General features: G+C 66.5%; 103 protein-coding genes and 2 tRNA genes. 46 read left to right on the top strand and 59 right to left on the bottom strand.

The window, feature by feature from the left end:
• Positions 1-161 precede the first annotated feature (161 nt).
• The 3 genes from ACWEFV_RS15515 to ACWEFV_RS15505 form a co-directional block, all read right to left on the bottom strand.
• Positions 162-1,361, bottom strand: coding sequence for a serine hydrolase domain-containing protein (locus ACWEFV_RS15515; RefSeq protein WP_450070780.1), 1,200 nt, complete (start codon positions 1,359-1,361; stop codon positions 162-164).
• Positions 1,362-1,430: 69 nt separating this feature from the next.
• On the bottom strand, positions 1,431-2,471 hold the full coding sequence (locus tag ACWEFV_RS15510; RefSeq protein WP_450070779.1) for a threonine aldolase family protein: 1,041 nt from the start codon (positions 2,469-2,471) through the stop codon (positions 1,431-1,433).
• A 17-nt stretch (positions 2,472-2,488) separates the two neighbouring features.
• Entirely contained in the window at positions 2,489-2,869 is a 381-nt protein-coding gene (locus ACWEFV_RS15505; protein WP_450070778.1) for a phage holin family protein, read from the bottom strand.
• A gap of 94 nt (positions 2,870-2,963) precedes the next feature.
• Here ACWEFV_RS15505 and ACWEFV_RS15500 point away from each other — a divergent pair.
• Positions 2,964-3,037: transfer RNA gene (locus tag ACWEFV_RS15500), tRNA-Ile, on the top strand.
• A gap of 162 nt (positions 3,038-3,199) precedes the next feature.
• On the opposite strand, the gene ACWEFV_RS15495 is transcribed toward ACWEFV_RS15500, so the two are convergent.
• Together ACWEFV_RS15495 and ACWEFV_RS15490 are read right to left on the bottom strand one after the other, a co-directional pair.
• Positions 3,200-3,685 (bottom strand): hypothetical protein, encoded by a 486-nt coding sequence (locus ACWEFV_RS15495; RefSeq protein ID WP_450070777.1) that lies wholly within the window; start codon positions 3,683-3,685, stop codon positions 3,200-3,202.
• Positions 3,686-3,848: 163 nt separating this feature from the next.
• Positions 3,849-5,402, bottom strand: a complete 1,554-nt coding sequence (locus tag ACWEFV_RS15490; RefSeq protein WP_450070776.1) for a DUF1254 domain-containing protein — start codon at positions 5,400-5,402, stop codon at positions 3,849-3,851.
• A gap of 102 nt (positions 5,403-5,504) precedes the next feature.
• On the opposite strand from ACWEFV_RS15490, the gene ACWEFV_RS15485 reads away from it, so the two are divergent.
• Positions 5,505-6,314 carry a sensor domain-containing protein gene (locus ACWEFV_RS15485; protein WP_450070775.1) on the top strand — a complete coding sequence of 270 codons (810 nt, stop codon included), beginning with the start codon at positions 5,505-5,507 and terminating at the stop codon, positions 6,312-6,314.
• 62 nt (positions 6,315-6,376) lie between these two features.
• Here ACWEFV_RS15485 and ACWEFV_RS15480 read toward each other — a convergent pair whose 3' ends face one another.
• A complete protein-coding gene (locus tag ACWEFV_RS15480) occupies positions 6,377-7,603 on the bottom strand; it encodes an NRAMP family divalent metal transporter (protein WP_450070774.1) in 1,227 nt (408 codons plus the stop codon).
• Between the two features lie 80 nt (positions 7,604-7,683).
• Here ACWEFV_RS15480 and ACWEFV_RS15475 point away from each other — a divergent pair, with 80 nt between their 5' ends.
• On the top strand, positions 7,684-8,352 hold the full coding sequence (locus tag ACWEFV_RS15475; protein ID WP_450070773.1) for a hypothetical protein: 669 nt from the start codon (positions 7,684-7,686) through the stop codon (positions 8,350-8,352).
• A 180-nt stretch (positions 8,353-8,532) separates the two neighbouring features.
• Here the strand turns inward: ACWEFV_RS15475 and ACWEFV_RS15470 are convergent, their stop codons facing one another.
• Positions 8,533-8,688 carry a hypothetical protein gene (locus ACWEFV_RS15470; RefSeq protein ID WP_090431476.1) on the bottom strand — a complete coding sequence of 52 codons (156 nt, stop codon included), beginning with the start codon at positions 8,686-8,688 and terminating at the stop codon, positions 8,533-8,535.
• Between the two features lie 152 nt (positions 8,689-8,840).
• Between ACWEFV_RS15470 and ACWEFV_RS15465 the strand changes: the two genes are divergently transcribed.
• Complete coding sequence (locus ACWEFV_RS15465) at positions 8,841-9,422, top strand: nucleoside deaminase (RefSeq protein WP_450070772.1); 582 nt, start codon at positions 8,841-8,843, stop codon at positions 9,420-9,422.
• A gap of 15 nt (positions 9,423-9,437) precedes the next feature.
• Here the strand turns inward: ACWEFV_RS15465 and ponA2 are convergent, their stop codons facing one another.
• Together ponA2 and ACWEFV_RS15455 are read right to left on the bottom strand one after the other, a co-directional pair.
• The gene (gene ponA2, locus ACWEFV_RS15460; protein WP_450070771.1) at positions 9,438-11,903 is read right to left on the bottom strand and encodes a transglycosylase/D,D-transpeptidase PonA2; all 2,466 of its coding nucleotides are present in this window, start codon (positions 11,901-11,903) and stop codon (positions 9,438-9,440) included.
• Between the two features lie 174 nt (positions 11,904-12,077).
• Positions 12,078-12,566, bottom strand: a complete 489-nt coding sequence (locus tag ACWEFV_RS15455) for a hypothetical protein (RefSeq protein ID WP_450070770.1) — start codon at positions 12,564-12,566, stop codon at positions 12,078-12,080.
• Positions 12,567-12,825: 259 nt separating this feature from the next.
• On the opposite strand from ACWEFV_RS15455, the gene phoA reads away from it, so the two are divergent.
• From phoA to ACWEFV_RS15440, 3 genes are all read left to right on the top strand, one after another.
• Positions 12,826-14,325, top strand: coding sequence for an alkaline phosphatase (phoA, locus tag ACWEFV_RS15450; RefSeq protein ID WP_450070769.1), 1,500 nt, complete (start codon positions 12,826-12,828; stop codon positions 14,323-14,325).
• 170 nt (positions 14,326-14,495) lie between these two features.
• Entirely contained in the window at positions 14,496-14,837 is a 342-nt protein-coding gene (locus ACWEFV_RS15445) for a hypothetical protein (protein ID WP_135456038.1), read from the top strand.
• Positions 14,838-14,909: 72 nt separating this feature from the next.
• Positions 14,910-15,050, top strand: a complete 141-nt coding sequence (locus ACWEFV_RS15440) for a hypothetical protein (protein WP_167857646.1) — start codon at positions 14,910-14,912, stop codon at positions 15,048-15,050.
• A 61-nt stretch (positions 15,051-15,111) separates the two neighbouring features.
• Here ACWEFV_RS15440 and ACWEFV_RS15435 read toward each other — a convergent pair whose 3' ends face one another.
• Entirely contained in the window at positions 15,112-16,569 is a 1,458-nt protein-coding gene (locus ACWEFV_RS15435; RefSeq protein ID WP_450070768.1) for an NHL repeat-containing protein, read from the bottom strand.
• A 190-nt stretch (positions 16,570-16,759) separates the two neighbouring features.
• The gene (locus ACWEFV_RS15430; RefSeq protein WP_450070767.1) at positions 16,760-17,935 is read right to left on the bottom strand and encodes an FAD-dependent monooxygenase; all 1,176 of its coding nucleotides are present in this window, start codon (positions 17,933-17,935) and stop codon (positions 16,760-16,762) included.
• A gap of 79 nt (positions 17,936-18,014) precedes the next feature.
• On the opposite strand from ACWEFV_RS15430, the gene ACWEFV_RS15425 reads away from it, so the two are divergent.
• Positions 18,015-18,596: a TetR family transcriptional regulator gene (locus ACWEFV_RS15425; RefSeq protein WP_450070766.1), complete on the top strand. Its 582-nt coding sequence runs from the start codon at positions 18,015-18,017 to the stop codon at positions 18,594-18,596.
• Positions 18,597-18,628: 32 nt separating this feature from the next.
• On the opposite strand, the gene ACWEFV_RS15420 is transcribed toward ACWEFV_RS15425, so the two are convergent.
• Positions 18,629-19,318, bottom strand: coding sequence for an MspA family porin (locus ACWEFV_RS15420; protein WP_450070799.1), 690 nt, complete (start codon positions 19,316-19,318; stop codon positions 18,629-18,631).
• Between the two features lie 204 nt (positions 19,319-19,522).
• Between ACWEFV_RS15420 and ACWEFV_RS15415 the strand changes: the two genes are divergently transcribed.
• Positions 19,523-19,768: a hypothetical protein gene (locus ACWEFV_RS15415; RefSeq protein ID WP_450070765.1), complete on the top strand. Its 246-nt coding sequence runs from the start codon at positions 19,523-19,525 to the stop codon at positions 19,766-19,768.
• A gap of 48 nt (positions 19,769-19,816) precedes the next feature.
• On the opposite strand, the gene ACWEFV_RS15410 is transcribed toward ACWEFV_RS15415, so the two are convergent.
• Positions 19,817-22,666, bottom strand: coding sequence for an MMPL/RND family transporter (locus ACWEFV_RS15410; protein WP_450070764.1), 2,850 nt, complete (start codon positions 22,664-22,666; stop codon positions 19,817-19,819).
• A 139-nt stretch (positions 22,667-22,805) separates the two neighbouring features.
• Positions 22,806-24,740, bottom strand: coding sequence for an ABC transporter ATP-binding protein/permease (locus ACWEFV_RS15405; RefSeq protein WP_450070763.1), 1,935 nt, complete (start codon positions 24,738-24,740; stop codon positions 22,806-22,808).
• Between the two features lie 352 nt (positions 24,741-25,092).
• Between ACWEFV_RS15405 and ACWEFV_RS15400 the strand changes: the two genes are divergently transcribed.
• From ACWEFV_RS15400 to ACWEFV_RS15350, 11 genes are all read left to right on the top strand, one after another.
• Positions 25,093-26,553 carry an APC family permease gene (locus ACWEFV_RS15400; protein ID WP_450070762.1) on the top strand — a complete coding sequence of 487 codons (1,461 nt, stop codon included), beginning with the start codon at positions 25,093-25,095 and terminating at the stop codon, positions 26,551-26,553.
• On the top strand, positions 26,550-27,251 hold the full coding sequence (locus tag ACWEFV_RS15395) for an SDR family NAD(P)-dependent oxidoreductase (RefSeq protein WP_450070761.1): 702 nt from the start codon (positions 26,550-26,552) through the stop codon (positions 27,249-27,251). The genes ACWEFV_RS15400 and ACWEFV_RS15395 overlap by 4 nt, the downstream gene beginning before the upstream one ends.
• A 2-nt stretch (positions 27,252-27,253) precedes the next feature.
• Complete coding sequence (locus ACWEFV_RS15390; protein WP_450070760.1) at positions 27,254-27,952, top strand: SDR family NAD(P)-dependent oxidoreductase; 699 nt, start codon at positions 27,254-27,256, stop codon at positions 27,950-27,952.
• A 12-nt stretch (positions 27,953-27,964) separates the two neighbouring features.
• Entirely contained in the window at positions 27,965-28,939 is a 975-nt protein-coding gene (gene speB / locus ACWEFV_RS15385) for an agmatinase (protein WP_450070759.1), read from the top strand.
• Positions 28,936-29,823: a polysaccharide deacetylase family protein gene (locus ACWEFV_RS15380; protein ID WP_450070758.1), complete on the top strand. Its 888-nt coding sequence runs from the start codon at positions 28,936-28,938 to the stop codon at positions 29,821-29,823. Before speB ends, ACWEFV_RS15380 begins: the two co-directional genes overlap by 4 nt.
• A gap of 12 nt (positions 29,824-29,835) precedes the next feature.
• Positions 29,836-30,894 (top strand): Rieske 2Fe-2S domain-containing protein, encoded by a 1,059-nt coding sequence (locus ACWEFV_RS15375; protein ID WP_450070757.1) that lies wholly within the window; start codon positions 29,836-29,838, stop codon positions 30,892-30,894.
• Positions 30,895-30,913: 19 nt separating this feature from the next.
• The gene (locus ACWEFV_RS15370) at positions 30,914-31,852 is read left to right on the top strand and encodes a PDR/VanB family oxidoreductase (protein WP_450070756.1); all 939 of its coding nucleotides are present in this window, start codon (positions 30,914-30,916) and stop codon (positions 31,850-31,852) included.
• Positions 31,853-31,945: 93 nt separating this feature from the next.
• On the top strand, positions 31,946-33,127 hold the full coding sequence (locus ACWEFV_RS15365) for a PucR family transcriptional regulator (protein WP_286175069.1): 1,182 nt from the start codon (positions 31,946-31,948) through the stop codon (positions 33,125-33,127).
• A 221-nt stretch (positions 33,128-33,348) separates the two neighbouring features.
• Positions 33,349-33,573, top strand: a complete 225-nt coding sequence (locus ACWEFV_RS15360; RefSeq protein ID WP_450070755.1) for a zinc ribbon domain-containing protein — start codon at positions 33,349-33,351, stop codon at positions 33,571-33,573.
• 19 nt (positions 33,574-33,592) lie between these two features.
• Positions 33,593-34,849 carry a formamidase gene (fmdA, locus tag ACWEFV_RS15355; protein WP_450070754.1) on the top strand — a complete coding sequence of 419 codons (1,257 nt, stop codon included), beginning with the start codon at positions 33,593-33,595 and terminating at the stop codon, positions 34,847-34,849.
• A 114-nt stretch (positions 34,850-34,963) separates the two neighbouring features.
• The gene (locus ACWEFV_RS15350) at positions 34,964-36,538 is read left to right on the top strand and encodes a serine/threonine-protein kinase (protein ID WP_450070753.1); all 1,575 of its coding nucleotides are present in this window, start codon (positions 34,964-34,966) and stop codon (positions 36,536-36,538) included.
• Between the two features lie 38 nt (positions 36,539-36,576).
• On the opposite strand, the gene ACWEFV_RS15345 is transcribed toward ACWEFV_RS15350, so the two are convergent.
• Positions 36,577-38,160 carry an adenylate/guanylate cyclase domain-containing protein gene (locus tag ACWEFV_RS15345; RefSeq protein ID WP_450070752.1) on the bottom strand — a complete coding sequence of 528 codons (1,584 nt, stop codon included), beginning with the start codon at positions 38,158-38,160 and terminating at the stop codon, positions 36,577-36,579.
• A gap of 174 nt (positions 38,161-38,334) precedes the next feature.
• Between ACWEFV_RS15345 and ACWEFV_RS15340 the strand changes: the two genes are divergently transcribed.
• Positions 38,335-39,162 carry a universal stress protein gene (locus ACWEFV_RS15340; RefSeq protein WP_450070751.1) on the top strand — a complete coding sequence of 276 codons (828 nt, stop codon included), beginning with the start codon at positions 38,335-38,337 and terminating at the stop codon, positions 39,160-39,162.
• Here the strand turns inward: ACWEFV_RS15340 and ACWEFV_RS15335 are convergent.
• From ACWEFV_RS15335 to ACWEFV_RS15325, 3 genes are all read right to left on the bottom strand, one after another.
• Positions 39,159-39,398 carry a DUF1918 domain-containing protein gene (locus ACWEFV_RS15335; RefSeq protein ID WP_135456006.1) on the bottom strand — a complete coding sequence of 80 codons (240 nt, stop codon included), beginning with the start codon at positions 39,396-39,398 and terminating at the stop codon, positions 39,159-39,161. The two genes, ACWEFV_RS15340 and ACWEFV_RS15335, sit on opposite strands and share 4 nt — an antisense overlap.
• Before the next feature lie 82 nt (positions 39,399-39,480).
• Complete coding sequence (locus tag ACWEFV_RS15330; protein ID WP_450070750.1) at positions 39,481-39,861, bottom strand: hypothetical protein; 381 nt, start codon at positions 39,859-39,861, stop codon at positions 39,481-39,483.
• A complete protein-coding gene (locus ACWEFV_RS15325; protein WP_135456002.1) occupies positions 39,858-40,598 on the bottom strand; it encodes an SDR family NAD(P)-dependent oxidoreductase in 741 nt (246 codons plus the stop codon). The genes ACWEFV_RS15330 and ACWEFV_RS15325 overlap by 4 nt, the downstream gene beginning before the upstream one ends.
• Positions 40,599-40,688: 90 nt before the next feature.
• Between ACWEFV_RS15325 and ACWEFV_RS15320 the strand changes: the two genes are divergently transcribed.
• Positions 40,689-41,492 carry a class I SAM-dependent methyltransferase gene (locus tag ACWEFV_RS15320; RefSeq protein ID WP_450070749.1) on the top strand — a complete coding sequence of 268 codons (804 nt, stop codon included), beginning with the start codon at positions 40,689-40,691 and terminating at the stop codon, positions 41,490-41,492.
• Positions 41,493-41,508: 16 nt separating this feature from the next.
• Here ACWEFV_RS15320 and ACWEFV_RS15315 read toward each other — a convergent pair whose 3' ends face one another.
• From ACWEFV_RS15315 to ACWEFV_RS15300, 4 genes are read right to left on the bottom strand one after another with little or no spacing between them, the layout of a single operon-like run.
• The gene (locus tag ACWEFV_RS15315; protein ID WP_450070748.1) at positions 41,509-43,074 is read right to left on the bottom strand and encodes a dipeptide ABC transporter ATP-binding protein; all 1,566 of its coding nucleotides are present in this window, start codon (positions 43,072-43,074) and stop codon (positions 41,509-41,511) included.
• Entirely contained in the window at positions 43,071-43,952 is an 882-nt protein-coding gene (locus ACWEFV_RS15310) for an ABC transporter permease (protein ID WP_450070747.1), read from the bottom strand. The genes ACWEFV_RS15315 and ACWEFV_RS15310 overlap by 4 nt, the downstream gene beginning before the upstream one ends.
• Positions 43,949-44,935: an ABC transporter permease gene (locus tag ACWEFV_RS15305; protein WP_450070746.1), complete on the bottom strand. Its 987-nt coding sequence runs from the start codon at positions 44,933-44,935 to the stop codon at positions 43,949-43,951. Before ACWEFV_RS15305 ends, ACWEFV_RS15310 begins: the two co-directional genes overlap by 4 nt.
• Positions 44,932-46,455 (bottom strand): ABC transporter substrate-binding protein, encoded by a 1,524-nt coding sequence (locus tag ACWEFV_RS15300; protein ID WP_450070798.1) that lies wholly within the window; start codon positions 46,453-46,455, stop codon positions 44,932-44,934. The genes ACWEFV_RS15305 and ACWEFV_RS15300 overlap by 4 nt, the downstream gene beginning before the upstream one ends.
• Before the next feature lie 146 nt (positions 46,456-46,601).
• On the opposite strand from ACWEFV_RS15300, the gene ACWEFV_RS15295 reads away from it, so the two are divergent.
• Both ACWEFV_RS15295 and ACWEFV_RS15290 read left to right on the top strand, forming a co-directional pair.
• Positions 46,602-47,141, top strand: a complete 540-nt coding sequence (locus tag ACWEFV_RS15295; RefSeq protein ID WP_450070745.1) for a hypothetical protein — start codon at positions 46,602-46,604, stop codon at positions 47,139-47,141.
• 19 nt (positions 47,142-47,160) lie between these two features.
• Positions 47,161-48,231, top strand: a complete 1,071-nt coding sequence (locus ACWEFV_RS15290; protein ID WP_450070744.1) for a DUF4185 domain-containing protein — start codon at positions 47,161-47,163, stop codon at positions 48,229-48,231.
• A 3-nt stretch (positions 48,232-48,234) separates the two neighbouring features.
• On the opposite strand, the gene ACWEFV_RS15285 is transcribed toward ACWEFV_RS15290, so the two are convergent.
• Complete coding sequence (locus ACWEFV_RS15285; protein WP_450070743.1) at positions 48,235-48,981, bottom strand: 3-oxoacyl-ACP reductase family protein; 747 nt, start codon at positions 48,979-48,981, stop codon at positions 48,235-48,237.
• 141 nt (positions 48,982-49,122) lie between these two features.
• On the opposite strand from ACWEFV_RS15285, the gene ACWEFV_RS15280 reads away from it, so the two are divergent.
• Positions 49,123-50,196, top strand: coding sequence for an NAD(P)H-dependent amine dehydrogenase family protein (locus tag ACWEFV_RS15280; RefSeq protein WP_135455988.1), 1,074 nt, complete (start codon positions 49,123-49,125; stop codon positions 50,194-50,196).
• 63 nt (positions 50,197-50,259) lie between these two features.
• Entirely contained in the window at positions 50,260-52,080 is a 1,821-nt protein-coding gene (locus ACWEFV_RS15275) for an Hsp70 family protein (protein WP_450070742.1), read from the top strand.
• Between the two features lie 45 nt (positions 52,081-52,125).
• Here ACWEFV_RS15275 and ACWEFV_RS15270 read toward each other — a convergent pair whose 3' ends face one another.
• From ACWEFV_RS15270 to ACWEFV_RS15250, 5 genes are all read right to left on the bottom strand, one after another.
• Positions 52,126-52,683: a hypothetical protein gene (locus ACWEFV_RS15270; RefSeq protein WP_450070741.1), complete on the bottom strand. Its 558-nt coding sequence runs from the start codon at positions 52,681-52,683 to the stop codon at positions 52,126-52,128.
• A 333-nt stretch (positions 52,684-53,016) separates the two neighbouring features.
• The gene (locus ACWEFV_RS15265; protein WP_450070740.1) at positions 53,017-54,975 is read right to left on the bottom strand and encodes a heavy metal translocating P-type ATPase; all 1,959 of its coding nucleotides are present in this window, start codon (positions 54,973-54,975) and stop codon (positions 53,017-53,019) included.
• Positions 54,972-55,346 (bottom strand): ArsR/SmtB family transcription factor, encoded by a 375-nt coding sequence (locus ACWEFV_RS15260; protein WP_450070739.1) that lies wholly within the window; start codon positions 55,344-55,346, stop codon positions 54,972-54,974. The genes ACWEFV_RS15265 and ACWEFV_RS15260 overlap by 4 nt, the downstream gene beginning before the upstream one ends.
• 25 nt (positions 55,347-55,371) lie before the next feature.
• A complete protein-coding gene (locus tag ACWEFV_RS15255; RefSeq protein ID WP_450070738.1) occupies positions 55,372-56,028 on the bottom strand; it encodes a TetR/AcrR family transcriptional regulator in 657 nt (218 codons plus the stop codon).
• Positions 56,025-56,855: an SDR family NAD(P)-dependent oxidoreductase gene (locus tag ACWEFV_RS15250; protein WP_450070737.1), complete on the bottom strand. Its 831-nt coding sequence runs from the start codon at positions 56,853-56,855 to the stop codon at positions 56,025-56,027. The genes ACWEFV_RS15255 and ACWEFV_RS15250 overlap by 4 nt, the downstream gene beginning before the upstream one ends.
• 188 nt (positions 56,856-57,043) lie before the next feature.
• Between ACWEFV_RS15250 and ACWEFV_RS15245 the strand changes: the two genes are divergently transcribed.
• Entirely contained in the window at positions 57,044-58,594 is a 1,551-nt protein-coding gene (locus ACWEFV_RS15245; RefSeq protein WP_450070736.1) for an acetolactate synthase large subunit, read from the top strand.
• Between the two features lie 15 nt (positions 58,595-58,609).
• Here the strand turns inward: ACWEFV_RS15245 and ACWEFV_RS15240 are convergent, their stop codons facing one another.
• Both ACWEFV_RS15240 and ACWEFV_RS15235 read right to left on the bottom strand, forming a co-directional pair.
• Complete coding sequence (locus tag ACWEFV_RS15240; protein ID WP_450070735.1) at positions 58,610-59,653, bottom strand: SAM-dependent methyltransferase; 1,044 nt, start codon at positions 59,651-59,653, stop codon at positions 58,610-58,612.
• 2 nt (positions 59,654-59,655) lie between these two features.
• Entirely contained in the window at positions 59,656-59,898 is a 243-nt protein-coding gene (locus tag ACWEFV_RS15235) for an LPXTG cell wall anchor domain-containing protein (protein WP_135455969.1), read from the bottom strand.
• Between the two features lie 46 nt (positions 59,899-59,944).
• Between ACWEFV_RS15235 and ACWEFV_RS15230 the strand changes: the two genes are divergently transcribed.
• Entirely contained in the window at positions 59,945-60,715 is a 771-nt protein-coding gene (locus tag ACWEFV_RS15230) for an SHOCT domain-containing protein (protein WP_450070734.1), read from the top strand.
• 18 nt (positions 60,716-60,733) lie between these two features.
• Here ACWEFV_RS15230 and ACWEFV_RS15225 read toward each other — a convergent pair whose 3' ends face one another.
• Genes ACWEFV_RS15225 through ACWEFV_RS15210 form a run of 4 tightly spaced genes read right to left on the bottom strand, consistent with a single transcriptional unit; the run spans position 60,734 to position 63,610 of the window.
• Positions 60,734-61,570, bottom strand: a complete 837-nt coding sequence (locus ACWEFV_RS15225; protein ID WP_450070733.1) for a 3-keto-5-aminohexanoate cleavage protein — start codon at positions 61,568-61,570, stop codon at positions 60,734-60,736.
• Positions 61,567-61,944, bottom strand: coding sequence for a hotdog domain-containing protein (locus ACWEFV_RS15220; RefSeq protein WP_135455963.1), 378 nt, complete (start codon positions 61,942-61,944; stop codon positions 61,567-61,569). The genes ACWEFV_RS15225 and ACWEFV_RS15220 overlap by 4 nt, the downstream gene beginning before the upstream one ends.
• A 29-nt stretch (positions 61,945-61,973) precedes the next feature.
• A complete protein-coding gene (locus tag ACWEFV_RS15215) occupies positions 61,974-63,008 on the bottom strand; it encodes a hypothetical protein (RefSeq protein WP_450070732.1) in 1,035 nt (344 codons plus the stop codon).
• Entirely contained in the window at positions 63,005-63,610 is a 606-nt protein-coding gene (locus ACWEFV_RS15210; RefSeq protein WP_135455961.1) for a TetR/AcrR family transcriptional regulator, read from the bottom strand. The genes ACWEFV_RS15215 and ACWEFV_RS15210 overlap by 4 nt, the downstream gene beginning before the upstream one ends.
• Before the next feature lie 225 nt (positions 63,611-63,835).
• Between ACWEFV_RS15210 and ACWEFV_RS15205 the strand changes: the two genes are divergently transcribed.
• Genes ACWEFV_RS15205 through ACWEFV_RS15190 form a run of 4 tightly spaced genes read left to right on the top strand, consistent with a single transcriptional unit; the run spans position 63,836 to position 67,256 of the window.
• On the top strand, positions 63,836-64,714 hold the full coding sequence (locus tag ACWEFV_RS15205; RefSeq protein WP_135455959.1) for an ABC transporter substrate-binding protein: 879 nt from the start codon (positions 63,836-63,838) through the stop codon (positions 64,712-64,714).
• Positions 64,715-64,768: 54 nt separating this feature from the next.
• On the top strand, positions 64,769-65,584 hold the full coding sequence (locus ACWEFV_RS15200) for an amino acid ABC transporter permease (protein ID WP_135455957.1): 816 nt from the start codon (positions 64,769-64,771) through the stop codon (positions 65,582-65,584).
• Positions 65,581-66,345, top strand: a complete 765-nt coding sequence (locus ACWEFV_RS15195) for an amino acid ABC transporter ATP-binding protein (protein WP_450070731.1) — start codon at positions 65,581-65,583, stop codon at positions 66,343-66,345. The genes ACWEFV_RS15200 and ACWEFV_RS15195 overlap by 4 nt, the downstream gene beginning before the upstream one ends.
• Before the next feature lie 11 nt (positions 66,346-66,356).
• On the top strand, positions 66,357-67,256 hold the full coding sequence (locus ACWEFV_RS15190) for a phosphotriesterase family protein (protein ID WP_450070730.1): 900 nt from the start codon (positions 66,357-66,359) through the stop codon (positions 67,254-67,256).
• Positions 67,257-67,287: 31 nt separating this feature from the next.
• Here the strand turns inward: ACWEFV_RS15190 and ACWEFV_RS15185 are convergent, their stop codons facing one another.
• The 4 genes from ACWEFV_RS15185 to ACWEFV_RS15170 all read right to left on the bottom strand — a co-directional run bounded on the left by ACWEFV_RS15185 (position 67,288) and on the right by ACWEFV_RS15170 (position 71,744).
• The gene (locus tag ACWEFV_RS15185) at positions 67,288-68,661 is read right to left on the bottom strand and encodes a styrene monooxygenase/indole monooxygenase family protein (protein WP_167857887.1); all 1,374 of its coding nucleotides are present in this window, start codon (positions 68,659-68,661) and stop codon (positions 67,288-67,290) included.
• Between the two features lie 65 nt (positions 68,662-68,726).
• Complete coding sequence (locus ACWEFV_RS15180) at positions 68,727-69,869, bottom strand: beta-mannosidase (RefSeq protein WP_450070729.1); 1,143 nt, start codon at positions 69,867-69,869, stop codon at positions 68,727-68,729.
• Between the two features lie 154 nt (positions 69,870-70,023).
• Complete coding sequence (locus tag ACWEFV_RS15175) at positions 70,024-70,656, bottom strand: MBL fold metallo-hydrolase (RefSeq protein WP_450070728.1); 633 nt, start codon at positions 70,654-70,656, stop codon at positions 70,024-70,026.
• Entirely contained in the window at positions 70,653-71,744 is a 1,092-nt protein-coding gene (locus ACWEFV_RS15170; protein WP_450070727.1) for an S-(hydroxymethyl)mycothiol dehydrogenase, read from the bottom strand. The genes ACWEFV_RS15175 and ACWEFV_RS15170 overlap by 4 nt, the downstream gene beginning before the upstream one ends.
• A gap of 101 nt (positions 71,745-71,845) precedes the next feature.
• Between ACWEFV_RS15170 and ACWEFV_RS15165 the strand changes: the two genes are divergently transcribed.
• The 3 genes from ACWEFV_RS15165 to ACWEFV_RS15155 all read left to right on the top strand — a co-directional run bounded on the left by ACWEFV_RS15165 (position 71,846) and on the right by ACWEFV_RS15155 (position 74,231).
• Positions 71,846-72,730 (top strand): chemotaxis protein CheY, encoded by an 885-nt coding sequence (locus ACWEFV_RS15165; protein ID WP_450070726.1) that lies wholly within the window; start codon positions 71,846-71,848, stop codon positions 72,728-72,730.
• Positions 72,731-72,774: 44 nt separating this feature from the next.
• The gene (locus ACWEFV_RS15160; protein ID WP_450070725.1) at positions 72,775-73,605 is read left to right on the top strand and encodes a serine hydrolase domain-containing protein; all 831 of its coding nucleotides are present in this window, start codon (positions 72,775-72,777) and stop codon (positions 73,603-73,605) included.
• Positions 73,606-73,718: 113 nt separating this feature from the next.
• Positions 73,719-74,231 (top strand): DUF3145 domain-containing protein, encoded by a 513-nt coding sequence (locus tag ACWEFV_RS15155; RefSeq protein ID WP_135455943.1) that lies wholly within the window; start codon positions 73,719-73,721, stop codon positions 74,229-74,231.
• A 6-nt stretch (positions 74,232-74,237) separates the two neighbouring features.
• Here ACWEFV_RS15155 and ACWEFV_RS15150 read toward each other — a convergent pair whose 3' ends face one another.
• The 5 genes from ACWEFV_RS15150 to ACWEFV_RS15130 all read right to left on the bottom strand — a co-directional run bounded on the left by ACWEFV_RS15150 (position 74,238) and on the right by ACWEFV_RS15130 (position 80,416).
• On the bottom strand, positions 74,238-74,750 hold the full coding sequence (locus tag ACWEFV_RS15150) for a hypothetical protein (protein ID WP_450070724.1): 513 nt from the start codon (positions 74,748-74,750) through the stop codon (positions 74,238-74,240).
• Between the two features lie 14 nt (positions 74,751-74,764).
• Positions 74,765-77,029 (bottom strand): DUF4185 domain-containing protein, encoded by a 2,265-nt coding sequence (locus ACWEFV_RS15145; protein ID WP_450070723.1) that lies wholly within the window; start codon positions 77,027-77,029, stop codon positions 74,765-74,767.
• 125 nt (positions 77,030-77,154) lie between these two features.
• Positions 77,155-78,609, bottom strand: coding sequence for a flavin-containing monooxygenase (locus ACWEFV_RS15140; protein ID WP_450070722.1), 1,455 nt, complete (start codon positions 78,607-78,609; stop codon positions 77,155-77,157).
• On the bottom strand, positions 78,606-79,535 hold the full coding sequence (locus tag ACWEFV_RS15135; protein ID WP_450070721.1) for a patatin-like phospholipase family protein: 930 nt from the start codon (positions 79,533-79,535) through the stop codon (positions 78,606-78,608). The genes ACWEFV_RS15140 and ACWEFV_RS15135 overlap by 4 nt, the downstream gene beginning before the upstream one ends.
• Positions 79,532-80,416, bottom strand: a complete 885-nt coding sequence (locus tag ACWEFV_RS15130; RefSeq protein WP_450070720.1) for an SDR family oxidoreductase — start codon at positions 80,414-80,416, stop codon at positions 79,532-79,534. The genes ACWEFV_RS15135 and ACWEFV_RS15130 overlap by 4 nt, the downstream gene beginning before the upstream one ends.
• A gap of 105 nt (positions 80,417-80,521) precedes the next feature.
• On the opposite strand from ACWEFV_RS15130, the gene ACWEFV_RS15125 reads away from it, so the two are divergent.
• Positions 80,522-81,157: a TetR/AcrR family transcriptional regulator gene (locus ACWEFV_RS15125; RefSeq protein WP_450070719.1), complete on the top strand. Its 636-nt coding sequence runs from the start codon at positions 80,522-80,524 to the stop codon at positions 81,155-81,157.
• 15 nt (positions 81,158-81,172) lie between these two features.
• Complete coding sequence (locus tag ACWEFV_RS15120) at positions 81,173-82,222, top strand: alpha/beta hydrolase (protein WP_450070718.1); 1,050 nt, start codon at positions 81,173-81,175, stop codon at positions 82,220-82,222.
• Here ACWEFV_RS15120 and ACWEFV_RS15115 read toward each other — a convergent pair.
• Positions 82,132-83,031 carry a diacylglycerol kinase gene (locus ACWEFV_RS15115; protein WP_450070717.1) on the bottom strand — a complete coding sequence of 300 codons (900 nt, stop codon included), beginning with the start codon at positions 83,029-83,031 and terminating at the stop codon, positions 82,132-82,134. The two genes, ACWEFV_RS15120 and ACWEFV_RS15115, sit on opposite strands and share 91 nt — an antisense overlap.
• Entirely contained in the window at positions 83,028-84,608 is a 1,581-nt protein-coding gene (locus tag ACWEFV_RS15110) for an FAD-binding oxidoreductase (protein ID WP_450070797.1), read from the bottom strand. The genes ACWEFV_RS15115 and ACWEFV_RS15110 overlap by 4 nt, the downstream gene beginning before the upstream one ends.
• 50 nt (positions 84,609-84,658) lie before the next feature.
• Between ACWEFV_RS15110 and ACWEFV_RS15105 the strand changes: the two genes are divergently transcribed.
• The 3 genes from ACWEFV_RS15105 (at position 84,659) to ACWEFV_RS15095 (ending at position 88,487) form a co-directional block, all read left to right on the top strand.
• Positions 84,659-85,246 (top strand): TetR/AcrR family transcriptional regulator, encoded by a 588-nt coding sequence (locus ACWEFV_RS15105; RefSeq protein ID WP_135455924.1) that lies wholly within the window; start codon positions 84,659-84,661, stop codon positions 85,244-85,246.
• Entirely contained in the window at positions 85,243-86,790 is a 1,548-nt protein-coding gene (locus ACWEFV_RS15100; protein WP_450070716.1) for a glycerol-3-phosphate dehydrogenase/oxidase, read from the top strand. Before ACWEFV_RS15105 ends, ACWEFV_RS15100 begins: the two co-directional genes overlap by 4 nt.
• Before the next feature lie 131 nt (positions 86,791-86,921).
• Positions 86,922-88,487 carry an FAD-dependent monooxygenase gene (locus tag ACWEFV_RS15095; RefSeq protein ID WP_450070796.1) on the top strand — a complete coding sequence of 522 codons (1,566 nt, stop codon included), beginning with the start codon at positions 86,922-86,924 and terminating at the stop codon, positions 88,485-88,487.
• Between the two features lie 12 nt (positions 88,488-88,499).
• Here the strand turns inward: ACWEFV_RS15095 and ACWEFV_RS15090 are convergent, their stop codons facing one another.
• Positions 88,500-89,375 carry a LysR family transcriptional regulator gene (locus tag ACWEFV_RS15090; protein ID WP_450070715.1) on the bottom strand — a complete coding sequence of 292 codons (876 nt, stop codon included), beginning with the start codon at positions 89,373-89,375 and terminating at the stop codon, positions 88,500-88,502.
• An 87-nt stretch (positions 89,376-89,462) separates the two neighbouring features.
• Here ACWEFV_RS15090 and ACWEFV_RS15085 point away from each other — a divergent pair, with 87 nt between their 5' ends.
• Positions 89,463-90,212: an SDR family oxidoreductase gene (locus ACWEFV_RS15085; protein WP_450070714.1), complete on the top strand. Its 750-nt coding sequence runs from the start codon at positions 89,463-89,465 to the stop codon at positions 90,210-90,212.
• Positions 90,213-90,298: 86 nt separating this feature from the next.
• Here the strand turns inward: ACWEFV_RS15085 and ACWEFV_RS15080 are convergent, their stop codons facing one another.
• From ACWEFV_RS15080 to aceE, 7 genes are all read right to left on the bottom strand, one after another.
• A complete protein-coding gene (locus ACWEFV_RS15080) occupies positions 90,299-91,720 on the bottom strand; it encodes an acyl-CoA carboxylase subunit beta (RefSeq protein WP_135455916.1) in 1,422 nt (473 codons plus the stop codon).
• Between the two features lie 31 nt (positions 91,721-91,751).
• Positions 91,752-93,005: a 3-oxoacyl-ACP synthase KasB gene (gene kasB, locus ACWEFV_RS15075; RefSeq protein ID WP_135455914.1), complete on the bottom strand. Its 1,254-nt coding sequence runs from the start codon at positions 93,003-93,005 to the stop codon at positions 91,752-91,754.
• Between the two features lie 78 nt (positions 93,006-93,083).
• Positions 93,084-94,334: a 3-oxoacyl-ACP synthase KasA gene (gene kasA / locus ACWEFV_RS15070; RefSeq protein WP_135455912.1), complete on the bottom strand. Its 1,251-nt coding sequence runs from the start codon at positions 94,332-94,334 to the stop codon at positions 93,084-93,086.
• Positions 94,331-94,627 (bottom strand): meromycolate extension acyl carrier protein AcpM, encoded by a 297-nt coding sequence (gene acpM, locus ACWEFV_RS15065; RefSeq protein ID WP_003884427.1) that lies wholly within the window; start codon positions 94,625-94,627, stop codon positions 94,331-94,333. Before acpM ends, kasA begins: the two co-directional genes overlap by 4 nt.
• Positions 94,628-94,720: 93 nt before the next feature.
• A complete protein-coding gene (locus ACWEFV_RS15060; RefSeq protein ID WP_135460127.1) occupies positions 94,721-95,641 on the bottom strand; it encodes an ACP S-malonyltransferase in 921 nt (306 codons plus the stop codon).
• A 181-nt stretch (positions 95,642-95,822) separates the two neighbouring features.
• Positions 95,823-97,097, bottom strand: a complete 1,275-nt coding sequence (locus ACWEFV_RS15055) for a PucR family transcriptional regulator (protein WP_135455910.1) — start codon at positions 97,095-97,097, stop codon at positions 95,823-95,825.
• 99 nt (positions 97,098-97,196) lie between these two features.
• On the bottom strand, positions 97,197-99,986 hold the full coding sequence (aceE, locus tag ACWEFV_RS15050; RefSeq protein WP_450070713.1) for a pyruvate dehydrogenase (acetyl-transferring), homodimeric type: 2,790 nt from the start codon (positions 99,984-99,986) through the stop codon (positions 97,197-97,199).
• Between the two features lie 145 nt (positions 99,987-100,131).
• Between aceE and ACWEFV_RS15045 the strand changes: the two genes are divergently transcribed.
• From ACWEFV_RS15045 to ACWEFV_RS15030, 4 genes are all read left to right on the top strand, one after another.
• Positions 100,132-100,704 (top strand): hypothetical protein, encoded by a 573-nt coding sequence (locus tag ACWEFV_RS15045; protein WP_450070712.1) that lies wholly within the window; start codon positions 100,132-100,134, stop codon positions 100,702-100,704.
• 146 nt (positions 100,705-100,850) lie between these two features.
• On the top strand, positions 100,851-101,291 hold the full coding sequence (locus tag ACWEFV_RS15040; protein ID WP_135455907.1) for a DUF3052 domain-containing protein: 441 nt from the start codon (positions 100,851-100,853) through the stop codon (positions 101,289-101,291).
• Positions 101,291-101,752 (top strand): peroxiredoxin, encoded by a 462-nt coding sequence (locus ACWEFV_RS15035; RefSeq protein WP_450070711.1) that lies wholly within the window; start codon positions 101,291-101,293, stop codon positions 101,750-101,752. Before ACWEFV_RS15040 ends, ACWEFV_RS15035 begins: the two co-directional genes overlap by 1 nt.
• A gap of 58 nt (positions 101,753-101,810) precedes the next feature.
• Positions 101,811-101,885: transfer RNA gene (locus ACWEFV_RS15030), tRNA-Val, on the top strand.
• Between the two features lie 14 nt (positions 101,886-101,899).
• On the opposite strand, the gene ACWEFV_RS15025 is transcribed toward ACWEFV_RS15030, so the two are convergent.
• The 3 genes from ACWEFV_RS15025 to ACWEFV_RS15015 form a co-directional block, all read right to left on the bottom strand.
• Complete coding sequence (locus ACWEFV_RS15025) at positions 101,900-102,403, bottom strand: hypothetical protein (protein ID WP_450070710.1); 504 nt, start codon at positions 102,401-102,403, stop codon at positions 101,900-101,902.
• 63 nt (positions 102,404-102,466) lie between these two features.
• Positions 102,467-102,859: a VOC family protein gene (locus tag ACWEFV_RS15020; RefSeq protein WP_450070709.1), complete on the bottom strand. Its 393-nt coding sequence runs from the start codon at positions 102,857-102,859 to the stop codon at positions 102,467-102,469.
• Between the two features lie 10 nt (positions 102,860-102,869).
• The gene (locus ACWEFV_RS15015) at positions 102,870-103,697 is read right to left on the bottom strand and encodes an oxygenase MpaB family protein (protein ID WP_450070708.1); all 828 of its coding nucleotides are present in this window, start codon (positions 103,695-103,697) and stop codon (positions 102,870-102,872) included.
• 36 nt (positions 103,698-103,733) lie between these two features.
• Between ACWEFV_RS15015 and ACWEFV_RS15010 the strand changes: the two genes are divergently transcribed.
• A complete protein-coding gene (locus ACWEFV_RS15010; RefSeq protein WP_450070707.1) occupies positions 103,734-104,705 on the top strand; it encodes a cobalamin biosynthesis protein in 972 nt (323 codons plus the stop codon).
• Here the strand turns inward: ACWEFV_RS15010 and ACWEFV_RS15005 are convergent.
• The 3 genes from ACWEFV_RS15005 to ACWEFV_RS14995 are packed head-to-tail and all read right to left on the bottom strand — an operon-like array spanning position 104,659 to position 106,668.
• Positions 104,659-105,489, bottom strand: coding sequence for an SURF1 family cytochrome oxidase biogenesis protein (locus tag ACWEFV_RS15005; RefSeq protein ID WP_450070706.1), 831 nt, complete (start codon positions 105,487-105,489; stop codon positions 104,659-104,661). The two genes, ACWEFV_RS15010 and ACWEFV_RS15005, sit on opposite strands and share 47 nt — an antisense overlap.
• Positions 105,489-105,998: a low molecular weight protein-tyrosine-phosphatase gene (locus ACWEFV_RS15000; protein ID WP_450070705.1), complete on the bottom strand. Its 510-nt coding sequence runs from the start codon at positions 105,996-105,998 to the stop codon at positions 105,489-105,491. The genes ACWEFV_RS15005 and ACWEFV_RS15000 overlap by 1 nt, the downstream gene beginning before the upstream one ends.
• Positions 105,991-106,668: an HAD-IA family hydrolase gene (locus tag ACWEFV_RS14995; RefSeq protein ID WP_450070704.1), complete on the bottom strand. Its 678-nt coding sequence runs from the start codon at positions 106,666-106,668 to the stop codon at positions 105,991-105,993. Before ACWEFV_RS14995 ends, ACWEFV_RS15000 begins: the two co-directional genes overlap by 8 nt.
• Positions 106,669-106,695 lie beyond the last annotated feature (27 nt).

Here is a 106,695-nt window from a genome sequence, read left to right as displayed (position 1 = left end):
TGCGCCGAGGGCGGGGCGATCCGGGAGGCCACCGGTGGGCTCGGCGTGGACTCCGTCATCGACGCGGTGGGCATGGACGCCTCGATCAACGAATTCTCGAGAATTTCCGCCACCACGCTACGAGCGTGAACCGCGTTGGCCTCCGGCACTCGGGCGGGGCGCTAGCCCAGGTTCAAACCGGTGTAGATCTGGTCGAGCACTGTGGGCAGCAGCGCGTTGGCTGTCGTCTTGCCTTCCGGCGACAGTGTCAGGTTCGTCCAGATCGCCAGCGTCACATCGTTATCCGGATCCACCCCGATGAACGAGTTGAACCCCGGCATCTCGCCGCCGTGGTAGTACATCGCCGCGTGCGGGCCGAATCGCTGAAAGCTGATGCCGTAGCCGTACTGCTGGCCGTCGGGGTGGTCCGGATCCTCGGGGCGAAGGCTCTCGCGCCATCGCTGGGTGAACTGGTCGTCGAACACAGCGCCGGTGACGAGCGCCCGGATCCAGATCGCCAGGTCGTCGGCGGTGGAGATGGCACCGCCGGCTGCGGTGGCATACGACGGGTTCTGCTGGGTGTAGTCGATCGGCTGCAGCGTGCCGGCTCGCGCGGCTGCCACCAGATCCGCTGGATAGGGCTCATCGACCAACGCGTACAACGTCTTTCCGTACATGTACCCGTGCGAGTAGGGCTGCGGCAAGGACGTGTCGTTTGCCGCGGGCAACGTGGTGTCGTGCATGCCGAGCGGACTGAACAAGCGACGGGTGAACTGCTCGGCCAGTGGCGAGCCACCGGCCTTCTCCGCGACCAGGCCCAGCAGCGCGTAGTTGGTGTTGCAGTATTCATACGTGGTGCCGGGTGGCGCATTCGGTGGATGGGAGAACGCGATGGCCAGCACCTGTGCCGGGGTCCAGGCCTTGGCCGGGTCGGCGTCGAGCTGGGCGGAAAGTTCGGGGTCGAACGTGTAGCAGTACAGCCCGCTGCGCATCGTCAGCAGATCGGCCAGGGTGATGGCGCTGCCGTTGGGGACGTGGGGCACATACTCCGAGATCGGATCGTTCAGCGTGACCTTGCCGTCCTGGGCCAGCAGCAGGATCAGAGCGGCCGTCATGGTCTTGGTGTTGGACGCGACCCGGAAGCGGGTATCGGATTGCGGCGGTGAGCTTGTCCCCAGTTCGGTGGTTCCGGCCTTGGCGATGAAGGTGCCCTGCGGGGTCTGCAGCAACACCAGTGCCCCCGGCACGCGCAGCGTGGTGGCGGCGTTCTCCACGATCGTCTGAAAGCGGTCGCCGTCGATGGATTTGAGGGCAGGTGGGGCGGGCGCTGAACAGCCCACGATGGCCAGTGCCGTTGCCACGATCAGGCGCGACGCCTTCATCGCTTCATCGTCTCGCTTGGTGCGCTGGGTTACGCCGTTTTCGACCTCACGGTTGTGCGCTCGCCGAAATCACAGCACTCCCGTCGCAAACGGCGCGAGCAATTCCAGAACGCCGTCGACTTCGGCTTCGGTGGTCGCCCACGAACAGACGAACCGCACCGTGGGCAGCAACGGGTCGGGGCGGTGGACGGCATAGCCGGCCGAGACCGCGTCGTAGGCAGTGGAATCGAGGTCGACGAATATCTCGTTGGCTTCCGTGGGGGCGGTCAACGTCAGGCCGAGTGTCTGGAAGCCCGCGCTGAGCCGGGTGGCCATCAGGTTGGCGTGGCCGGCCGTCCGCAGCCACAACTCGTCGCGCATGATCGCCTCGAACTGGGCCGCGATGAAACGTTGCTTGCTGGCAAGCTGACCGATCTGCTTCTGCACGAAGTGAATTCCGTCGAACAACTCGGGGCGGCGCACCAGGATCGCGTCGCCCATCAACATGCCGTTCTTGGTGCCGCCCACAGTGACGATGTCCGCGTCGGCGATGGCGGCCGGGGGAGAGACATCCAGCGCGGCAATCGCATTGCCGAGGCGGGAGCCGTCGATGTGGACGAGCAGATCGAGATCGTGGGCGTGGTCGATGAAGTCCTTGATGGCTTGCGGCGTCCAGACGCGGCCGTTCTCGGTGGACTGGGTGATGGTGACGATGCGCGGCTGTGAGTGGTGCACCGGCCCGCGGCGCGCCACTGCGGTGTCGAGCGCGTCCGGCTCGATCAGACCGTTGTCACTGGGCAACTTTGTCACCGGGGCACCGGAGAGGCGGACGGGGCCGCCGGCCTCGTCAACCAGCGAGTGCGCGATATCGCTGCACAAGATCTCCTGCCACGGCCGCACGGCCGAGGCCAACGCGATGACGTTGGCCGCCGTACCGGTGAGCGCGAACAGCACCTCGGCATCGGGGGAGTCGAATGCGGCTTTGACGGCCTCGGCTGCGCGCTGCGTGGCGGCGTCTTTCCCGTAGGACGCGACGGCACCGTCGTTGGCTGCGACGATCGCGTCGATCACCTTCGGGTGTGCGGGTGCGGCGTTGTCCGAGGCGAACGCGTGAGAAGGCACGTCCGCCATGATCCCACCGTTAGGCGTTACTTCGAGGCGACCTTCTTCTTGATGAACAGCGCCGGCAACACCACCGTGGCCACGGCGGTGACCAGCCAGACCACCACGGTGGCGGCGATCCAGGAGCCGATGCCGTGGATGCTGAGGCCGTGGGTCAGCGCCGAGGCCAGGACCAGCGCGATCAGGGTCGAGACCAACCCGATGCCACCCAGGAATGCCGACGCGTAGCGGCTGGCCATCTTGAGGAAGAACGGCGACAGGATCGCCTGTGCGACGGCGAAGATCACCACTGCGGTGATGAAGCCCCACGCCGACACCGACACACCGGGAACCAGCCAGGCGGCGACCAGCAAGCCGATGGCCGAGGAGCCCAGGAAGATCGCTATGCGCAGCAGAAAGCGGATCATGGGGTGAGCGTATCCGCGCCAGGCCTGCCTGTGGCCCCTGATTGGCGTCTGTGCCTGCAGCGTGTGCGACCATAATGCCGCGCAGATGCGCCCGGGGGCGGTAGCTCAGTCGGTTAGAGCCGTGGACTCATAATCCATTGGTCGCGGGTTCGAGCCCCGCCCGCCCCACTCAACGGCTGTATGACGTCGGGTAATGCCTGACGGGCTGTCGATAACGCAGGCGGCCGGCAAGGTCGGGGTGTCGGGGCAGACGCTTGCATGAGCGCGTCCTGGTTCAAGCGTCGCCCGCACTTTCTTGGACAGCGTTCGGCCACAGTCGAGTTCACCTTCCTAATAGTCCTTGCCTGCGGTGAACCGGGCATGCAGCTTGGCTTCCTCCTCGGGGTCGAGGCCGGGTTCGCCGATCTTGAACTCGATACGATCGATCTTTCCCTGATACGAAAATGGTGGCTTGTAGCTCTTGGACACCGGCGCCCCGGTGTCGGTCCCGACGCCGAACGTGTCGATGCCGAAGCGCCCCGCCACTGTGTTCTCGATGCGTTTGCGGTCGACCTCGACACCGTCGACCAAGAGGATCGCCTCGCCGCCCTCGCCGCCCTCGCCGCCCTCGCCGCCCTCGCCGCCCTCGCCGCCCTTGCCGGCGCCGCCGCCGTCGTACAGGCACTCGAACGTCACGGTCGACGCGCCGTCTGGAAGCTTGTTCTTGCCAGAGAGCACGGTCCGTTCGTGGTCGAACCAGTTGTACTCGTACTGCGGCGTGCCCTCCTTCACGTAGAGGACGTATCCGGCGGAGACGCCGCCGATGGCGACCAGCACGCCATCGCCGCGTTCGGCGATGTGTGCATCGATGCGTGTGAAAGATCAATTCGGTCGATGAGCGAAATCGAATCCAGCCGATCCCGAGCGGGTGAGGTCCGAATCATTGACACACCAGGGTGATTCGGTGCCAGGCTCGGTTGTTCGCGTCAAGCGCCGGCCGCTAGACCTTGTTGATCGGGGGTAGGTATTTGCCCAGGGTTGCGGGGTCTTTCGCTTCGGCGGTAGGTAAGTAGATTCGGTAGTTCAGCCGGAAAGCGCCGTCGGGTGGTGAGGGCAGCCAGTTGCTCTCGTGGCCTTGGGGCGTCTGGTTCTGGATGTAGATGTCCAGCGAGCCGTCGGGGTTGCGGACGAGTCCCGGTGTGCGATCGCCGATCGAGAAGCGGTTGATGGGGTTCTTGACGAGCTGAAAGTCGGGTCCGTACATGGTGATCGACCAAAAGCCGTTCGGCAGCGTTGAAGGTATCTGGTCGGCATCGAAGTGCAGCAGGTACCGGTTCGCACCGTTGAGTGCGTTCCCGTCTCCATCGTCGTAGGTGCTGAAATACTCGGCCTCATCGCGGTCGTGGACGAACAGCCCTTGGTCGGCTCCGGCTGCCCGGTCGAAGTAGTCCACGCCATAGGTGCCCGGTACCAGATTGTTCCAGTGGGTCGGATACGGCGTTCCGCGGTACTTGACTTTCCAGTCCATGATTTTTGGTCCGTCGACGGCCGCGCGGGCCAGGCCGCGGCGCTCCGGTTCGCTCAGTGCGTTGACATCCATGGGCTTGCCCACCGTGATCCCGCCTCGGCGCAGCAACTCGACCGCCGCCTCGTTGCCTGGGGGTGGGGGATTTTCGGTGAGCAGGTCGGCCAGTGTCTGGAAGAATGCGAGATCACCGTCGTAGTGGGGGCGCGGTTCCAGGTTCGGCACAGTTGTTTGACCATGGCGGGCGGGATCGGCCCAGTTGCCCAGTGAGGTCACGTTGAATTTGTCTTGCAATGCGTTGACTTGCGCCAGATCGGCGGCATCGCCGGGGATGACGGCGATGCGGATGGCGAGCATGACGCTGTTGGTGGGAACGCGATGCTCGATCACTCCTGGCGGCAGGGTGCCCTGCCAGTTAGGTCCGACGAGGGCATGATTGCCGCCCTTACCCGCGGTGGCGCGGCTGCCGATGTAGAAGAGGTTGTTGGTGTAGGCGTCGGCGACTTCCACTGACCAGTACCGGTCGGGGATATCGGGGGCGGTCAGGATTATCGGCTCGTCTTTGAGTTCCAGGAAGATGCCGCTGTAGACGGTGTCGTTGTTGGGTGTGTAGGGCATAACGTTGTCGGCGGTGGCGAGATCCTTCATGTGGCCGATCTGATTGAGCGGTGCCAACGGCGCATTTCGTTTGGCCTTATCCCTGGTCGCCGGATCGAGGCGCAGACTGCGTTCCCGCTCGTAGATCGACAGCGGCAACCCGAATACATAGTTCTGGATTCCGACTGAGTAGGCCCACTGTTCTTGGGCCTGGGCATCGGCATCACCGGTGGCGGACGGGTCGGAATTGCTCTTCGCGGTGCTTCCGTTCGTCGCACTGCCGTCGTGACTCGATGAGTTTGTTCCACAGCCCGTCAGCGCGGCAGTGGTCAGCACGACTCCCAGACACACCGCGATGAGCCGATTGGCCGGTCGACGACGCCGGTGCAGTCGGTCGCCGTGCCGTGCATACCCCATGAAGAACCCATCCATCGTGTGATCTTGTCATCCCGCGGCCCACTCAAAAACCTGCTCCGCGTCGAAGTTGGTGGTGTTTCGATAACAGTTTCGGAAAGTATTCGACCATTATGACAAATGTTCTGCGTCGACTACCCCTTCGCTGTTTCCCTGGATTTATCCATTACGGGTCAACACACCGTGACCAGATGTGCCGGCGCAGAAATGGGGGAACGACGAATGCGCATTGCGATCACCACGGTCACCATCGTCGCTGCTTGCGCCCTTGCTGCGGGCTGCGGTCAATCAACGGAACAAGCGGCGGAGAATACGCCGACCACGCCGATGATCACGTCGTTTCCTCCGACACCACTGAGGCAGAAAACGCTGCCTCGATTGTTGCTTTCGGCAGAACAGATCAACGCGGCATTGGCCGCAGGGGGAATGGCCGTCACGGGTACCGACTCGCAAATGTCTGACGACAGCCGGACGATGGCACCCCGCGAGTGCCTCGCGGTCGACGGTGCCGCACAGGCGCCCGTGTATGCCGACAGTGGCTTCACCGACGAGCAAGAGGTGACGTTGGGGGAGCCGGACGTCCTCACTCACTACGCCAAGCAGGCGGTGGTTCGATTCGCGGACGCTGATCAGGCCAAGGCGTTCTATGACTCCTCGGTACAACAGTGGCCGGCGTGCAAGCGCTACACCCACACCCAGACCGGCACTCTGTGGGACGTGGGACCCATGTCCACCGAAGGTGGCGTGTTGAGCACGGTGACAACCCAGTCCAACGCCAAGGCAGGCGGGTGGGCTTGCGGTCGGGCGTTGACCGCGAACAACAACATCGTGGTCGACGTCAACACCTGCAGCGCCAACCCGGCCGATTCGGCTGCCAAGATCGTCAAACAGATCTCCGCGCGGATCGATGCACCGCCGATTGTTTCCTAGGCCGGAGCCTAGAGGGAGAGCAATGCGCAGCGAAAGGTGTTGTACAACGGCTGGTCTCGCTATCAGCCCAGGACGGTGACCACGCCAAGTGCTACTACACACGAGATGACGACTGCAGTAACCACCGAATATGCGATTACGCTCCCTCGGCGCAATGTCATTTCTTCCATGAGGTTTTCGTCGCGTCCAATGGCGATCATGACGCACAGCAGCGGGATGAGCAGTACCGCGTTGAGGACCTGAGTGGCGACCAAGATGGTCACCAATGGAATCCCAGGGATCACCACTACGAGCGCTCCCACCGCAGTCACCAGGGCAAATGTGAGATAGAACGTTCTGGCCTGCCGGTACCCGTCGTCCAAGGCGGCCTCGAAGCCGCTGTATTCGCACACTGAATATGCCGTTGACAGCGGCAAGACCGAGGCGGCCAACAGGGCCGCTCCGATGAGGCCGCCGGCGAACAACGTGGCCGCGGCGTTGCCCGCCAACGGCTGCAGGGCGATCGACGCATCGGCGGCATCGCTGATGGTGCGTCCGCTGCGATGCAGGGTGGCGGCGCACGCGACGACGACGAAGAACCCGATGACCCCGGTGAGTAGGGCGCCGATGATGACGTCGACGCTTTCGAGTTTGAGGTCCTCGGCGCGCAACTTCTTGTCCACGGCATAGGACTGGATGAATGACAGACCCCACGGTGCGAGCGTCGTCCCGACAGTTGCAGTGACGATGGCTATCGCACCGCTGTCGAACGGCATCGTGGGCACCAGCAGCCCCTGGGCCGCATCGGTCCAGTCCGGCTTGGCGAGAATGCCGGAGAGCACATAGGCCAGCAGCACGGTCGACAGCGCCAACAGCACACGCTCGACCCGATGAAAACTGCCCCGCAGCACCAGGACTGAGACCGCTAGTGCCGCGACTGGGACGCTGATGTAGCGGGCGATGCCGAAGAGTTCGAAGCCCGCCGCCACACCGGCGAACTCGGCGCTGATGGTGCCGACATTCGCGACCACCAGCGCCAGCAGGACGACCGCCCCGATACGTACGCCATAGCGCTGGCGTACCAAGCCGATCAACCCTTGGCCGGTAACAACTCCCATCCGCGCCGCTAGTCCGTGGAACATCACCAGAGCGACCGTGGACAGCAGCAACACCCACAGCAGTTGATACCCATAGCTGGCACCCAATACCGAGTAGGTGGTGATGCCTGCGGGATCATCGTCGGACAGGCCGGCAAGTAGCCCCGGTCCCACAACCAGCAGAAGTGCGGAAAGTGTGAGCCGACGCTTCACTGCGGCGAGCCCGTTGCCTCGTGGCGGCGCCGGGGCCATACGTGGGACCGCAATAGCGGCCGATTGTGCCGCATATATCGGTGAGCCAGCCGGCCGCGCCAATGTGCCCGATGATGCTCTGGCATGGCCTCGATGACGTCAGCCGCTGCCGATTCGGTCATAGCGCGAAGCATCCGCTCGCCGGTGACGGGGTGACTGACGCGGATCACGTCAGCTGCTACCAGAGGCCCTTTGGCCGTGAGGATCTCGGTGGCAGATTCCGTGTCGAGGCGGGCGACAAGGTTGGCCAGGCCGCGCGCATCCAACAGATGGATGGCTGCGCGGGGCGTAGCCAACTGCACGGCATGTCCTCGGTCGGAGGTGAAGTGGACATCAGCCCAAGCAAGGGTGTCGGGCGTCAATCGAGAGACGAGCTGCCTGAGGCCGAGCCGTCTCAGGACTGCGCCGAATCCCACTTCGACACCGACAGGTTGGACGCGGCCGTCGTTTCGGCGCGCGAGTACCACGTCGGCGACTCGTGCAAGCCGCTGGCCGGTGATGTCGACGACCTGTGTGTCGAGAACATCTCGTACAAGCCGAATTTCGTCGGCTTCCAGCGTGGAATCACCGGAGGCGTGAGCCATCGCGGAGGCGTTCGAGGCGAGCCGGATCGTGTGTTGTTGAATCGACGCGACGCTCGTCCAGGGCAGCAACAGGCCGCGACCGTGCCCAGCGTGAACGAGGATGCGGTCGACGACGACATCGTCTGAACCGAGACGTACGGTCAGATCGGCAAGACTGCCCAGCACGTGCCCGTCGTCGTCGATGACGTCGCGCCCGACGGTTTCGGTGAGTAACAGCACGCCATCAGCATGCCGGGTAGACCGTTGGGCCGTATGACGAACGTCGACGCGGTGGCCCCAAGGGCCCACCGCGTCGACGGGTTCGCGCTAGAACCAGACCTTTCGCCCGCCGACCGGACGTCCGACGGCTCCGAGGATCCACAGGATGATCCCGATCACCAGGAGGATGCCGCCGATCGTGTACAGGATCGAGATGCCGGCGAAGTAGCCGATCAACAGAAGAATGATGCCGAGCACGATCATGGTCAATCCGTTCGACGTAGGAAACCTCTCGGGTCTGTCGCCCGAAGTAATTGCCATGTTCGTCGATTTTCAAACGTGCAGCCCCGCCAGCCCAGAGCCGTGCGCCGAATTCCGAGGTCAACGCCTATCTTTGGGCGATAGCATCCTCGACCATGGCGAATCTGCACCGGCGGACGGTGTTGCTCGGAGCGGGGGCGTTGGTCGGACTGGCCGGGGCAACGGCCGTCGGTACCGGGCAGGCTCACGCCGAGCCTGCGCCCAGTGACGTCGACCTTGCGCTGTTGCGGCGCACTTTCGCCTTGGCGCAGGACGCCCGGCGGAGCGGCAGCGCGCCCTACGGTGCGCTGGTCGCCGATGCCGACGGCATGGCGGTTGTCGAGCGCGCCAACACATCGGCACTGACTGATGGTGACCCGACCCAGCACGCTGAGCTGACGGCCTCCGCGGAGGCATGGCGTGTGCTGGGCGCCGACGGGATGAATCATGCGACGCTGTATGCCAGCACCGAGCCGTGTGTCATGTGCTCCGGGGCCGCCTACTGGACGGGGATCGGCAGGGTCGTCTATGGCCTGTCGGTGGGTCGCTTGTTCGAGTTCACGGGCGACAACCCGAAGCAGGGCTCGTTCGCGCTGCCGTGCCGGGACATTCTTCTGCATGGCCAGCGTGGGATCACGGTGATCGGACCGCTGCTCGAAGATGAAGCAGCACAACCTCATGAGGGTTATTGGCGTTAGAGCCAGGCCTCGTTGTCATGCCGGCGGCGGCGGCGCGGGCGGTGGCGGCGGAGGTGGGGCCGGCAGGGTTATCGGCGGCAGCCCGGGAATCTCGATGACGTTGGGCGGCGGGGGAGGCCCCAGCTCATTGAGCATTGGTGGCGGCGGAATGTCGGGGCCGGGAACATAGACCGGCGGCGGCGGAGGCACATAGCCCGTGCTGGTGTTGATCGTGATGATCGAGCCGGGAATGGTCCTGCCGCTCGGCGTTGTCCCGACCACCGAACCCTTGGTCGCGTCGTTGTTGACCGGCGTGGGTTTGTCGGCGACGCGGAAACCGGCGTCCAGCAATCGCTTACGCGCGTCGTCGAACTTCATTCCGGTCACACTCGGCACTTCGCCGCCGGGGCCGCCGTCCACATAGCGCGGATCGGTAGGAGGCAGGGCCACAGGGCCGAAGTCGTCGGCGATGGGACTCATTGCGGCATACCAGGTCAAAGCCGGCTCCGTACCGCCGAACAGGGTGCCGTCACCGCATTTGCGCAAGGGGTACGAGCACAGCCCCGACGGGTTCGAGGAGTCATCAAAGACGTAGTTCGCGGCCGCGTACCGATTGGTGAAACCGACGAAGCCCGATGACCGGTGGGCCTCGGTGGTGCCGGTCTTCCCGGACATCGGCAGTTTCCAGCCGACCGAACTCGCTGCGCCGGCGGCGGTTCCGCTCGAGTGATCCTTGGCCAGCGCGTTGGCCAACGTGTTGGCAAGGCCTTCGGGTACCGCCTGGTCACAGGGGACGGTCTGCACACCCACTTCGCGGCCGTTCCGATCGAAGATCTTGTCGATCGGGTTCGGTGGGCACCAGGTGCCGCCGGAGGCAAGTGTCGCCCCGACATTCGCCAGCTCGAGTGCGTTCAGCTCGAGTGGACCGAGGGTGAAGGATCCGATGTTCTGCCGCTTGACGAAATCGGCGATGCTCTCGTTGGAGTCGGGGTTGTAATCGCGGGCACTGCCCGGTTCGGCATAGGACCGCAATCCCAATCGGACCGCCATGTCCACCGCACGCGGCACCCCGATCTGTGAGATGAGTTTGGCGAACGCGGTATTGGGCGATTGCGCGAGGGCGTCGGTGACACTCAGTGGGCTCTTGAAACCGTGCGCGTTGCGCACACACCAGGTTTCTTTGGGGCAACCGGGGGTGTCGCTGCTTCCCAGGCCCTTGCCCATGAATGTTCCGGGGACATCGAGTTGAGCGTTGATGCCCATTCCCATATCGAGAGCGGCGGCCGTGGTGAAGATCTTGAATATCGACCCGGCGCCGTCACCGGCCAGCGAAAAGGGTTGCGGCTGCACGGTCTGGTTGGCATCGAGGTTGAGTCCGTACGTGCGGCTGTCGCCCATCGCGATCACCCGGTGGGTGTCCTTGCCCGGCGTGATTACGCTCATCACGCTCGCGACCCCGGGGGCGTTGGGGTCGGCATATTTCAGGATGGCCGCATTGACACTGTCCTGAACCTTGGGATTCAGCGTGGTGCGGATCAGATACCCGTTGCGCGCGACGTCCTGCATGGTCAGGCCGGCGCGCGCCAGGTAATTCAGGACGTACTCGCAGAAGAAGGCGCGGTCGCCCGCGGCGATGCAGCCCTGCGGAAGCGGGTCGGCCTGGGGGAGCACACCCAGCGGTGTCGCCTTCGCGGCGCGCAGCTCCTCGGCCCGGTCCGGCAGGTAGTCGATCAGGGTGTCGAGCACGAGGTTGCGCCGGGCGAGGGCGCCGTCCGGGTTGGTGTAGGGGTTCAGCGCGCTGGTGGACCGCACCACACCGGCCAACAGGGCGGCCTGCGGCCACGTGAGGTCCGCGGCATCGACACCGAAGTAGGTGCGCGCCGCGTCCTGAACCCCGAAGGCGCCGTTGCCGAACGACACGAGGTTCAGATACCGGGCCAAGATCTCCCCCTTCGGGAGGGTCTTGTCCATCGCCAGCGCTATCCGGATCTCCCGGAGCTTGCGGGCGGGGCTGACCTCGACTGCCGCCCGCCGCTCGGCATCGGTTCTCGCCTTGACCAGCAGGTTGTAGTTCTTGACGTACTGCTGCTCGATCGTCGACCCGCCGCGCACATCGTCGATTCCCCGCATGTAACCGAAGAGCCCGTTCAGTGTTCCCTGGACGTCCACCCCGCTGTGCTCGGCGAAGCGCTTGTCTTCGACCGACACGATCGCCAGCTTCATGGTGTCGGCGATCCGATCGATGGGCACCACCCACCGACGCTGTTCGTAGAGCCACGCGATCGGCTGGCCCGAGGCGTCGACCATCGTGGTGACGATCGGCGCGTCCCCTTTGAGAACTTCCGCGGAATCCTGTGCCACCGTGTCGGACAGCCGCGCCGTCATGATCCCGATACCGCCGACGACGGGGAACATCAACACCGCCGCGAGCAATCCGGCCAGCACACAGTGCATGGCCAGCTTGGCAACCGTGGACCGCGAACCCGCGGGCGGGCCGGACATGCCCTCTAGCGTAAGGCGATCAACAGCCAGCTATGGGTAGATCGCACGCAACACGTTGGCTACGTTGTGATTTCGAAACGCCGGAATGTCGACCCTTATGGGCTGCCGACACATGACATCCGCGGCGGTCGGTTCTTCGGCGCCTCGGTGCGCAACTGGCGCCGAAGGGCGTCGCTAACGATCGCCGCGACTGCAGTTGGGATTCGCCGGCTTGGCGGGCCAGGTGCACACGTCGATGTAGGTGGTGTTGGCATATCCACCGCCGTCGAACACGCCGTAGGCGTCGCCGTGCGTGCCGGTGTAGGTCGCCCCACCGCCCCCGCCGCCGCTGGAGGAGATGATCGTGGTGAGGGCCCAGCCCTTGCCCTGCAGCGCGTTCTTGTACCCGGTCATCACGGCATCGGGCGTGCCGTTGACCTGGTAATGCAGGTGAATTCCGCCGTCGGCGATGTTGTCGGGCCCTTTGGTCTGCTGGACGTCGGCCGGGGTCGGCAACAGCGACGTCAGTGATTCCCCGCTTGCAGCCGCGGTGGTGGTGACAGTGGTGGTCGGGGGCGCTGTCGTGGTCGTGGCCTCGGCCTTCTCGGTCACCGGGCTGCACGCGGTGGCGGCCAGGCCGATCGCCATTGCCCCGATCAGGCAGGTTGTGGTGTGCTTCGTCATCGGCATCCCCGTTCGTCTTGCCGCACGGTACCAACGCGGGCAAAGGCGGTTGGACGATATTGGTGCGACAAATGCCCACGTAGTTCCGATCGCAAATACGTGTCGTGCCTGTTGCCGCAACCGTCGGCCCCGATAGCCCGACTATCTGTTTGATTGCCGTTACCCGGGTGTCGGCTGTCGGGCAAACGCTGGTTCATATGGGGCTTCAACCATGTGTGGGCTCGACGGAGACGATGGCGATGACGATACGGAGACATGGATGACTCGCAGGCGGTACGTGGTGACGGCGTTGGTGTGTACGGCAGCTCTGGCTGCGGCCTGCAGCGGAAGCAAGAACGACAACGCATCCCTTCCGGTGCTGGACCCCGCCGCGAAAGGCACCCTCTCCGAGCACGGCGGCGCCACCCGGGCCGGCGACGATCGCGCCGCACTCATCGCCGACTCCATCAAGAACACCGGCGCCAAGAACGTCATCCTGCTGATCGGTGACGGTATGGGCGACTCGGAGATCACCGTGGCCCGCAATTACGCCCACGGCGCCGGCGGTGCCTTCCCAGGGCTGGACGCGTTCCCGTTGACCGGGCAGTACACCCACTACTCCCTGGACAAGAACGGCAAGCCGACCTACGTGACCGACTCGGCCGCCAGCGGATCGGCCTGGGCCACCGGCACCAAGACCTATAACGGCGCGATCGCGGTGGACATCCACGGCAAGGAGCAGAAGACCCTGCTCCAGCTGGCGAAGGAGTCCGGCAAGGCCACCGGCGACATCACCACCTCCGAGATCCAGGACGCCACCCCCGCGGTCCAGCTCGCCCACGTCACCGGGCGGAAGTGTTACGGGCCCGACGAGACCACCGAGAAGTGTCCGACCAACGCGCTGGAGAAGGGTGGCAACGGCTCGATCACCGAGCAGCTGCTGGCAACGCGTGCCGACGTGGTGATGGGCGGCGGCGCCGAAACCTTCGCCCAGGTCGCCAAAGCCGGTGATTACCAAGGCAAGACGTTGGAAGTTCAGGCCAAGGAGCGCGGCTTCGCCATCGTGCGCACCGCCGACGAACTCGACAAGGCGAACAAGGCGGACCAGGATGCCCCGCTGCTCGGCCTGTTCGCCGAGGGCAACATGCCGACCCGCTGGAGCGGACCGGTTGCCGGGAAGGGCGGCTATCTGGAGCCGGCCGTCGAGTGCAAGGACAACGCGGACCGCGGTGCATCGGTGCCCACGCTGGCGGCCATGACCAAGAAGTCCATCGATCTGCTCAAGGGCGACGGGGACGGATTCTTCCTGCAGGTCGAGGGTGCCTCGATCGACAAGCAGGACCATGCCGCCAACCCGTGCGGGCAGATCGGCGAGACCGTCGACCTCGACGAGGCCGCCAAGGTGGCCCTCGACTTCGCCAGGGAAGACAAGGACACCCTGGTCATCGTCACCGCCGACCATGCCCACAGCAGCCAGATCGTGGAGTCCATGAGCGTGGAGGACGTCCGTGACGCGGCCGCCGAGGCCAAGCTGCCCTTCGAGGTCACCCGCGACGCCATCTACCCGGGCCTGACACGGGTGCTGCGCAGCAAGGACGGTCAGGACCTGACCGTCTCCTACGGCACGTCGGACAACCTCGACGCGATGGACCAGGGCCACACCGGATCCCAGCTGCGTATTGCTGCCTACGGCCCCGGCGCGGCGAACATCGTCGGCTTGAGTGATCAGACGGACCTGTTCTTCACGATGACCCGGGCGCTGGGGCTGAAGGAGAACTGACCTGCCGCGAGCGCGGCAGACTCTCACAGCTGCTGCCTGGCAAAGACCAAGCCACGCCATAGGGTGCGATTTGTGACGGTGTCGTGGCCCAAATGTGACCGTTGCAGACCAGTGTTTCCCAAGTGACTCAAGTGCAACAAATGCACTCACGTCAGATCGGGGAGGCCATCATGTCCGCGTCAACCACATTGGGCCGGCTACTCGGGTATGCGGCGTTGAGCGCCGTCGGTGCGCTGGCGGTCCTGACGGTGAGCAACGGATTGGCGGCGGCCACGCCTCGGACGCCGCTGCCCACCGACGACCAGGCACCCGCGGTGCCGTTCGATCCCGGTGCGTTGGTCAATGCCATCGACGACTACGCATCGCTGCTGTCGATCCTGACCGGAGGCAAGAGTGCTCAGCCCGGTCTCGGCGGGCCGGCCGCCGTCCAACCACCGACCGGCCTCGTCGAACAACCGACCGGTGCCTATCCGATGATCCCCGGGGTACCAATGCTTCCCGGGGAGCCGTGAACCCAATGCCCCCACGAACCGTGTATCCGACACAGCCAAGAACGATCAATCAGCGGAACGGAGCGAACCGCCGTGGACATCAGTCGAACAGTTGACACCCGCACCGCGCGGATCGCCCTCTCGCTGATCCGGTGCCCCATCAAGAGCCGGCGTTATCCCGCCAGGCAGGAGCGCTTGGTCACCCCGCAGGAAGCGGCGCTGCTCACCCGGTGAATCAGGACGGCGCCGCCAGACCGTCCCGGTCCATGGTCAAGCCGCCGCCGGCGGCGGTACATCAGCCGGCTGCCAGTTTCACGATCTGGCCGAATCCGCTGTTGTCGATGACGTACACATTGCCGGCACCGTCCACGGCGACGTCAGTGGGGGAGTTGAGTCCGGCCGCAGGTACCTCGGTCGGCTCGGTGGTCCCGGCCGCGACTTTCAGGATCCGCTTGTTGACTGCGTCGGTGAGGTACACGTCGCCGGTTGCATCGACCGCGAGGGCGTCATCGAGGCCGCCGACCGACAGCGTGCTCTGCTCGTCGGTCCCGGCCGCCAATTTCACTACCCGGTCCGCACTGGGATCGGCGACGAAGACGTCGCCCGCACCGTCGACCGCGACGGCGCCGGGCCAGGTGAGGTCGGTGAACGGCAGCTTCGACTGTTCGTTCGCTGCAGTCAATTTGAGGACACCCCGGCCAGAATCGGTGACGTAGACGGTGCCTGCCTTGTCGACCGCCAAATACCGGGGATTGTTGAGGCCCTTGAACGGCACCACGGTCTGCTCGTCGGTCGTGGCGTCGAGACGCACCACCCGGTGGTTCTGGAAATCGGCGACGTAGACGTTGCCGTCGCTGTCGACCGCGATACCCCCTGGGCTCTGAATGCCGTTGAACCCCAGGACGGTTTGATCCTGCGATCCGGCGGCCAGCTTCACCACCCGGTGCCCGCGCGTATCGGACACGTACACATCGCCGGCGCTGTCGGCGGCCAGGCTGCCGGGATAGGTCAGGCCGGTGAACGGCAGCACCGATTGCCTCGACGGCGGAGTCGGTGCGGGCGCCGCAGAAGGGGAGCCCGTGACGACCGTGAACGGCAGGTCGGCCCGGCCGAGTTGGACGAGCGGCTTCGGGGTTACCGCCACAGCCTGAACGCCGCCCTTGCCTGCGGTCATCGATTTGTCCAGGGCGACCCGATATTTCAGGGTCAGGTCCGCACCCTTGGGCAGCGCGCGCACGTTGGTGAACAGCGCGAGATAGTCCATGCCCGTGGTGATCCCCGGGTGCTCCAACGCGATCCATGTGTCGGTGGCCGGGTCGAAGCGCTCGATGGTGCCTGCGGGTATCCCGTTGGGTGAGGTGGCGCAACTGCACCGTTCCAGGACCACCACCACACCCACCTCGGGGTAGTCGACGGCAGAGTTGTTGCACAAATCGACCTCGACCTCGGTGGGTGCCGCGCCAGGGACGATCGTGGCGGTGGGCAAGCCCTTCAGCGCCACCGAGATCCGGCCGATCGGCGGAACCGGTTCAAGGGTCTCGGCGCTGGGGATCGGCGCAGATTCCGGGTTGACCTCGCAGGCGCGGGCCTGTGCCGTGGGCGCCGGTGCGGTGACGACGGTGGTGCCCAGGGTGGGTGTCGTCGGTCCCGTCCCTGTGGTGCTGGTGGTACACGCGGCGAGGGCGGCTGCCGCGAACGCCGACGAGATCAACGCGACCGCCTGTAGCCCGTCGCGGCGTCCGGTCCTGCTCATGCGTGAAGCAAAAGGTGGTGCGGCGGTGACCGATCCCAACTTCGGTCGACGTCGGGCACAGCGCGATGGCCGGTGTGGGCTTGGCAGTGTGGTCATATCAGTGACCTCTGCAGGTTGCTGGGCAGTGAATCCGGGCTGATTGGACCACAGGGTCAGGCCGCTTGACGACGAGATGCCGAAAAGCAGGTAGTCAGGCGGCGGGCACTGCGTCCTGGGCAACTCGCTCGGCGTCGTAGGTGTTGATGGCGACGCTGTCGAGGATCGCGTGTAGTTGCTCTGCCTGCGCGTGCGGGGTGAGTTCGGTCGAGCGGTAGATGCGCCCGGCGGCGCGCGCCTGCCGGCGGACGTGGCGGGTGCGGTCCATGCGTAGGTCTTCGTAGTGCCGCAACCGCGTGCCGAGTTCGCCGGGCTGGGCGTCATGCAAGACGACGGCCAACGTCATCGCATCTTCGATGGCCTGGTTGGCGCCCTGCCCGAGGTGCGGCGTGACGGCATGGGCACTGTCGCCCAGGAGGGTGATCCGGTCGGCGGACCATCGGTCCAACGGTTCGCGGTCGTAGATGCCCCACCGGAACGTGGAATCCATCGCGCCGATGATCGCAGACACCTTCGGGTCCCACCCCCGGTACGCGGCGGCGAGTTCGGCGACATCGCCAGGTGCGGTCCAGGATTCGGTGACGGTGAGATTGGTGGGGACGAACGCCACGATGTTGAGGAGGTCGCCGGCCGACACCGGGTAGGCCAGGAAGCTCTGGCGGGGCCCCAGCCACATCGAGCTGGCATTCATGTCGACGACGCCGTGCAGCCGGTCGGCGGGAATCAGCCCGCGGTAGGCCATGATTCCCTCGCTCACGGGGGCGGCTGCGCGCGTCACCTTGCCCTGGAGGCGAGAGTGGATTCCGTCGGCGCCGACCAGCAGGTCCGCGTCGACCGTTGTGCCGTCGGAGAATTCGACACGGATCCCGTCGCCGTGTTCGGTGGCCCCGACGCACGAGCGACCCAGTTGCAGGGCGTCGGCGGGTAGCGCGTCGGCCAGCACCTTCTGGAACTCGCCGCGGTGCAGACACCAGGTCCGGGCCGGGTCCCCGGAGCCGAGGGTCGACGGTTCACCGGCGATCGGCTCGGCCCGCCAGGTACGGAACTGGTAGTGCGTCACCGGCCCGGCGATCGCGGCCACCGCATCTCCTGCGCCAAGCTTGTTCAGGATGCGCGATCCGTTCGTCGCGATCGACACCCCCGCGCCGAGTGCCTTGAGCTCGTGTACCTGTTCGTACACGGTCGCGTCGATTCCGTTGGCACGCAGGGCAATCGCGGCGGTCAACCCGCCGATGCCGGCACCCACGACGGCAACTCGAAGCCCGGTCATGAGTTCCTCCTCAATCCGCAATAAATGTACCAATCGGTACGCTATTGACTATAAATGTACCGATCGGTACAGTCAAGGGGTGGCCAGGACTCCCGATCCCGTCAAGCGTGAAGAGCTGCTGAACGGTGTCGTGGGCTATCTCGAACAGCACGGCATCGGCGAGATGTCGCTGGCGCCGATGGCCGAGGCCCTGGGTACGAGCAAGCGCATGCTGCTGTACTACTTCGGTGACCGGGCCGAACTGCTGGCCCAGGCCCTGGACGCGAGCCGTCCACAGCTGGGGGAGATGTTCTCCCGTGTCACCACTGCAGACGAATTCGTGGAGGCGGCACGGACCTTGTGGCGGGAACTGACCCGGGGCGGTGAACGTCGCAACGTGCGCCTGCTGCTACAGGTCCTCAGCCTGGCGGTCACGGACCCCAAGACTTATGGCGAGGCCGCCCGAAATGCGGTGGAGGTGATGATCGCCCCGATCGCGCAAGCGCTGTCCGTGATCGGGTATCCGACCGACAACGCCTGTGCGCGTGCCACATTGGTGGTCTCTGGCCTACGCGGACTGTGCCAGGACGGTCTGGTCACCGGGGACCGGTCACGTGTCGACGCCGCCGCCGAACTCTTGATAGCCGCCTCCCTCGCCGGGCCATCCGGTCGGCGAGGCTAGGTGTTCGATCGTTGGAGGGAGACCGGCCCCGGTCAGACGGTGGTTCTCACGCCCACGTACGACAGCACGACGTCGGACTGATCGGTCTGGCGCGTCAATGTCGCATAGGAGCGGATGAATGACTGGCCGACGCATCCGTCGATCTTGACGTGGAAGTTGCTGATCATGACCCACGGGTTCGCGCTCTTGAACTCCTTCTTGTCGACCGGAACGACAATGACGAAGCCGGGTTTGAGGCCCACGGTGATCACCCCGTTGACCGGTGTGGAAACCAACGGCAGGATAGCCGTCGGGATTGCGCCGAGTGGTCCCGATACGCCGACCGACGGAGTGACACCCGCGCTGCCTGCCAACGTGACGCCGTTGGAAGTACTCATGTCGATTCCGCAGCCGATCTCGTAGCCGACCTCGAGCACGCCCCGTGGGTCTTCCGGCCCGATCAGGGAAGCGCTGAAGGTGCCGCTGGCGAGGTATTCCCGCGACGAGACAGCCGTGGTCAACGCCGGTACGGGGACCTGAGACTCGTCCTTGGCGCCCAACGTCAGCGTCCAGCCGTCCGGTGTGTTGACCACGGCGGTATCGCCTGATGCCACCCGCCCGTCGGTAGGTGGAGCGGGATTGGGCGGTGCGGATTCAGGGCCGGGATCGGCACTTGCCGAAGGTGCGTTGGCTGAAGCGATGACGAGGCAAACTGCGACAGCCGCAACGCGATGGAGGAGCACGGCCGACGGCTTCACAGGCCATACGGTAAACCCGCCGTACAGCGAGGTGAGACACGCCGCTCACCAGCGGAATCAGACTGTTGTGTCTCTGTAACCGATACGCGATACGGACGAGCAAGAGCATGCGGCTCGTTCACACGTTGTCCGTCGCGGCTTACCATGGAGGCAATCGGTCAATCGGATGTAGGCGACAACGGAGCGGTGATGGCACGGTATACGAAGGCTCTCACAGGGCTGGCGTGTGGGCTGGGCGTCCTCGCTGCGATCGCAGGCGCCGGCGTGGCCCACGCGCAACCTGATCCGTCGCAACCCGTGGTGCCCGCGATCATCGATCAATTGATCACCTCGACACCGGCTCTGTCGGTGAATCCGAATGGCAACCGCGGGCAGGTCAGCGTGTCGGGCGACGTCGGAATGGTCTGCCAAAACCTGACCGTCCGCTGCCGCTGACCGGATTGCCGCCGAGGTCAGCGGACGCCGAGGACGCTGATCGGGAACCTAGCCGTTCGAGCGTTCCATCGCCCGCGCCACCACACCGCGGGCCGGGCGCTGGCGCACCAGCTGCGGCCACCAGAACCAGCGGCCCATCAACGCCGCGATCGACGGCGTCATGAACGACCGGATCACCAGGGTGTCGAACAGCAGGCCCAGTCCGATCGTCGAACCGACCTGGGCCACCACGATCATCTCGCTGACCACCATCGACATCATGGTGAAGGCGAACACCAGGCCGGCCGCGGTCACCACCGACCCGCTGCCTCCCATGGCCCGGATGATGCCGGTGTTGATACCGGCGGGCAGTTCCTCTTTGAGGCGCGCCACCAACAGCAGGTTGTAGTCCGCGCCGACGGCCAACAGCACGATCACCGCCATCGCCATCACCATGAAGTGCAGTTCGATCCCGATCAGGTGTTGCCACACCAGGATTGACAAGCCGAACGATGTTCCCAGGGAGACCAGCACCGTGCCCACGATCACCGCTGCCGCCACCAGGCTGCGTGTGATGATCAGCATGATGATGAAGATCAGGCACATCGCCGAGATCCCGGCGATGATCAGGTCGTAGTTGTTGCCTTCCTGCATGTCCTTGAAGGCCGAGGCGGTGCCGCCCATGTAGATCTTGGACCCCTCCCACGGGGTGTTCTTCATGGCTTCCTTGGCGGCCAGCTTGATCCCGTCGATGAGCCCGATGCCTTCGGGTGTCAGCGGATCACCCGCGTGGGAGATGATGAAGCGCACCGCTTTTCCGTCGGGGGAGATGAAGCTCTTCATGCCCCGCTTGAAGTCGGCGTTGTTGAAGATCTCTGGCGGCAGATAGAAGGTGTCGTCGTTCTTGGAGTCGTTGAATGCCGTACCCATGGCGGTCTGGTTCTCCTGCATCTCCGCCATCTGATCCTGCAGACCCTTCTGGGTCTGATACATGGTCAGCATCATGGTCTTCATGTTCCGCATGATCTCGATCTGCGGCTGCATCATCGTCGCCATCTGCGGCATGAGTTCGTCGAGCCGGTGCATGTCGGGCATCAGTTGCTGGATGCTCTCGGTCATGGTGTCGACACCGTCCAGGCCGTCGAACACCGAGCGCATCGACGAGCAGACCGGGATGTTGTAGCAGTGCGGTTCCCAGTACAGGTAATTGCGCAGCGGCCGCAGGAAATCGTCGAAATCGGAGATGTGGTCCCGCAATTCGGCGACGTCGACCACCATCGTGTCCATCTTGCCCACCATGCTGTGGGTGATGCCGCTCATCTCCTGCATCAGCACGATCATCTGATCCATCGTGTTGATGGTCTTCTGCATCTCGTCGGCCTGCAGCAGCATGTCGTCGGCACGGTCGGTGAGGTACTTGCGGTTCATGGTCTGCATGACCCCGCCCATGCTCATCTGGGCCGGAATGGTGCTGAATTCCAGCGGCTCACCCTGCGGGCGGGTGATGGCCTGCACGCTGCCTACGCCGGAGACCTCGAAGATGCGTTTGGCGATTCTGTCGATCACCAGGAAATCCGCCGAATTGCGTATGTCGTGGTCGGTTTCGATGAGCACCAACTCGGGATTCATCTTTGCCGCCGAGAAGTGCCGGTCGGCCGCGGCGTAGCCCTCCTGGGCGGGTAGATCGGTGGGCAGATAGTTGCGGTCGTTGTAGTTGGTCCGGTAGCCCGGCAGCGTGAGCAGGCCGACCAATGACAGCAGGATGGTGCCCAGCAGGACCGGGCCCGGCCAGCGGACCACGAAGGCGCCCAGTCGCCGCCAGAAGCGGATGCGCATGGCGCGTTTGGGCTCGAGCACCTTGCCGAACCGGCTGGCCACCGTGATGATCGCCGGGCCCAGCGTGAGTGCCGCCACAACCGTCACCGTCATGCCGACGGCCATCGGAATGCCGAGGGTCTGGAAGTACGGCAGCCGGGTGAAATGCAGACACAGCGTTGCGCCGGCGATCGTCATGCCGGAACCGAGCACCACGTGGGCGGTGCCGTGAAACATCGTGTAATACGCCTGTTCTCGGTCCTCACCGACACTGCGGGCTTCCTGATATCGGCCGATCAGGAAGATCGCGTAGTCGGTGGCCGCGGCGATCGCGAGCGTGATCAGAAGCTGCGTCGCGAAGGTCGAGAGGCCGATCAGGTTGTGGTAGCCCAGGAACGCGACGAAGCCGCGGGCGGCGGAGAGTTCGATCACCACCATCGCCAGCACCAGGATCACCGTGATGATCGACCGGTACACCAGCAGCAGCATCGTGATGATGACCACGAAGGTGACGCCTTCGATGATCTTGACGCTGCGGTCGCCGGAGATCTGCTGATCGGCGGCCAGGGCGGTGGGTCCGGTGACGTACACCTTGAGCCCGGGTGGCGGAGACAGGCTGGCGATCAGCTGCTGGACCGCCTCCACCGATTCGTTGGCCAGCGCCTCGCCCATGTTGCCGGCCATGTAGACCTGCACATAGGCGGCCTTGCCGTCATTGCTCTGGGCGCCGGCCTCGGTGAGCGGGTCGCCCCAGAAATCCTGGACGTGTTCGACGTGCTTCTTGTCGGCTTCCAGCCGGTCGACCATGTCGTTGTAGAACCGGTGCGCGTCGTCGCCGAGCTTGTCCTCCTGGGCCTCCAGCACGATCATCGCGGAGCTGTCGGAGTGGAACTCGTCGAACACCTTGCCGACGCGCTTCATCGCGATCACCGACGGTGCCTCGTCTGGGCTCATCGACACCGAGCGCATCTGACCCACCACCTCGAGCGGGGGGACGCTGACGCTCAGAAACGCGAGGAGTGCGATCCAGCCGACAATCACCGGAACGGCGAATCGACGGATCCATCGAGCAATCCCCGTGTGGGGAGCTCTGGAATCGGCCATCAGGAACCCTTGGTGGTCGGTGGGTGAGCACAATGCAGAGGTCGGCCTAGTGCGAAGGCTTACCTTACTACGTGGTGTCGTTCCCCCCGTCTTACCAGACCGGGGACGGCGACGGGCGGCCAGACATCTCCAGCAGGCGTTACACGCCGACCGGTTCGATGTCGTCGACGCGGCCCAGTCGCCACTGTCCCTCGCCGAGCAGTTCCAGGTGCGTGTTGTGGTGGCGATGAACGGTGGAGCGGTGGGTGACGCTGACCAACACCGTGTCGGGCAATTCGCGGCGGATCAGGCTGTAGATCATGAATTCCAGCGGCTCGTCGAGCGCCGAGGTGGCCTCGTCGAGGAACACCACCTTGGGTTTGGTCAGCAGCACCCGGGCGAATGCCACGCGCTGCTGTTCGCCGGGGGAGAGCACCTTGGCCCAGTCACCGTCCTCGTCGAGCCGACCGACATAGCGCGGTAGGGCGACCGCGAGCAGGGCATCCTGCAGTGCCTTGTCGGGCAGGTCGCCGGGCTGGTGGGGGTAGGACACCACGGTCCGCAGATCGCCCAACGGAACGTAGGGCACCTGCGACAGATACAGCGTCTCGTTGGCCCCCTGCGGGCACCGCACCGTGCCCGAGGCGTACGGCCACAGCTGGGCGATGCTTCGCAAAAGCGTGGTCTTGCCGGTGCCCGACTTGCCGGTGATGATCATCGCCTCGCCGGCGGCCAGGGACAGGCTGAGATCGTCGATCAACTGCTCGCCCGCCGGGTTGCGTACCTCGACGTCGCCGAGTTCGACCAGGCTGTCGGTATCCGCGGCGAGTTCTGCGACATCCAACTTGGGCAACGCGCGGCTCTGCTCATCGGCGGTGACCAGTCCGTGCAGGCGGATGATCGAGGCGCGGTAGCCGGCGAACGTGTCATAGGAATTGCGGAAGAACGACAACGCATCCTGGATCGCACCGAAGGCGGCCACCGACTGATTGACCGTTCCGAGCTGGATCTGGCCGGTGAACAACCGGGGGGCCTGCAGGGCCCACGGCAGCGGGATGATGATGTGGCTCATCGACAGGTTCCACCCGGTGAACACCATGGTGCGGTTGACGAAGTGTTTGTAGTTGGTGACGACAGCGGAGAACCGTTCCCGCAGCTGTGACCGCTCGACCTTCTCGCCGCGGTACAGCGCGACCGACTCGGCCGCGTCGCGCAGGCGCACCAACGCGTAACGGAATGCGGCGTTGAACTTTTCGTTGTTGAACGACAGCCGGATCAGCGGACGGCCGAGCGCGAAGGCGATCACGGTGGCGAATGCGACATAGACGAAAACCGACCAGAACATCGCGCGCGGTATCTGGAGTCCGAAGATGCTGAGGTCACCCGAGAGGTTCCACAGGATCGAGGTGAACGAGACGACCGAGACGATCGAGGAGATGGCACCGAAGGGCAGCGTGCCGTTGCTGGTCTGGTGCGGGGTGTTGGGCTGCGGGCCGGACAGGGCGGTGAACACGTCGATGTCGGACTGGATGCGCTGATCGGGGTTGTCGATGGTCTGGTCGATGAACCGGGACCGGTAGTAGGCACGGCCGTCGAGCCAGTCGCCGGTGAGCCGGTCGGTCAGCCAGGTCCGCCAGGCCAGCATGAAACGCTGCGTCATGAACAGGTCGACCAGCACCCGGGTGACCAGGATTGCGGCCAGCACCGAAAAGGTGAGCAGTGCGATCCAGAAGCCCCTGATGCCAGAGACTCTCACCTCGTCGTTGCCGGTGGCCCAGCCCTGCACCGCGACCTGAGCCGCGGAGTACAGATCATTGCTCTGGTAGCTGAACAACACCGCCAGTCGCACACCGATGATCACCGACAGCAGCATCGCGGCCAATGTCAGCCACGGCTTGAGGCTGTGGCGCCCGGTGAAATAGGCGCCGGTGACGGTCCAGAACTGTCGGCCCCACGTGCTGAAGCGGGCGAGCAGGATCAGTACCGCCAGGGTGCACACCGCCGTGATGGTCCAGGCCTGCGCCAGCCACCACAGGGAGTGCAGTAGCTCGGAACTCCAATCGATCGAGGGCGAGAACGGTTTGACGTCATTCACCGGGATCCCTCCTGAGGTGCCGACGGACCTGCCGGCTGGATTTCCAGACGCGCCTGCGTGGAAGCTACCGCAGCCGGTCCGTCCAGCCTCAGTGCAACACCGAGAGCGCGCTCACCACTTCGCCTGTGGTCACGATCGAGCTTGCGTAGTTCGGCAGGTTCACCTCGAGGGCGGCGCACCCACGTGACGGCCGCAAGACCGGGATGTTTCGGCGCCGGTGCGGCCGCTGTACGTCTCTACAGTCCGCGACCGCGCGACTGTAGGGCCAACCCGGGATTGCCGTATTGGGATGCCGCACGCCGGAGCCCATGTCCATACTTCGGTGTCTTGGTGGCGGCGAAAGGTGGTACATATGGCGTCTGGCAGCCAAATAGATTCTGCGCCAGTAGAATTGAAGCGCGAGTTCTCGCTGTGGTCGGCGTTCGCGTTTGCGTTCGCGTTCATCTCTCCCATCGTTGCCATGTACGGGATCTACGGTCTGTCGCTGTCGACCGCCGGCCCCGGTTTCTGGTGGACGTTCGTCATCGTCGGCGCGGGCCAGTTCATCGTGGCGCTGGCCTTCGCCGAACTGGTGTCACGGTGGCCGTTCGAAGGTTCGATCTACCAGTGGACCAAGCGCCTGGCGGGCGAGATCGCCGGGTGGTTCGCCGGCTGGGTCTACATGTGGGCACTGGTCATCATCATGGCCACCGTGGCCTACGGCGGCGCCGGATTTCTGGCGGAGCTGATCGGGATCGGAAGCCCGAGTGCGGTACAGCAGAGCTTCATCGCGCTGCTGATCCTGCTCGCCGGCACCGGCGCCAACATCGCGGGCCGCATCTTCTTGAAGACACTCATGTTGGGCAGCATCGTCGCCGAGATCGTGGCCTCGATAGGGCTGGGCACCTACCTGCTTCTGTTTCATCGCCACCACGGTCTCGACGTGATCCTGCAGGGGATCGACCTCGGCAGTGGTTGGTCATGGGCCTATATCTCGGGGCCCTTCCTGGCTGCGCTGGGGTTCACCAGCTGGTCCATCCTGGGCTTCGAAAGCGCCGGTGCGATCGCCGAAGAGGTCAAGGAACCGCAGCGCAACGTGCCCAAGGCGATGCTGTTCTCGGTGTCCTTCATCGCCATCGTCATCGCCTATGCGTCGTTGGCCGTCACGCTGGCGGTGCCGGATTTCAGCAAGATCAGCTCCGGTGAGGTCTCCGATCCGGTGACGTATGTACTTGGTGCTGCGCTGGGCGAATCCTGGGTCAAGCCGATTCTGCTGGCTTTCGTGATCGGATTTCTGGCGAGCTTCCTGGCCCTGCAGGCCTCGGCTTCCCGGGTCATCTGGGCCTTCGCGCGGGACCGGGTGCTGCCGGGCTCACGAGTGCTGTCCAAGTTGTCCAAGGCAGAGGCCCAACCGGTCAGTGCGATCCTGGTCACCACGGTGATCGGCGCCGTCGTCTACCTCATCTCTGCCACCGATGTTTACTCCGTGCTGGTGACCTTCACCGCCGGTGGTTACTACTTGGCATTTCTGTTCCCGCTGGTGACGGGGTTGGTGGCGCGGTTGCGGGGCAAATGGGTACCGGGGCCGTGGCACCTGGGCAAGCTCAGCACGCCGGTGGCACTGCTGGCGACGCTGTGGGCGGGATTCGCCTTCCTCAACATTGTTTGGCCGCGCACCGTGTCCGACTCCTGGTACATCAACTGGGCGTTCTTCGTGGCGATGGGCGTGATCCTGGCACTGGGCAGCGTCATCGTGAAGACCCGAAAGGTGGGGCAACCCAAGACCGGTGAGCCCGCGGCAGTCGCACCCGAACTGACCAAGGAGCCGGTGTGAACGCCGACAAACCCGTGGCCGTGGTGACCGGTGCCGGCAGCGGCATCGGGGCGGCGATCGCGGCGCTGCTGCGCGATCGGGGCTGGACCGTTGCGTCCATCTCGCGGGAACCCGCGCCCGACACCGACCTGTGGCTCGTCGCCGACGTCGCCGACGAGGACGCCGTCACCGAGGCGGTCGCCCAGGTGCACAACGCATTCGGCCGGATCGATGCCGCGGTCATATGTGCCGGGCACTACGCGGAGACCCCGGCGCTGGACATCGAGCAGCCCGCCTGGGAGCGGATGCTGCGGGTGCACGTAGGTGGTCTGGCCCACGTGTGCCGGGCCGTCCTGCCGGACATGCGGCGACGGGGCAGCGGGCGCATCGTCGGCATCGCCTCGGAACGCGCCATCGGCGGTGGCAGCAATGACGCCCACTACGCCGCGGCCAAAGGCGCTGCATTGAGCCTGTTGCGCAGCATCGCGGTGGAGGTCGCCGCCGACGGGGTCCGGGTCAACGCCGTGGCACCCGGGCCGTGCGACACCCCGCTGCTGGAAGCCGAATCATGGGAACGCGCCGAGGAATTCGTCTCGACCCTGCCGGCCCGGCGCATCGCGCTGCCCACCGAGGTCGCCGAACTGGTCCGTGGCCTGCTGGAGGAGGACCTGTTCCTGTGCGGAGAAGTGTTGTCGGTCAACAGCGGAACGGTGATATGACGATGACCGAGATCGATCGGGTACTGATCACAGGCGTCGACACCAGGCTCGGCGCCGCGGTGCGGAATCATTTCGCCGGACGAGGTGCACTGACGGTGGGAACGGTCAGCGCAGACGGTGTTGCCGCGCCTGGGGAAATCACGGTCAAGGCCGATCCGGTGAACCGATCCGAGGTGAGTGACGCGGTGGCCAAGGCCGCCGCACACATGGGGGGAATCGATGTGCTGGTTGTGGCGCACGGCCTGCCCGTGGTGGCGCCGCTCGCCGACCAGTCGATGGCCGAATTCTGGGCGCATGTCGACGCCACCCTGACCGGCAGCTTCCTGTACGCGCAGGCCGCCGCGGATCACATGCGGCACAGCGGGACCGGCGGACGCATCGTGCTGACCAACTCGCGCTGGCATGTCGGCGGAGACGGCCTGGCCGCGGTCGCCACGGCGGCCGGAGGGATCGTCGCGCTCACCAAATCACTGACCCGTGACTTCGGTGGCTTCGGGGTCGGAGTGAACGCCGTCGCCCTCGGTGCCCTGGATTCGGAATGGTCGGTCTGTGACGGCGCCGGCGGGCAGCCGCCGGGCGGGCGGACCGGCACCGTCGAGCAGGCAGCCGCGGTCATTGGACTGTTGAGCCAGCGTCAACTCGGTGCGGCCGTGGGACAGATCGTCAATGTCGATGGCGGGTTGTCCCGAAATCGTGTTTAAGAAAGGCAATCAATGAACCAAGCAATACCCGGGGACAACGCCCGCGACGCGATCGTGGGCCCGGCGGACCCCCAAGTGCAGCCGCGCTACGCGGGGTGGACGACCTTCGCCCGGCTGCCCCGCCTGTCAGATGTGGCACGGGCCGACGTCGTGGTGGTGGGCGTGCCGTTCGACAGCGCTGTGACCTACCGGCCCGGAGCCCGGTTCGGCCCCAACGCGATTCGTCAAGGATCCCGCCTCATCCGTGGCTACAACCCCGAGCTCGACATCAAACCGTTCGAGGTCTGCCAGTTCGCCGACGCCGGCGACATCGCGTGCAACCCGTTCGACATCAGCGAGGCGGTTGACCAGATCGCAGCGCAGCTGACCGAACTTCAGGCCGAGGGAACGCGTGCGGTGATCCTCGGCGGCGATCACTCGGTGGCGCTGCCGTCGTTGCGCGCGGTCCACGCGGTGCACGGCCCGGTGGCGCTGGTGCATTTCGATGCGCACCTGGACACCTGGGACAGCTATTACGGGGCCGACATCACCCACGGCTCACCGTTCCGGCGAGCCTTCGAGGAAGGCCTGTTGCTCGATCGCAGCCTGCACGTCGGAGTGCGCGGATCCATCTATGACAAGCAGGATCTGGTCGAGGACGCGAACTTCGGCTTCTCCGTCATCACCTGCAAGCAGATCGGCGCGCTCGGAACCGACGGCATCATCCAGCGCATCCGCGAGCGGGTGGGAGACGCGCCGGTATATGTCTCGGTCGACATCGACGTGCTCGACCCGGCGCATGCGCCGGGCACCGGCACGCCCGAGGCCGGCGGCATGACCAGCCGTGAACTGCTCGAGATCGTGCGCGGGCTGGACAGCGTGAACCTGGTCGGCGTCGACGTGGTGGAAGTGTCACCGGCCTACGACCATGCCGAGATCACCGCGATCGCCGCCGCCAACGTCACCTGGGAATTCCTGTCCGTATTCGGAAGAAAGGCTCGATCATGATCCCCTTGACGCCTGCCGGACCGGTGTCCTGGCCGGAGGGAAAGCGTTGCGCCGTCGCATTCACCTTCGACGTGGATGCCGAATCTCCGCTGTTGACAACCGATCCGGCGTTCGCCGACCGCATGGGCGCGATGTCGCACCAGGCCTACGGTCCGCTGGTCGGGGTTCCCCGCCTGCTGTCGATACTCGACGAATTGCAGGTTCCGGCAACGTTCTTCGTACCCGGCTACACCGCGCACCGGCACCCCGAGCCGATCCGGTCGATCGCGGCGGCCGGGCACGAGATCGCCCACCACGGCTACCTGCACGAGTCGCTGGTCGGCGTCGACGAACAGACCGAGCGCGAGATTCTGGACCGCGGGCTGCGGGCGCTGCAGAACGTGGTCGGGGTGACACCGGTCGGCTATCGCGCGCCGATGTGGGAGATGAACTGGCACACACCGAAACTGCTCGCCGAGTTCGGCTTCCTCTACGACTCCACCCTGATGGATTCCGATCACCCGTACGAGCTGGCCGTCGATGACCAGTCCGCGCTGGTGGAACTCCCGGTGAGCTGGGCGCTGGACGATTGGCAGCAGTACTGCTTCGTTCCCGATTTCTCCGGGACTGGCCTGATCGAGACTCCGGCCAAGGCCATCGAGCTGTGGCGCGCCGAACTCGACGCGATGCGTGATGTCGGCGGTGCCTGGATCCTGACCAACCACCCGTTCCTCAGCGGACGTCCGGGCCGTGCGGCGGCGCTGCGCGAGTTCATTGCCGAAGTGTGTGCCATGGACGACGTCTGGGTCGCGGGCATGGCCGAGATCGCCGGATATGTCCGCGAACAGGCGTTGACGCCGCGCACTCTGACCCGCCCCGAGCTGAACATCCCCGCCGAACCTTAAGGAGAATTCTCGATGAAACGCGAAGCCCTCACCCCGGACAAGCTGCGCGAGGCCTACCAGCATGTGTGGTTCGTGGTGGCCCGGTCCCAGGACATCGACACCCCGCAGTCTGCCACCCTGCTCGACCACAAGCTGGTGGTGTTCCGTGATTCCACCGGTGCGGCCCGGGTGACCGACCGGCGCTGCATCCACCGGGGCGGCAACCTGGCCGACGGCAAGGTCGTCGGCGACAGCATCGCCTGCCCGTACCACGGGTGGCGGTTCGACGGGCAGAGTGGGCAGTGCAGTCACATCCCGTCTCTGGCCGAGGGACAACGGATTCCGCCGAAGGCGGAGATCAAGTCCTATCCGGTGATCGAGCGATTCGAACACGTCTGGACGTGCCTGGGCGACCCGGTGTTCGACTTGCCACATCCGCCTGAGATCGGCGGCCTGGAGCTGGAATGGCGTGCGGCGGAGCCCATTCACGCCGAGTGCGGATTCATGGCGGCCACCGAGAACTTCCGGGACATGGCCCATTTCCCGTTCGTGCATGCGCCTTCGATGGGCGAGGTCAACCCGGTGGTGGACGAGCTGGCCGTCAAGCGCGACGGTCGTGAGGTGTGGGCGTCCTACTTCTACCCGGGGGTGCCCGATTCGGACTTCTCCGATGTCGGCGATGCCTGGATGCACTACCACTCGTACGCGCCGGGAATCGCGACCATCCTGTACGACTTCGGCGAGTCGCTCGGCAAGCGGTATCTGGTGGATTTCCCGTCGCCGGTCAGCTACGACAAGTGCATCATCTTCTGGGGTGTGGCCACCGACAAGGATTTCCGCGGCGGAACGGTCGACGAGATCCTGGAGATCGAGACGAAGGTCTTCAACGAGGACACCCCGGTGCTCGAAGGTCTTGAACCCAAGGAGGTTCCGCTTGCCGGGCAGGCGTTCGAGGTGTCGGCGCCGGCCGACATCTACACGCTGAACTACCGGCGCGCGACCCAGCATGCGGTGCAGACGATTCAGCAGGAGCGGAACCTGATCGCGGCGCAAGTCGAGGTGCCCGCCGAAAACGGCCACGCTCGGGTCTGAACCGGCAACCGCTACCTCTATGAAGCTGAATGTCATTCAACTGCGGCTGGAAGCCACCGACGTCATCTCGGTGGTGCTCGCCAGCCCCACCGGCGACCGGCTGCCCGCATGGGCAGCCGGTGCGCACATCCCCATCACATTGCCGTCCGGACGCGTCCGGCAGTACTCCCTGTGCGGTCCGCGCGACGATCCGTACCGGTACACCATCGCGGTGCTGCGGGTCGCCGACGGCCGCGGCGGCTCCCGCGAGGTGCACGAGATGCTGCGTATCGGCGACGTGGTCGAGGTCGGGGTGCCCCAGAACGCCTTCGCGCTGAGCCCGGCGCCGCGGTACCTCTTCATCGCCGGCGGTATCGGGATAACCCCGATCGCGGCGATGATCGATGAGTTACGCAGCGCCCCGGTCAGTCCCGAGTTCACGCTGATCTACGGGGGCCGTAGTCGGGCCGCCATGGCCTTTGCCGACCGCCTGGCCGGCATCGACGGCGTGTCGCTGATCCCGCAGGACGAGATGGGGCTGCCCGACATCGCCGGCGTGTTCGCCGACAGTCCGGCCGGGACCCATGTCTACTGCTGCGGCCCGGCGCCCATGCTGGCTGCCGTCGCCGACCTCAGCGCCGGCTACCCGGATGTCGAACTGCACGTCGAGCGGTTCGCCGCAACCGCGGCGCCCACCGGAGGGTTCGGTAACGGCGCCTTCGAGGTGGAGCTGGCCCGCACCGGTGCCACGGTGGTGGTCCCGCCGAACAAGAGCGTGCTGGAGGCGGTTCTCGATGCGGCCCCCGACACCGCGTTCTCGTGCACGAGTGGATTCTGCGGAACGTGTGAGACCAAGGTGCTCGCCGGCGAGGTCGACCATCGCGACGATCTGCTGACCGAGGCCGAGCGGGCGGCCAACACCTCGATGATGATCTGCGTGTCCCGCTCTCTCGGCGGAAAGATCACGCTCGACCTGTGAGGACGCGTTCATGGCTCTAAACTCCGCTGCCATGAGCGTGCCCGCAGGAGTGTTCCGATGTCCGTCGATGACCAGCTAGCGGACGAGGACAGCATGACCTTAGAGGCGACACCCCACGACGGCACCGTGCTGCTCAGGGAATTGCTGGCCCAGCCGAGCCTGCATGTCGACACTTTGACGCCGATTCGCGATCTCGACCGGCCGATCCGCTATGTGTATCCCACCGAACTCGTCGACCCGTCGCAGTACCTGTCGGGGGAGGAGTTGATCCTCAGCATCGGGGTACCCGTAGCCGATCAGCCGGACGATTCGATCCGGCGCTACGTCGAGACCCTGAGCCGGCGGCGTGTCACTGCGCTGCTGGTCGGGCTGGGGGATCTGTTCGACGAACCGCCCGCAGCCCTGGTGAAGGCCTGCGTCGACTTGGACCTGCCATTGCTGGCCCAGCATGCCGCGGTGCCCTTCCGGCGGATCGTGGACTGGGCCGATTCCATGAGAATCGCCGATCGGGAGGTCGGAACGCGCGAGCGGGACCTGGGTTCGATACTGCGCTGGTTCATGGCAGGCACCCTGGGAGTCGGTCCGGTCGAGACTGCCCTCGCCGAATGTGGTCTGGCCGGAACCCCGGTAGCGGTGTGCGCGTTCACCACGGATGTCCACACCCGGGTGCACGAGCTCGTCGACCGGCATGCGGGTGCAATCGCGATACTCGATGACCGCATCGTGGCGCTGTGCCCCCATTCCGAACAGTTCGCTGCCGAACTGGCGGCCTCCGATCTGGTGTGCGGAGTCGCCATCGCCCCGGACGCCCAGTCCATGGTGTACGCGATTCCCGAGGCGCTCGAAGCGCTGCGTGAAGGTATCCGCTGGCGGCGCTCGGTGCACATCGAGGAGATCGCCACGCTGGACGGACTGCTGGCTGCGGTACCGAAAGTTCGTCTCGTGCCGTTCGTCCACCGGCTCTTGGTGCCGTTGGTCGACCACGACAAGCTGAACAACGGCTACCTGGTTCCGTCCCTGGAAGCTTTTCTGGCACCGGGCAACGACATCTCGACAGCCGCAAGCCAGCTGTACGTGCATGTGAACACGTTGCGCAACCGATTGGCCAAGATCGCCGAGCTCACCGGTGCCAACCCGCTCGATGAAACCGACCGGACCAATTTCCGGATTGCGTTGTGGGCGGCGCGGAACATGGGCATGGGCGTCGCTGACGCGGCTAAGCCGGTGCACGACAAGGTGATCCAGCTCGGGCGAGCGCCGCATACTCGGCCGTGAACTCGCCCCGGCGCCAGACCGGGACGTCGGCCGAACTGTAGATGTCTACAGCCTGACTCAGCTGTGGTGTGTTGTTGTCCAACTGCCCTGCTGAGCCGGGTGTTCGTCGGTAGTGTGACGTTTGTCGACAGAGCAGCTCCCGGCAACGCTAAGGAAACCTGTTGGTTCTCTACGAATTTCGTTGTGCGTCCGGTTGTGGCGTCACAAAGAAGATGTTCTCGATGAGCGCGCGTCCGGACGTGATCGACTGCCCTGACTGCCGGGGGCCGGCCCGCAGGACCGTCGCGGCCCCGAACCTGGGCCGAGGCGGCTCGACCGCCATGTCACTGCAAGACGCGACACGCGCGTCGGCCGACCGTCCCGCAGTGGTGGCCGGACCACCAGCGGGCGGCCGGCGGCAGAAAGTCACCGCCAACCCGCTCCATCAGAAGTTGCCCCGTCCCTGAAGTCCGCGAAGGAGGATCGATGCCCGAACTGGTATTCCCGCTCGACTCGACCAAGAAGTTCACCGATCAGGAGAAGCTGGGCCACAACCGGTGGCACCCCGACATCCCGGCCGCGGTGACGGTCAAGCAGGGCGACTCGTTCCGGGTGCATTGTCGCGAATGGTTCGACGGTGCCATCGTCAACGACGATTCGGCCGACGACATCCTCAACGCACCGCTGACGACGGTGCACGTGCTCTCCGGCCCGATCGCCGTCGAAGGCGCCAAACCGGGCGATCTGCTGATCGTCGACATCCTCGACGTCGGCCCCATCCCGCAAGAGGATTCCGGGCCGCTGGCCGGCCAGGGCTGGGGCTACACCGGCATCTTTCCCAAGCTCAACGGCGGCGGCTTCCTCACCGATCAGTTCCCTGACGCCTACAAGGCGATCTGGGACTTCTCCGGTCAAAAGGCCACCTCACGGCACGTCCCGCACGTGGAGTTCACCGGCATCGTGCACCCCGGGCTGATGGGGACCGCGCCCTCGACCGGGCTGTTGGCGAAGTGGAACACCCGCGAGGCCGCACTGATCGCGACCGACCCCGACCGGGTGCCGCCGCTGGCCCTGCCGCCCGAACCGCGCGACGCGATCCTCGGCGGACTGACCGGGGACGCCGCCACCTTGGCCGCCGCCGAGGCGGCCCGCACCGCGCCACCGCGCGAGAACGGCGGCAACCAGGACATCAAGAACCTCACCAAGGGCAGCCGGGTGTTCTATCCGGTGTACGTCGACGGGGCCAACCTCTCCGTAGGCGACCTGCACTTCTCCCAGGGCGATGGCGAGATCACGTTCTGCGGTGCCATCGAGATGGGCGGCTTCATCGACCTGCGCGTCGACGTCATCCCCGGCGGCATGGAGACCTACGGTGTGAGCGAGAACGCAATATTCATGCCCGGCAACACCGATCCGCAGTACTCCGAATGGCTGGCATTCTCCGGCACCTCGGTCACCCTCGACGGTGAACAGCGCTACCTGGACTCGCACCTGTCCTACCAGCGGGCCTGCCTGCACGCGATCGACTATCTGACCAAGTTCGGCTACAGCCCTGAGCAGGCGTACCTGCTGCTGGGTGCTGCCCCCATCGAAGGCCGTCTGTCCGGCGTCGTCGACATTCCGAATGCCTGTGCGACGGTGTATATCCCGACCGCGATCTTCGATTTCCCGGTCGCGCCGTCGGTCACCGGGCCGGTGCAGATCGACCCTGGTATGGGGGCCCCGCACTCGTCGTTCAACTGACACCTCCGGACACCAGTCGCGGCGGGCCGGGCCGCGGTCGAACTATCCTCGTCACCGAGACGACCGCGTGCCCGCCCCGACCCGGGGCTTGGTGCAACCGGAAAGGATCGCGCAATGACCCCGCCCCCTGGTGCCTCGCGCCTCGGCACCCGGTTCGGACCCTACGAGCTGAAATCGCTGATCGGTGTCGGTGGCATGGGTGAGGTGTACCGGGCCTACGACACGGTCAAGGAACGCATGGTGGCGGTCAAGCTGCTGCGCACCGAGATCGCGGCAGACGCGAGCTTCCAGGAGCGGTTCCGGCGTGAGTCCCGGGTGGCGGCGCGGCTGCAGGAACCGCACGTGATCCCGGTGCACGATTTCGGCGAGATCGACGGTGTGCTGTACATCGACATGCGGCTGGTCGAGGGCGCCAGCGTCAAGGAGCTGCTGCGGACCAACGGCCCACTGTCCCCGGAGCGGGCCACCGCGATCGTCACGCAGGTGGCCGCGGCATTGGACGCCGCGCATGCCGACGGCCTGGTGCACCGTGACATCAAGCCGGAGAACGTCCTGCTCACCGCCGATGACTTCGCCTACCTGGTGGACTTCGGCATCGCTCACGTCGGGGGCGAGGCCAGCGTCACGATGACGGGTGTGCTGATCGGATCGAGTGCCTACATGGCGCCGGAGCGGTTCTCCGGTGGCCCGGTCGGGCCGGCTGCCGACGTCTATGCGCTGACGTGCCTGCTCTACGAGATGCTGATCGGCCGGCCACCGTTCGAGACGGGCGATCTGCGCCAGTTGATGAGCGCCCACATGTTCTCCCCGGCGCCGCGGCCGAGCATCATGCGCCGCGGCATCCCGCGCGCATTCGACGACGTCGTGGCCAAGGGCATGGCCAAGGACGCCGTCGACCGCTATCCCAGCGCCGGTGAACTGGCCAAGGCTGCCCGCGACGCGGCCGGTTCCGGTGCGGCTCCCGCACCGCCGCCGCTGCTGCCGCCCACTCCGGCGCCCGCACCCGCCCCTCCGAGGCTCACTCCGCAACCGCAGCCGCAACCTCAGCCTCAGCCGCCGTCACCGGGCACCCGCGAGTTCTCGTCGATCTACCCCAACCCGAACCACACCGGCTACACGCCGTACCCACCGCCCCCGCCACAGGCATCGCCGGCTCCGGCGCGCAAGCCGCGGTTCAGCCGGGCCCAGCTCACCTTGATCCTCGTGTCGGTGGGCCTGTTCGGGATCGCCGCCGTGTTGGCCGCGGTCCTGGCGAGCGGCGGCGACGGCGCCTCCACCCATGAGACGTTGACCGCGCCGACCCCGCCGAGCGCGACATCCGAGGCGCCGACGACGACCACGACCACGGCAGGGTCGGCGACGGCCAACGTGAGCGGCACCGACGACCAGGGCTTCGTCGACCACACCGCACGGTGCCCCGCGGGTAGCGCCCCGGCCGCCGTGATCCGGACCGCGTCCTCACTGGCGGTGATCTGCCAGACCGGCTCCGACAGCTTCTCTTACCGCGGTGAGCGGCTCAGCGACGGCGCCAACCTCCAGATCCCCACCGCCGAACGGTCCGGCAACGGCTTCGTGGCCGTCAACCCCGCCGACGGTGCGCGCTATGAGGTGGGGCCCGACGGTCTCACGATCAGCAGCTACGGCAAGGTCGATTCGTCAGAACCGCCTCTGGAATACGGTGAGCGCTGATACGCGACCGCGTGACATACGGCCGACGAAAAGCCCTGTCAGGAGGCCGATTTCACTACGTGCGCCTTTGCTGAAACGGGGGCGTACACGGCGACCGGATTGGTCTTGCCCTTGAGCGCCAACCCCGGCCGGGGCTCGAAATCGCCTCGGTCCCCGGTGAGTTGACTCAACGTGGCGGCGGTCAGCAGCACGGTGTCGCCGGTCTGGCGGGTGGCGGTCTCGACCCGGGATGCGACGTTCACCGCGTCGCCGATCACCGAGAATTCCAAACGCCCTGCGCCACCGACATTTCCGGCCACCACCGGTCCGGAGTTCAGGCCCACGCCGACCGTCAGGCTGCCGCTGAACTCCTCGTGCACCGCGTCGGCGATCTGCAGCGCGGCACCGAAGGCGTCATCGGCGTGACGGTCCTGGCGCCGGGGCGCCCCGAAGACCGCCATCAGCCCGTCACCCGCGTATTTGTCGACGTGGCCGCCGTGGTCGTGCACGATCGGGACGATCCGCTCGAACAGCCGGTTCAGTGTCGTCACCACCTCGGTGGGCCGCAGCCGCTCGGCGAGTGTGGTGAATCCGCGCACGTCGACGAACATCAGGGTGACATCCATCTCCTGAGCTTCCAACGATCCGGCGGCGCACAGGATGTGTTCGGCCACATCGCGATCCACGTAAGTGCCGAACGTGTCGCGGATCCGTTCACGCTCGGCCAGGCCGGCCGTCATGGTGTTGAAACCGGCTTGTAGCCGCCCGATTTCACTGACGTCGTCGACCTCGACCCGGGCGCTGAAGTCGCCCGCCTGCACCTGGGCCAGGGCGCGGCGCAGCGCGGTGACCCGGTCGGTCACCGACCGGATGGCGATCAGGATCGCGAACAGACCCACCACGATCGCCACCGCCACCAGGATCAGGATGGCCGCGAAGGTGCGCTCGGCCAGGAAGCCGACGTCGGCCAGATAGCTGGCCGCCAACACCGCGATGCCGAACAACGGAACTCCCGTCGCGAGGAGCCATGCCATCACCAGCCGGCGCCCGATCGTCGGTCCGAATCGTCGGTCCGGGGTGGCACCGTCGAGCGCCCGTGCCGACACCGGCCGCATGACCCGTTCGACGATCAGGTACCACACCGCGCTCGTCGAAATGCCGCCCAGCGCGACCACGCTGAAGATGTACACCGCGGTGGACACCTGCTGAGTGAGCGCCAGCGACCCGAAGATCACCGCCCCGACGCCCCACACCGCAGCGGACAACCGGACCGCCTCACCCGGGGCGCCCAGCGTCATCCGCTGTTCCTCCGCGGTGGGCGCACGCCCCTCGCTCAGCCAGGCCGTGCTGGCGGCGAACCGGCGCCGCCGTACCCGCAGCATCACCGGAACCGCCACCGCCAGGAACACGATGAGCACGCTGCCCCCGCGGATCAGCAGGCGATGGGTGTCCGCGGGGCTCAACACGATGGGCGCCGCGAAGGCCAGGAAGGCGCCGACGATCCCGCCGCCCCCGGCGCTGACCACGGCCGCACCCCACACCCACCGCTTGAACGTCTGGTCCCGAAGTTCGGCCCCGATGTCGGCGGGGGCGACAGCGATGGAAGCGTCGAGGTGTGCCAAGCCGTTGACGGTGGCGTCCATGAACAAAGCGTGCGCGCGTGGCGCGGGTGCTCGATAGGGTAGTCGGCTACCTGTTTCCTGCTCGGCGCGCGAAGCCTTCGCGCCAATCTGCTCCGCTACTTGCCGGTGGCGTCGGATATCCCCACCGGCCCTTTAGTCTGGAATCGGATGCACGAACGGAACAAGGGGACACACATGTTGGTAGTGCTCGGTTATGACGGGTCGCTGGCGGCCAACGCGGCGATCCGCAGCGGCGCCGCACTGTTCCCGGCCGCCGACGCGGTGGTCGTCTATCTGTGCACGCCGCCGTTCGGCAGCAAGGGGTTACGGGCCCGGCTGCGGCATTCGGCGCGCAATGTCGACGAGTTGATCGATCTGGTCGATCACGAAAGCGAGGGTGAGGCCGCACGGTTGGTCGACACCGGCGTCATCCTGGCGCGAGCGGCCGGCTGGAATCCCGAGCCGCTGGTCAAGCGCACCTGGGCGGGCGAGGGCCTGGGGTTGGCGCAGGTGGCCGAACAACTCGAACCCGACGTGTTGATCGTCGGTGCCCGAGGGATCGGTGCGAGCGACTCGAAGCTCGGCAGTGTCTCGGACCTCGTGGTGCACCACGCGCCCCGTGCGGTGCTGGTGGTGTCCCAGACCATGCTCTCGGCGGAATACGACGCGGTGGCCGAGGGTCCGGTCGTGGTCGGCGTGGACGGCTCAGCCGGTTCGGAGCGAGCGCTGAGTGCCGCCCGGGCCCTGTTCCCGGCCCGTGAGGTGGTCACGGTCGGGGTGGACGACGGCGGCGCGGTTGACGTTGCCGCAGCCCAGGCAGCGCATCTCGTACCCAGATTCCGCGGGTCCGGCGCCGGAGCGACCGCTGACGCATTGGTCGCCTTTGCCGAAGATCAACGGGCCGCTGTCGTCGTCGTGGGCTCGCGCGGGCGGTCGGCGCTGAAGAAGGTGCTGCTGGGCAGTGTGGCTGCCGCGACGCTGCAGCGCACCTACCGTCCGGTCCTGGTGGTTCCGGGCGGCTAGCCTCGGCGGCCTTGACGCTCTGCTGCGCGTTCGGCCGCACGGGAGTGTTCGGCGGCCGAGACCACGACCGCGTCAGGGCCGGGATAGACCGTCGCTTCATGGCCGGTGACCAGCCACCGCACCACAAACGGTGGAGATCCGTCCTCGGTGCGCACCTCGAGGATCTCGGCGTGCTGATCGTGCTGGTCGGTGGTGGTGCCTTTGACTACCAGAAAATCGCCGACGTGGGCTTTCATCGTCCGCTCCCTTCGCCGTACCAGGCGGACACTCCTATCGTGCGCGCGTCAGGCCGCGGAAGGAACCGTGCGCCGAGAAGATTCACACGTGAACATCGCGGAGGCCGCGCGCGTTGCGCAGGCCTGAGCAGTTGTAGCAGCCCACGCAGCCGACGCAGTCGCGGCAGCGCGCGCAGCCGAGGCAACCCACACACCGCAGGCACGCGAAGCAGCCGATACAGGCCAGACAGCCCATCATCGCGAATGACAGCAGGGTGAGCGCGCTTCCGAATACGGCGGCGCTGCCGGCCGTCGCCGCCGAGCCGGCCACCCCGGCGCTGGACGCGGTGGCCGCCGATCCTGCGACTCCGACACTGGTGACGGTCGCGGCCGATCCGGCCACCGCCGCGCTGGCCGCAGTGGCGGCCGACCCGGCGACCGCCACACTGCGATGCGTCGCGGGGGAGAGCGTGGTGGTCCTCATCCCGCTGTCTTGCCCGCGTCGACGATGTACACCGCGCCGTGCACGGCGGCGGCGTCGTCACTGGCCAGGAATGCGATGGTTTTGGCGACGTCGGCCACGTCCATCATTCCGCGGGGCGCGGCGATCCTCATGATCAGGTTCCAGTCGGCGTTCTCCGGTGCGGCGAACTCGGTGGTCTGCGGGGTGAGCATGCCGCCCGGGCACACCGCGTTGACGCGAAGCCGCTCCGAGGTGAACTCGATGGCCAGGGCACGGGTGAGGCCGACGAGCCCGTGCTTGGCCGCGCAGTATCCGGCCGAGTAGACCTCACCCTCGATTCCGGCGATGGAGGCGACGTTGACGATGTTGCCGCCGGCCTCCAGCAGATGGGGCAGGGCCGCCCGGCACAGGAAGAACGGACCGTTCAGGTTGACCGCGAGATCCTTGTCCCAGTCCTCATCGGTGACCGAGACGGTGTGGCGCATCTGGTGGAATCCCGCGACGTTGATCAGGGCGTCGAGGCGGCCGAACTTCTCGACACACTGGGCCACCGCGTCCCGGCAGGCTTCCGAGGAGGAGATGTCCACCGAGGCATATGCGCCGCCGGGCACGTCCTCGAAGACTGTCGCCATCCGCTCGGCGTCGCGGGCGACACCGAACACCGAGGCGCCGCGTGCGGCGAACAATTGGGCCACTGCCGCGCCGAGACCCGATGAGGCACCGGTGACCAACGCGACCTTTCCATCCAGAGCTGTCATGGCTCACACCTTCTCACGCGGTCTGGCGGGCGCTGACTGGGTGGCTTAAATCAATGGTGGCCGGTATCCGACGTCATTATCGTGACGAGGATGAATCAGCCGGATCTGGACGTGCGAATTCAGGCCTATTACACCGACGAATTCACCGAATCCGAGCGGCTGCGAACCCGATCGGCACAGGGGCGGTTGGAATTCGAGCGTGTCCAGGAACTGGTCGGCACCCGGATCGCGCCACGGTCGAGGATTCTGGATATCGGGGGTGCGACGGGTGTCCATGCGGCCGCCCTCGCCGAGCAGGGGCACGACGTGGTTCTGATCGACCCGGTACCCGACCATGTGGCCACCGCTCGCCGCTGCGGCACCTTCATCGCCGAGATCGGCGATGCTCGCGACCTCAACTTCCCGGACGATGCGTTCGACGTTGTCCTGATGTTCGGGCCGCTGTATCACATTGTTTCCCAACGCATCCGGATCAACTGCCTGAGGGAGTCCAAACGGGTCGCCCGGTCCGGCGGCTGGCTGTTTGCGGCGGTGATCACCCGGTTCGCCTGCCACACCGTCAACACCCTGGGGCGGGACGATCTGACGGGCGCGACATATCCCGCCGAGCTGATCGCACTGCTGGAGCGCGGAGACGCGCCTGCAACCGTCCGATTCCCGGGCGGCCATTTCCACACCGGTGAAGAACTCCTCCGGGAGATGGCAGCGGCAGGCTTGCCCGATGCAGAGGCCCACGCAATCGAAGGTGCCAATGGATTTGCCCTGGAGGAGCTTCCGGTCGTCGATGAGGAGATCCACCAGGCGGCGCTGAGCTTGGTCCGGCTCAGCGGCCATCTCCCCGGCATCAGGGATATGACCAACCACCTGATGGGTATTGCACGTATCCGGAAGTAGATCCGATCTGAGGATGTCAGGCCCGCTGCCGCGGTCTGGCCGGCGGAACCGCGGCCAGCAGTGTGCGCGTGTAGGAGTGCTCAGGTGCGGTGAACAGCTCGGTGGCCGGGCCGTACTCGACCACTTCGCCGGCCCGCATCACCAGCACGTCGTGACACATCCGGCGCACCACCGCCAGGTCGTGCGCGATGAACAGGTAGGTCAATCCCAGCTCGCGCTGCAGCTCGGACAACAGGTCCAGCACCCGCGACTGCACAGACACATCCAGGGACGCCGTCGACTCGTCGAGGATGACCACGTCGGGTTCGGTGGCCAGCGCCCGGGCGATACTGACCCGCTGCCGCTGGCCGCCGGACAGCTCGTGCGGATACCGTGACGCGAAATCTGTTGGCAGTCCCACAAGTTCGAGCAACTCAGCCACCCGCTCGGCGCGGGCCCGACGCCCCGAGCTCAGCCGGTGCACGCGCAGCGGCTCGCCGATCGCAGCGCTGACCCGGGCCCGCGGATCGAGTGAAGCGAACGGATCTTGGAACACCAGGCTGATCCGCCGGCGCAGGGCGCGCCCGCCGGCGAAGACGTCCTGGCCGTCCAGCGTCGCGGTACCCGCCGACGGCTCCGCCAGCCCGGTGAGCGCGGCGGCCACCGTCGACTTGCCCGACCCTGATTCGCCGACGATCCCCAGCGTTGTCGCGCGTCGCAGCTGAAACGAGACGTCCTTGACGGCATGCACCGATCCGTACCGCACGTCAAGTTCGTTGATGTGCAACAGAACCGGTGTATCGGCCGGGGCGGGTGCGGGTCCGGCGCCGTCGAGCAGCGGCCGGGCTGCCAGCAACTCGCGGGTGTAGGCGTGCTGGGGATGATCGAAGACCTCGAGGATCGGTGCCTGTTCGACGGCCTCGCCGTCGCGCAGCACGGTCACCTCATCGGCTACCTGGCCGATGACCCCGAGGTCGTGACTGATCCACACCACCGCAGTTCCGAAATCCCGCTGCAGATCGGCCACCAGCTCGATGATCTGGGCCTGGGTGGTGACGTCGAGCGCGGTCGTCGGTTCATCGGCGATGAGCAGTTCCGGATCGCAGGCCAGGGCGATCGCGATCATCACCCGCTGACGCTGCCCGCCGGACAGTTGGTGCGGGTACGCATCGAGCCGATCGGGGGACAGTCCGACCGCCTCGAGCAGCTCACCGGCCCGCACCCGCGACTGGCGCCGGGTCATCTTGCGGTGTGTCTCAAGGGTTTCGGTGATCTGCCGTTCCAGGGACAGCAGAGGGTTCAGCGACGTCCCGGGATCCTGGAAGACGAACCCGACGCGGCTGCCGTGCACCGCGCGCAGCGCCCGCGCCGACGCCCCGATCAACTGGGAACCGCCGGCCAAGGTGCTGGTGCCCATGACCACGGCACCCGGTGCGTCCAACAAGCCGGTGGCGGCCAGCACCGTCATCGATTTACCCGATCCGGACTCACCGACGATGCCGACGGTCTGCTCACGGTGCACCTCGAAGGCCACACCCCGTACGATCTCGCGGCGACCGATCGCTACTCGCAGATCGTTGACCTCCAGCACCGGCTGGCTCATGTGCGCCCTGCCCTTCTCGCCTCGATCGAAGTGCGCTGTTTCGGATCGAGCACATCGCGCATCCCGTCGCCGAACAGGTTGAAAGCCAACACCATCACGAAGATCGCCGCGCCCGGGAACACCGCCATCCACCAGGCCAGCGTGACAAATCCCTGAGCGTCGAAGATCATCCGGCCCAGTGACGGCTGCGGCGGTTGGATGCCCAGCCCGAGGAACGACAGTGCGGCCTCGGCCAGGATCGCGAATGCCAACGACAGGGACAGCTGAACGATCAACGGCCCGGCGATGTTCGGCAGGATGTGCCGGATCAGGATGTAGCCGTCACCGGTGCCCATGCTCCGCGACACCGCGACGAACGGCTCCACCCGCACGCCGAGCGCCGACGCCCGGGCGACCCGCGCGAAGATCGGGATGTAGACGATCCCGATGGCCAGCATCGTGGTGGTGATGCCGGGCCCGAGGACCGCCACGATCGCCAGCGCGAGCAGCAACACCGGGAAGGCGAACATGACGTCGACGACGCGCATCACCACGGTGTCGATCCACCCGCCCCGGTAGCCGGCGAGCACACCGACCAGCACGCCGATCACCGCGGCCAGCGCGACGGAGACCACTGCGACCCGAAGCGAGGCCGCGATCGCCACCAGCACACGTGAGAACACGTCGCGGCCAAGCTCATCGGTGCCGAACCAGTGCGCGGTGCCGGGGCTCTGCAGCGCATTGGGTACGTCGATGTCGTTGATGCCGTACGGGGCGATCCAGGATGCGGATACCGCGACGATCAGCACCGCCAGCAGTACCGCGGCGCTGACCGCGGTGACCGGATTCGACAACAGCAGCCGCCAGGATGCGACGCGGGAATCTTGGGTGGTGGTCACGACAGCCGGATTCTCGGGTCGACGACCGCATACAGCACGTCCACCAGCAGGTTGATCAGCAGGAACAGCACCGCGATCAACAACACCGCACCCTGGATCACGGGATAGTCCCGCGCGGCAACGGAATTGAACACCAGCCGGCCCAAACCCGGCCAGGCGAAGACCACTTCCACCACGATGACCCCACCGAGGATCGTGGCCAGTTGGATCCCGGTGATGGTCAACACCGGCAGCAGCGCGTTGCGCACGATGTGGCGGAAAGTGACCACCGGCGGTGCCAGGCCCTTGGACCGGGCGGTGCGGACGTAGCCCATGGCGGCGACCTCCAGCACCGCCGAGCGCACGTAGCGCGTCATGATGGCGCCGGCCACCAGGCCGACCGTCAGACCGGGCAGGATGATGTGGCGCAGCCAGCCGCCCGGATCACCCAGCAGCGGACGGTATCCGGAGGTGGGTAACCAGCCCAGCGTCGAGGCGAACACGCCGATCAGCAGGATGCCCAACCAGAAATCCGGCACCGATACCCCGAACTGACTGGCGACCCGCACGATCGCGTCGCTGGCCCGGCCCTCCCGCAGCGCGGCGAAGATCCCGGCGGGCAGCGCGATCACCAGGGCGATGAGGATGCCGACCACCCCGAGCGACAAGGTGGCGGGGAGCCGGTCGAGCAGGGTCACCGTGACCGGGTCACCGTTGCGGAAGCTGACGCCGAGGTCGCCGGTCAGTGCTGAGCCGAGATACGAGAAGAACTGCTCGACGATGGGGCGGTCCATGCCGCTGGCCGCTCGCAGCGCGTCGTAGGCCTGCGGGGTGTAGCGGGTGCCGAGCGCGATGCGGACCGGATCGCCCGGCACCAGGTGTACCAGGGCGAATACCACCACGAGCACGCCGATGAGCACCACCGCCGAGTACAGCAGCCGGCGGGCCAGGAACTCCACGATCGGATGGTTCGCACGAATCGTGCTCAAAGCCTTTTGGGTCACCGGGTTTCATCTCCGTCAAGGTCGGCGGTGCGGAACCGGACGGCACCGTCGCGGCGCACCTGATACCCCGACAGGTTGTTGGCCCAGGCCTGGATCACCGACGGGTTGTACAGGTAGATGTAGCTGGCCTGATCCGCGATCCGGGTTGCGGCCTTGGCGTAGATGTCTTTTCGCTTGGCGACGTCGGTCTCGGTACGGCCGGCATCCAGCAGTCGGTCCACCTCGGGGTCGGAGAACTTCTGCGCGTTGCTCGTGCCGTGCGTGTGGTGCTGGGCGTAGTAGAAATCGTCCGGGTCGATGTTTCCCAGCCACCCCATCATCAGCATGTCGAAGTGGCCGGTGTTCTGTTCGTCGAGCCAGGTGGCGAAGTCCACCGTGCGGATGTTCACCGTGATGCCAAGGGACGCAAGGTTGTCAGCGATGATCTGGGCTGCCGTCACGGTCTCGGGATACTCACTGGTCACCAGCATGTCGAGCTGCTTCGGGGCCGCACCGGCCTGACCCAACAGGGCCTTGGCCTCATCGGGGTCATACCGGTAGCTGCGATAGTCGGTGAACCACGGGCTGCCGCGCGGGATCGCCAGCTGGTTGACCTCCGCGGTGCGGTAGCTGGTGGCCGCGGCGATCGCATCCCGGTCGATGGCGTAAGCGATGGCCTCGCGCACCCGCGGGTCATTCCATGGCGGCCGGGCTTCGTTGAGCGCCAGATACCAGTAGTCGTTTCCCGGAGTGAGCGCCAGCGTCAGCGAGTCGTCGTCGCGCAACTGTGCCACCCGCTGCGGCGGCACCGAATCTGTCCAATCGATCTCGCCGGCCTGCAGCGCCGACAACGCCGTCGTCGGCTCGGCGATGAACCGGAACGTCACCCCGGAAACTGGGGGAGCACCTCCCCAATAGTGCGGGTTGGCCTTGAGCGTGATGGAGTCACCGCTGCGCCGTCCGGCGAACGAGAACGGGCCGGTGCCGATCGGATGGGTGGCGATCTGCCCGCTCTCGACGTTGGCGCGCTGCACGATCGCCATGCCCTTGAACCCGCCGAGGTTGGTCAGCAGGTTCGGGGTGGGCCGGCGGACCGTGATCCGCACGGTCGCCGGGTCCGGCGCGGTGACACTGCTGAGGGCACTGAACTTGTCGACGTTGGTCAGTTGTTCGTCGATGATGCGCCGGTACGAATAGACCACGTCGTCGGCGGTCAGCGGGCTGCCGTCATGCCAGCGCACGCCGTCGCGCAGGTGAAACGTCCAGGTGAGTTGGTCGTCGCTGACCTCCCAGGACTGAGCCAGCGCCGGCCGCATCTGTAGGTCCTGGTCGGGCTCGACCAGCGTGTCGAACACGTTCTCCAACACTTCGAACGAGAAATAGGCGCTGGTTCGGTGTGGGTCGAGCTGATCGGGTTCCCCTGCGATGGCCGCGATGAGATTGCCCGACGACTCGTCGCCCAGGTCGATTCGGCTGCCCGTCGAACACGCCGCCGAGCAGGCAGCCAGCACGAATACCAGGACTGCCGCCAACGTTTTCATCGCTGGTCGTGTCGTCACGATTACTCCAGGATCACCGCGGGTGATCCGCCGTACGCTCACCCGCTGGGGCCGCCACGGGGGCCGGCGTGAGATATCCGGACCCATACCGGTGACGACGCTGATGAAGACTGCGATACTCACCCATTGTGACCTTCAAGCGCGCGGCGGCCGCGACCGCCCTGATGTCGGCTCTGGGAATCGGACTCAGCCTGGGGGTTGCCGCCCCGGCACAGGCCGATCCCGTCATGCAGGGCGTCTACACCTACACCCAGGACGGCATGGACCCGCAGACCTGGACGGTGTACCCGTCCTGCGTCCCGGTGGTCGGCGATCTGCGTGAGCCGCTCGAACTGGCGGTGGCATGCCGACTGCACGTCGCGACGACCAAAGACCTCAAGGGCGGCGACGCACGGCTCACCGGCGGGGTGTGGACGTATTCGACGGCGGCGATCGAAGGCATGCAGTGCCCGGACGGCAGCTGGGAGCCGACCACCGAGACCTACAAGTTCGACGATGTTGCGATGACCGGCACCCGCAGCGTGGCCCACAACCAGGCATGTGGCGGCACCATCGAGCCGGCGATCCTCAACTTCCCGTTCAAGCTGGCGTTCAAGGAGCCGTTGCCGAAGCCCGTCGACGTCTACCCGCTCGACTGCGAGCCGGGTGGCTTGCGGTGGTGCACCTAGGCGCAAGGACCGAGGGGGAGTGCTACCGCTGATCGACGGAAAAGTCGTCGACATCACCGGGCCCGGCCGCACCGACCGGTTCGGCGTCACCGCCACTGATCTCGGTGCGTCGGTCGTCGCACCCAACGGCAAGCTGGTGTCGGTATTCGGCGACACGTTCTCCGGCAGCCGCGTCGGGCAGGGCGACTGGCGTTCACCGGTGGTGCTGATCGGCTCCGGCGACGCCAACCACGAGATCGTCTACGAATTCGCCGGGGGAGCCGACCCCACCTACGCGCGCCAACTGTGGCACTACATCCATGACGACGAGGCATCCGGGTGGCGGCATGGCGGGATCAGCACCGTGATCCCGTCGGATCTGCTGCGGGTGGGCGACTCGCTGTACCTGCACGCGATCGTCAATCATGGCTTCGGCACGGTGATCTGGACCGAGATCTGGCGCTCCGACGACAGCGGGGTCTCGTGGACCCATCTGGGTGAGGAGGCGAAGTTCCCGGCCGACCTGCACGATGGTTACGCCCAATGCTGGTCGTGGGACTTCGATCCCCACGACGGTTGGGTGTACGTGGTGGCCACGGGATTTCAGCGCGACAAGGGCATCATCCTGATGCGGGTCCGCCCCGATCAGATCGGCCGGCGGTCGCAGTACGTCAGTTGGGGGTTCACCAACGGACGCTGGCAGTGGGGGCGGCAGGCCACGCCGATCACGCCGCCGGACGAGACCTGGGGTGAGCTGACCTTCCGCCGCACCGCTCCCGGCAGATGGGTCCTGGGCGGATTCCTGGCCTCCTCATACGCATTGGGCTACCGGGTGGTGTCCTCCCCAGTGGCCAACATGTACACCACCCCGGTGCAGACACCGATCGTCGGATCGTCGTGGGAGGCCGAGGACCAGGCCCACAACAAGGTCGCCCAGCTCTACGGCGGCTACCTGCTGCCGGGCTCCCGCTTCGGCATCACCGGCGGCGTCGGGCTGGTGGTCTCACAATGGCGCACCGACACGGGATGGCCTTACCGGGCAATGCAGTTCAAGGCCGGGCTGAAGGACACCTCCAAGATTCCGCGTCAGCCCGATCCCGTCAACCTGTGACCGTCAGGCGGTGAACCCGCCGTCGACGTTCCAGTTCGCCCCGGTGACGAACCCGGATTCCGGGCCGGCCAGGAAGCTCACCACGGCCGCGATGTCGCTGGTGTGCCCATAGCGGCCCAGTGCGACGACTCCCTTTGCCGCCTCGGCGAACTCGCCTTGATCGGGGTTCATGTCCGTATCGATCGGACCCGGTTGCACGTTGTTGACCGTGATCCCGCGCGGGCCCAGCTCGCGGGCCAGGCCTCGGGTCAGCGAGGCGACCGCGCCTTTGGTCATCGCGTAGGCCGACAACCCCGGCTCGGGTACCCGGTCGGCGTTGATGCTGCCGATGTTGATGATCCGGGCCCCCTCGTCGAGATGGGCCACTGCGGCGCGGATGGCGGCGAACACGCCACCGATGTTGACCGCCACCAACCGGTCGAATTGCTCTTGCGGGAAGTCGTCGATCGGCGAAATCACCGCTACCCCAGCGTTGTTGACCAGGACATCCAGACCACCGAGATCTGCCACGGCGCGCTCGACCGCGCCGGCGACCTGGGCCGGATCGGCGCTGTCGGCCTGGATCGCCACGGCCTTGGCACCGTCGGCCGTGAGCTCGGCGACCAGCTTGTCGGCCTCGGCCGCCGACGATCCGTAGGTGAACGCCACGGCGGCGCCGTCGGCGGCCAGGCGCCGGACGATCTCTGCGCCGATCCCGCGCGAGCCTCCGGTCACCAGTGCGCGCCGCCCGGCCAGGGATGCAGATGTCATGTCGTTTCCTTCCACGCGTTAAAGGCTTTCCGGCCGGACCGGCCGTGGGCCATGCTTGGTAAAGGTCGGTGTCCGAGCGGAGATTCCCGGTCACTGGAGATTCTCGGTGTGATTGGCCCCACTTTGTGCCAGGGTGTTCGGATGGTCAAGCGTGTAGTGGTTTGGGGCACCGGTTTCGTGGGGCAGATGGTGATTGCCGAGATCGTCAAGCACCCCTTGTTCGAACTCGTCGGTGTCGGTGTCAGCAACCCGGAGAAGGTGGGGCGCGACGCCGGCGAGATCTGCGGCCTCGGTGCCCCCATCGGGGTCCGGGCCACCGACGACATCGACGCGCTCATCGCGCTGAAGCCCGACGCGTTGGTGCATTACGGGCCGACAGCCGCCCATGCGGACGTCAACATCGATGTGATCGGCCGATTCCTGCGGGCCGGTATCGATGTCTGCTCGACCGCGATGACCCCCTGGGTCTGGCCCAAGATGCACCTCAACCCGCCGGCCTGGATCGAGCCGATCACCGAGGCCTGCGAGGCGGGAGGGGCGTCGTGCTTCACCACCGGGATCGACCCCGGCTTCGCCAATGACCTGTTCCCGATGACCTTGATGGGCCTGTGCTCAGAGATACGCAGCGTGCGGGCGTCGGAACTGCTGGACTACACCAACTACACCGGTGACTACGAATTCGAGATGGGCATCGGGAGGCCGCCCGAGAAGCGGGCGCTGCTCGAAACGCCGGACATCCTCATCTTCGCCTGGGGCGCAACGGTTCCGATGATCGCGCACGCGGCGGGTATCGAGCTCGACGAGATCACCACCACGTGGGACAAATGGATCACCCCGGATGAACGGAAATCGGCCAAGGGCATCATCCCGGCCGGCAACGTCGCCGCCGTGCGCTTCACGATCAACGGCGTCTACCGCGGCGAGACCCGGATTCAGCTCGAGCACGTCAACCGGATCGGCCTGGACGCCGCACCGGACTGGCCGTCCGGAAACGACAACGACGTCTACCGCGTCGACATCGAGGGCACCCCGAGCATCTCCCAGGAGACCGCGTTCCGGTTCACCGACGGCTCCGGGCGCGATGCGGCCGCCGCGGGCTGCCTGGCCACCGGACTGCGGGCGCTCAACGCCGTGCCCGCGGTCAATGAACATTCGCCGGGATGGGTGACACCCCTGGATCTACCACTGATTCCAGGCCTGGGCACCATTCGCTAGGTAACGCCAGCCCCGTCAAACGAGATGGACTACCGGATAGGGTTCTTCTCGAAACGGGGTGACATGGCTGACGGGATCGGGTTGTCGATTGGATCGACCAACCTCACAGCGGTAGTGGTGAACCGCGCCGCGGTGACGCGGTCGCCGGTGCTGACGCTGTTCCCGCATCGGGCCGCTGAAGTGGGCGTACCCAGCGAGAACCCGAACCTGAACGAACGAGGTCTGATCCTCACCGACTTCGTCGAGCGGGTGGGGGACCCGGTCGGGATGCTGGCCCCCGACGGCTCGTCGCACCGGGGCGAGGCCGTGCTGGCCGACGCCCTGGCGGCGCTGCTGCGCACGCTGACCGGGGGACGCCCGCCGGCCGATCCGATCGCCGTCACCCATCCCGCGCATTGGCGGCCCAACCAGGTCGAGGCGCTGCGCACCGAACTGGCCGCGGTCGGAGGCTTCGGCGATCCGGTGCTGGTGCCCGACGCGAGGGCGGCACTGATCGCATTGCAGGACAACCCCGGGGTGCCGACGCACGGTGTGATCGCCGTGTGCGATTTCGGGGGCAGCGGCACCAGCATCACGCTTGCCGACGCGGACAACGGGTATCAGCCGATCGCGCCGACGATTCGGCACCCCGATCTGTCGGGCGACCTGATCGATCAGGGGCTGCTCACCCATGTGGTGAACGACCTGTCCGCGGCCGGAACGATCGACCTGGCCAGCACCTCGGCCATCGGGTCGCTGGGCCGCCTGCGCGCCGAGTGCCGGCGCGCCAAGGAGCGTCTGTCCACCGAGTCCGTCACGGCGCTGGTCGCCGAACTGCCCGGGCATCGCAGCGACGTGCGATTGAACCGCAACGAACTCGATGATGTGATCGCCGGACCGCTGCGTGAGTTCATGTCGGTGCTGCACGGTGCGGTAGATCGTGCCGGGCTGCGCCCCGGTGAGCTCGTGGCGGTTGCCACCACCGGCGGCGGCGCCAGGATCCCGGCGATCACCACGACGCTGTCCGAGCACCTGCGACTGCCGGTGATCACCGCGGCCCGGCCGGAGCTGACCCCGGCCATCGGGGGCGGCCTGATCGGGGTACGCGGCACCGCCGAGGAGGGCATGACCGCGATGGCCCCGGCCTCCGCTGGGGCCCCGCCGACCACCGCCGCCGCACTGGTCGCGCCCGAGCCCCCGGCCGCACCCCAGGCGTTGGCCTGGTCCGATGCCCAGAACGTGCCCGACGTCGCACCGGTCGATGACTACAGTGCCGAACGTTACGGAGACGATTACGGGGCCGATTTCGACACCGGATTCGAACCCGCGGGGGGACGCACCGCGGCGCGCCCCCAACTCGAGTTCGGGGAGCGTGAGCTGACCGAACGCGACGAGATCGCGGCGCGGCCCTGGTACCGGCGGCCTCCGGTGATCCTGGGTGCCGGTGCCGCAGCGGTGCTCGTCGCCGTCGTGGCGGTGTTGATCAGCATTACCGGCAATGATGAGCCCACCCGTCCGGTGTCCAACACGAAGGCGGTCCCGTCGACGACTGCAGCTGCGGACGAGACCGCACCTGCCGCTCCGGTCGACGAACCCGCGACTGTCGACGCACCGCAGACCGTCACGCACGAGGCGCCTGCCCCGCGCACCGTGACGCAGACCGTGGAGCAGCCTGCGCCGGCGGCCCCGCCGGCGACGGAGAATCCGCCGCCGGCCGAGACGCCGACCCCGACAACCGAGGCCCCCCCGACGACGACGGAAGCGCCGCCGACCACCACGCAGGCCCCGACGACCACCCAGACGCCGACCACCACCCAGGCGCCGTGGAGTCCCACCGCGCCGTATCCGACGATCCCCGGCCTGCCGTGGGTTCCGGCTCCGGGCGGTGGCCACACCGGGGGCTGATGCGTCCGTGCGTGATCCGTTGCAGGGAAGTCGGATTCGCGGTGGCTAGTGTGGGCCCATCATGCCGCCACCCATCATGCCGCCACCCATCATCGGGCCCATCATGGCGGGCATCCCGTCGACGACGAACCCGGTGACTTCGCGGGCGTGGGCGCAGATGGTGGCGGTCAGGTCGGGATCGGTGGAGGTTTCGGTCGCGATGACCCCGGCTGGGGTCAAGGTGATCTGGCGTTGGTAGTCGCCGGCCCGGCGGAACAGGGTGGGCAGGGTCGAGCTCATGCAGGACACCTCGGCGCCCTGGCCGAGGTGGTCATACATCGAGGACACGTGGGCGTGCAGTTGGGCGACCAGGTCCGGTGAGTCGGACTCGGTGGTGGTGCGTACGCCTCCGGGGATCTCCTCGACGGTGCGTCGCAGCTCGGTGTGTCGGGCGAACATGGTCATGTAGCGGCTCATGTCGACCCCGGATACGCCCATCATGTTGGGCTCGGAACGACCGGTGGGCACGCCAAAGATGTTGCTGCGCAGCAGGTATCCCAGCGCCATCAGACCGCTGGCGCCTACTGCCAGGGTAAGGACGGTGCGGCGGGTGAATTCGGTCATGGGCTGCTCCGATCGGTGGTGCCCGACGGCGATCCGCTCCCGGTCTTGTGGGCGGCCACGCGTTCCGTCAACCTGGGGGTGGATCGTTGCGCTATCTACGTACCTGAATAGTAGACGAATATGGTGGTGGGGTCACCAGCTGTAGCGCAGGCACCGCCAATCGTCGTCGAAGTCGACCTCGGCGCCCCGCAGTGATCTCACAGCGTTGAGGAACAATTGTGTGCCGGCAGTACCTCCGGGACCAATGGGATCTTTGACGCATTCGCTGAACAGCGTTCTTGCGGTGGAATATTGGGACTCACACTCGAGTCGGTATGGCCGGGCCTGCATCCGTTACCTGGCGGCTGTCGATGTAGCATCTGACAACGCGGCGACTGAGTTTCGATCGGTGACGGCAAGTCCCTCGATGCGCCCGGCGCGCACGCCGTTGGCGATGACAACGATTTCGGCGAGTTCGTGCACGGCAACGACGGCGGCCAATCCCAGCACTCCGGTGAGAGCGAGCGGGATCAGTATCGCGATCAATCCCAGTGACAGACCGATGTTTTGAATCATGATGCGGCGGGCGCGCCGGGCGTGACCGAAAGCTTGGGTTAGATGGCGCAGGTCCTCACCCATGAGGGCGACGTCGGCGGTTTCGATGGCCACGTCGGTACCCATGGCGCCCATGGCGATACCCAGGTCCGCGGTCGCCAACGCGGGAGCGTCGTTGACCCCATCGCCGACCATTGCCGTCGATTGCTTTTGGCGCAGTTGACAAATCAGCGTCGCTTTGTCTTCCGGACGCAGGTCGGCATGGACGACCTCGATGCCCACCTGTCGGGCCAGCGCGGTGGCGGTGGCGGTGTTGTCCCCGGTGAGCATCACCACCTGATAACCGTCTCGGCGCAACGCCTCGACGACCTGGCCGGCTTCGGGGCGCAGTTCGTCGCGCACCGCAATCGCGCCGATGAGTTGGTCATCGTCTTCAACCAGTACCGCTGTGGCACCGGCGGCCTGCATGGCCGCGACTCGATCGGCCAACGCGCCGGGGTGCAGCCAGCCGGGCCGGCCCAGGCGCAGCCTGCGGCCGTCACGCTGACCGACCAGTCCGGCACTGGTGACCGCTTCCACGCCCTCGGCGGGCTGAACGGGGCCGGCGGCGGCCAGGATCGCCGCGGCCAGGGGGTGTTCGCTGCGAGCCTCCAACGCCGCCGCGGTCTCCAGCACCTGCTCGCGGGTGGCGCCGTTGGCGGTGGCGACTTCGATGACGGTGGGCTTGTTGGCGGTCAGGGTGCCGGTCTTGTCCAGCCCGATGGTCCGCACTGCCCCCAGGGCTTCCAGCGCGGCCCCGCCTTTGACCAGGACGCCAAGCTTGCTGGCCGCTCCGATCGCGGCGACCACGGTGACCGGCACAGAAATCGCCAGCGCGCACGGCGACGCCGCCACCAACACCACCAGGGCTCGTTCGATCCACACCACGGGATCACCGACCACGCTGCCGATCACGGCTATCAGTGCCGCGGCGGCCATGATCGCGGGCACCAACGGTTTGGCGATGCGGTCGGCCAGCCGTTGGCTCGCGCCCTTGCGGGACTGTTCGGCCTCCACGATCGCCACGATGCGAGCCAGCGAGTTGTCCGCGGCAGTACTGGTCACCTCGACATCCAGCGCGCCGGTGCCGTTGATCGACCCGGCGAACACCTCATCGCCGGGACCTGCCTCGACCGGCACCGATTCACCGGTGATCGCCGAAGTGTCCAGCGCCGTGCGGCCCGCCACGATCACTCCGTCGGTCGCCACCCGTTCCCCGGGCCGTACCAGCATCCGGTCACCCAGCCGCAACTCACTTGGAGCGAGCGTAATTTCGATGCCGCCACGCATGACGGTGGCTTCATCGGGCACCAACGACAACAACGCCCGCAATCCACGCCGGGTCCGCGCCAGGGAGTACTCCTCGAGCCCCTCGCTGATGGAGAACAGGAACGCCAGCATCGCGGCCTCGCCGACTTCGCCGAGGATCACCGCACCCACGGCGGCGATCGTCATCAGCGTCCCGACCCCGATCTGGCCCTTGGCCAAGCGGCGCAGTGTGGACGGCACAAATGTCCACGCCCCGATCAACAGCGCGACCGCGTACAGGCCGAGCTCGACCGGACGCGGTCCGCCGGCCCAGCCGACTGCATAGCCGGCCACCAGCGCGACACCGGCGGCCGCGGCCGCGCGCAGTTCGCTGACCTCCCAGAGCCGTTCCGGTTCCTGTCCGTCCGCGCCGGCGGGTCGGTCGTTACCGCAACCGCACGCGTCGCTCATTGCACGGACTTCCGCTCCGCGGGGTGGCCGTAGTTGGGGCACAGGGCCACCGCACTGCCGGTGGCCGTCAGCACAGCCTCGGCGGCCCGAAACATCTCCAACAACTCGGGGCGGGCCAGCCGATACACCGAGGCACGACCCTCTGCGCGGAAATCGACCAGCCCGCAGTCACGCAGGCAGGCCAGATGCGCCGACACTGTCGACTGAGCCAACCCCAACTCTGCCGTCAGGTCCACTACCCGAGCCTCACCGACGGCGAGTCGGCGCAGGATCGCCAACCGGGTGCCATCGGAGAGGCTGTGGAACAACGCCGTCGCCGCATCGAGATTCACCGCGGCCGAAACATCGTCAGAAGAAGGTTTCATCGCCATGCGACGATGATAGCCAACCCTCCGGTCATCGCTCCCGTGCCCCGGTCGCGATGGACTCCAGGGCTTCGACGGCCTCGGGCGTGTAAATGATCGAGGAGTCGAGTGTGGCCGCGGTGCGCAGGGCGGTGGCGAGCGCGGTGGCGGCGAGTTCGACCAGGACGTCGACGTCCTGGTCGCGATGGGCGATGCGGTCGATCATCATCTCGTCGAGGAATCCGATCCAGCCGTGCATGGCGGTGCGCAGGATGGGCGCGATGGGATCGACGACGCCCAGTGCCAACAGGATTCGCTGGGCTCCCAGCCAGCGGAGGTGTTCGACGGCCGACTGGTGTTCGGCGTCGGCGCTCAGCGCGCCGCGCAGTAATGCGACGAAACTGTCCGAGTACGAATCGATGTGGGTGATATGGCCGCGCAGAGCATGGCGCAATTGATCGGCCAGCGGCGCATCGGGGAGGGTGGGCGCCGTCTGCGCAGCCGCGATCTCTGCCGCGATCTCGTTCATCACCGCGAGGTACAGGCCGCGCTTGTTGACGAAGTGGTGAGCGATCAATCCGTAGGCCACACCGGCGTCCTTGGCGACCTGCGCGGTGGTGACCTGGTCGTACGGACGTGTTGCGAACAGTTTCCGGGCCGTATCGACAATCAGCTGACGCCGATCGACCGGCTTGGTCCGGGTGCTCATCGATGCGGTCCGGCCAGCGCGCCGTGGGTATCGATCCGGCGGCCACCCACCGCGGCGACCAGTCGTCCCAGCGCCGGAATTTCCAGCGGGAGTAGGGAGTAGCGCGGGTGCACGACGCGTCCCGCGCCCCGCTCCAGTGAGCGGACCACGGCGGCCGCGACAGATGCCGGTGCCACCGGGGGAAAGGTCGGCGGCGGCGCGGTTTTCCACGGCAGCTCGTCGATGTCACGCAGCGCGGTATCGGTGGCGCCGGGCACCACTTCCAGCACCCGGATGCCGGTGCCAGCCAGCTCGAGTCGGAGCGATCTCGTGGCCTGGGCCAGTGCTGCTTTGGAGGCGGCGTAGTAACCGAGTAAGGGGAGCGGCACCGCCTGCACGGTGGAGGTGACGTTGACGATGACGCCGCTGTGCGCGGCCCGCATCGCGGGCAGAACCGCCGCGGTGAGGGCCATCGGGGACCAGAGATTGACTTCGAACACCTGCCGGGCGGCTGCCGAGTCGGCCATGACGGATTGAGCTCCGGTCAAGTTGGTGCCGGCGTTGTTGATCGCGATGTCGACTCCACCGAGGGAGTCCAGGACCTGGCGGCCCAGCTCGGCCGCCGCACCCGGCACGGCCAGGTCAACGGGGAAGACGGTGGGCCGGGGTGGCCCGGTGGCCGATATCTCGTCGGCGAGGGCACCTAGCAGGTCCGCGCGGCGGGCGGCCAGGGCGAGCACTGCGCCCCGGCGAGCAAGAGCGAGGGCCAGCTCGCGGCCGATCCCGCTCGATGCGCCGGTGAGCACCGCCTTCTTGCCGGATAGGTCGTCAATCGCCCGGTGTCGCATGTCTGGCTCCGCTCAGCCGTTTGTTCGGCAGGACTACCGTGACAGACTGACTGATAATCAGTCAAGGGTGGTGTGCGGCCGGTGCTGGCATCGCGGGCCGCAGCCGATCAATATGGACGGGTGCACAACGGCCGGCAGAAACGTGACCACAGCTTCGAAATCACCTGTCCCGTCATCTGTGGGCGGTCATGAGCACCGGCGCCGAAGTGGTGGTGAACCGTCTGCTCGCCGAAGGCGTCGACGTGTGCTTCGCCAACCCGGGCACCTCGGAAATGCACTTCGTTGCGGCGTTGGATGCTGCCCCGGACATGCGCCCGGTGTTGTGCCTGTTCGAAGGCGTCGCCACCGGAGCCGCCGACGGGTACGCGCGCATCTCCGGTAGGCCCGCGGCGACGCTGCTACACCTCGGCCCCGGCATGGCCAACGGCCTGGCAAACCTGCACAACGCCCGCCGGGCGTTCAGCCCCGTGGTCAATGTCGTCGGCGATCATGCGACGTACCACCAACCTCTCGACGCACCGCTGGAATCCGATATCGACGCGCTCGGGCGCTGGGCGCACGGTTCGGTACACCGGCCGGAATCGGCGACCGATCTCGACGCGGCCGTCCACGGCGCCGTGCAGAGCGCGACCGGTGCGCCCGGACGGGTCGCCACCGTGATCCTGCCCGCCGACTATTCCTGGGGCAGCGCACCGCAGAACCCATTGCCGGACAAGGTGTCTCCCCAAGAGCCGGCGTCGGGCGGCGACATGGATGTTGCCGGAGCCGCCGAACTGCTGCGCGCGCAGGGGGAGCGCGCGGTGTTGCTGCTCGGTGGTGCGGCCACCGGCGTCGACGGTCTGCGGGCGGCAGCACGCATCCACTCGGCCACCGGGGCCCGCGTCCTGGTCGAGACCTTCCCGGCCCGGCTGACCCGCGGGCAGGGGGTACCCGCTATCGAGCGTCTCGGCTACCTGGCCGAGCAGGCCACTCAACAGCTCTCCGGGGCAACGCATCTGGTGCTCGTCGGCGCGAAGTCGCCGGTGTCGTTTTTTGCCTATCCGGGTAAGCCGAGCGTGCTGGTGCCCGACGGGGCTGAAGTCCGTACCCTGGCTATCGACGATTTGTCCGGCCTCGCAGACGAATTGGGTGGGACGGTGCCGGCCACACCGCAACTCGCTCCGGCTGACCTGCCGACGGGGCCGCTCAACCCGCAGAACCTGGCGCAGGTGATGGCAGCACTGCTACCCGAGAACGCCATCATCTCCGATGAAGCCAACACGAGTGGGGTGTTCCTGCCGGCCGCCACCGCGTCGTCTCCGCGTCACGATGTCCTCACCCTGACCGGTGGCGCCATCGGGCAGGGCCTGCCGGTGGCGGTGGGAGCCGCGATCGCCGCGCCGGACCGCCCGGTGATCGCTCTGCAATCCGACGGCAGTGCGGCATACACCATTTCGGCACTGTGGACGATGGCCCGCGAGCAACTCGATGTCACGGTGGTGATCCTCAACAACCACGCTTATGCCATCCTGCAGCTTGAGCTGCTGCGAGTGGGCACGCGCGCCGATGGGGAGCGGTCGCGCTCGCTACTCGATCTGCGCCGGCCCGACATCGACTTCGCTTCCATCGCAGAGGGGTTCGGTGTACCGGCCACCCGGGCCGGGACCGCCGAGGAACTCGCCGACCAGTTCCGCGCGGCACTGGCAGAGCCGGGTCCACACCTGATCGACGCCGCACTGCCGACGTGGTCGCCGGGATAACCGAGGGTGCGTCGATCACTGGCTCGGTCGGCGCTTCTCCAACACGACTGCTGCGATCGGTATGCGCATCTCCTCGGGCTCAGCAGACAGCCGGGCCGCGATGCCCGCATGCAGCCGGTCGTAGAACGCCGGCAACCGGTCTGGGGCGCCGCCGATCGCCGCGCCCAGATCGGCGAACGCGGTGAACCGGCAGAAATCGGCCCAGCGAGTGCCGAAAGCGCGGGCGTTGCGGTCACTGCGGTACGCGTTGAAGATTCGGTCTTCGGCGTCGAACAGCTCCACGTGCTGGATCTCCAACCGCTCGAACCGACCCGACGGGGCGAACGGCGCGGCGAAATCCGCGGCGCGGCGGCCGGCGATCGGCAGCGACATTCGGGAGACCTCGTCGGCACTGACCACACCGTCGGTGACCAACTCGGCGAGCGTGCTGAACACGGACCCGAACAACGGTCGATAACCGAAGTCGCCGTCGTCGCCCAGCGCGGTCGTCAACACCACCAGGCGACCGCCCGGGCACAGCTCGCGGCCACGAAAAGCGATGAACTCGTGCCAATCGTGAGCCGCCTGCCTGGCATAGGCGGCGCGCACCCGGTCATCGGAGCTGTAGGCGGCGACGACGTGATCGGTGACCGGCATCGGCACCCGGTCCAACCGCACGATCGCCCAGGCCGACCAGCCCAGGTGCACGCTGTTCGACGGCAGGATCTGGCCGTAGAACGACCGGCCGATGGCCGAACTGAACGTGGCCGAATCCTTGTGCAGATAGGACTCCGGATCTTCTTCGAGGATCCGGAACATCATGGAGAAGTCGTTGTCGGCGACATCGGTGTGCGTCACCAGGACCGAGTGCTCGGGGCGGGTGCGGCCGCGCAGGGCCGTGATCGCGGCATTGACGGGCTGCATCGAATTCTGGGCGGTGCCCGCTCCGTAATCGGCGATGACGATGGGCTGTGGCGGCGCCGGGATCGGCACGGTGCGCGCAGCCAGCTCGAGAAGCTTGATCGCCGAACTCATTCCGGCGGTATGCGGGTGGGGCGTCGTTCGGCGGCGCGCGGGCATGGTTAGCCTCGCCGCCGCCGGCGCAGCAGCAGTCCGATGAGAAGACCCATGACGAAAATGATGACCAAGATGAACCACATCGGCGACTCGACGGTCACCCACAGCACGTGCACGCCGACCCGATCACGGTTCTGTGCGACGAAGATCGCGGCGAGGGCGACCAGGATCAGGGCCACCCAGTAGCGCAGCGCAAACCGCCGGACCGGGCCGGTCGTTGCGGGGGATTCGGTCTCGTCGCGAGGCATACCCCGACGGTAGCTCGCCATTCGCCGGCTATGACAGACTTCGGCCGTGAGTAACGGACGGAGCGCCCCGCGCACTGCCCTCATCGTGTCCGTCGTCGCCTTGGTCGTCGGTGTTCTCGGCGTGATCGTCTCGGTGATGGTGAACGCGTTCGTGATAGCTGATGACGACGCCTACGGGGAGGTGCCGATTCCCGGCACGGCCAGCCTGGAGCTGCCGGCCGGTGATGTGGACATCAGCTATCGCGCCACCACCCTCACGGTAGGCGGCAAAGGAGTGCATGTCCCTCCGATTCAACTGGGCATCACTCCGCCGGCGGGCGTCGCCTACCCGCGCATCACCGACTCGATGAGCAACTCTTCGAAGACCAACCGGGAAGTCACGGTGCGGGTCTTCACCGCGCACATCGAGCAGGCCGGTACCTACCGGATCGACGCCAAGGCATCGGTGTTCGAGTCTCAGAACCCCCGGCTGGCCTTCGGTCACAGCAGCCCCTATTACTGGGTGATGTGGCCCTTCATCGGTGTGGCGCTCCTGGGCGGCGCCGCACTGGCCGCCTCGATCGTGTGGTCGATGCGCTCGGGGAAGCGAACGTATCCGGTCGCGCCGGAGGGATTCGGTGCTCCGGCCGGCTGGCCCCCGTCGGATCAGCCGGCACAGGGGACGCCCACCTACGCGCCGACCTATGCCCAGCCTGAGGTTCCCACCGACCAGGCGGTCAGGCTCGAACAGCTCAAAACGATTGCTGCCCTGCGTGATACCGGTGCGCTGACCGAGGCGGAGTTCGAAGCGGAAAAGCGTCGGATCCTGGGAAGCTGAGCCTGCGAGGCGGTCCGGTCAGGTGGCGGACGCCAGCCGGCTCAGTCCCAGCGCGCGACGGGTCTGAGCCGCATCGCGCAAGTCGTGCTGGGCAATTCGGGCCAGTTGCGCGGCGCGTTCGACCAGCTGAACGTTTCCGGTCACCGGCTCTGTTGCCGAGTACCGCAACACGTCCTCCATCCCGACCCGGACATTGCCGCCGAGCGCCATCGCCGTCAGCAGCACCGGTACCGACGCCCGGCCGATACCCGTCGCCGACCACGAACACCCCTGCGGCAACGCGGCGTGCGCGGCCACCAGTGTGCTGGTATTGCCGGGCATTCCGCCGGGCACGCCCATCACCAGATTGCAGTGGACCACACCTTGCTTGGGCGGCCCGAAGCGATCGAGCAGGCGGTGCAACGTGGCGATGTGTCCGAAGTCGAAGCACTCGAACTCCGGCAGCACCTCGCGATCGAGGGCGGCCTGGTAGAGCTCTTCGATGAATCCGAGCGGATTCGAGAACACGTCGTGACCGAAGTTGACCGTGCCGCAGGTCAATGAACATGACTCGGGTTCCAGATCCAGTACCTTCAAACGAGTTTCGAACGGATCGTGGACACTGCCGCCGGTCGAGAGCTGCACGATGAGGTCGGTGTGCTCCCGAACTCCTGCGACGATCTCGCTGAGCACGGAATGCTCAAGCGTCGAGTTGCCCGCAGCGTCGCGGCCGTGAATGTGGATCAGTGCCGCACCGGCCTGTTCGCACGCGATCGCCTCGGCAACGATCTCGTCGGGCTGGAGCGGAATGTTCGGATTGTCGGACTTCGTCGATTCGGCGCCGGTAGGGGCAACGGTGATGAACACTGCGCTCACTTCTCCGCTCCGGGCACTACCAGCACCGCCACCGCGCTCGTTACCAGCAGCTTCTCCGCGAGCTGGACGGCGCCAGACTCCCGCTCGGTGTGGTCCGACCGCGACGTGACGTGCGCCTGCAACTCGAGGCGCCGGCTGCGCCGCCCGACCGACGTGATGCGTCCGGTCACCTCCAGCAGATCCCCGGCGAGCACCGGCTCATGGAAGTCGACCGCCTCATAGCCTGCGAGCAGACCCTCGTCACCTTCGGTGACGATGCTCAGCTCCGTGGCCACTTCGCCGAAGATCCGCATCACGTAGGCGCCGTCGATGAGTCCGCCGGCGTAGTGAGCGTCGGCATAGGACACATACCGACGGTGGACGATCTCGGTCATCGAATTCCTTTGGTCGTTGTTCTCGGGAGTCAGTGGGCGTGCAGGTGCTGTTCGAAGAACCCGCGCACTCGTGGGTCGGAGCGGACGATGTCCAGCGCGAGCTCGGCGTGTCCGGGCACGTAGCCCGAACCGATGTACAGGTCGAAGTCCAGACACAGCGCTTCGGCACCCAGCGCCACCACCGGGAAGCTGGTGGCCATCGAGAAGTAGAGGATGGCGCCGCCGGGCCGGGTTGCCAGCATCGCCGCGTGCTCACAGCCCGGCGCATTCACGCAGACGAACGTGACATCCGCGGGTCCGCCGTGGTCGTCGAGCACCTGCCGCACCCGCACGGGGTCGGTGGCGTCGGCCACGAGCACCTGATCGAAAAGATCGAGTTCGCGCAGATGCTCGGCTTCTGCGGCACCCGGTACGACGGACACCGTCTGCACGCCGTGCCGTCGTGCTGCCGAGGCGCTGAGTACGGCGCTCTTTCCGCCGCCGAGCAGTAACAGCCGCTGGGCTCGGCCGGACAAGAGCGTGCGGGACAGGATCCGCTCGGCCTGGGCGGGCGCGCCGCACACGTCGAGCACTGCCAGCACGAGTTCCTCGGGAAGGTCATCGGGCAGAGCGCTGATCATGCGGGGAGCCGGGACCACCGCCCGCGCCTCCAGCGGAACCACTTCGGTCCGGGTATCCCAGCGTTGCAAGGAGTCTCGGATCTGAAGGGGAGTGGCAGTCAGGGAGATCAAGGTGGCCACCCGGTCACCCGGCCGGTACGGAGCGCATTCGGCCGGGTCCGCGACTGCGCTGACCGTTCCGACCAACATGCCGCCCGAGCCCGTGCGCGGATTGGACATCTTGCCGCGGGTGGCGACGATGTCGAGCACCTCGGCGCGGATGGCCGCAGGGTTGCCGTCGTGGTGTTCGGCGAGGTCGCGATAGCTCGCGGAGTCCAGGTTGAGAAATCCGACCTCGATCTCGATGTCACTGCCGGTCAACGGTTCTGCGGTGGAGAGCCGGTAGGCTGCCTGCGGCAGTGCGCCGGCCGGGGACATCACCAGGTGTGTTCCGATCGAACTCACGAGCTCTTCCTCCGCGGCTTACGGGCGGCCACAGCGTTCAGGCTGAGCTCGACGAAGTTCGAGATCACTGCATCCAGATCGAGCCGGCCCCCAGGGCGGTACCAGTGCGCCACGCCGGTGCACATCTCCAGTAGTGACTTGGTCGCAACATCGACGTCGCTGACCGTGAACTGCCCGGCCTTCTTGCCCGCGTCGATCGTTCGGTTCCAGATGGCCTCATAGTCGTCGCGGTACTTCACGATGGTCTCGCGGTTGGCCCCGGACAGCGCACGCACCTCGGTGTCGCTGACGATGCACTGGAGGCGTCGTTCGGCGTGGGAGCGGACGTGGACGGCGACCAGGGCGGCCAGCCGATCTGCCGGATTGATCTTGCCCTGCAACGCGATCTCGGCGTCACGCAGCAGGGTCAGCATGTTCTCGGTGAGGATCTCGACGAGCAGATCCTCCTTGGTGCTCATGTAGTGGTACAGCGTGGCGAGTGAGACTCCCGCCTCCTCAGCGATCCGCCGGATCCCGGTGCCGGCGAAGCCCACGGTGCTGAAGAGTTCGAGCGCGGCTGTACGGATCTCCTGCCGAGCCGAGTCGGATTGGCCGGTGGACATTGCACCCCCTCAAAGTGTCGATCGAACGATCTAGTCCAGGAGCATACAACTACGCCTCGGGGATACGTCAATCATCGAACGATCAGTCGAAATATCTTGTTAACACTGGTGATACGCGAGTTCTGACGAGATTCGGCATTCCTATTGCTGGCGGATGGGTTCGACAGTATTCTCAGATCGCCCGATCGATCGATCGACTCAGGACGTGAATCAGGAGACCCCGCTGTGAGAGTGAAGATATTGGCGGCCGCAGTGGCGGTCGGTGCGCTTGCCGTCGTCCCGGCCTGCAGCGTCGCAGAACCGGCCGGCACCGACTCGTCCACGAGTGTCGAGAGGGTCGCCGAGATCGCACCCGACAAACTGGTGCGCGGCGGCAATCTCACCGCCTGCATGGACATGCCCTACCAGCCATTCCAGTACTTCGACGAGGCGGGCGAACCGATCGGCGTCGACATCGATCTGATGACCGAGGTCGCTGCCCGGCTGGGTCTCAAGCCGAACTTCCAGAATGCGGTGTTCGACACCATCGTTGCCGCGGTCAAGGGCGGTAAGTGCGATCTCATCTGGGCCGATCAATACGTCACACCCGAGCGGGTGCAGCAGCTGGACATGATGGCCTACTGGAAGGCTGCCGAGGTGGTTGTGGTGCCGGAGGGCAATCCCAAGCACATCGGCAACAAGGACCAACTGTGTGGATTCAAGGTCGCCGGTCAGAAGGGCGGCGCCGACGTCGCAGCACTGGAGAAACTCAGCGCCGCCTGTACCGGCAAGGGTGAGCCGGCGATCAATGTCCTCCAATTCCCGCGCAGCCCAGACGCTTACCAGGCGCTGGCCTCGGGACAGGTGGACGCCTGGATGACCGAAGAGGTTGCCGCCCTGCTCCTGAAGAAGGAGGGGAAGGCCAAGGTCGAGTTCACCGACACTTTCGCCCTGGGCGACGGTGCACTGGCCGGTCTCACCGCCTTCTCGTTCCGTCCGGACGATCCGGCGATCAAGGATCCGGTGATGAAAGCCGTCCAGTCGATGATCGACGACGGCACCTGGCACAAGATCTGGGAGAAGTGGGGTCTCGCCGACATTGCCGTAGGCCCGAAATCCGTCTGACACACCCCGGCAGGGCAGGGTGGCAACGGGCCACCCTGCCGTGGAAAGGATTTCATGGATATCAAGCTTGTGGCAGCAGCCAACAGTTATCCGTTCGACTGGCCCGCGTTCTGGGATTACCTGACGAACCCCAGCAGCATGATCGTCAAGGGCCTGGTGCTGACGGTGATCATCGCGATCATCTCGCAGGCGCTCGGTGTCTTGATCGGGCTGGCTGCCGCGCTGGCCCGGGGAAGCAGATTCCGTGCGGTCCGCTGGTTCGCGGCGGGCTACATCGGGCTGTTTCGCGGTACCCCGTTCCTGGTACAGGTTTCGATCATCTTCTTCGCCGGCTTCCCCTTCTTCGGGCTGTCCATCTTCGGCGGCTACCGCTGGGATGACCTGCGAATACTGGGCTTCGTGATCTTCGGGCGGATTCTGGCCGGCATCTTCGCACTGTCTCTGAACGAGGGTGCCTACATGGCCGAGATCATCCGGGCCGGGATCAGTTCAGTGGAGACGGGACAGGTGGAAGCAGCCCATGCAATCGGGATGACCCATCGGCAGACCATGCGGCGCATCGTGCTTCCCCAGGCGGCCCGGACGATTGTCCCGCCATTGGGCAATCAGTTCAATCTGATGCTCAAGAGCACGTCGCTGTTGTCGGTCATCAGCGTGACCGAGCTCTACACGGCCGCCGCCATCATCCAGGGGCAGACCTTCCAGCCGTTCGAGGTGTTCGGCGCTGTTGCCATTTATTACCTTGCACTCACTGCGATCTGGACCGTCATCCAGGGCCAGATCGAGCGCAGGATGAACCACCCCAATGTGCAAGCGAAGTCCAAACGTGGGTCCGCGTGGGCCCGTCAACCCGCCGGGAGCGTCGCATGAGCGATCACCTCATCGAGGTATGCGGAGTCAGCAAGTGGTTCGGCGACCGTCAGATCCTGCACGATGTGGACCTCTCGGTGAAGCGCGGTGAGGTCGTGGTCATCATCGGCCCGTCCGGATCGGGCAAGACCACGCTGTTGCGCTGCATCAACCATCTCGAAGAACCCGAGAGCGGACAGGTGCTCATGGACGGGGTACGGATTGGCACCAGGTTGGTGGGGAAGACGGCCAAACCGCTGGGCAATGTGGAACTGGCCCGGCAGCGCGCCCAGGTCGGCATGGTGTTCCAGCGCTTCAACTTGTTCAGCCACCGCACCGCGCTGCAGAACATCACCGAGGGCATGGTCCATGTCGCCGGCGTGCCCAAAGCTGATGCCGAAAAGACTGCGCGCGAACTGCTGGAACAGGTGGGCCTGCCGGACAAGGCGGATTCCTATCCACGCCAGCTCTCAGGCGGCCAGCAGCAGCGGATCGCGATTGCCCGGGCGCTCGGCATGAAGCCCAAAGCAATCCTGTTCGACGAGCCGACCAGTGCCCTCGATCCCGAGACCGTCGGCGACGTACTCGATGTCATGAAGAAGTTGGCCACGTCGGGTATGACCATGGTGATGGCCACGCATGAAATGGGTTTCGCGCGAGACGTGGCTGACCGGGTCATCATGATGGACCAGGGCCGCATCGTGGAATCAGGGCCACCGGACGAGTTCTTCGCAGGGCCGTCGTCGGAGCGCACCCGCCAATTCCTGGCCCGGGTGCGGTGACGACCGATGTCATGACTGTGCTGGGTCCGGTTCCGGCCGACCGACTCGGTGTGGTTCTCCCGCACGAACATCTGTTCTGTAACACGTTGGCCGAGTACCGTTCTGATGGCCTGATCGACGACGTCGGCCTCATTGTCGCCGAACTCTCGCGGTTCAAGGCGGCCGGCGGTGGCACGGTGGTCGAGCTGACCTGCCCCAACATCGGACGCCGTCCGGACCTGCTGCGACAGGTATCCGAGGCCAGCGGCGTGCACATCGTGATGGGCTGCGGGTATTACCGCGATCCCTACCTGGGCGGCACCGATCTGGATCGGCAGACGGTCGCGCAGATCGGCGAGCGCCTGACCGGCGAGATCGGTCACGGCGTGGACGGTGTCCGCCCGGGCATCATCGGTGAGGTGGGTGCCGACGCACGATGGGTCTCGGCATTGGAGGAGCGTGCGTTGCGGGCCGCGGCGTGGGCGCAACGGCGCACCGGTTTGACGGTGACGCTGCATGCGGCTCGCTGGCCGGTGGGTCGCGATCTTCTGGACATCCTGGCCGAGGGGGAGGTGCCGATGGACCGCGTGATCGTCGGACACCTGGATACGGTCAACGATCCGCAGTTTCACCTCGAGGTGGCACGGCGCGGGTGCTGGGTTGAGTTCGACGGCTTCACCACGGCGGTTGCCTACGACACCGAGCGGATTGCGGGTTTCGTAGCGCGGCTGGTGGACGAAGGCCATGGGAGCCGGGTGCTGCTGTCCCACGACCTGTTCCGGCTCAGTCACTTTCACGCCTACGGAGGAGTGGGATTCACCTACCTGCTGGACCAGGTACCGCGGGTGCTCAAGGCGCGGGGCGTGGGCGACGACGTGGTGACGGCAATGCTCACCACCAACCCGCAACGGGCGCTGGCCGGGATCGACTGAGCGACACGATGTCCCGCGTGGATCGGGATGGCTAGGCCGCCTGCGTTGCCCAGCCGGACCGCCGGAAGGATCCGGCCGGCACGAATCGCTCCAACAGCGCGTCGGCGGGTTCACCGGCGAATTCACTGATCAGCTGTTTGGCGGCGGCCACCGAGGTGAGTGATTCGACCGGCCGTGGATCATCGAGCAGGCCAAACAGTTTCGAGGCGAATCGGGGGCTGCCCTGCGCCGCCGCGAAGAACAGGTTGCCGTACTCGGCCAGCTCCGGATCGGACAGGAACAACCGGGTGACCAACTGCGCGGACCGTGCCCGGTGGGCATAGAAGTCCTCGAATGTGCCGCGCAGCCAGGCCTCGTCGAACCGGCCCTCATGTGCGGCAGCCCGGCGGACCAGGGTGGCGGCGTGGACCAGCCCACCCTGGGCGCCCTGGCCGGCGATCGGGTCGAAGGACACCGCGGTATCGCCCAGGGCGGCCACCGGATGACCGCTCGCGGTGCGGCCCACACCCGACCGAACCACCTGGGTGACGGCGCCTTTCAACCACGAGTGCGGATCGTCCTCGAGAATCCTTAACGCGCTCACCTCCGGCAGGTCCCAGTCGATGTAGTCGCGGTGCAGCGCGGTCACGATGTCGAGTGCGGACTGCGCGCTGTGGGCACCGGCGAAGCGGCGTTCCCAGTCACTGCCCGGCCGGGCCCAGCCCAGAAATGTCCACGTCGGTCCGGCATCCTTGTGCAGATATCCGCCCAGCCACGATTCGCCCTGATCGGTGACCACGGTGAAGGCGTTGTGGCGCCCACCCGCACCGCCACGATGGGCGAAAACGTCTGGACCGTAAGGTAATCCGGTCAGAGTCACGGTCAGCAGGCTGCGCTGGGGGCTGTCGTAGGCGGAGCGCTCGGCGTCGACCGGAAAGAGGGACGACAAGCCGCCGCGGCCGGTGGCCACCAGCGTCAGATCGGCACCGGCGGCGATGGCATCCAGTCGCGCCGGGTCGACCGCCTCGACCACGAACCGCCCACCTCGCTGCCGGAACAACGTCAGCCGGTCGTCGGCCTTGAGGCGAGTGTCCACCGCAACCCCGACGAACCCGTCGAAGTCGGCGTCGAACGCGATCGCCTCGGCGCGGTCCGGACCGGAGCCGTCGAGTACCCGCACGCTCTGTCCGGTCGAGGTCGGGGAGCTGGCCAGATAGGTGCTGAGCCCAAGGGACTCCTCGGCCCGCTGCGCCTCTCCGAAGATCAGGGCGGTGCCGGTGGCCGGAACATCGTCGCGCAGACTGCGCTGGTCCCGGTCGCTGTAGAGGGTGACGTCAAACCCGTTGTCCAACAGCCCGAGCGCGGCCGTCACTCCGGTCTGCCCGGCGCCGATCACTGCTGCGGTACGCCCATCCGAACTCGTCATGGCTGCCACTATGGGCGCACCACGGTGCCGCGTTAAGGAACTGGCTCAGCGTGATCGCAATGGCCCTAGGGCCGCGCAGACCCGATCATCGAGAACAACGGGTCGGTGGGACCGATGTCGAGGGTGCATTCGTGGGTCCGAGGATCCGGCACGAAGGCCCAGAACATCGCGCCCGCGGCGCCCATCGTGCGCATCTGGGCGATGGCATCACCGAGGAAGTTCCTCCGCTCATCCAGCGAATCGCAGGAACCGGCCTCCATGCCGATCTCGGCGACGACCAACGGCTTGCCTACCGCATGTGTCTGCGCGACGCGGCGCTGTAGGCCGTCGTACACGTCTCCGGGCAGATAGTCGGTCTCCTCGTAGAAGTGGTACTCGAGCACATCGACGCCGGGGGACGCGGCCACCATCTCGAACTCGTGTCCCGCTGACCCGCACTGCCCACCGCCTGCGTGACCGCTGAAGATGACGGTGCCAGGGTCCAATTCGCGGATCCGGGCTCCAGCGACATCCAGGAACGCCCGCAGTGTCTCCGGCGCGGTGGCGTGACAACTGCGCTTGGTCCAGTGGCAGGTGTGGTCCAGGCAGTAGGACGGCTCGGGTTCGCCCACCGCGGTCCAGCCGGCAAGTGATGGGGAGCCGCCCCAGCGCTTGACCGCGGTGTCCACCCACGCGGCGAACGTCATCGGCAAACCGTGTGAGATGTCGGTGCGCCAGCCGCCCGCGTACCAGTCGTAATCTTTGAAATAGCCGTTCTCGCAACCGCCGTCGTCACTGGTGAGCACCGCGATCAGTAGCTGCCCATATCGTTCGGCGGCCCGGAACACCGCATCGAGCGAGGTGAAATCGAGCTGCCCGGTGTACTTGTTCACCGCGAAACTGGAGTAGGCGTTGAAACGGGTCAGCGAGTGCGGCGGCAGGCTGCTGAAGTACGAGTCGAGATCGACCTGGGCGCCGCACCCCGCGTTCACGGACCAGTTTGTGGCCAGTTGGTAGGCGTTGATACCGATCGGCCACCACGGATTGCCATCCAAGGTCAACGAAGTGCCCGAGACGCCGAACTTGGGCATCGCTACTTGACCGACGGTGGGTGCGGTAGCCGCAGTGGTGAGCGGCGGCATCGGCTCGGGCGCCGACGGTGAGCAGGCCGTCGCGACCAGTAGTGCCACGAAAAGCAACACCACGGTGCGAGATGGCCTGTCGACCATTGACCCAGGTTAGCCAGTCAGCTGCGGCCTCAAGCGCTAATGCCGGACGTGCGTGGCCACTTCCTCCTCGCCGCTCGTTCCTCGCGGCTCGTCGTCAGTGCCCGTGTTGGTTTGGGGCTCTTCCTTCTCGCCGCTCGTTCCTCGCGGCTCGTCGTCAGTGCCCGCGGGCCACCCAGTCGTCGTAGTGCACGATCTCGTCGCCGATGGTGGTGGTGTCGCCGTGGCCGGTGTAGACCACCGTCTCACCGGGCAGCAGGCCCAGCCGCTTGGAGATCGATTCCAGGATGGTCGGGAAGTCGGAGTAGGACCGTCCGGTGGCACCCGGCCCGCCCGCAAACAGGGTGTCGCCGGAGATCACCGCGTTCAGTTCGGGGATCGACCAGCAGACCGATCCCGGGGAGTGCCCGGGGGTGTGCAGAGCGTGCAACTCGATGCCGCCGGCGCGCAATATCTGACCGTCCTCGACGGTTCGGAAATCACTGTCGGGGTGGACGACTCGCCACAGCATCTCGTCGGCCGGGTGCAGCAGCACCGGTGCGTCGAGTGCCTTGCCCAGTTCGGGGGCGACGGTGATGTGGTCGTTGTGGCCGTGGGTGCAGACGACCGCGACGACGTTGCGTCCGCCGACGGCCTCGATGATCGGGTCCGCGGTGTGGGCGGCGTCGAACACCACCACATCGGAGTCGTCGCCGACGATCCAGATGTTGTTGTCGACGTCCCAGCTGCCACCGTCGAGCTCGAAGGTGCCGCTGGTGACCACCCGCTGGATCTGGGCGGGGCCGCTCATTTCTTCAACACCACGACAGAGCGCAGGACCTCGCCGGCGTGCATCTTGTGGAACGCGTCCTCGATCGCGTCCAGCTCGATGCGCTCGGAGACGAACTTGTCCAACGGCAGCCGGCCCTGACGGTACAGCGAGATCAGGGTGGGGAAGTCGCGCTCGGGCAGGCAGTCGCCGTACCAGGAGGACTTCAATGAGCCGCCGCGGGAGAAGAAGTCCACCAACGGCATTTCCAGGGTCATGTCCGGGGTCGGGACACCGACCAGCACCACCGTGCCGGCCAGATCGCGGGCGTAGAACGCCTGCTTCCAGGTCTCGGGACGGCCCACCGCGTCGATCACCACGTCGGCGCCGAACCCGTCGGTCAGATCCTGGATGGTCTCGACCGCGTCGAGTTCGCGGGCGTTGATGGTGTGGGTGGCGCCGAACCCGCGGGCCCAGTCCAGCTTCTTGTTGTCAGTGTCGACAGCGATGATCTTCTTGGCGCCGACCAAGGCGGCACCGGCGATCGCGGCATCACCCACGCCGCCGCAGCCGATCACCGCGACGGTGTCGTCGCGGGTCACCGCGCCGGTGTTGATGGCCGCGCCGATGCCGGCCATGACACCGCAGCCCAGCAGGCCGGCCACCGCCGGATCCGCCTCGGAATCGACCTTGGTGCACTGGCCTTCATGCACCAGGGTCTTGTCGGCGAAGGCGCCGATGCCCAGCGCCGGGGTCAGCTCGGTGCCGTCGGTCAGCGTCATCTTCTGTGCCGCGTTGTGGGTGTCGAAGCACAGCTGCGGGCGGCCTCGCTTGCAGGCCCGGCACTCCCCACACACCGCACGCCAGTTCAGGATCACGAAGTCACCGGGTTCGACGTGGGTGACGCCCTCGCCGACCGATTCGACGGTGCCGGCGGCCTCGTGGCCCAACAGGAACGGATACTCGTCGTTGATGCCGCCCTCGCGGTAGGTCAGGTCGGTATGGCACACGCCGCAGGCGATGATGTCGACCACCACCTCGCCGGGACCCGGATCGGGAATGACAATGTCGACCAACTCGACGGGCTGCTTCTTGCTCCGCGAAATCACACCACGCACTGTCTGAGGCATGCCTATAACTTAATGCAAACCGGACAGGTGTCCAATTAGTGGTCGGATATCGTCGCCGCTGAATCCCGGTCTGGTCACCTCTCGCCGAGCTACGGTGAGTTGTGGTCGACGATCGAACCCAATTGCTGGTGGTGGCCCGTACGGCGTATCGCCGAAATGACTGGCGCACCAGCTACGAATCCTTCAGCCTCGTCGACGGGGTGCAGACCCTCGACACCGACGATCTTGCCGTATATGCGTCGGCGGCTTGGCGTCAGGGGCACGGTCGCGAATCCGTCCGGATCAACGAACAGGTGCACACCCGCCTGCTGCGGACCGACCCGGTGCAGGCGGCGATGAAGGCTGCCGAACTCGGATTGGCCTGGCTGGCCCGTGGTCATCTCGCGCTGGCCCGCAGCTGGGCACAGCGCGCGCAGGTGCTGCTCGACGGCGTCCCCGAGACCACCGCGCACGGCTACCTGGTGTACCTGCTCGCGGTGACGGCGGCCGACGCCGGAGATCGCGAGCAATTCGGATCTGCGACACGACAACTGGCCGTCATCGCGGAGAACTTGGACGATGCCGCCCTGGTCGCGCTGGCGCGGGCACTCGCCGGCACAGCTGCCGTCGCTGCCGGCGACCCTGCCGGGTACCAAACTCTCGACCAGGTACTGCTGCCGGTGCTCGACGAACCCGTGCCGGTGGAGTGGGCGGCCGATGTGTACCGGCGGGCGTTGAGCCTGGCGCACCGGCAGAACGCGGACGACCGGGTGAGGTCCTGGGCGCAGTCCATGCAGCGGTGGTGTGATGCCACCGAACCGGACTCGACCCAGTCGGCGTACCGGGCCGTCTGCGACGTACACCGGCTCTCCGCGGTCAGGGACACCGATCCTCGAGATCTCGTTCGCCAGGTGGTCGGGCTGCGCCGCCTGGTCGCCGACGTGGATGCGGTGGCCGCGGGAATGGTCGAGGAATTGCTTTCCCGGACTGTGGGGCGAGCCCGCTAGATTTGCCGGGTGATGAGCGCTGGCGCGAAGAACAGACGGTCCTGATGAATGCCGATGTTCTCGCCGTTGTCGATACCTGGCCGGTCGACTCGGTCGCCGCTGCAGTGGTCGGCCCATCTGGGGTGCTGGCCAGCCGCGGCGACACGACCAAGGCCTTTACGTTGGCCTCGGTGACCAAACCGCTCGTGGCGCGGGCCGCGCAGATCGCGATCGAAGAAGGCGCGGTCGACCTCGACACCCCGGCCGGCCCGCCCGGTTCGACGATCCGTCACCTGTTGGCCCACGCATCGGGTGTGGCCATGCGTTCGGCCGAGGTGCTCGCGCAGCCGGGCCAGCGTCGCATCTACTCCAACTACGGATTCGAACTGCTGGCCCGCGCCGTCGAGGAGGCAGCCGATATTGAGTTCGGCGCCTATCTCACCGAGGCGGTGTTCCAGCCGCTGGAGATGTCCGCGTCCGTGCTGTTGGGCGGGGCGGAGGCGGCCGGGTTCGGCGGTGTGTCGACCGTTGCCGACCTGGCGGTGTTCGCCCGGGAGTTGTTGCGGCCGGCGTTGGTTTCGCAGGACCTGCACGACGAGGCCGTGACAGTGCAGTTTCCCGGCCTTGACGGGGTGTTGCCGGGTTTCGGTGTGCAGCGGCCCAACGACTGGGGGATGGGGTTCGAGCTCCGGGACGGTAAATCCCCGCATTGGACGGGGTCGGCGAACTCGCCCCGCACGTTCGGTCATTTCGGCCAGTCGGGGACGTTTCTGTGGGTCGATCCGGTCGCTGACCTGGCGTTGGTGGTGTTGACCGACCGCGACTTCGGGGACTGGACCTACCCGCTGTGGCCCGCGATATCTGATGGAGTGCTGAGAGAAAACGGGACAGACTAGCGCAACACTGGCCACACAAGGCACAATAGACACGCGCGACACACACAACTGCATGCTCGATCGGAATACCAGGCCGTTGGGGAAGACGTCCCTCGTATCCGAAGGAGTAGCAGATGCGTGCGTCGAACCAGTTCGCCGACGCGGCGACAGGCGTGGTGTATGTCCATGCCTCACCCGCGGCGGTATGCCCGCACGTTGAGTGGGCGTTGTCGTCGACCCTGTCGGCGCGGGCGAACCTGAAGTGGACACCGCAACCGGCCATGCCTGGCCAGTTGCGCGCGGTGACCAATTGGGTCGGGCCCGTCGGCACCGGGGCGCAGTTGGCCAATGCCCTGCGCTCCTGGTCGGTGCTGCGCTTCGAGGTGACCGAGGACCCCAGTGCCGGAGTAGACGGACACCGCTGGTGCCACACCCCGCAGCTGGGCCTGTGGAGCGGTGCCATGAGTGCCAATGGCGATGTGATGGTCGGCGAGATGCGGCTGCGCTCCCTGATGGCCGGCGGTGCCGACATGCTGGCAGCCGAACTCGACACCGTGCTGGGCACCGCGTGGGACGAGTCCCTCGAGCCGTACCGCAACGGTGGTGACGGCGCCGAGGTGACCTGGCTGAACAGGGGCGTGGGGTAGCTCTCGTCAGCTACGGGCCCAGAGGCAGTAGCCGCTGAGCTTCGACGTGAACATGTGGTCGCTGATCTCAAAGGTCAGCGACCGGCCCGGTTCGGCACTGAACGCCTCGGGCGCCGACGTCTTGCCGGCGCCCAGGACGTCGACAACCTCGGCGCTGCAATGGGCGTCGGCTGTCTGCGGTGTCGCCGTCCACGTGCCCGCCGAGGCTTCCGGATTCCGTCGGCCCTGCCCGTGCAGGATCAGCTCGGGCCCGGTGGTCAGCCAGCGGTCCGACGACGGATAGGGATTGGTGAACCGCTGCCAGGTGCCGTCCGTGCATTGCAGTAGCAGCCGGTTGTTGCCGACTTGTCCGGGATCGGCGGGGGTCAGCGCACCGGCGAGACCTTCGGCGCATGACGCATCAGGCTGCGGTGCCGCGGTTTCGGGCGGCCCTTGCGGTACCGGTTCGGGATCGGCGTGCGCGCAGGCGCTCGTGGTGAGTGCGGCAGCCAGCGAGAGGGCCGCCGCACTCAATGCCAACGCTCGACACATCGTTATACCGAGACCGTCTTCATCGTGGCCAGGTCGGTCTGCATCAACCGCACGTTGTATTCACCCCAGTAGGACAGGTTGTAGTACAGGTAGTGCGAGTTGTCCTCGACCACATTGCCGTTGGCGTCGACCTTGTTGAAGTAGTCGGTGCCCGACATCGGATGGACCATCGGCGCATACATGCCGGTGTTGGTCGTCAGGTTGTTGTTCACCAGCGTCGTCGTATCCGACCATTCACCCTGCGGTGAATCCGACACCCGCATCACCACGTTGTTGCCGCCATCGGTGTAGAGCACGACGTACTTGCCCAGATACTCGTTGTACTGGACCGACATTTCGCTGACATTGCCGTTGGTGGGCAGACCGCCGACCCAGATGCCGTTCGCGATCTTGGTGAAGAGCCCGAACGTGAAGAAGTCCGCGACCCGGTACAGCGTCGGCAGGAAATCGGTGCTGCTGGAGCCGAACACCGGAACTGCGGCCGACGGATCACCGGTCACCCATTGCCCCGCGCCACCGGAATTCTCACCGGCCCAGTACTCGTAGGCATCCAGGTTGGTGATCTGATCTTTCTCCACGCGGGCCACATACGCCGAACCCTGTCTGCCCGAAGGTGTCCCGTACACGTAGACGTAGGGGTCAGTCGGGTCGTCCGACATCACCAGGGCGTTCTGCTGGAAGTGCTCGTCGCCGGGGACGTATGCCGGGCCCGCGCGGAACCAGCCCGATGAACGGATGGTGGCGGGGTCGACGGTCCAGGTCTTACCGCCGTCGTCGGAGTAGGCGATTCCGGAGTAGTTCGTGGTCCAGCTGCCCGGGTTGTCCCAGGTCCGGATCGACATCACCGTCGCGTACTGCCGGTAACCGCCTTCGGCGTCGGGGTTTTCGATCGCGATCGCCGAGGTCGGGATCATCGTGTAGGTCCGGCCGAACAATCCGTCTTGGCCGGGGTCGTAGATGATCTGGGTGGCGCCGGCCGGCGCGACTCCGGTGCCGTACCACTGGTGAACCCCGTTGGGGTCGCCGGGATACTGCGCTCCGGCGTTGATCACCGCACCGTTGAATTGCAGGCCGTCGGACAGATCGGTGTCGATGGTCCGGAACAGCACGTTGTTACGCCAGTCGCCCGCCATGCCCGGCTCGCTGTAGGAATCGCCGAACAACGTATAGATGACGGGTTTTCCGGTCACAGGGTCGGTGTAGCCGCTGTTCCACATGATGCCCAGGTCCGTGCCGGCGATGTACCAGTGGTCGGTGACGCCGACTCCGGTCACCCACCCGAGCGGTGTGGTGGCGCCCGCCAGGGAGGACGGAACCTGCGGCTTGGCCGTCAGGTTATCGGTCTGCACAGCGGTATTGGGGGCGGCGGCCGCCATCGGCTGGATCTCACCCTCGGCCACCACCGACGCGGCGTCCTTGGCCGATACCACCCGAGACGCGATCGGATTGATCGACCGCTCGAATTCCCTACGCGTCCAAGCCATCATGGCCCACAGCGCGGGGGACTGGGCCGGTGCCACCGGGCTGGTACCGGCACCGAACGGGGTCAGGCCGGCGACGCTCAGTAGTGCTGACACGACCGGCGGTGCGGCGATCTTGGGCGCGGCGGACTCGGGATTGGAGACCGGCGCTGCCGGCACGATCGAGATCTCCGGCAACGCGGCCGGGACGTCGAATGTCGTGACCTCGGTGCGCGATGCCGAGATGACGTCGCGGCCGCGCTGGGGGACGTCTTCTGCCACCTCCTTGAGGCGCACCACCACGGTGTTGGGGCGTTGCGCGCGCTGCGAATCGGGCGCAGACGTCGCGGCTTCCGGGACCGTGCGGGCGGTATCGGTCTTCTCGCCGACGTCGGCTTTGTTGCCCGCCTCGGGGGCATTGGTGAGAGAGCCCTGAATCTTGCTCCGGGCCTTGGTCGTCCGGGTTCGCGGCGGGGTGCGCGCGGCGTCGAGGCGGTTCTGCGTCTGCTTGATCGCGTCACCGACGTCATTCAGACCGGACTCGACGTCCTTGCGGATCCGCTCGCCGATCTTCGACAGAGTGCCGGACGGAGTGGTGGCCGGCTTCTTGACGTTCGAGGGTTTGCTCGGAGTCTTTTTCTCTCCAGAGCTCGAGGCGGCGCCGTCGGAGCTTCCCGCGGTGGATTTGCCAGGATCGCCGGACCCGCCTTCCGCCCAGGCGATTCCGGTTCCTGAGGTCAATGCCGTGCCGATGCCGAGAGCGACGGCCAGTGCGCCGACGCGGCCGATGTATTTGGTCGATTCCATGACGCTCCGTACCAGTCCACTCACTCACAACCCCGGCCCAGACGAAACGTACCGCGTGCCGCTGACGGCGTCGGGCAAACACGCCGAATCGTGGAAAAGTGGGTCTGAACTGCGAAGGCTTGCCGTCAGCTGATCCGGTAGTGCGCGGGGTCCGGTTCGGACAGCATGCGGGTGAGGGTGGCCCGGTCGAACGGCCACAGATCGATGGTCCCCGCGTCGGTGAAGTACCACGAATTGCACCCGGTGTTCCACACCGTCGGGCCGAGTCCGTCGGCGACCGCGGCGTTGAATTCGCCGGTGGCGTGCTCGGTGACCTCGACCTCGGAGAGTTCCGCGTTTTCAAACCGCCTGAGCCAGCTCACGATGTAGCCGGCGGTGAGCTCGGCCGAGTACTGCAGCGGGATCGACCCGGTCGGCGAGTTCGGCCCCAGCACGGTGAACAGGTTCGGAAAGCCGGGGATCGCCGTCATGCGGTATGCCCGTGGACCTTTGACCCAGGCATCGTCGAGCGTGATGCCGTCACGGCCGACGATGTTCATGGGGCGCATGTAGTTGTGCGCCTGAAATCCGGTGGCCAGCACCACGACATCCACATCGTGGTGCGTGCCGTCGGCGGTGCGGATGCCGGTGGCGGTGAACTCCTGGATGGGATCGTCGATCAGGGTGGCGTTGGGTCGCTTGATCGCACGGTAGTACGAGCCCGAGACCACCTGCCGCTTGCACAGCGGCTCATAGTCCGGCGTGAGCTTCGCGCGGAGCGCGCGATCGCGGACCTGGGCGGCCAGACTCCACCGCGCATAGGACTGCACCAACTTGCGTCGCCACGACGGCGTGGTGACGACGTCGGCGAGGATTCCGGACCCCCACTGCAGTCGTCGGTAGAGGAAGTCATGCCACCCTGGCCGCCGGCGCAACACCTTGGCGAGGATCGATGACTGCCGCAGCGACATCGGTGCCCACAGGATCCACTGCGGTGATCTCGCAAAGTGCAACAGAGTGCGGGCTTTCGGCTGGAGGGCCGAAACCACTTGGACACCGGTCGATCCCGTTCCGATCACGGCGATGCGCCTGCCGTCGGTCATCAGCTCCGGATCCCACCGTGCGGTGTGCACGATCTGTCCTGCGAAAGTGTCCATGCCCGGGATCTCGGGGATCGACGGGTGATGCAGCACGCCGGTGGCGCAGATGACGAAATCGGCTGTCAGGGTGTCACCGTCGCCTGTTGTGAGCGTCCACGACGTGGTGGTGCTGTCGTAACGGGCTTCGGTGACTTCGGTCTCGCACCGCAGATGGGCGTCGAGTCCGAATCGTTCCATGACGTCGCGATGGTAGCGCTGGATGTCCTCACCGCTGGCCCAGATGTGGCTCCAGTCCGGTTTGGGCGCGAACGAGAACTGGTAGATCTGCGACGGCACATCGCAGGTGAGTCCCGGGTAGCGGTTCCAGTGCCAGACCCCGCCGACGTCCGAACCCTTCTCCAGGATCGTGAAATTCGTGAATCCTGCCTGTTTGAGCGTGTACGCGGTGGCGATGCCTGCCATCCCCGCGCCGATGACGACGATGCGGACCCCGCGGCTCATCGGGCCTCCTCACTGACTGCGAGCGCACGCCGGACCGTGGCCGGTGCGGTGCGTATCGATGCCTCGAATGCCGACTCCCGTCGGCCCCGCCGCATGAAGTGTGAACCGAGGCCCTCGAGATCGGCAGCGTCGGGCCGGATGACGACGACCTGCGTGCCGCGCGCCCGCACTGCTGCCACCTCGCGGTCCAGCCCGATCGACATCGGCCGGCGCAGCAGCCGGTGCTCCAGTATTCCGCCGAATCCTGGTGCGCGCGTGCCTGGTTCGGAGGTCATGGGGGTGATCACGTAGATGGTGTCGGCATCGTCGGAGGTGATGAGATCGACCGACGCGGTCGATGCGGCGCCGCCGTCGACGAATTGCCTGCCGCCGATCGTGACCGGTGGCATCCAGCCCGGCACCGCCCAGGATGCGCGAAGTGCTTCGCCTAGTGTGGCCGCCGGCGCGCCGGGCGCCCCGAACACGACACGCTCGCCGCGCTGGTAGTCGAAGGCGACCATCCGGACACCGGGATGTGCCACCCACCCCGAGGAGACGGAGAATCCGTCGGCGAGACGCTGTAACCAGCCGGCATTGCCCCGGCCGACGGGCGCGATGCCGGTGGCGGCAGCGAGACCCCTTTGGCTGCCGAGCAATTTCGGGTTGAGCGGCCGGGGGATCGGAATCGGCGGGATGCCGGCCGGGGTGTCGGCGATGTGGCGGCGCAGGCGCTCATCGGTTGAGGCGCCGCGCTGCATCGCGACGAGATCGCTCACCCTGGCGCCGCCGCCGAGCATCGTGACGAGCTCGGCGCCCGCCGAAGTGCCCTGCAGCACCGCGGCGTCGCGCGGATCCCACCCGGTTTCTTCGGCCAGGGCGTGCAGTGCGGCGACGATCCAGGCGCCGCCGATCGTGCCGCCGCAGCCGATCACCAGTGCCGTTGTCATGACGTGGCCTCGGAATCGGGCTGCCCGGCATGAGCTTTCGATTGGCGGTCGATACGTTGCAGGTACGTGGACCGGCCCTGTTCGTCAAGGGCGGTCAGGGCACGGCGGTCATCGATCCTGTTTCGCACCGCGCGCTGGATCGCCTCCGGCACCAGGGCGTCGACAAGGGCCCACCCGGGGGCGACCCAACCCGGGACCGAGGTGCGGGCGGCCCGGGTGCGCAGGGTTTTGAGGATCGCCTCTGCGACGTCGTCGGGATCCACGGTGGGAAGGCCGTTTCCGAGCTGCACACCGGAGGCGAGCTCGGTGCGGACCGCCGACGGCAGCACTGCCGACACGGAGACCCCGGTGCCGGCGTACTCGCGCCGTGCCGCCAGCGAGGCGCCCAGCGCGGCGAACTTGCTGGCGTTGTACGTCACCATGCCCGGGATCGGGATCATGCCCGCCATCGACGCCACGTTGACGACGTGACCGTGACCGCGGGCCACCATCGACGGGACGACCGCGCGCATGCCGTTCAGGACACCGCGCACGTTGACGTCGAGGATCAGGTCAGTGGTCGCCTCGGATTCGGCGTCGAACGCGCCGAGCGGCATGACCCCGGCGTTGTTGACCAGGATGTCGATGCCGCCTGATTCGCGGACCGCATCCGAGACGAATCGATCCCACGACGACCGCTGCGTGACATCGAGGTAGGCCGCCCGGCAGCGGGGGATACCGGCTGCGGTCGTCGCGGCCACATCGGCATCGACATCGCCGATCCATACGGTGGCGCCACCGGCGGAGAACAGCTCCGCCGTCTTGGCTCCGATGCCCCGCGCCCCGCCGGTGACGATGACCATCGCCCCGTCCACCGACGCCTTCTTCTGTGAAAACCGCACGTCATGCCTCCCCTGAGTCGTCTCACGACCGTTCGCATACTCACGGTATCTGAATACTTTGAGTTAATTCAATACCCAAAGTCCGCTTCGATCTATCATCAGCGAATGCCGCGGCTGACCAGGGCTCAACGCCAGGAACAGACGCGAGCCGAACTCTTGGAGGCCGCCAAACAGCGCTTCCTGGCCCACGGCTATGCCGCCACCAGCCTCGAAGACATCGCCGACGACGCGGGCTTCTCGAAGGGGGCCGTGTACTCCAACTTCGGCAGCAAGCCCAACCTGTGCCGCGATGTTCTCGAGCTGATCCATCGTGAGAAGTTCGCCGAGATGGCCGAACTCGCGATGTCCGACGCCGAGCTGGACAGTCGCGTGAGCGCTTTGAGCGCCTGGCTGGAGCGGACCGCGGGCGATGTCGGCTGGACCATGCTCGAACTCGAATTCGCGGTGCTGTCGCGGAACAACCCCGAGCTGGGCGAGATGATCACGGCATTGCGCAATGAGGCCGCGCAGATGGTGATCGACGTTCTGCAGTCGATGTCGGCCGAACTCGGGCTCAGCGAAGCGCAATTGGCGAACAATGACGTCGCGGCGAGCCTGGAGGATCTCGGCAATCTGCTGCTCAGTGCCGGGATCGGCCTCGGCATCCAGCGGGCCATCGACCCGTCGGTTCCGGCACGGCCATTCACCGACGCGTTCGGCCACCTGGTGAAACTGCTTGGCGCCCTGGGATCGCCGAAGTAACCCGAAGGAGTTTGGATGGTATTACCGGCCACCGCACTGTCGACCCGACGCCCGAGTCGCAGATCCCGCGCGTGTTATGGCATCGCACGCCGAACCCTTCTCACACAGGTACGTAGATCGGTTGCCTACCAAGGAGATCGATCCGTCGAGGATCGCCTCGCCACGATCGGTCGTCGCATCAACGCGCTCGCGCGGCTCCAGCGCCTTCGCCCGCGGCGGGGGTTGCGGGTCAGCCGGATCACGCTCGGTCATGTCACGATCGAGACCATCCGGACAGCCGAGTCGGCTCACCGCCCGCTTTCTGACGGCGCCATCCTCTACCTGCACGGCGGGGGGTTCTTTCTCGGCGGTTTCGACACACACTCGCACGTCGTGGTCGCGCTTGCCCGCCGGACACAGCTTCCCGTGGTGCACGTCGAGTACCGACAGCACCCCGAGGTGACCCTCGACGAGTCCGTCGCAGACTGCCTGCGCGCCTACCGTTGGCTGTTGGACCAGGGGGCCGACCCCGCCAACACCGTGGTGGCAGGTGACTCCGCGGGCGGATTCCTGGCATTCGCAACCGTTCTCGCCGCCCAGGCGCAGGGGGTCGGTGCGCCGGCCGGCGTCGTCGGTGTCAGCCCGCTGCTCGAACTCGACGGTGAACGCCGCTCGGGCCATCCCAACTTCGCCGCGGACCGGATGGGGATCGGGCTTGCCCTGCCGATGATCGTCGAATGCGTCGGCCCCAAGAGTTCGAACGGTCACGCCTTGTCACCGGTCAACGGGGAACTCGCCGATTTTCCGCCGAGCCTGATCATCGCGGCGGAATCGGAAGCGCTGCGATGCGATGCCGAACGCATGCACGAGGTGCTGACCGATGCCGGCCGGGAGTGCACTCTCAAGGTCTGGCCCGGTCAGTTACACGCGTTCCCGGCGTTTCTTCCGTTTCTGCCGGAGAGCCGTGAGGCCCGCGACTGCATCGTGGAGTTCGTTCAGGACTGTTTGGGCACCAGTAGCCGTAGCGCACCCGGCACCGCGGACACCGTGACCGGCAACGGGAGTGCGAAGTCTCCATCGGCGTAGGCGTTGATGCCCGGGCATTCGACATGGACCGACTTGGCGCGCCTGGTGGTCACCTCGGCGAGGTCGACATGGGTGCCCTTGAAAACCGTGGGGAACAGGCGGATCAGCCTGGTGCGGGATGCCGACGTGATCATCGTGACGTCGAGCAGGCCGTCCGAATGGTCGGCGCCGGGGCAGATCAGCATGCCGCCGCCATAGCTGCGGGTGTTGCCGAATGCCGCCAGGGTGAGGTCGGTGCGAATCTCCGGGCCATCGTCGAACGTCAGCCGGAACGGCAGCAGCCGTAGCTTCGAGATCTCCGCGAGCATCGCGACGTTGTAGCGCATGCGGCCGTGCGGCCAGCGCATCCGGTTGGTCCGGTCGCTGACCAGAGAATCGAACCCGGCGGCCATCACGGTGCCGAACCACTTGACCGCGCCGGAGGTGTCTTCGATGCGGCCGAGGTCGACGGTCTCGGTATGGCCGTCGGCGACGATGTCGGCGGCGGCCTCGGGATCGCCTGTCGGCAAATGGTATTCGCGGGCATGGTCATTGCCGGTCCCGGCGGGGACGATGCCCAGCGGAACATCACCGGTGGCCAGCGCCTGCAGGGCCAGTGAGATCACCCCGTCGCCGCCGACCACGATGAGGGCGTCGGTGCCGCGGTCGAGCGCGTCGTCGACCAGACGGCGGGCGTGCGCGGCGTCGGTTCCGACGATCGCGCACACGTCGATACCGCGCCGCTGGAGATGTGCGACCGCCCGCTCGGCCGCATGCGGCGCGTTGCCATGCCCCGACATGGGATTGGTCAGGACCGTGACCTGATTCACGGAATCAGCTTGCCCGGGTTGAGGATTCCGGCCGGATCCAGCGTGGCTTTGACGGCGCGCAGCACCTCGACACCGAGGTCGCCGATCTCGTCCCGCATCCAGGGACGGTGATCCGCGCCGACCGCATGGTGGTGGGTGATGGTGCCGCCGCCCTGCACCATCGCGTCGGAGGCCGCGGTCTTGGCGGCTTGCCACTGCTCGATCGGATTGCCGCGCTGGGCGGCGACGACCGTGAAGTACAACGAGGCGCCGGTGGGGTACCCATGCGAAATGTGACACATCACCAGGGCGGGCGTGCCGGATTCGGCGAGCGCGGTGGTCAGCGCCCCGGTGACCGCGGCCTTCAGCGCGGTCAGGTTGGACCACGTGGTGGCGGTTTCCAGCGTTTCGCACAGCGCGCCGGCGGCCAGCAGGGAATCGCGCAGATACGGCGCGTTGAATCGGCCGTGCTCCCACGCCCGGGCCGGGGCGTCACCCAGCGAGGTGGCACCGTGGGCCTGCAGGACGGCGCGGGTCTCCTCATGGCGGCTCTCGGTGTGCGCGGCGGTGCCCTCGAACAGCGTGATGGCCAGGCAGCCGCCGGTGATGCTCTGCTCGCCAATGCTTTCCGTGGTGGCCAGGTTCACCCCGGTCTCGGCCTCGTCGGACAGCCGGATCACCGTCGGGCCCGTGCCGGTCTGGGTGACGGCCCGCAGTGCCTCGGCTCCGGTGGCGAAATCCGGGAAGGACCAGGCCTCGTAGCGCGTGGTCTCAGGTACCGGATGCACTCGAACCCGGACCCGGGTGATGACGCCGAACACGCCTTCCGAGCCCAGGAGCAGTTGCCGCAGATCGGGTCCGGCGGCCGAGGCCGGAGCGCGACCGAGGTCCAGCGTGCCCGCCGGGGTGACGGCGCGCAGGCCGCGCACCATGTCGTCGAAGCGGCCGTATCCGGCCGAATCCTGCCCGGAGGACCGGGTGGCGGCGAACCCGCCGATCGTGGCGAACTGGAAGCTCTGCGGAAAGTGGCCCAGCGAGAAGCCGTGCGCCCCGAGCAACGCCTCGGCCTGCGGTCCGGTGACGCCCGCGCCGAGCTCGGCCTCGCCGGTCACGGGGTCGATGCTGTGCAGGGCATCGAACCGGCGCAGGTCCAGAGTGACGATCGCGGAGAAATCGCCGCGAAGCGGATCCAGGCCGCCCACGACGCTGGTTCCGCCGCCGAACGGGACGACGGCGATGCGATGCTCGGCACAGTGGGCCAGGATCGCGGCGACCTCGTCGTCCGAGCCCGGGAGCAAGACCGCGTCGGGCGCATCCTGGATTCCGGAATCGTTGCGGCGCAACAGGTCCAGCGTCGACTTCCCGCCGGCGTGCAGCAGTCGCGACATCGTGTCGGTACTGCAGTTTTGTGCACCGACGATCGCGGCGAGGGCGTCGCGGTCGGCGTCGGACAGGGCGGACGGCCGCAACTGCACCTGGTCGGGTGTCGGTTCCGCCGCGGGTGCGGCCTCGACGCCCAGGGCCTGCTGGAGCAGGGACCGGATTCCGTCGGAAAGTGGCTTGGCTGCCTGCGGGTCGCCCCAGGCATTCCACTTCATCGGAGGCAGAAACTGTTCAGCCGGCTGAGTCATGCGTTACAGTATTACATATGATGTCAATCAGTAACGAGAGATCGCTGAGCGACCAGATCTTGGAGGCCGCCGCCAGCTGCGTGCTGGCCTTCGGTGTCGACCGGGTGACACTGGCCGAGATCGCCCGGCGGGCCGGGGTCAGCCGCCCGACCGTGTACCGCCGATTCCCGGACACGCAGTCGATCCTGGCCGCGCTGCTCACGGCGCGGATCGTGGGTGTGCTGGACGAAACCGGCAGCCAGGGGCCCGGGCGTGCAGCGCTGGTGACCCGCATGGTGACGGTGGCCGCACGGCTGCGCCACGACGAGGTGATCATGGCGGTCCTGCACTCCGCGCCGGAGGTGGCGATGGTCTACATCGCCGAGCGGCTGGGCACCAGCCAGCAGATCCTGATCGACGCACTGGCCGGCGAGCTCAAGCTCGCGCAGGAGGTAAGTCAGAAGAACGACCGCGTCCGGTCCGGGGACCCCCGCCAGCTGGCCACCATGTGCCTGCTGATCACCCAGTCCGCGATCCAATCCGCCCAGATGGTCGAGCCGATTCTCGACGCCGACGCTCTGGCCGCCGAACTGTCCCACGCATTGAACGGATACCTAGCCTCGTGACCGGACCGACCGCGCTCAATCGCGCCAGGCGCACAACCGAATTGGCCGCCCTGGCCGATGGGGAACAGATCGATGTGATCGTCATCGGCGCCGGTATCACCGGTGTGGGCATCGCGCTGGATGCCGTCACCCGTGGCCTGCAGGTGGCACTGGTGGAGAAACACGATCTCGCCTTCGGCACCAGCCGGTGGAGTTCGAAACTGGTGCACGGCGGTCTGCGCTATCTGGCCACCGGCAACGTCGGGATCGCCCGCCGCAGCGCGATCGAACGCGGAATCCTGATGACCCGCAACGCACCTCACCTCGTCAAGGCCATGCCGCAGCTGGTACCGCTGCTGCCGTCGATGGGGCGCACGTCGCGAGCGTTGGTGCGCACCGGATTCGTGGCCGGCGACGGCCTGCGCAGGCTGGCGGGAACCAGTGCGTCGATCCTGCCGCGCTCCAGTCGGGTGGACGCACGTCGTGCGGTCGAGTTGGCCCCGACGGTGCGCACCGAGGGCCTCGACGGGGCCTACCTGGCCTACGACGGCCAGCTCATCGACGACGCCCGACTGGTCGCCGCCGTTGCCCGCACCGCCGCACAGCACGGGGCCCGCATCCTGACCCGTGTCTCCGCGAGCGCGGCCGACGCCACCTCGGTGCGCCTGACCGACGAACTCACCGGGCAATCCTTCGACGCGAACGCCCGGGTGGTCATCAACGCGGCGGGGGTGTGGGCCGGCGATCTCGATCCCGCGATCAAGCTGCGTCCCAGCCGCGGCACGCATCTGGTGTTCGACGCCGCGGCGTTCGGCAATCCCACCGCGGCACTGACCATTCCGATACCGGGGGAGCTGAACCGGTTCGTCTTCGCGATGCCCGAACAGCTCGGCAGGGTCTACCTCGGGTTGACCGACGAGGACGCTCCGGGGCCGATTCCCGATGTACCCCAGCCGACTCCGGGTGAGATCGCCTTCCTGCTCGACACTGTCAACACGGCGCTGGCCACCGACCTGACCACCTCGGACGTGCGCGGCGCCTATGCCGGTCTGCGGCCGCTGATCGACACCGGCGAAGGCAACACGGCCGACGTGTCCCGCGAGCACGCGGTCGTTGAGTCGGCGAACGGAGTGTTCAGCATCATCGGCGGCAAGCTCACCGAATACCGGTACATGGCCCAGGACGTGCTGGACCGGGCGCTCGCCTTGCGCGGGCTGTCCGTCGCCGACTGCCGCACGGCCAACCTGCCGCTCGTCGGCGCTCCGGCCAATCCGGTGTCCACGTTGCGATCTGAGCATCCGCTGCCGTCCTCGCTGGTGGCCCGGTACGGGGCCGAGGCGCCGAATGTGATCGCTCGGTCGCGGTGCGCTCGTCCCACCGACCCGGTGGCCGACGGAATCGACGTCATCCGCGCCGAGTTCGAGTACGCGGTCACCCACGAAGGCGCTCTGTGCGTCGACGACATTCTCGATCGCCGTACGCGCATCGGGCTCGTGAGCGGCGACCGCGAGCTCGCGGCTGAGGCTGCCGCCGAGATGATCGCCGAATTCGGGGAAGTCGAGTAGCCCACGAGGTTGGCGGGAAGGGCCCCTGCACGATGGCGATGCGGCTCACCGGTTGACGCCGGTCCACCTGGCCAACGATCTGGCAGGGGTCGGCTGAATCCCGGCGGGACTACAGTCGGGTCGTGGCGGCGATGACCAAGGCGCCTGTGCTGATCGTCGGAGCCGGGGTGGCGGGGCTCGCGAGTGCGGCCCTGCTGGCCCAGCACGGGGTCGAATCGGTGCTGGTGGAAAAGCGGCGCGAGGTGTTCATTTACCCGAAGGCGCGCAACCTGACCTTCCGCACATGCGAGATCCTGCGCGGTCTGGGGCTGGGAGACCAAGTGCACGCGGTGGCCGACGGCGCGTCGAGTGTGGTACTCAAACCGACCCTGAACAGCGCCTCGGCGGAGCCCGCGATGGATGTCGAGGCGATCTTCGCCGGGTTCGCCGGTCTCAGCCCGGAACCGGTGGTCCAGTACTGCCCGCAGAGCCGCCTGGAACCCATCCTGCTAGGGGATATCCGCCGACGCGGGAGCCAGGTCCGTTACGGCACCACCCTGGTGAGTTTCACCGAGGAAGCCGACGGTGTCACCGCCGAGTTGGCCTCGGACGACGGGACCGAGACATTGCGTGCCGACTATCTGATCGCCGCCGACGGTGTGCACAGCCCGATCCGTACCACGGTCGGCATCGGCACCTCGGGCCATGGCGCATTGCCGATCTTCGTGGTCTTCATCTACTTCAGGGCCCAGTGGCGGTCATTCGTCCCCGATCTCGGCGATGGCGATGCGATACAGGTGCGCAACTCCGAAGTCGACGGCATCTTCGTGGTCATCGATGCTGACCGCGGCATGTTCATCACCACCTACCTGCCTGACCGCGGCGAATCGGCTGACCAATTCACCCCGGACTATTGCCGTGAGGTGCTCACCGCGGCGATCGGTGAATCGATCGACCTGGAGATCATCGAAGTGGCACCGTGGCAGCCATACGAACAGGTTGCCGACCAATTGCGCAGCGGACGAACGTTTCTGGTCGGCGACGCCGCGCACACCATGCCGCCGTTCAAAGCCGGCGGGGCGAACATCGCCATCCAGAGTGCGCACAACCTGGCCTGGAAATTGGCGGCCGTACGGACCGGCGCCGCCGGATCGGGGTTGCTCGACACCTATCACGACGAGCGGCATCCGATCGGCCGATTCGCCGCCCGCCAATCTCTGATCGGGCCGCCACTGGCCCTGCTCAAGCTCGCCGATGCCGCGCCCGGATTGCTGACCGGCGAAGAGGCGCCGATCTTCGACATGATCCTGGGATACCAATACCACTCGGCGGCAGTCGTTTCCGATGGCGAGCCAACCGGTACGGTGAGTTTCGTCGAGGACCTGCGCGGCCAACCCGGAACCCGGATGCCGCACATCTGGCAGTCCCGTGACGGAAAACCGGTGTCCACTCTCGATCTGATCGACCATGGATTCGCGTTGTTCACCGCGGGGGATCCGCTGGCATGGACTGCTGCGGCATCAGCGGCAGCGGGAACGTCCGGTACGACGCCGGCGGTGCATCCGCTGAACGACGGGGGAGTGGCGCAAACCGGCCTCAGCCCGGGCGGCACGCTCCTGGTCCGTCCCGACGATTTCGTCGGGTGGCGCACCGAGAAGCTACCCGCTGATCCGGAAACTGCACTGCGTCAAGCGCTTTCGTCGATACTCGATCGGTGATGTGGCGGTCCGTCACCCGGCCAGTGCGGCGTCCCGAACCGCTGAACTGGTGTGGCGCTGCCACAATGCCTGCGCACCTACCAGCAGTGTCGGTTCGAGTTCGGCTACCACCACCCGGCCGTCCATGGCCTCACCCGCCGCAGTGGTTACGAACGCGACGGCGCCCGTCGTCAGCGGGGTGGCGACGGTGGCCGAACCCTGGACCCGGCTCACCACATAGTCGGGTTCGAAACCGGCTCGTCGGCACGCGCCCATCAGGAAATCGCTGTAGTAGGAAGCGCCCGGGGGAGCCCACAGCGCAATCCGCTCTCCGGCGAGTTCGTGAATGTCCACGACCGGCTGGGCGGCCAGCCGGTGTTCGCGAGGAACAGCCAGTCGCACCCGGTCGTACCCCACGACGGCCGTGGCCAATTCATTGGTCGGGACTACCCCGCGGCGCAGACCGAGGTGAACCGTGCCGTCGAGCACCGCACCGATGAGCTGATCGGGGTACAGCTGGCGGAAGATGAAGGAGGTCTCGGGGAATGCGATGATGGCCGGTTCGAGCCGGGTATAGACCTCAGTTCCGCTGAGGGCCGGGGTGTGGCCGATGACGAAGACCTCGGCGGCGCCACCGGCGGTCTGTTCCACCCGTTCGGCCACGGTGTGCGCCGCGGCCAGCAGGGGTCTACCTTCGGTCAGCAGTAACTCACCGGCGCGGGTGAGTGCCAGCCGACGGCCTTCGCGGCGGAACAAGGTGGCGTTGAGCTCCTTCTCCAATTGCTGCATGGAACTGCTGAGGGCTTGCTGGCTAATGTGCAACGCGGAAGCGGCGGCCGTGATGCTGCCCGCTTCGCCGATCGCAATGAATTGACGTAAACGTCGTAAATCAGGGGCATTCGTTGACACTCGCCAAGTCTATCCACAACCAAATCTTGTGAATATCTCGATAACTTGCGTTATCCATCTGTCGATCACGGAACTAGGCTGCCAGCTGTGAGCAAACTAGAAGGTAGATCGGCGATTGTTGCTGCCGGCGCGAAGAACCTTGGTGGCCTGATCAGCGCGACGTTGGCTTCGAGGGGTGTCAACGTAGCGGTTCACTACAACAGTGCCGCCACCGAGTCCGACGCCGACAAGACGGTCGCCGCGGCCCAGGCCGCCGGGGTGAAGGCCATCAAAGTGCAAGGCGACCTGACGGTTCCGGCCAACGTCGAAAAGCTCTTCGACACGGCCATCGACGCATTCGGAAGCGTTGACATCGCGATCAACACCGTCGGCAAGGTGCTGCGCAAGCCGTTCATGGAAACCACTGAGGCCGAATATGATTCGATGTTCGACGTCAACGCCAAGGCGGCGTACTTTTTTCTGCAGCAGGCGGGGAAGCGGCTCAACGACAACGGGTCGGTGGTCACCATTGTGACCGCACTACTGGCGGCCTACACCGACGGGTACTCGACCTACGCGGGCTCCAAGAGTCCCGTCGAGCACTTCACCCGGGCCGCGTCGAAGGAATTCGGGGTGCGCGGCATCAACGTCAACAACGTCGCCCCCGGTCCGATGGACACGCCGTTCTTCTATCCGCAGGAGACCCCGGAGCGGGTCGAGTTCCACAAGTCGCAGGCAATGGGCAACCGGCTGACCGAGATCACCGACATCGCCCCGCTGGTGGTGTTCCTCACCGACGAGGGGCACTGGATCAACGGGCAGACCATCTTCGCCAACGGCGGCTACACCACGCGGTAGACGGGCTCAGAACGCCGAATGGCCAGTTACTGCACAGCTTTTCGTTGAAAGTGTGCAATAACTGGCCACTCGAGCCTGCTGAAGAATTACAGCGGGATGTTCTTGTGACGACCGCGCCGGTGCGGGGCCTCGGCAAGCGCCTGCGTCAGCTTGCTACGAGTGTGAGCCGGGTCGATCTTCTCGTCGACCACGCCGATCTCGATCGCGGAATCCACACCGCCGGCGATGCGCTCGTGCTCGATCGCCAGCTCCTCGTGCAGCGCCTCACGCTCGTGATCCGGAGCGGCGGCCAGCTTGCGCTTGTGCAGGATGCCCACGGCGGCCTTGGCGCCCATGACGGCGACCTCGGCGTCCGGCCAGGCGAACACCTTGGTGGCGTTGAGCGAACGGGAGTTCATCGCGATGTAGGCGCCGCCGTAGATCTTGCGGGTCACCAGCGTCACGCGGGGGACCGAGGACTCACCGAAGGCGTGCAGCAGCTTGGCGCCGCGGCGCACCACACCGCCCCACTCCTGGTCTACGCCGGGCAGATAGCCCGGGACGTCGACGACGACGACCAGCGGGATACCGAACGCGTCGCACAGCCGCACGAAACGTGCCGACTTCTCGGCGCTTTCGGAGTTCAGGCAGCCGCCGAGCCGCAACGGGTTGTTGGCGATCACGCCGACCGACCGGCCGGCCAGCCGACCGAGACCGACGACGATCGACGGGGCCCACTTGGCCTGGAATTCCTCGAACGGCACGCCCTCGTCGAGCAGCGCCTCGATGATCGGGTGCACGTCGTAGGCGCGGCGGGCCGACTCCGGCATCAGCGCCGTCAGGTCGGTGTCGCCAGCCTCGGCCTTGTTCCGGTCGAAATGGCCCTGCTGGCTGAACAATCCGACCAGGCGACGGCCGCGCTCGTAGGCGTCGAGCTCGTCGTCGGCGACGATGTGGCACACGCCGGACTTCTTGTGGTGAGCGTCGGGGCCGCCGAGCGACACCATGTCGACATCCTCACCGGTGACACTGCGCACCACGTCCGGACCGGTGACGAACACCTTGCTGTCCGGGGCCATGATGATGACGTCGGTCAGGGCGGGGCCGTAAGCCGCACCGCCGGCGGCGAATCCGACGACCACCGAAATCTGCGGGATGTACCCCGACGCCCGGATCATCGCCTCGAAGACCAAGCCGACCGCGTGCAGCGCCTTGACGCCCTCGGCCAGCCGGGCACCACCCGAGTGCCAGATCCCCACGATGGGGCTCTGCTCCTCGATCGCGGTGTCGTAGGCATTGACGATGTGGGCACAGCCCTCGATGCCCATGGCGCCGCCCATCACGGTGCCGTCGGTGCAGAACGCCACCGTACGAACGCCGTTGACGGTGCCGGCCGCGGCCAGCACACCGGAGCGGTCCCGCTCGTGCAGCAGCTCGACACTGCCGTCATCGAAGAAGGTCTGCAGGCGCAGCAGCGGGTCGCGTGGGTCGAGCGATTCAGCAGCAGTTTCGGGGGCCATGATCGTCATAAAGGTCTCCTTTGATGGAAAGCGCTGGGTCTCAGTACTTCCCGAAGGCGAGCGCGACGTTGTGCCCACCGAATCCGAACGAATTGTTGATGGCGTACTTGAAGTCGCCCTGTCGCGGCTCACCGGCCACCACGTCCAGATCGATCTCCGGATCAAGGTTGCGCAGGTTGAGCGTCGGGGGAATGACGCCGTCTCGCAGCGCCATAACGGTCAGGATGGACTCCACTGCGCCGACCGCACCGACCGAATGGCCGAGCGCGGACTTGGGCGCGTAGACGGCGGGCACATGGCCGCGCATCGCGTTGTTGATGGCTTTCCCCTCGGCCACATCGCCGACGCTGGTGCCCGTGGCATGCGCGTTGATGTGATCGATGTCTGTGGGCTGCAGACCCGCCAGCTGAATGGCGCGGGTCATGGCGTAACCGGCCTGCTCACCATTGGGGTCCGGCGCAACGATGTGGTAGCCGTCAGAGGTGATGCTCGCGCCCATGAGGCGGCCCAGGATGTTCGCTCCGCGAGCCTTGGCGTGCTCCTCGGTCTCGATCACCATGAGTGCGGCGCCCTCACCGAACACAAACCCGTTGCGGTCCTTGTCGAACGGCTTGCAGGCACCCGGCGGATCGTCGTTGCTGTTGGACAGGACGATGCGCATCTGGGCGAAGCCGGCGATCGGCACCGCTTCGATCTTTGTCTCGACGCCACCACAGATGGCGATGTCGGCTTCGCCGAGAACGATATTGCGCCACGCGTTGGCGATGGCCTCGGAACCGGACGCACATGCCGAGATCAGGGTGCTGACCCCGGCCTTGGCCTTGCGTTCGAGCCCGACCGCCGCCGCCGCCCCGTTCGGCATGTACATCTGAACAACGAGCGGCGACACGGCGCGCAGCCCCTTGTTCCGCATGGCGTCGTAGGCGAACAGGAGTTCCTCGGAGGAACCCATGCCGGTGCCGATGGACACCATGAGTCGTCGGGTATCGACCTCCGGCGAGCCAGCGTTGGCCCAGACCCGGCGGCCGATCACCGTCGACATCTTCTGCAAATATGACAACCGGCGCAGTTCAACCCGCGTCAGTTCGTGATCGAAGTCCTCTAGGAGGTGCCCGCCGATGCGAACCGGCAGGTCGTACTGCTCGACGAACGAATCAGTGAGTAACCGGATCCCGCTCTGACCGTCGAGCAGCTTCTTCCAGGTGTTCTCAGCATCGGTTGCCAGCGCCGTTGACATGGCTACGCCGGTGACAACCACATTGGGAAGACCGTTCCCAGTGGACAATCCCGCCATATTTGCTGTGTTCTTCCTTCCGTGCTTTCCCTCGGTGTGGGTGCCTTCCGGGGTTACCTATCGGGTTTCTACCCGTTGTCAGTACTTCCCGAACGCCAGAGCCACATTGTGGCCACCGAATCCGAACGAGTTGTTGATGGCGTACTTGTAGTCGCCATAACGAGGCTCGCCCGCAACCACATCGAGATCGATCTCAGGATCCGGCGTTTCGTAGTTAAGCGTCGGGGGGATGACCCCGTCGCGCAACGCGAGCACCGTCAACACCGACTCCAGCGCACCGACTGCGCCGATCGAGTGACCCAGCGCCGACTTCGGCGCGTAGACCGCGGCGTTCTGGCATCCGGCAACGCGGATGGCATTGGCCTCGGCGGTGTCGCCGATCGGGGTGGCCGTGCCGTGGGCATTGATGTGGTCGATGTCCTTGGCTTCCAGACCCGCGGTTTCCATCGCCCGCTTCATCGCGGCACCGGCACGGTGACCGTTGTCCGCCGGAGCGACCATATGGAATGCGTCCGAGGTGATACCGGCACCCATGATGCGGGCCAGCGGCTTGGCGCCACGGGCCAGGGCATGCTCCTCGGTCTCGATGATCATCATCGCGCCGGCCTCGCCGAACACGAATCCGTCACGGTCCTTGTCGAACGGCCGCGACGCACCCTGGGGGTCGTCGTTGCGGGTCGACATGGCGCGCATCATCGAGAACGCCGCGATCGGCAGCGCCTCGATACCGCCTTCGACGCCTCCGACGACGGCGAAGTCAGCGTCACCCATCACGATCTGACGCCAGCCGTGGGCGATGGCCTCAGATCCCGACGAACACGCCGACACCGGCGTGATGACCCCGGCGCGGGCGCCGAGCTCAAGTCCGGCGACCGCGGCCGCACCGTTGGGCATGATCATCTGAACGGCGAGCGGGCTGACCTTGCGGATCCCGCCCTCGTTCATCGCGTCGTAGGTCTCGACGATCTTCTCGCCACCGCCGAGGCCCGTGCCGATCACGACGGCGAACCGATCGGGATCGACCTCGGGCGCACCGGCGGTCTTCCACAGCCGTCGGGCGAGCACCAGTGACATGCGCTGCACGTAGGAATTACGGCGCAGCTCGATGCGCGTCAAGTGACTGTCGATGTCATCGACCAGGTGGCCACCGATACGCACCGGAAGGTCCCACTTGGTGACGAAGTCGTCGGTCAACTCACGGATGCCGCTTTCTCCGGCCAGGAGGCCCTTCCACGTGCTCTCGATGTCAGCAGCGAGCGCCGTGGTGGCCTCCACGGCAGTCACCACGACGTTCGGGAAGCCTCCGTTAGCAGTGGAAGGTCTGGTCATTCCGAGCCAAACTTCTCGCGCAGGGCGGCGGCAGCCTCGGGGTTCTCTTCTTCGAGCTTCTGGATGTAGGAGACGACGTCACCCACGGTGCGCAGGCCGGCGAGATCCTCGTCGGGGATCTTCACGCCGTACTTGTCCTCGGTCTGCACGGCGATCTCGACCATCGACAGCGAGTCGATGTCCAGGTCGTCGACGAACGACTTCTCCGGGGTCACCTCAGACGGCTCGATGCCGGTGACCTCTTCGATGATCTCGGCGAGACCGGCGATGATTTCTTCTTGACTGGCGGCCACAATGGCTCCTTCTTGTTGTTGACAGCGCCCTCCGGGTGCGGAGGACATCTCGGGACGTTCGTTTGTTACTGCGATATTCAGTTGTCGCTCGACCTAGAGCTCGTTCAAGCCATCCAGGTCTGCGGGAGCCTTGACCGCGCGGGTCGGGGTGCCCTTCAGTTCACGCTTGGCGATACCCACCAGGGTGCCCGCCGGCGGGAACTCGACGATCCCGGCGCGCTCGGCACCGGAGAAACGGTCCCGCATGGTGGCGGTGCACAGGTCCCAGCGCACCGGCTTGGTCAGCTGGGACACCAGCTTCTCCATCGCATCGGCTGCCGAGGCGACCGGCTGGCCGTCGGCATTCGACAGAAGTGTCGCGGTCGGCTCGGAGGTTGTTACAGACGCGGCGGCGGCGGCGTAGCCATCCAGCGCGGAAGCCATGTAATGGGTGTGGAACGCGCCTGCGGTCGCCAGCTGACGGACGCGGGCCTTGGCCGGCGGATCCTCGGCGAGCTTCTCCAACGCCGCGATCGCGCCGGCGGCCACGATCTGGCCGGCGGCGTTGCGGTTGGCAGGGACCAGGTCGAGCGACTCCAGCCGGGCCAGCACCTCGGCCTCGTCGCCACCGAGCACCGCCGACATGCCGGTCGGCTCGACGGCGCAGGCCTTGGCCATCTCGGCGCCCCGGGTGGCGGCCAGCTTGACCGCATCATCGGCGGAGATGACGCCGGCAATGGCGTAGGCGGCGATCTCGCCGACCGAATGGCCCGCGACGATGGTCTCGGCGGTCTCGGGAACGCCGCGTTTGGTCAGTTCCTCGTAGGCCAGCAGGGTGGCGGCCACCACCAGCGGCTGCGTCACCGCGGTGTCAGTGATCTCCTCGGCGGTGGCGGTGGTTCCCAGACGCGCCAGATCCAGGCCACTGATCTGCGACCACGTGGCGAGGCGATCGGCCGCACCGGGCAGCTCCAGCCAAGGGGAGAGCATGCCGGGCGTCTGCGATCCCTGTCCGGGAGCAAGCAATGCGAGCACGGGTTGAGGCACGTCATTAAGAGAACACTGTGAAGACGGTTTTGTGGGGTGTAAGAGATTATGAACCTTGTCTTATGTTTTTGTAGGTTCCCCACAAAAGTGCATGTGATGCGACATTGCCTTCACCGCAGCGAAATCTGTCACAGCCTCTCGGATGTCCGGTGAGCCCGGTTCGGGCCCACTATCGGACGGAATGCGCCGGGCGGATTGCCGGTATCACGACGGTTCCGGCATTTGGCGTGCTCGGCTGGTATGCCTGTTTGCTCAACCTGCCGACCGTCGACGCCACGCGCAGGACATAGGCGTCCCGCGGCACGGCGGGATCGCGGCCGGTGAAGTCGCCGATCCGTTTCAGCCGGTAGCGCACCGTGTTTGGATGAACGAACAATTTGCGTGCGCAAGCTTCTATGGCGCCGCCTGAATCCAGGAACGCGTCGAGCGTTTCGGTCAGCGCTGGGCCGGCATCGGCCAACGGGCGCATGACCTCGCTTTCCAGTGCCGCGATGGCCGTTGCATCGCCCAGTAGGGCCCGTTCCGGCAGCAACTCCCGCGCTGACACCGGGCGGGGTGCACCGGGCCAGCCGGCCACCGCGTTCATCCCGGAGATGGCCTCGGTGGCGCTGCGGTGCGCGGCCGTCAGCGTGGGGGAGGTCGGCCCGACCACCACTGGACCGTCGGCGAACACCGACAGCAGGTCGACCAGGAAACGATCGGTTGCTGACAGCGGGCCCGAGACGATCGTGATGAGCCAGGTTCCGTGCACATCGGACAGCGCCGCCCGGTCATTGCGCTTCACGACGTCGTGGATGTCGTCGCGGGCCAGGTCCAATCGGTCCGGACGCGGCAGGCCGACGATCACCGTGGCCGGCGCGGTGGCGTCCCAATTCAGCGCCGCCGCCTGGGACTGCAGCTCAGGTCCGGAATCGCCGCGCACCACCGCGTCGACGACATTGGCCTCCATCCGCAGATCCCAGGCCCCGCGGGCCTCGGCCTGGTCGGCGTAGGCGCTGGCGGCCGCGAAGGCCAGGTCCCGGCTGTAGCGCAGGATGCCCGCGGTCAGCGCGTTGAGTTGCTCCTCGGATCGGGCCAGCAGCGGCACCACCTCCTCGAAGAACTCCATCGAGGTCCGCACCATCTCGACCGACTGGCGCAGTGCGATACGGCGGCGCAGGTCCTGTGGCACCACCTCGAACGCCTGGGCGGTATAGCTGACGTCGCTTTCCGGGTCCCGCATCCACTCGACGAAGTTGACCACCGCGGTCTGTACCACCAGCTGGACGCTGGCCCGCTGCGACGCGTCCAGATCGGAGAAGAAGTCCAGGCGCTCGGCCATGGCGTGCACGGCCTCGGTGGCCAGACGGCCGGAATACTGCTTCAACCGGCGCAGCACCGAGTCGGGAACGCTCTCCAGGACCTCGACGGTCGATTTGGGCGGAACGAACCGCTTGTCGGGCATCCCTAAAAGCTACGCCAATATTCTGGTGGATTCCTCCAAGCCACCCCTCCGGCGGGCGGTCGCTCCCGTATGGAGCGACCGCCCGTTCGGAGATCTTGGCTAGGCGCTTCCGGTGTCGACGTACGACACCGCAGCGGCGAACACGTCGTCGATCTTGTACTGCTTGGCTGCCGCGATGGCCACCGAGGGATCGATCTCGCCGTCCCGGGCCAGCCCCTCCAGCGCTGCCACCACGACCGACTCGGCGTCGGTATTGAAGTAGCGCCGTGCGGCGGGCCGGGTGTCGGAGAAGCCGAAGCCGTCGGTACCCAACGTGATGTAGGTACCCGGGACCCACTGCCGGATCTGCTCGGGCACTGCCCGCATCCAGTCCGACACCGCCACCACCGGGCCGGCCGCGTCGGCCAGGGCGCTGGTCACATGCGGGGTCCGGGCGGGCTGATCGGGATGCCGCAGCCGGTGCCGCTCGATCTCCACGCCCTCGCGGTTGAGCTCGCCCCAGCTGGTCACCGACCACACGTCGGCGGCCACGTCCCAATCTGCCGCCAGCATGTCGGCAGCCCGGAGCGCTTCAGGCATCGACACCCCCGACGCCAGGATCTGGGCGGTGTTCGTGCGTTGTTCGGGCGCCCGGCGGTACCGGTACATCCCGCGCAACAGGGCCTCGGTGTCCAGATCGGCCGGCTCGGCGGGCTGGACGTAGGGCTCGTTGTAGATGGTGATGTAGAAGAACACGTTCTCGGCGTGCTCGCCGTACATCCGCTGCAGACCGCTCTCGATGATGTGGGCGACCTCGTAGGCGAACGCCGGGTCGTAGGTCACCGCGGCCGGGTTCGTCGACGCCAGCAGCAGCGAATGTCCGTCGGCGTGCTGCAGGCCCTCGCCGGTCAGCGTGGTACGTCCGGCCGTCGCCCCGAGCACGAAGCCCTTGGCCATCTGATCGGCCGCGGCCCACAGGCCATCGCCGGTGCGCTGGAACCCGAACATCGAATAGAAGATGTAGATCGGGATCATCGGCTCGTTGTGGGTGGAGTACGACGTGCCCACCGCGGTGAACGACGATGTCGACCCAGCCTCGTTGATGCCCTCGTGCAGGATCTGGCCGATCTCGGATTCCTTGTACGCCAGCATCAATGCCGAGTCCACCGACGTGTACAGCTGCCCGTTGCGGTTGTAGATCTTCAGGCTCGGGAACCACGAGTCCATGCCGAAGGTGCGGGCCTCGTCGGGGATGATCGGCACCAGGCGCGGACCGATGTTCTTGTCCCGCAACAGTTCCTTGAACGTGCGCACCGTCGCCATGGTGGTGGCCACGGCCTGGTTGCCGGATCCCCTCTTCAAGGCGGAGTAGGCATCGGATGCGGGCAACGCCAGCGGTGTGGTCTTGTTGCGTCGCGCCGGGACGAACCCGCCCAGGGCGCGGCGCCGGTCCAGCAGGTACCGGATCTCGGGCGCCTCGGGCCCCGGGTGGTAGTACGGCGGCAGGTAGGGGTCCTGCTCCAGCTGCTCATCGCTGATCGGCACCCGGGTGACGTCGCGGAAATCCTTGAGGTCTTGCAGCGCAAGCTTTTTCATCTGGTGCGTGGCGTTGCGGCCCTCGAAGTGGCTGCCCAGCGTGTAGCCCTTGATGGTCTTGGCCAGGATGATCGTCGGCTGGCCCTTGTGCTCCATCGCGGCGCGGTAGGCGGCATACACCTTGCGGTAGTCGTGACCGCCGCGCTTGAGATTCCAGATCTCCTGGTCGGTCATCGGCTCGACCAGGGCCTTGGTGCGTGGGTCACGGCCGAAGAAGTGATCGCGCACGTAGGCGCCGTCGTTGGCCTTGTACGTCTGGTAATCGCCATCAGGCGTGGTATTCATCAAATTGACCAGCGCGCCGTCGCGATCGGCGTGCAGCAGGGCATCCCACTCGCGGCCCCAGACCACCTTGATGACGTTCCAGCCGGCGCCGCGGAAGAACGACTCCAGCTCCTGGATGATCTTGCCGTTGCCGCGCACCGGGCCGTCCAGGCGCTGCAGGTTGCAGTTCACGACGAAGGTCAGGTTGTCGAGCGCCTCGTTGGCGGCCACCTGGATCAGGCCGCGGCTCTCCGGCTCGTCCATCTCGCCGTCGCCGAGGAACGCCCACACGTGCTGATCGCTGGTGTCCTTGATGCCGCGGTCATGGAGGTAGTGGTTGAACCGGGCCTGATAGATCGCGTTCATCGGCCCCAGGCCCATCGACACCGTGGGGAATTCCCAGAAGTCGGGCATCAGGCGCGGGTGCGGGTAGGACGGCAGACCGCCGCCGGGATGGCTGTGTTCCTGCCGGAAACCATCCAGTTGGTCGGTCGTCAGCCGGCCCTCGAGGAAAGCGCGCGCGTAGATGCCGGGGGAGGCGTGGCCCTGGATGAACACCTGGTCGCCACCGCCCGGGTGGGATTTGCCGCGGAAGAAGTGGTTGAACCCGACCTCGTAGAGCGAAGCCGACGAGGCATACGTCGAAATATGGCCGCCCACACCGACTCCCGGGCGCTGGGCGCGGTGCACCATGATGGCCGCGTTCCACCGGATCCAGGCACGGTAGCGTCGCTCGACGTCCTCGTCGCCGGGGAACCAGGGTTCCAGGTCGGTGGGGATGGTGTTGACGTAATCGGTCGACGTCAGTGCCGGGATCGCGACACGCTTCTCGCGTGAGCGCTCCAGCAGTCGCAACATCAGGTACCGGGCCCGTGCCGGGCCCGATCGCTCCAGCAACTCGTCGAACGACTCCAACCACTCCGCGGTCTCATCGGTGTCGATATCCGGAAGGTAGGAGGCAACTCCCTCGCGAATCACCCGTACCCGGTCGGGTTCGGGTGCAGTAGAGGAGTTTTGGGCCAGATCCTGGCGCACGAACTCGGTGGTCAACTTCCGCTCCTTGTTAGGCGGTTACAACTGACAGTGCTTGTGGCACCTTCTATCGTCCACCCATCTTGCCGCCTCCGTGTCGCTGGGGGTGGCGGTGCGGAAGTTACTCATCAGTTGCTTTCTGAACCGGTAACGTCTGCAGATCGTGCCGGTTGATGGGCAGTTTGGGGCAAAGGCGCGGATCGCCGCGGGCGCGCTCGGTGGCGCCGCGGTGATCGCGATGGTCGTGGTGGGTTGTACGTCCGTTACCGGTGGTACCGCACAAGTCGATTCCGCCGTGGCGCCCGAGTACCGGGCGTCGGTGAAGGCCTCGATCGAGGAGTCCTCGGCCAGCTCGGTGACCCGCGAATCCGAACGACAGGCCTCGTTGACCACACGTGCCGTGCACACCGTCTGTGAGGACCTCAGCACCTCGGCCGTCGACGCGGTGAACGCCGTCAACGGCTATGTCGAAGCGGTCAACAACGGTGGGGACACCGCAGCCAAGGCCGGCCCCGCGATCGACGGGCTGAACCGCAGCGCCGATCTGGTCAGCTCGGGCCTGTCCGACGCGCTGTCACCGGATCTGCGCGCCGCGCTGACCGAGTGGGTCGACTCGGCGAGAGCCCTCGTCGCCGCCATATCCGGCCACGTCGGCCCTGATCAGTTCAATGCGGCGTCGACACGATCGAACACCGCCAGAGAGGACGCGCTGACCCGATGCGACAAGGCTTACTGACGGGTTGGCGGACAAAGTGGCCCGCCGGACACCCGCACAGGTGGGTCGCCGTGCGACGATAGGTCGCAACACGCATCGCGCGCGCAAATGAACGAGCAACCAACAAGTCTTGAGACAGGCTCGAAGAAAGGTAAGGAGGACCGACGGTGGTCGCGGCGGCGGGGACGGACTCAGGCCCGAACTACGCCCAAATCCTGGGGATCCATAAGGATCAGATAGTCCAGGAACTGGGTTGGGACGAGGATAGCGACGACGACATCCGGGCGGACATCGAGGAAGCGTGCGGTTCCGAGCTCCTCGATGAGGATTCGGACGAGGTCATCGACGTCGTATTGCTCTGGTGGAGGGACGACGACGGGGATCTCGTCGACCGGCTCATGGACGCCATCACCCCACTCGCCGAGGACGGCGTGATCTGGGTGGTGACTCCCAAGACCGGCAAGGCTGGGCATGTGCTGCCGGCCGAGATCGCCGAATCGGCGCCGACGGCCGGTCTGATGCAGACCTCGTCGGCCAAGTTGGGGGACTGGACGGCGAGCCGATTGGTGCAGCCGAAATCTTCTAAAGCCGCGGGCAAGCGGACCTGATGCTGGCCGTTGGGGCCCCGGCGCCCGATTTCACGCTCCGGGACCAGAACGGCAGGCCGATCACGCTCAGTGGGTACCGCGGCGCCAAGGACGTGCTGCTGGTGTTCTTTCCGCTGGCGTTCACCGGTGTGTGTGAGGGCGAACTCGGAGAGATCCGCGACAAGCTGCCGTTGTACGAGAACGACGACACCGCGACCCTGGCCATCTCGGTCGGTCCACCCCCGACGCACAAGATCTGGTCCATCGAAAGTGGATTCACGTTCCCGGTGCTGTCGGATTTCTGGCCGCACGGTGCGGTCACCCAGGCCTACGGGGTGTTCAATTCCGATGCCGGATACCCGAACCGCGGCACATTCGTCGTCGACCGGGCCGGCAAGGTCCGCTTCGCCGAGATGATGGACCCGGGTCAGCCGCGCGATCAGGCGGTCTGGCGGGAGGCGCTGGCGGCCTTACGGGTCTGACGAATCTTCCCGGGGGATTTCCGGTCACGTCGTCTCGGCGTGTACCGTGCCTCCGACGGGGCGCGTAGCTCAGTGGTAGAGCTCTGGTTTTACACACCAGCGGTCGGCGGTTCGATACCGTCCGCGCCCACCATCAAATCCCCGGTCCTAGGACCACACCGCCTTCGCGCGCTTCAGCGCGAGTTCCTGGCCGCGCATGGCGGTATCGCCCCAGCACGACGGGCTCTCCCGGGAGAACTTCATGTTCACGAATCCCGTGAGGTCGGCCCTGATGACGTATTTGAACGGAACCGGGCCGGTCTTCAGCTGGGGGCTGCCGGGCCGGCACTGCATGCCGGGGTTGACGCGCTCACCGACCCACGCGCCCTTGTGCCGATCGGCGGCGGAGTCCCAGGCCAGGTCCAGCTGCCAGGCGCCCTCCGGGGCGGGTGAGTGCACCCGCAGGCACTGTGGTCCGCAACCCGACAGGGTCCAGTCATAGGGTTCCGGCGCCGGGTGGCCCGAGGTCTCGGTGACGGTGTAGACGCCCGGTCGAGGCAGCGGCGGGGCCGGAAGCTCGGGGGCCGCGACGGGTGGGCCGGATGACCTGAGGCCGCCGAGCGCGAATCCGATTGCCAGCGAAACGGCAACCAGGACAATGGCGTCTTTCAAAGGGGACCTCCGCGTCGGATCATATCCGCGCGACTCAGCGATACCCTGACGTACCACCCGAATTCAGGCCCCGGCGAAGAACTCCAGGGCGATGCCGTCGGGATCGCGGAAACTGAGCCCCGACCCGTATGGTGCGTCGACGATCCCGCCGTGGGCGATACCCAGCCCGTCGAGCCGGTCCACCCAGCTCTGCAGTTCCGAACGCGACGCGCAGCCGAAGCCGACGTGGTCCAGCCCGACCCGGAATTCGCTGAAACGTTCATCCGGGGCGGGATTCCGGTGTTGATGGATACCGAACAGGGTGCCGTTGTCCAGCAGCCACACCAGGTGGTGGAAGCCGGCGTCGGTGTCCTCGTCGAGCACCGGATCGGCGCCGAACAGTGTGCGGTACCACGGCCCGCTGACCGCCAGATCGCGGACGGTGACCGCCACATGAGCGAGCGCTGGAAACATCATTTTCACCGGCTCAGACCACCCGTTTGCCGAAGCGGTCACGGATCCGCATGTCCCACAGATAGAGCTGGTAACCCAACAACCACACCTCGTGCGGGATCACGCGATCGGCGACCCGCAGGCCGGTCAACAACCACTCGAAACGCCGCTGCTGGTCGGCTGTCCAGCTCATGCGCATATGACTGCGGAACTCCGCGGGCAGGAAGCCGGTCGTGGCGAACAGGTTGAACCGCCCGGCCAGCAGCCGTAGCGGGGCGGGCAGGAACGCCATCGCTGCCACCCCATGCAGATGCTCACGCACCGGCGGGTCGATCCGCAGGTCCTGCAGCGACTGCTTCCAATACGCGTCGAAGGCGTTCCGATCCTCGGGCCACATCTCGTCGCGCACCTGCAGAGTGGTGCCCAGTGTGCGGGCGTCGGCATAGATCGCGTCGGCGGATTCCTCGTCGAGCGGACCGTAGAGGAACTCGTGCATGTCGATGTAGTAGCGGTACAGGCAGGCCGCCACCCACAGCTGCAACCGGGGGTCGAAAGCGTTGTAGGACACCGGGCTTGAGCGGCGTGAGCGAACCAGCGCGTGCACCCGGTCGATCTGGGTGCGCAGCAGCGCGCGGTCGGCGTCGGTGCCGATGGTGGCGGTGGCCAGGTAGGTGCCGGTGGTGCGGGCCCGTTTGAACGGGTGCTTGTAGACGTTGCCACTGTCCACCGGGCTCTCCAGAACGCCGTAGCCGACACCCGGGGCGGACAACTGCATGATCACGTTGGCCGCGGGCAACAGTGCCGCCGCCGGGTTGAGCAGATCGGTGACCCGTCGCGGGCGTCGTGGCGAACCCAGCCTCATGAATTCGAGTAGATCACCTTGTGAGACGCTGCCGAGGTGTTTGCGCGCAGAAGCCGACGGGATTGGCACAGTCGGGCCGCCGGCATCGCTGTCGGATTCCTGGCCGACCTGCTGCTCGGGGATCCGCGTCGCGGCCACCCGGTGGCCGGGTTCGGCACTGGCGCAGCGAGGTTGGAAAAGCTGACCTACGCCGACAACCGCGGGGCAGGCGTCCTGCACACCGGGCTGTTGCTCGGCGGGCTGGCCGGACTGGGTTGGGCCGTGGGACGCGGTGACCGGGTGTTCGTGACCGCGGCAGCCACCTACGTCGCCCTCGGCGGCACCTCGCTCAACCGGGTCGGGCACCAGATGGCGACGCTGCTCGCCGGCGACGACCTGGCTGGTGCCCGCCGGCTGCTGCCCTCCCTGTGCGGGCGGGATCCCGCCGCGCTGGACGCGTCGGGCCTGACCCGGGCCACCGTGGAATCGCTGGCTGAGAACACCTCTGACGCCCAGGTGGCGCCGCTGTTCTGGGCGGCGATCGGCGGGGTGCCCGGGGTGCTGGTGTACCGGGGAGCCAACACGCTGGACGCCATGATCGGGCACCGCTCGCCGCGGTACAACTACTTCGGTTGGGCTGCAGCCAGATTCGACGACGTGCTGAACTACGTGCCGGCGCGGCTGACGGGCGTGCTGGCGGTGCTGTGTGCACCGGTGGTGGGCGGTTCACCGGCCGCGGCGCTGCGCGCCTGGCGGCGCGACGCATCGCGGCATCCCAGCCCCAACGCCGGGGTGGCCGAGGCGTCATTCGCCGGCGCGCTCGGGGTGCGTCTGGGCGGCCCGACGCAGTACGCGCATCAGCTGGAGATCCGGCCCACCCTGGGCGACGGGCGCATCCCAGAGGAAGCCGATGTGGCCCGCGCGGTGCGACTGTCGCGCGCGGTCCAGGCCGCGTCAGCGGCGGTCGCGGTGCTGCTGGCGGTCAGCGGCGCTTTCCGTAGCGGTCGGCGATCTTCTCCTCGTTCGTGAGCTCCCGGGCCGGCTCTTCCGCGGCGACCTGCGCGGCCGCGCGTTCGCGCCGCCGCTGCTGCAACTCGGCGTAGATGAAGTAGCCCAGTCCGAGCGGGGCGACGATCCCGAATGCGATCCACTGGATGCCGTAGGAGAGGAACGGTCCGGCGTCGAGGTGCGGGAGGGAGATTTCCCCGAGCCCGCCGGGCTGGTTGGCCACCAACTGCAGGTACGACCCGGTCAGCGGAACGCCGGTGAGCGAGGCGATCTGCTCGGGGTTGATCGAATACACCTGCTGCGCGCCGTCCTCGCCGCGGAACGGCTCCTTACCCGGAAGACTGGCTTCGGCATCACGCACGCGCGCGGTGATCGTCACCTGACCGGTCGGTGCGCCCGCGAACTCGGGCACCTTGTTCCCGTCCTTGGGAGTGATGAAGCCGCGATCGACCAGCACCACCGGCCCGCCGTCGACGGCGAACGGGGTGAGCACCTCGAAGGCGGGCTCACCGTCGACCACCCTCAGCCGGACCAGCACCTCCGCTTTGGGCAGGTAGTGACCGGTGGCCGTGACGCGTTGCCACTGGGCGTCGGGTGCGACCGAATCCTGGTGCGGCAGAACGGTGGTGACCGGAACCGGATCGGCCTGCAGCGAATGGCTGATCTGGTTGTTCTCCCGCGACGTCTTGGTGTTCTTGCCCAACTGCCACGGCGCCAGCACGGTGAAACACAGGTAGGCGAATGCGGCCACCACGATGAACAGCGCCACCCACTGGGGCCGGAACAGGAATGTCAGCCGCTTCATCAGGCCACGATTCCCCGACCGGCAAGCGTCTGGTCGACCCACGCGTGCAGCCCGGGCAAGGACGCCTCGATCACGGTGAACACGTCCTCGAAATCGGTCTTGCCGCCGTAATACGGATCCTCGACGTCGAGGGCGTGCGCGCCCGAGCGGGGGTCGAACGACCGCAGCATCCGCAACCGGTCGCCCGTCACACCCAGATCGGTCAGGATGCGCAGGTGATTGCGGCCCAGCGCGACCACCAGGTCGGCGCCGAGATGGTCGTCGGAGACCTGGGCGGCAACGTGGTCGCTCGGATAGCCGCGCTCGCGCAACACCAGGCAGGCACGCGCGTCGGCGCCGTCACCGGCATGCCAGCCGCCGGTGCCGCCGCTGCTCACACGGATCACGTCGGCCAGGCCGCGCTCGCTGATCTGGTGGGCGAACATCTTCTCGGCCATCGGGGACCGGCAGATGTTGCCCGAGCACACGAACGTGACGTGCAGAACCGGCTCAGTGGAAAAGTCAGACACCGAGCACCTCCCGAAGCGCCGTCACGGTGTCGACGTGGGCATGCGCGGTCACCGCGGTGGTATCCGTGAAATCGGTGGCACCGTAGCCCCAGCCGACCACCACGGTGTTGATGCCGTGCTCGGCCGCGCCTTCGACGTCGTGCATCCGGTCACCGACCATCAGCACGCGCTCTGGCAGGGGTTGCAGTTGGGCCAGCGCATAGGCGACCACGTCGGCCTTGGCGGCCCGGACGCCGTCGGGGCTGGCCCCGGCGATCACCTCGAAATAGCCGTCCAGGCCGAAATGCTCCAGGATGCGTCGCGCGGTGGGTTCCGCCTTGGAGGTCGCGACGGCCAGCCGCACCTCGGCGGCCCGCAGGTCGGCGAGCAATGCCTCGATGCCGTCGAACAGGCTGTTCATCGCCCAGCCGCGGCTCGTGTAATCGGCTCGGTATGCCGCGATCGCGGCGTCGGCATCGAAGCGCGTCTCGCCCAGACTCAGGGACTGCAACGTCTCGTGCATGGGCGGGCCGACGATGCGTCCGGCCAGGTCACCGTCGGTGACGCCGGCACCCACGTGGGCCAACGCGTGGCGAAAACTCGACACGATCCCGGCCGCCGAATCGGTCAGGGTGCCGTCGAGGTCGAACAGCACCAGCTGCGGTCGGGTGAGTTCCAGCGTGTCAGTCACGTGCCCATTCTCCCGTATGCCGCCGGC

The sequence above is a fragment of the Mycobacterium sp. NPDC004974 genome, from assembly GCF_053600815.1.
Note: the sequence above shows the minus strand (reverse complement) of the source record. Positions and strands in the feature narration are given on the sequence as shown.

Bases quoted from the DNA above. Each gene is read 5' to 3' on its own strand.
- ACWEFV_RS15515 (WP_450070780.1), bottom strand. From the start codon at position 1,361: ATGAAGGCGTCGCGCCTGATCGTGGCAACGGCACTGGCCATCGTGGGC.
- ACWEFV_RS15510 (WP_450070779.1), bottom strand. From the start codon at position 2,471: ATGGCGGACGTGCCTTCTCACGCGTTCGCCTCGGACAACGCCGCACCC.
- ACWEFV_RS15505 (WP_450070778.1), bottom strand. From the start codon at position 2,869: ATGATCCGCTTTCTGCTGCGCATAGCGATCTTCCTGGGCTCCTCGGCC.
- ACWEFV_RS15490 (WP_450070776.1), bottom strand. From the start codon at position 5,402: ATGGATGGGTTCTTCATGGGGTATGCACGGCACGGCGACCGACTGCAC.
- ACWEFV_RS15485 (WP_450070775.1), top strand. From the start codon at position 5,505: ATGTTCTGCGTCGACTACCCCTTCGCTGTTTCCCTGGATTTATCCATT.
- ACWEFV_RS15470 (WP_090431476.1), bottom strand. From the start codon at position 8,688: ATGATCGTGCTCGGCATCATTCTTCTGTTGATCGGCTACTTCGCCGGC.
- ACWEFV_RS15465 (WP_450070772.1), top strand. From the start codon at position 8,841: ATGGCGAATCTGCACCGGCGGACGGTGTTGCTCGGAGCGGGGGCGTTG.
- ponA2 (WP_450070771.1), bottom strand. From the start codon at position 11,903: ATGTCCGGCCCGCCCGCGGGTTCGCGGTCCACGGTTGCCAAGCTGGCC.
- ACWEFV_RS15455 (WP_450070770.1), bottom strand. From the start codon at position 12,566: ATGACGAAGCACACCACAACCTGCCTGATCGGGGCAATGGCGATCGGC.
- phoA (WP_450070769.1), top strand. From the start codon at position 12,826: ATGACTCGCAGGCGGTACGTGGTGACGGCGTTGGTGTGTACGGCAGCT.
- ACWEFV_RS15445 (WP_135456038.1), top strand. From the start codon at position 14,496: ATGTCCGCGTCAACCACATTGGGCCGGCTACTCGGGTATGCGGCGTTG.
- ACWEFV_RS15435 (WP_450070768.1), bottom strand. From the start codon at position 16,569: ATGAGCAGGACCGGACGCCGCGACGGGCTACAGGCGGTCGCGTTGATC.
- ACWEFV_RS15430 (WP_450070767.1), bottom strand. From the start codon at position 17,935: ATGACCGGGCTTCGAGTTGCCGTCGTGGGTGCCGGCATCGGCGGGTTG.
- ACWEFV_RS15415 (WP_450070765.1), top strand. From the start codon at position 19,523: ATGGCACGGTATACGAAGGCTCTCACAGGGCTGGCGTGTGGGCTGGGC.
- ACWEFV_RS15410 (WP_450070764.1), bottom strand. From the start codon at position 22,666: ATGGCCGATTCCAGAGCTCCCCACACGGGGATTGCTCGATGGATCCGT.
- ACWEFV_RS15400 (WP_450070762.1), top strand. From the start codon at position 25,093: ATGGCGTCTGGCAGCCAAATAGATTCTGCGCCAGTAGAATTGAAGCGC.
- ACWEFV_RS15390 (WP_450070760.1), top strand. From the start codon at position 27,254: ATGACCGAGATCGATCGGGTACTGATCACAGGCGTCGACACCAGGCTC.
- speB (WP_450070759.1), top strand. From the start codon at position 27,965: ATGAACCAAGCAATACCCGGGGACAACGCCCGCGACGCGATCGTGGGC.
- ACWEFV_RS15380 (WP_450070758.1), top strand. From the start codon at position 28,936: ATGATCCCCTTGACGCCTGCCGGACCGGTGTCCTGGCCGGAGGGAAAG.
- ACWEFV_RS15375 (WP_450070757.1), top strand. From the start codon at position 29,836: ATGAAACGCGAAGCCCTCACCCCGGACAAGCTGCGCGAGGCCTACCAG.
- ACWEFV_RS15370 (WP_450070756.1), top strand. From the start codon at position 30,914: ATGAAGCTGAATGTCATTCAACTGCGGCTGGAAGCCACCGACGTCATC.
- ACWEFV_RS15365 (WP_286175069.1), top strand. From the start codon at position 31,946: ATGACCTTAGAGGCGACACCCCACGACGGCACCGTGCTGCTCAGGGAA.
- ACWEFV_RS15360 (WP_450070755.1), top strand. From the start codon at position 33,349: ATGAGCGCGCGTCCGGACGTGATCGACTGCCCTGACTGCCGGGGGCCG.
- fmdA (WP_450070754.1), top strand. From the start codon at position 33,593: ATGCCCGAACTGGTATTCCCGCTCGACTCGACCAAGAAGTTCACCGAT.
- ACWEFV_RS15350 (WP_450070753.1), top strand. From the start codon at position 34,964: ATGACCCCGCCCCCTGGTGCCTCGCGCCTCGGCACCCGGTTCGGACCC.
- ACWEFV_RS15345 (WP_450070752.1), bottom strand. From the start codon at position 38,160: ATGGACGCCACCGTCAACGGCTTGGCACACCTCGACGCTTCCATCGCT.
- ACWEFV_RS15340 (WP_450070751.1), top strand. From the start codon at position 38,335: ATGTTGGTAGTGCTCGGTTATGACGGGTCGCTGGCGGCCAACGCGGCG.
- ACWEFV_RS15335 (WP_135456006.1), bottom strand. From the start codon at position 39,398: ATGAAAGCCCACGTCGGCGATTTTCTGGTAGTCAAAGGCACCACCACC.
- ACWEFV_RS15330 (WP_450070750.1), bottom strand. From the start codon at position 39,861: ATGAGGACCACCACGCTCTCCCCCGCGACGCATCGCAGTGTGGCGGTC.
- ACWEFV_RS15325 (WP_135456002.1), bottom strand. From the start codon at position 40,598: ATGACAGCTCTGGATGGAAAGGTCGCGTTGGTCACCGGTGCCTCATCG.
- ACWEFV_RS15320 (WP_450070749.1), top strand. From the start codon at position 40,689: ATGAATCAGCCGGATCTGGACGTGCGAATTCAGGCCTATTACACCGAC.
- ACWEFV_RS15315 (WP_450070748.1), bottom strand. From the start codon at position 43,074: ATGAGCCAGCCGGTGCTGGAGGTCAACGATCTGCGAGTAGCGATCGGT.
- ACWEFV_RS15300 (WP_450070798.1), bottom strand. From the start codon at position 46,455: ATGAAAACGTTGGCGGCAGTCCTGGTATTCGTGCTGGCTGCCTGCTCG.
- ACWEFV_RS15285 (WP_450070743.1), bottom strand. From the start codon at position 48,981: ATGACATCTGCATCCCTGGCCGGGCGGCGCGCACTGGTGACCGGAGGC.
- ACWEFV_RS15280 (WP_135455988.1), top strand. From the start codon at position 49,123: ATGGTCAAGCGTGTAGTGGTTTGGGGCACCGGTTTCGTGGGGCAGATG.
- ACWEFV_RS15275 (WP_450070742.1), top strand. From the start codon at position 50,260: ATGGCTGACGGGATCGGGTTGTCGATTGGATCGACCAACCTCACAGCG.
- ACWEFV_RS15270 (WP_450070741.1), bottom strand. From the start codon at position 52,683: ATGACCGAATTCACCCGCCGCACCGTCCTTACCCTGGCAGTAGGCGCC.
- ACWEFV_RS15265 (WP_450070740.1), bottom strand. From the start codon at position 54,975: ATGAGCGACGCGTGCGGTTGCGGTAACGACCGACCCGCCGGCGCGGAC.
- ACWEFV_RS15260 (WP_450070739.1), bottom strand. From the start codon at position 55,346: ATGGCGATGAAACCTTCTTCTGACGATGTTTCGGCCGCGGTGAATCTC.
- ACWEFV_RS15255 (WP_450070738.1), bottom strand. From the start codon at position 56,028: ATGAGCACCCGGACCAAGCCGGTCGATCGGCGTCAGCTGATTGTCGAT.
- ACWEFV_RS15250 (WP_450070737.1), bottom strand. From the start codon at position 56,855: ATGCGACACCGGGCGATTGACGACCTATCCGGCAAGAAGGCGGTGCTC.
- ACWEFV_RS15245 (WP_450070736.1), top strand. From the start codon at position 57,044: ATGAGCACCGGCGCCGAAGTGGTGGTGAACCGTCTGCTCGCCGAAGGC.
- ACWEFV_RS15240 (WP_450070735.1), bottom strand. From the start codon at position 59,653: ATGCCCGCGCGCCGCCGAACGACGCCCCACCCGCATACCGCCGGAATG.
- ACWEFV_RS15235 (WP_135455969.1), bottom strand. From the start codon at position 59,898: ATGCCTCGCGACGAGACCGAATCCCCCGCAACGACCGGCCCGGTCCGG.
- ACWEFV_RS15220 (WP_135455963.1), bottom strand. From the start codon at position 61,944: ATGACCGAGATCGTCCACCGTCGGTATGTGTCCTATGCCGACGCTCAC.
- ACWEFV_RS15210 (WP_135455961.1), bottom strand. From the start codon at position 63,610: ATGTCCACCGGCCAATCCGACTCGGCTCGGCAGGAGATCCGTACAGCC.
- ACWEFV_RS15200 (WP_135455957.1), top strand. From the start codon at position 64,769: ATGGATATCAAGCTTGTGGCAGCAGCCAACAGTTATCCGTTCGACTGG.
- ACWEFV_RS15195 (WP_450070731.1), top strand. From the start codon at position 65,581: ATGAGCGATCACCTCATCGAGGTATGCGGAGTCAGCAAGTGGTTCGGC.
- ACWEFV_RS15190 (WP_450070730.1), top strand. From the start codon at position 66,357: ATGACTGTGCTGGGTCCGGTTCCGGCCGACCGACTCGGTGTGGTTCTC.
- ACWEFV_RS15185 (WP_167857887.1), bottom strand. From the start codon at position 68,661: ATGACGAGTTCGGATGGGCGTACCGCAGCAGTGATCGGCGCCGGGCAG.
- ACWEFV_RS15180 (WP_450070729.1), bottom strand. From the start codon at position 69,869: ATGGTCGACAGGCCATCTCGCACCGTGGTGTTGCTTTTCGTGGCACTA.
- ACWEFV_RS15175 (WP_450070728.1), bottom strand. From the start codon at position 70,656: ATGAGCGGCCCCGCCCAGATCCAGCGGGTGGTCACCAGCGGCACCTTC.
- ACWEFV_RS15170 (WP_450070727.1), bottom strand. From the start codon at position 71,744: ATGCCTCAGACAGTGCGTGGTGTGATTTCGCGGAGCAAGAAGCAGCCC.
- ACWEFV_RS15160 (WP_450070725.1), top strand. From the start codon at position 72,775: ATGAATGCCGATGTTCTCGCCGTTGTCGATACCTGGCCGGTCGACTCG.
- ACWEFV_RS15155 (WP_135455943.1), top strand. From the start codon at position 73,719: ATGCGTGCGTCGAACCAGTTCGCCGACGCGGCGACAGGCGTGGTGTAT.
- ACWEFV_RS15145 (WP_450070723.1), bottom strand. From the start codon at position 77,029: ATGGAATCGACCAAATACATCGGCCGCGTCGGCGCACTGGCCGTCGCT.
- ACWEFV_RS15140 (WP_450070722.1), bottom strand. From the start codon at position 78,609: ATGAGCCGCGGGGTCCGCATCGTCGTCATCGGCGCGGGGATGGCAGGC.
- ACWEFV_RS15135 (WP_450070721.1), bottom strand. From the start codon at position 79,535: ATGACAACGGCACTGGTGATCGGCTGCGGCGGCACGATCGGCGGCGCC.
- ACWEFV_RS15125 (WP_450070719.1), top strand. From the start codon at position 80,522: ATGCCGCGGCTGACCAGGGCTCAACGCCAGGAACAGACGCGAGCCGAA.
- ACWEFV_RS15120 (WP_450070718.1), top strand. From the start codon at position 81,173: ATGGTATTACCGGCCACCGCACTGTCGACCCGACGCCCGAGTCGCAGA.
- ACWEFV_RS15110 (WP_450070797.1), bottom strand. From the start codon at position 84,608: ATGAAGTGGAATGCCTGGGGCGACCCGCAGGCAGCCAAGCCACTTTCC.
- ACWEFV_RS15105 (WP_135455924.1), top strand. From the start codon at position 84,659: ATGATGTCAATCAGTAACGAGAGATCGCTGAGCGACCAGATCTTGGAG.
- ACWEFV_RS15095 (WP_450070796.1), top strand. From the start codon at position 86,922: ATGACCAAGGCGCCTGTGCTGATCGTCGGAGCCGGGGTGGCGGGGCTC.
- ACWEFV_RS15080 (WP_135455916.1), bottom strand. From the start codon at position 91,720: ATGACGATCATGGCCCCCGAAACTGCTGCTGAATCGCTCGACCCACGC.
- kasB (WP_135455914.1), bottom strand. From the start codon at position 93,005: ATGGCGGGATTGTCCACTGGGAACGGTCTTCCCAATGTGGTTGTCACC.
- kasA (WP_135455912.1), bottom strand. From the start codon at position 94,334: ATGACCAGACCTTCCACTGCTAACGGAGGCTTCCCGAACGTCGTGGTG.
- ACWEFV_RS15055 (WP_135455910.1), bottom strand. From the start codon at position 97,097: ATGCCCGACAAGCGGTTCGTTCCGCCCAAATCGACCGTCGAGGTCCTG.
- ACWEFV_RS15035 (WP_450070711.1), top strand. From the start codon at position 101,291: ATGCTGGCCGTTGGGGCCCCGGCGCCCGATTTCACGCTCCGGGACCAG.
- ACWEFV_RS15020 (WP_450070709.1), bottom strand. From the start codon at position 102,859: ATGATGTTTCCAGCGCTCGCTCATGTGGCGGTCACCGTCCGCGATCTG.
- ACWEFV_RS15015 (WP_450070708.1), bottom strand. From the start codon at position 103,697: ATGAGGCTGGGTTCGCCACGACGCCCGCGACGGGTCACCGATCTGCTC.
- ACWEFV_RS15005 (WP_450070706.1), bottom strand. From the start codon at position 105,489: ATGAAGCGGCTGACATTCCTGTTCCGGCCCCAGTGGGTGGCGCTGTTC.